Source organism: Bacillus sp. AY3-1 (genome assembly GCF_008368785.1).
In the GTDB taxonomy this organism is placed as follows: Bacteria; Bacillota; Bacilli; order Bacillales; family Bacillaceae_G; genus Bacillus_A; species Bacillus_A wiedmannii.
On record NZ_QORZ01000009.1, the window covers coordinates 288,357 to 376,348 of the forward strand.

Here is an 87,992-nt window from a genome sequence, read left to right on the forward strand (position 1 = left end):
AAAAAACGACGGCATTATGTAGCCGTCGTTTTTCTATTAAAACTTCACAAGTTCTATTCCTTCCGGCAACTCGCTCCCTGTTAAAATACGCAATTCTTTCACACGATCCATTACATAAGAAGAACGCTTCACAAGCTCTGGATCAATATAAGCTGGATGAACCATAATTTCTACCGTTTGTTCATCTTGTACTCTTTCTTTTAACCTTACAAAGTAATCTTCCGTCACACCATCCGCGTAAAAGTCACTGTAAAACACGTCAGAAAACGGGCGTACTGCTCGCTCTTCCTCACAACGACGAATTGGAACATTATATGTAGCCGCTAATCTCTCAAGAACATCGTGCAAGATCGGTAATCCATGCACGTGATGATGACTATCTAAATGAGTTGGTTTTAATCCGTAAGATAGAAATTTCTCAATTTGAGCAGTCCATTCTCTCTCAACTTCTTCTGCATTTAGCTTCCCTTCCCATACGACGCTTTGTTTATGAAACAATCCATCGCTATTTACAAGTGTTGGTACGTCTCCAAGAAGAGGTTCCCCTGCCGTTAATACGAGATGTACGCCTACTCCGAGTAGGTTATATTCTTTTGCTAAGCGTACCGCATGCTCTGTTCCTGGCATATTCATCATCATCGTCGTTGAATTTACAATTCCATTTATATGTCCATCAATAATGCCGTAATTTGTACCTTCTGTAAGACCAAAATCATCTGCGTTTACAATTAACTTAATCATCGTAATACCTCCTAATAGAATAAAAAAAGCGGGCTAAATAGCGCCGCTTTATTTCTCTACCTTTTTGAAGAACTGCGGAAGATGTTCTTTATGTGCTTCCAACATTTCATCTAAAATTTGTTTTGCAACTTTATCTGATGGTACAAGTGGATTAATTGTCATAGCAAGCAGCGCTTTATGATAATCTCCTGTAACAGCAGCTTCAATTGTTGTGCGCTCAAATGATTTAATTTGTTGTACTAAACCGCGAACTGGTACGGGAAGATCTCCGACCGCAATTGGTTTTGGACCTTCTTTCGTAATAATACAGTTCACTTCAACAGCAGAATCATGTGGTAAGCTTGCAATTGTTCCGTTGTTTCGTGTATTAACAGGCTGGATATCACCTTTATTATTGTAAATAGACGTAATTAAGCTACATGCTGCGTCACTATAATAAGCACCGCCACGTTTTTCTAATTGTGGTGGTTTAATATCTAAGTTCGGGTCTTTATATAGCTCGAATAAATCATCTTCTAACTGTTTTACTACCTCTGCACGTGTACCTTTTTCAATCGAAGCTTCTTTCTCTTCTTCTAACATTTCACGTGTTTTGTAGTAATAACGGTGGTATGGACATGGAATTGCACGAAGGCCGCGAATAAAGTCTGGCTCCCAGTTAAGCGCTGCAATATTTTCCATCGTAATTTGCTTTTCTGGATCTGTTACAAGCTCTAACACACGATCCATTACACTTACGCCATCTAAATATACGTCTAGTCCGTATACCATATGATTTAAACCTGCGAAGTCAACGTGGACACGACTTGCATCTACTTCAAGTAATCTTGCAAGACCCATACGGATTCCGATTGGAACGTTACATAGACCAACTACTCTTTGAATATTTGTATAACGAAGCACAGCTTCTGTTACCATACCAGCTGGGTTTGCGAAGTTAATTAACCATGCATTCGGACAAAGCTCCTCCATATCCTTACAAATATCTAAAATAACAGGAATCGTTCTCAGCGCTTTGAATAAACCACCAGGACCATTCGTTTCCTGACCGATTACATCATATTTTAACGGGATTGCTTCATCTTTTGCACGAGCTTCTAATAAACCTACGCGAAGCTGCGTTGTTACGAAGTCAGCATCTTTTAATGCTTCACGACGATCAAGCGTTAAATGTACCTCGATTGGTAAACCAGATTTTTTCACCATACGTTTCGCTAAGTTACCAACGATTTCTAACTTTTCTTTTCCTGCCTCAATATCTACTAACCAAATTTCACGAACAGGAAGCTCATCATAACGTTTAATAAATCCTTCAATTAACTCTGGTGTATAACTAGATCCACCGCCGATTGTAGCAATTTTAATTCCAGTCATGCTTTATTCCCCTTTCGCTTCTAATTTTTTATAAAGGTCAATAAATTCTGCTGCTAATTCTTTTACTGTAATCGCATTCATTAAATGATCTTGTGCGTGAATTAAAAGAACACTAATCTCTGTTTTTTCTCCTCTTGCTTCTGATTGTATGAGCTCTGTTTGGAAATGATGCGCTTCATTAATCGCTTCTTTCGCCTTTACCATCGCTTCATCTGCTTCCGCCATTTTCCCCTGTTTAGCGAATTGCAGTGCCTCCATTGCAAAGCTTCGTGCGTTACCACTATTTAAAATCAATTGGAATGGAATTTGTTCTGCTGTAGTCATCATAATTACCGCCCTCTCTATTATGGTTCAACCGATTTAAATACCCCTTCAGTTTGAACATGTCTATTAAATTATTATTTTATGAATGATAGTTTGGTGTTCTTGAAGATGGGTCTCATCTTTTTGAACATGATATAAAGGTAGTTGTTCTCACAGACAATATTGTCTGTGAGAACAATCTCTATGTTACATAGGTACAGAGTTGTTATTTCCTTGCGCTGCTGCTTTTTCAGTACGAACAACTGAACGGTCACATAATACTACGAATGGATAGTAGATTGCCATCGCAATTACAAAGTTGAATAACTGTAGAATTGCACCTGAAAGATGCCCACCTGTTACAAGATAACCACTAATAATTGGTGGTGTTGCCCATGGAATCATCACAACTGTTTTTGGTACCCAGCCAATAGATATAGCTGTATAAGAAGTAATTACTAATACAATTGGTGTTATGATAAACGGTAAGAATAAAATTGGATTTAAAATAATTGGTGTACCAAAGATTACTGGTTCGTTAATGTTGAATGCACCTGGTCCAATTGATAAACGAGATACACCGCGTAATTGTGCACTTTTTGCTACAAGTAATACAACTACTAAGAACGCTAATGTTGCACCAGAACCGCCAAGATATACGAAAGTATCAAAGAATGGTTTTGTAACAATGTTTGGAACATCAAATGCAGATGTACCACCTTGGAATAACTTCATATTTTTCTCTAATGCTGGTAAGTATAATGGCTCAATAATACCACCAACGATATTTGGACCATGTAAACCGAAGAACCAAAGAAGATGAACAAGGAGTACAATGACAATTGCACTTGGTAATGTCCCTGCTAAACTTTGCAGTGGTGATTGAATCGTATTAAAGATAAATTCATGAACACTTGTACCAGCTAATTTCACTGCTAATTGAATACCTGCAACTACTGTTAAGATAACAAATGCTGGAACTATAGCTGCGAAAGATCTTAAAACTGCTGGTGGTACTCCATCAGGCATTTTTAAAGTAATGTTTCTTTGTACGAAGAAACGGAATACTTCAGTAACAAGGAGTGCCACGATAATTGCTACGAATAACCCTTGTGCACCTGTCCAAGCTAAGTTCAATCCGCCTTCTTTCGGTGTTGTTGGCGTAAGAATAATTAACGCACCAAATGAAATAATACCTGCTGACAAACCATCAACGCCGTAAGATTTTGCTAAGTTATAACTTGTTGTAAATGCTATGATTAGTGCTAGAATCGCGAAAGAACCAGTCCACATTCCACCGCCAACTTGTTTCCACGTTTCACCAAACAAACCTTTCATGAAATCTTGGAAAGCCTCAGATGGAAAACCATTAATTAGTGATGCCAGTGCACCAACTAAAATAAGTGGCATAACTGCGATAAATCCGTCACGGATCGCAGCTAAATGACGTTGCGACCCGATTTTACCAGCGACAGGAACAATATATTTCTCCATAAATGCAATAAATTTTTGCATTTCGCTTCCCCCCTAATTATTTTTTAAGTGTTAATGCGTGATCTAAAACTGCCTCTCCATTCATCATGCCGTAGTGCATTGGATTGATAACGTCGATTCCAACGTTCTTCTCATCAGCAAGCGTTTTCATTGAAGAAAGCATGTAACGAACTTGTGGTCCTAGTAATAATACATCTGCTTGATCGATATTGTTTTTTACTGCATCCCCAGATACAGCCCAAATCTTTCCTTCTAGACCGCGAGCTTTTGCAGCCGCTTCCATTTTTGTAACTAGTAAACTTGTAGACATCCCTGCTGAGCAACATAATAAAATATTCATTTAAAAATCCCCCTTGTGTAGTATAAAAAATTTATGTTTATTTATTTTTCTTTACGCTATTTATTAATGCAATTATCGTGCCAACTTTTTAAAACCACTAAAATCAGCACTTTTTCGACTATTCCTTTTGTGTGTTAACGCTTTCAATTAGTGTGTCACCCAAAAAATACACAGTGTGTTATAAAACAACACGCTTTTAACACATAACTGTATGAAAATAGATTAGTGTTTAGTTGTCTAGTTGTATTTAAAACAAAAAAACACTAAAAAAATTTTTTACGCGTGAAAATCTAGTAAAAAAATAAAACTCTCTTGAACACACTCTTCTATCTATTGTCCAAGCAAACTCTACTAAATTACATAGAATAGAATAAAATAACACAATTCGAAAGGGGATTCCTATGCCAAAACATAGAAAACAAAGCAAAATAAAGATTTATAGAATAACAAGCTATAAAAAAGACAAGCGTTCTGAATTAAACTCTGACAAATTTGAACTAGAACAACAGGAAATTGAAAATAAACAGGACAAGCAAGATAAACAGGATAAGCAGAACAAACAAGAACAATCGGAAAATGTAATCATAGTACCCACAAATTCACACAGCTTAGATATATGGGATGAAATTTCTCTAAAGGAAATACAAGCTGGTGAACATACAAATTTATTTGCGGAACAAAGTAATTATCAAAATATTACTTTGTTACAAGTAAGCGATGTCCGTTTATATTTGGACAAGCAACTACAATTTAGTTCCGTTGATGAGCAAATTTATCATGAAGCACTTGTACATCCAATTATGTCAAAAGTAATTGATCCAAAACGTGTTCTTATATTAGGTGGTGGAGATGGTCTTGCCCTGCGAGAAGTTTTAAAATATGAAACTGTACTACATGTAGACCTTGTTGACTTAGATGGATCGATGATTGATATGGCTCGTAATGTTCCTGAATTAGTTTCTTTGAACAAAAGTGCATTTTTTGATAATCGTGTAAATACACACGTATGTGATGCAAAAGAATTTTTAAACTCTCCTTCCTCTTTATACGATGTCATCATTATTGATTTTCCAGACCCAGCGACAGAGTTGTTAAGTACTTTATATACAAGCGAACTGTTTGCTCGTATAGCTACATTCTTAACAGAAGGTGGAGCATTCGTCTGCCAATCTAATTCACCTGCCGATGCACCACTAGTATATTGGAGTATCGGTAACACAATTGAACATGCGGGATTAACTGTGAAAAGTTATCATACAATCGTTCCGTCTTTCGGAACTGACTGGGGATTTCATATTGCCGCTAATTCTGCTTATGTACTCAATCAAATTGAGCAATTATATGTTGTGCCAACTCCTCGAACATTACCTTCTCTTCTTGCTCCTTTGTTTCAATTTAAAGAAGAGCATTTAGAACAACGTAATCTCGCTCTTCTAAACTCAGAATCGAATCTTATCCTACATCAATGTTACAAAAAGGAAATGGAGTTTTGACGATATTATAGTGAGGAGTGCTACCTTATGGAATACTCTACTTTCGGTAAGCATATAATAGTAGATTTATGGGGAGTGGACTTTTCTTTATTAGATGATGTTCACTTTTTAGAACATCATTTAGTTACCGCTGCTAATCAATCTGGTGCCCATGTTTTAAACGTAAGTACAAAAGAATTTGACCCGCATGGTGTTACTATTTTAGTTTTACTATCAGAAAGCCACCTTTCTATTCACACTTATCCAGAAAAAAACTTTGCAGCCATTGACTGTTATACGTGCGGTACAACCGTTGAACCGCAAATAGCGATTGATTATATCGTAAGTATATTAAAACCAAATGAGATGCATATAAAAAAACTAATTCGTGGTATAGGAGAGATTGTAAATACCGATTAAATATCACTCTTACTCATTTGTAAAAAGGAGGATTGCAAATACCATCAGTGGAACGAACACTCCACTGATGGTACAGACACATACATAAAAAAACCTTGCATACGCAAGGTTCATTCAGTCGCTGACATTTTCCTATATAATTCTACAAATTCACTCGCTAATTCCTTCACCGTAATCGCGTTCATTAAATGATCTTGCGCGTGCACCATTAGAAGAGTAACTTCGGTCTTTTCACCACCAGCTTCTTTCTGTATGAGCTCCGTTTGTACACGGTGCGCCTCTTTTAATTCCTCTAACGCTTCTTGTAATTTAGCTTCTGCTTCTGTAAACTCTCCACGCTTTGCACAATCAATTGCTTCCATTGAACAACTTCTCGCATTTCCCCCATGCAAAATTAAATGAAAAGCTTTCGTCTCTATCGTATCCATTTTAGTTCTTTACTCCCCCTTTTCTTCCGCTACCTTTTGTTTATCCCATATTTTTAAGAACGGTAAATAAATGAAGAATGCAAGCGCAAAGTTAACAAGTTGTAAAACAACGCCTGAAATTTTCCCGCCTGATCCTAAATATCCACTAAATAGAATTGGTGTCGTCCAAGGTACAGCAGCTCCACTCGGGCGAGTAACTAATCCCCATTCCATTGCAAAGTAAGAAACAATTGTTAACACAACTGGAACCAATATAAATGGAATTAATAAAATTGGATTCATTACAATCGGCATACCAAAAGTTACCATCTCATTAATATTAAATATGCCAGGAGCAATTGACAATCTCCCTAAACTTTTTAATTGCTGACTTCGCGCAAATAGTAACATTCCTACAACTAAAGCAAGTGTTGCACCGGAACCGCCCATATAAATCCATAAATCAAAAAACTGTGCGGTAATCGTATTTGGTACATCTTGCCCTGCTTGAAAAGCAACTCGATTTTGATCCATTAACGACAACCAAACGGGGCTCATTACACCACCAACAATAGTAGCACCATGAATTCCACACGACCAAAGAACATGAACGAGAATAACTGCTATTATTGCGCCCCAAAGACTAGCACCAAGTACACTAAGTGGTTCCTGTAAAATTTGCCCTACAATATTATGGATACTGCCAAAAGAAGTATTTTCTATAATTAAGCGTAAAATCCAAATAACCGTTACAACAAGAAATCCTGGAACAAGTGCCGCAAATGAACGCGTCACAGCTGGTGGAACTGTCTCTGGCATCTTTATAATTATCTTTTTTTGTACAATAAACCGATAAAGTTCAGTAGATATAAGTGCAATAATCATTGCTACAAACAACCCTTGGCTTCCCATTAATGCTGCTGGGATAGCACCTTCTACAAGTACACTCTCTTTTGTACTTGGTATAATATATGCGACTTGAAATGGTGTCGCAAGTAAAAACGTCACAAGCGACAATGCCCCAGATGCTAAAGCATCCACTTTATAATACTCCCCCAGCCTGTAAGCGATTCCAAAAACAGCTATTAAAGCCATTATATTAAAAGTTGCACTAACTGGATACCCCAAAGCCCTCTGCCAATTCTCCCCAAACAAACCTGCCATAAAATCATTGTATCCTGGTATTGGTAAAGCACTAATAATAAGAAAAAATGATCCAATAATTAAGAACGGCATCGTCAAAATAATCCCATCACGAATTGCTTGCAAATGCCTCTGTTCTGCAACCTTCCCCGCTACTGGCATTACATATTTCTCTAAAAACTGTATCATCTATCCCACTCTCCTCATTGTTTCATGGACAAAGCTGCTTGTAAGATAGCCTCTCCATTACAAAGTCCGTAATGGACGGATTGAATGACATCAACAGGTATACCCTTCTCCTTACATAATTCTTTCATTTTCGGTAATAAATAACGTACTTGCGGTCCAAGCAAAAGTACATCTGCTTCATTTATATGACTATTTACTTCAGAACCTGATACTGCCCAAATCTTTACCTCTATCCCTTTTGCCTCTGCTGCTTTCTCCATTTTTGTAACAATCAAACTGGAAGACATTCCCGCTGCACAGCAAAGTAAAATATTCATCTCGCTCCCCTCCCCCTTTTTCCAAACCTAAGTTACGGTGCATCCTTTGCCACCACTAGGTTACAAATATATATGTCTATATTTCCTGCTGTATGCCGAGCTTAAAAACAAAAATTTCTCGGTTTTCACGCTATTCCATCTATCGGTATTTTCCTAGTAAAGAGGGCTCTAACTCGCTATAATAATTCAGTATGATTTTTTTAATTGATAGGAGGATATATTTATGAAGGCATATCGCTTTCCGCTTATTTTATTATCTTCTATCCTAATTGGTGGTTTCATTGGTTATTTCATGGGTGCCGATGCCGTTGCTTTAAAGCCGCTTGGTGACATTTTCTTAAACTTAATGTTTACGATTGTTGTACCGTTAGTGTTCTTTAGCATCGCGTCATCTATTGCTAATATGGATGGATTAAAACGTTTCGGTAAAATTATGTCTAGTATGGCTGGGACTTTCTTATTTACAAGTATTTTAGCTGCTATTTTTATGATTATTGTCGTGAAAGTATTCCCGCCAGCACAAGGTGTTGTATTAGAACTAACACAACCTGACAAAGCTGACAAAGCTGTTAGTGTTGCGGATCAAATTGTTGGTATTATAACAGTATCTGATTTCTCGAAGTTACTATCTCGTGAAAATATGTTAGCTCTTATTTTCTTCTCTATTTTAATGGGGGTTGCAACTTCAGCAGTTGGTGAAAAAGGAAAGCCATTCGCTACATTCTTACAAGCCGGTGCAGAAATTTCAATGAAAGTTGTATCTTTCATTATGTACTACGCTCCAATCGGACTTGCTGCTTATTTCGCAGCATTAGTTGGTGAATTCGGACCACAACTTCTTGGAACTTACTTCCGAGCAGCAATGGTATACTATCCAGCGTCTCTCATTTACTTCTTTGTATTCTTCACGTTCTATGCATACCTTGCCGGTCGCAAACAAGGTGTACAAATCTTTTGGAAGAACATGGTCTCTCCTACAGTTACATCACTAGCAACTTGTAGTAGTGCTGCTAGTATTCCAGCGAACTTGGAAGCAACGAAGAAAATGGGTATCTCTTCTGACGTTCGTGAAACAGTTGTCCTTCTTGGATCTACACTTCATAAAGACGGATCTGTTTTAGGTGGCGTATTAAAAATTGCTTTCTTATTCGGTATTTTCAACATGGAATTCGAAGGACCGAAAACATTAGCAATTGCACTTGTTGTTTCTCTATTAGTAGGAACAGTAATGGGAGCTATTCCAGGTGGTGGTATGATTGGTGAAATGTTAATCGTTTCTCTATACGGCTTCCCGCCAGAAGCATTGCCAATTATCGCAGCAATTAGTACAATCATTGATCCTCCTGCAACAGTGTTAAACGTAACAGGAGATAACGCTTGTACCGTAATGACAGCTCGCCTTGTAGAAGGTAAGAACTGGATCAAAAACAAATTTGCTTAATAAATAGAAAGAGGATGCTCATTTTGGAGCATCCTCTTTTTGTCGTTATTTGTTGATAAGTCGATATATTGAAAAAATCGTTGATATATTTGAAGTTATAATAGATATATCCGAAAAATCGTTGATATCTCCTCCCGCCACAAATTTGTTAAAATCTTCACAAACATTCCACATTCATTATCCATTTTCCGTACTATAATCATGTATGGAAAAGGAGATGGACATAATGACTCAAAGCGCACCAGAATTTAAAGTTTTGCAAAGCATTGCATTCCTTGCTGTCGTTTTGCAAAGTTCCTTATTATATACAATGAATCAAGGAAATGTTTTACTTGAGCAATCACTCATTATGGGCATGCTATTCAACCTTGCAAAATTTTCGGCACCTGCATTCATATTTATCGTTGGATTTCATTTAATTCGTCACTATACAAAGCAATTAGTATACACAGAATATATTTATGAAAAAGCCGCACATTTACTCATTCCTTATTTCTTCTGGTCTATTCTTTACTTATTAACAACAAACGATATGATTACACTACAAAGCGGAATCAAAAGTTTATTACTCGGAACAGCCGCGCCCCATCTTTGGTACGTTATTATGATGTTCCAAATTCACTTATTGTTCCCTTTGCTATGCACACTATTTTATTGGTTTCAAAAACGAACAGAAAATAAAAAAGACATATATAAATATATGACCATCTTTGCTTGTCTATATTTCCTCTTAATGTGGTATTCTTCCCACTACATTTTTAATGGAGAGAAATTGACTAGCTCAACCATTTTACATTATACAGATCGTTCCTTCTTCTTCTACTCATTCTATTTCGTCATGGGAGGAATCGCTGCTGTCGCACTAAAAGCGTGGCGTACATTTGTCATGAAACATATCCCGCTTATAACAATGTTATTTTTCGTCTTATTTCTATTCATCAATTATGAGTTATTTAGTTTTTACGGAGCAAACTCTATTCATTTAACCGTTTCGACTTATTTAAAACCATCTATGTTTTTATATATCGTATGCGAAATTATTATACTTTACGTGTTATCTATTACAATCGTACAGCGACGAGGTTTCTTATATAAAGCATTACGATTTATTGGGAGTTACACGTATGGTGCTTATTTAGCTCATTTTTTCTTCTTGCAACTATGTACAAAATTTCTTTCTTTATTCACACTGCAAGAAAACACAATATTATATAGCTTATTATTATTTACAATAACGGCCACAATCTCGATTTCAGCAATGGTCATTTGCAGTACACTACCACTTCATACGTGGATTACAGGACCTTCTCCTACAACAAATATAAAATGGGCGAAGATCGTAATTCGGAAACATCACAAAAAAGTATGCAAACCGTATCTTTGATATAATAGAATTCCATACAAGAAAAGAAAGTAGGATACACCTATGATTAATCAAATTGGACAAATTATGTTATATGTAAGTAATCAAGATGAAGCAGTACAATTTTGGACTGAGACAGTAGGATTCCAAATTATTGCGGAAGAAAATAACGGACAAGGGTTTCGCTGGATTGAAATTGCGCCAGCAAAAGAAGCAGGAACAAGCATCGTCCTTCACGATAAAGCGTTAATTGCGAAGATGCAACCTGAATTAAACTTAGGTACTCCTTCACTTATGTTCTTCGCTAATAACTTAGATCAACTGTATAAAGATCTTTCTGAGAAAGGTGTTACAGTTGGACAAGTTGTAGATTTACCTACTGGTAGAGCATTTAACTTTGCTGATCATGAAAACAATTACTTTGCGGTAATGGAGCGAAAATAAAAAAGAAGCTATCCGAAAAAATCGGATAGCTTCTTTCAATTTAAGAAACTTGTTCTGCCCTCGTTTCCCTATGTTGTATATGACTCGTGATCCAAGCAATTCCGCCGGCAACAACGAGGTAACATAACAATATTAAAATTTGCATTTGTAATTGCGACCAATCTCCTAAAGAGATAACATCTTGTAATCCTCTAAGAGAATGGGACATTGGGAGAAACTGTCCAATTTTGCTAAGAACAGCTATATTTAATTCTCCTGGGAAAGTCCCCCCGCTCGTTGCTAATTGCAGGACGAGAAGCGTTACTGCTAAGAACTTTCCAACAAGACCAAATACCGTTACTAGCATAAGAATAAATGTCATGAACGTAAAGGAAATAACGATACTTGATAAAACAAAGAGTGGCACACTTGCAACTTCTAATTTCATAACTCCTAGCACAGCCACATCCACTAGTAACGCTTGAATAAGTCCAATTAAATATACCAATCCTAGTTTATTAATAAAGTGTACCGTTCCGCTTACTTTCATATTTTGTCTACGACCAAGCGGTAAAATGTTCGATGCCATAATTCCGCCAACATAAAATGCCAGTGATAAAAAGTATGGTGCAATGCCTGAACCGTAGTTAGGCACATCAGAAACTGTCGACTTCACTAATTGAACTGGCTCTGAGAACATCGTATTGCGTGCATCATCATTACGAACATCCGCTATCTTCTCTGCGCCCTCTCCCAATTTCGTAGAAAGTTCTTTCGCACCATCGTCAAGTTTAACAAGTCCGTTCGTTAACTTATCAGCACCATGATTCAGCTCTGTTCCGCCACTCACAAGGTGATTTACACCTTCTTGTAATGATGTAAATCCATTTCCCCATTTCGTAAATCCGTCAGCTACATTCGCAGCACCATCTGCTATCTTTTTCGTTCCAGCAGTAGCTTCGCTTAACTTAACTCCGAATGTATTCATACCTTCTTCAATCTTATTCTGACCGTCAGCAAGCTTCTTCGCACCTTGTGTCAATTGTTGCTGGCCACCATTTAAAGCGTTTGTTGCTTTAGCTAATCCGTTAGAAGTAGCAACGAGTTTTTGAAAAGCAGGATCTTGCTGCACTTCCGGATGACTTTTCACGTACTCTTCTAATTGTTGTTTTACACTATTTGCTGCATTGTCCGCTTTCACTTGCCCTTCAGCAAGTTTCTCACTTCCGTTCACCCATTCATTTGTACCAACACTTAATTCACTAACCCCTGATTGTAAAGTTTTTTCACCTTGAGCTAATAACTCCATACCACTATGAAGTGAGGTTGCCCCTTCACTCAGCTCATTTGCACCGCCACTTAAGGCAGATTGGCTAGAAGCAAGTTTTTCACTTCCCTCTTTCACTTTTGATGCCCCGTCACTTAAACGATGAATACCATCTGCAAGCTGATTCGTCCCATTTTTTGCATCTGTCGTTCCTTCATGCAGCTTCTCAGCACCATTACTTGCATCACTCAATCCTTGTGCCAAATCTTGAAACTTTGAAAAGACACCTTCTGTATAAGATTTCGTAATACTATTTGAAATTTTTGTTTTCATATTTTCAACAGCTGTCGTTCCAATTTGAGCTGCTACAAAGTTTTTACCCGGATTTACTTTGTACTGAAGCTGCGCTGGCTCTGGTTTCTCATCCATAAGTGTACTTACCTTTCGGGAGAAATTCTCTGGAATCGTAACGACCATATAATACTTATCTTCTTTTAGCCCTTCATCAGCATTTTTTTCTGATACGAAATGAAAAGCCAGTTCCTTATTCTCTTTTAAATTTTTAACAAAATCGTCTCCTGCATGAATTGTTTTTTCATCCATCGCAGCACCCTTATCTAGATTCACAACCGCAACAGGTAATTTATCTAATCGTCCGTACGGATCCCAATATCCAGCTAAAAAGAATCCTGAATAAATTAACGGAACGATTAATAAAAAAATTAAAGCGATACGTCCATGTTTATGGCGCCACATCGCTTTCCAATCTTTAAATATAAGTTGAATTCCTTTCATGAAACATACTCCTCTTCTAATTTAACACCCTTCGAATGGTTTAACAGATTTACTATACACGTCACTTTCCATACTGTATAATACATCTTTAATTATTAATTCATTCCTTCTGGTCTATAGAAAAGAGGTTCAAAATGGAACTGCTCCAATTAAAATACTTTCAGGCAGTCGCACGATTAGAACATATGACAAAAGCCGCTGAAGAATTGCATATCGCACAACCTTCGCTCAGCAAAACAATTGCTAGATTAGAAAAGGACTTAGGCGTCCCTTTATTTGATCGCCAAGGTCGACAGATTACGTTAAACTCTTTTGGAAAAGTATTTTTAAAACGAGTAGAGCGCGTTTTTCATGAATTAAGTGAAGGCGAAAGAGAAATTAAAGATTTAGCTGAATTACAACAACGCTCTATTACACTGGCAGTTTCTATCCCGAGAATATTACCAGAACTACTCGGCTCTTTTTTACTAGAACATCCTAACGTTCGATTCCAGCAATTTCTCGCATCTACTCCTTCTATGAAACGACAACTAGATAATATAGAAATCGACTTTTGTATATCCTCTGTACCAATTGAAGGAGAGGATATACTTTGGGAACCACTTATTACAGAAGAAATTTTCTTAGTCGTCCCTTCAGGTCATCGTTTATCAGGCCGCGAAAGTATCCATCTGCATGAAGTAAAAGACGAACCATTTATTAGTATGAACACTGGTTACGGATTTCGGCACTTAACGGATGAATTTTGTAAAGAAGCTGGCTTCACTCCACATATCGCTTTTGAAGTAGATGAACCAACCGTGATTAGTGACCTTATTAAGCAAGGTCTCGGCATCGCGTTTGTCCCAAGTTTAACTTTATTAAAAAACTCTACTTTAGCATTAAATAAGTTACGTATTATTGAACCAAATTGCGAGCGAACCATCGGCTTAAGTTGGTCGAAGAAACGCTATTTATCGAAAACTGCTCAGCAATTTCGTAAATTTGTGATTGATTACTTCTCCAATATTAGAACGTAAAATTATATCGACTTAGTAAAAAATAAAAGGTGCCATCTCCAGAGGATGGCACCTTCTATTTCTTACTCTTCTCCAATTCCATTTCCGCTAAAAGCGGCAATACATTATCGAAAATGTGCGTATTATTATTTTCGCCTGTTACGTATCCACCGTAATATCTACTAAATATATTTTCATTTCGGAATGTGGCCATATGATCATATAATTCCTTTGCAAACTTTGTATCACCTGTTTGTAGTACGTACAAGATCGTTAGTCCGTATGCAGCTGGCGATTCATAATTCACAGTTTGTTTTCCCGTTTCTAAATTGTAACGACCGTATAGCTTTCCATCCTCCTGGAATTTTTTCTTTATAAATTCCATGTAAGCATCTGATGAAAGACCACCTAAACTACGATGATATGCAACGTATGATTGGTCAATAAGATTCACTTCTTTATCGTACGTAAAAGTACCATCTTCTTTATACTCTTTCGGGAATGCCCAGCCATGCCTTGGGTAATCCGCTAAAAATTGAACCACGTCCTGATATTGCTGATCAGAAACTTTCCCGTACTTTTTCATATACGAGAATGCATGCGGATTTAAGTATGATGTTGTTGCAAAATTATTTTGTTTCCCTGCATCTGCATCATAATAATCAACGTAATAATTATCTTTCTTATTATAACGAATTACAGCGTCACTCAATTGATCTGCCAAGTTTTTATAACGCTCTTCCTTGTACATTTCATAAGCGCGATATAATTGTTCTATAATACGAAGATCATCTATAAGTGCATTTGTAGCTGACTGCATTTCTCCCTTTTCAGAGATTTTCCATAAAACAATTTGGTCCTTATGTACAAAGTTATTTTGAATAACCTTAACTTGTTCATCGAATAACGCTTGATCGTCTTTATCCAATGTATATTGTAGCCACAGTCCTGCCGATTCTGATAAAGCTTCACGGCCTTTCGCTTCACCCGTACCTGCCTTTGTATCCCCTAAACGATATGTAGCAAGCGTCCCATTTTCATTTACCATATGTCTTAAAATAAAATGTTCCGTACGGTTTCCTTGCAAAGCTGACCAAAATACAATGCCACCTAAAGCGATTAAGAGAATAACTCCAATCCCTATATATAAACGTTTCCGCAATCTTTTCACCTCCCTAATAAGGCTAGCCTTAATTTTACCAGAACATACGTAAAATTAAAAAAGACAATCTATTAGATTGTCTCCCTTGCCTCTATCCCTCACAAGCCTCTTTAGAAGGTCTATATAGCGATGCCACAAGTCGATCATATTCACGACGCGTAATCTCTTTATTATACAGCTTCAATAATAAATCTCTATGCTCTTTTGAAAATGCCATCTTTTTAATGACTTCAGGATACATAAAACATCCTCTCCATTTCAAATAAACTTCTTCATTCCGAAAACAGAACTTACGTTCGCATAAAAGATTATAAAATATTCCTTACTAAAAAACAAACAAAATATTATTAAACATTAACTTATTTCTATTCAAAATATTCAAACATTATATTACCATATCCACTTTTTAAATACATATATATTTTTGGTAGTTTTTCTGAATAAATCTTCCAATTCAATCAGAAAATAATGGCAAAAAGAAGAGGAGTTTACATATGGATACGGTAACATTAGCAAGAGCATTTTTTGGTTCTTCATTAGCATTTCACATTATCTTTGCAACACTTGGTGTCGGACTTTCATTGATGATTTTTATAAGTGAAATACTCTATCACTGGAAGAAAGATTCCGATTACGCCATTATGGCGAAAAGATGGACGAAGGCTTTTGCCATCCTTCTCGGTGTAGCAATTCCAACTGGAACAATTGTTGGTGTGCAAATTTCACTTCTTTGGCCTGGTTTTGCCAAAATTGTTGGGCAGGTTATTTCTGTTCCCTTTCAAATTGAGATTTTCGCCTTCTTTTTAGAGGCGTTGTTCATGTCTATTTATGTATATGCAGCTGACAAACTACCTCCATTCATGAGATTAATCTCGCTATTCTTCGTCATGATTGGTGCCACGGCATCTGCCGTGCTTATTACATCAGCAAATACATGGATGAATACACCCGCGGGCTTTTCAATGGGACCAGATGGATCAGTTTTTAACGTTGATCCATGGAAAGCTTTCTTTAATCCGAGTTTTGGCACAAGCGCATTTCATGTTGTTATTACTGCCTATGCAACTGGAGCTGCCGTCATTGCCTCTATCGCTGGATTTAAATTATTAAAGAAAAATTTAAGTAAACGCGAAATTGCTTATCACAAAAAGGGACTACTGTTAGGACTCGTCGTGACATTTATTACAGGTGCTACGATGTGGCTTTCGGGACACGAATCGGCAATTGCCTTACATAAGCATTCCCCTGAAAAACTAGCATCTGCTGAAGCTTTATTTGAAACGACATCGCATGCACCGTTATCAATTGGCGGAGTTGTAGACCCTAACACACTTGAACTAAACTATGCACTAGAAATTCCGAACATGCTTAGCCTACTAGTGGGACTCGACCCTAGCACCGTCGTAAAAGGACTAAAGGAATTCCCACAAGAAACATGGCCACCATTTTACACACATACACTATTCAACTTAATGGTCGGCACCGCTGCCTTTACTTTTGCAGTTGCATCAATCGCCCTCTTATATTGGTACTTTGTTTACCGAAAAAAAGGTGCAGAATTACCGAAGTGGCTTCTTTGGGGAGCTGCAGCATGTGGACCAATTATGATGCTCGGTATTGAATTTGGGTGGATTTTCAGCTGTAGTGGTCGTCAACCGTGGACCATTTATGGTATGCAACGGACAGTCGACGCTTCTACACGCGCTGATTTTGTCGGTCCTTTATTTATTCTATTCATCATTTTATATATTGGACTCGGCATTTTAACAGTTTTTGTACTACGGACATTCTTTAAGAAACATCCGCTTACAAATGATTTACATCACGAAGGAGGCGATTCTCGTGCATGAGGAAAGTATTGCAATCATCATCTTATGGGCTCTTATTTTCGTATACAGTATATTAGGGTCCATCGATTTTGGAGCAGGTTTTTGGGGCATGGTATACGCAAAACATCCAACGCTCGCTGCCAAACTTGCCAATCGATACTTATCACCAACTTGGGAAGTAACAAATACATTTCTCGTTTTTGTCGTTGTCGCTTTTCTCGGTTTCTTTCCGAAAGCTGCTTTCACCCTTGCGACAGTGATGTTCGTGCCAGTTATGTTAATTTTAATACTCATTGCAATTCGCAGTACATTCATGGTATTTGCTTACTCTCTGCCAAAGTATCAATTCCTCCTTCGGGTGATTTCAGGTATTACTGGGCTCTTAATTCCAGCCTTATTAATTACCGTTTTACCCGTTACAGAGGGGGCTTATATTACAATCTCTGAAGGAAAAGAAGTACTCCTGTATGGAAAACTTCTTTCTAGCCCGGTTATCTACTGCTATATGCTCTTCGGGCTAACTTCGGAACTATTTCTCTCCTCTCTCTTTCTTGCTGATTTTGCGAGAGAGCAAGGTTCAGAAGATTCGTATAGAATTTATAGAAGAAACGCCATCATCCTCGGTCCTGCAACACTCGTTACGGCGATTATCGCCCTCGTTGTAATGGATCCGGAAACACACTGGCTTATGCAAGGACTAATAAAGCAATTCCCATGGTTTACAGTTTCTATCGTTTTATTCGTTATCGGATACTCTTCTCTTTGGTGGACAAACAAGAAGTATGGCACACTAGGATACCCTCGCATTGCCGTTTTAGCAGTCGTCGCTCAATATGCATTTGCAAGTTACGCTTACGGTGTCGCGCATTTACCTTATATTATTTATCCTGATGTAACTGTATTTACAAGTTTTACAACGACAGAAACATTCTATGCATTGCTTATCCTATACGCAATTGGGATCGCAATTTTACTACCAGGATTTATTTTCTTCTGGAATTTATTCTTGAAGGATCGAACTTTTTTGAAGGAAAAATAATATATTCGGGGGAGTCTGTTCCAAAAGGCATTTTGGAACAGACTCCTTTTGTCATGTTTTGTCGATAAGTCGATATATTTTAAAAATCGCTGATATATTTTAAGTTGCACCAATATATCTCCATAATCGCCCATATAAATTTCATTTACTATCTTACTGCCACCCTAATTTATAGACTCCTCTCATAATAGTTATTTCACTATTCGTGACACTTGTCCTTTCGCTTGAAAAACACATATTCACTTCATTCCATTATATGCCTAGTTCTTCTTATTTTTTGCTGAATATACTACCAATACAGACCTTGAGACAAGCTACATTGGTTTAAGGAAAAGTAGAAAGGTAGGTAAAATATGAACATTGAAATATGGATTACTATTATTGTATTCTTCTTAACAATGATTGTTATCTTTTGGCGACCCCGTGGCTTAAATGAGGCTTGGCCGGCAGCAATTGGCGCTGGCATTATCCTGATTACTGGACTTGTATCAAGACCAGACGTCATAGATATTATTAGTAAAATTGGCGGTGCCTCTATAACAATATTAGCGACTATCGTTATGGCGGTTATATTAGAAAGCTTCGGCTTCTTCCACTGGTCCGCAGCGAAACTTGCAAATTTAGCAAAAGGCTCTGGTCGCCGTCTATACTGGTATATTCAATTATTATGTTTTCTTATGACCCTTTTATTTAATAACGACGGTAGTATTTTAATTACAACTCCAATTTTAATTCTTCTTCTAAAAAACCTTCAATTAAAACCACATCAACAAATTCCTTATTTATTAAGTGGTGCTTTAATCGCTACTGCATCTAGTGCACCAATTGGTGTAAGTAATATCGTAAACTTAATCGCATTAAATATCGTGAATATGACTCTTTACATGCATACTGCTATGATGTTTGTACCTGCAACACTAGGTTTATTATTTATGTCATGGCTCATGTATACAGTGTTAAAGAAAAAGCTTCCGAAAAAATTACCTGTTTCTTCTTATGACATTGAAGAGATTTTCTTCACAAAAAACTTCCATCCACTTAAAGGAACAAAATCTGTTAATACGAAACAAAAACGTACAAAATTCATGTTAAAAGTATTAGGTTTCGTCTTTCTTATGCGCTGTCTTCTATTCGTTGCATCCTTCTTATCGATTCCAATCGAAATTGTTGCTGTACTCGGTTCACTCGTTCTTCTCATCTGGAGATGGTACTACTTACGAACAAACCCAGTCGATATTTTGAAAAAGACACCGTGGCACATTTTAATTTTCGCATTCTCTATGTATGTAATTATTTACGGGCTTCACAATGCAGGGTTAACAGCGGCGCTTGTAAGTTGGCTCGAACCAGTTGTAAGTCAGCATCTACTCTATGCTAGCTTTGCAATGGGCGGACTTGTATCTATCCTCTCTAACGTCTTTAATAATCACCCTGCACTTATGATTGGTACCATTACATTAACAGAAATGGGCCTAGATCCAGTCACATTAAAAACTATCTATCTCGCAAATATCATTGGTAGTGACATCGGTTCACTATTATTACCAATCGGTACGCTAGCTTCCCTCATTTGGATGTATATCCTAAGACAAAACAAAATTAAAGTGAAATGGAAAGACTATTTAAGCGTATCTCTCATCGTAATCCCACTCACAACAGCCGTTACATTATTCCTCTTATACTACTGGGTACAATTATTCTTCGCCTTATAGAAAATAGAAGCCCCCTTTGCTACCGTCTTAGCAAAGGGGGCTTCTTCTATATTTAAGTTAGGTACTACAGTGTGATCAATCAAGTAAAGAGGTGTAACGTATTATTGGTATAAATGACTACCAGTGTCTTTAAATTCTTTCGCTTTCTCTTTCATCCCTTTTTCAATTGCTTCTGTCGTTTCTAAATCATTGTCTTTCGCATATTCACGAATATCATGTGAAATTCTCATACTACAAAACTTCGGTCCACACATGGAACAGAAATGAGCCGTTTTCGCGCCTTCTGCTGGCAATGTTTCATCGTGATATTCCATCGCACGTTCAGGGTCTAAAGATAAATTAAATTGATCGCGCCAACGGAATTCAAAGCGAGCTTTTGAAAGTGCATCATCACGCTGATGAGCCGTTTTGTGCCCTTTCGCAAGATCAGCTGCATGTGCAGCAATTTTGTACGTAATAACCCCCGTGCGAACATCATCTTTATTCGGTAAACCTAAATGTTCTTTCGGCGTTACATAACAAAGCATCGCCGTTCCAAACCAGCCAATCATCGCCGCTCCAATTGCCGATGTAATATGGTCATAACCTGGTGCAATATCTGTTGTTAACGGCCCAAGTGTATAGAACGGCGCGCCCTGACAAATATCAAGCTCTTTCTCCATATTCTCTTTAATTAAATGCATCGGTACATGCCCAGGTCCTTCAATCATCACTTGCACATCATGTTTCCAAGCAATCTTCGTTAATTCACCAAGTGTTTCAAGCTCAGAAAACTGTGCTTCGTCATTTGCATCTGCAATCGAACCTGGACGTAATCCATCTCCAAGAGAGAACGAAACATCATACTGCTTCATAATTTCACATATCTCTTCAAAATGAGTGTATAAGAAGTTTTCTTTATGATGGAATAAACACCACTGTGCCATAATTGAACCACCACGCGAAACGATACCTGTCGTACGCTTTGCAGTAATCGGAATGTAACGAAGTAATACGCCCGCGTGAATCGTAAAGTAATCCACACCTTGCTCCGCCTGCTCAATTAACGTATCACGATACACTTCCCACGTTAAATCTTCTGCAATTCCGTTTACTTTTTCCAGCGCTTGATAGATCGGTACAGTTCCAACTGGTACAGGCGCGTTACGAATAATCCACTCACGCGTCGTATGAATATTTTTACCTGTAGATAAATCCATAATCGTATCCGCACCCCAACGCGTTGCCCACGTCATCTTCTCTACTTCTTCTGCAATAGAAGAAGATACAGCAGAGTTTCCGATATTTGCATTGACCTTCACGTGAAAGTTACGGCCGATAATCATCGGTTCTGCTTCCGGATGGTTAATATTCGCTGGTAAAATGGCACGACCTTCCGCGATTTCCTTACGAACAAACTCAGGCTCTACTCCTTCACGAATCGCAACATATTCCATCTCAGACGTAATGATGCCATTACGCGCATAATGCATTTGCGTAACGTTTGCCCCTTGCTTTGCTCTAAGCGGCTGACGATCCATTTGCGGGAAAACAGGCGTATGTTTCAAAGCCACTTTCACACCGTCATCCTCTGGTTTTACTTCGCGCCCTTCGTATGCTTCTACATCTCCGCGCTCCAGGATCCAAGAGTGGCGCGGCGCCTGCAATCCCTTTTCCAGTTCCACTTTATACGCAGGATCTGTATAAGGACCGCTCGTATCATATACACGAATTGGCGGATTCGGAATACCGTTCGTTTCGCTTTGTTCAATCTCACGCATCGGCACTTTCATACCCGCGCGTGGTCCATCCACATACACTTTCTTACTTCCTGGTAAACTCGATTTCAATTCAATTTGCTCAGCTGAAACAGACTGTTTCATAACCTTTGTTGCCCCCCTGTACGTGACAAGGACGAGATATGGCCAGCGTATGCCAAAATAAAAAGAGCCAGGTCCATAAAAAAATAAGGACCTGGCTCATAAAGACATCATTATGTAAAGCCGTTAACTTCCCTACGCTGGTACGAGCCAGATCAGGTCCAAAGGGTTAAGAAGTTCACACGCTTCTCTCTCAGCCTACGCATACGTTAGGCACCCCTAGTTTATCACTGATTTAATTTTCAATACTTTCCCATCATACACGATAATCTAAAAAATGCAAAGTTTATTTCTTTTGTTGTTTATGGAATCATCCACGTTAAATAATATGCCTGTACATACGTCATAATACCAACAATAATTACGAAGAATAAACTATGCTTCACTGTAAAGCGGAATAAATCTGATTCTTTTCCAGCAAGTCCAACTGCCGCACAAGCAATTGCAATCGATTGCGGAGAAATCATTTTTCCGGTTACACCGCCCGTTGTATTTGCTGCAACGAGAAGTACTTCAGATACACCGACTTGCTGCGCTGTAATCGCTTGTAAATTCGAGAACAGTGCATTCGCTGACGTATCGGATCCTGTTAAAAACACACCGATCCAGCCTAGGAATGGTGAGAAGAACGGGAATAGTCCGCCAGTTCCTGCAAGTGCTAATGCTAATGTAGAAGATAGACCAGAATAGTTTGCGATAAACGCGAATCCTAATACGAATCCGATAGATAGAATTGGCATCTTAAGCTCATGTAACGTTTCTTTAAATGTCACTACTGCATCTTTTGCACTCATTTTCAAAATAAAGATAGAAATGATACAAGCAATTAAAATTGCTGTTCCCGTCGCTGATAAAATATCTAATTTCAAGATTGCTTCATAAGGCGTCGGTTTATTTACAATTGGCTCTGCTTTCATTACTAAATTGTGTAAGCCTGGAACTTCAAACTTAAACACAAGGCTTTCCAAAGCACCGCCTGGAGCAAATAACGCTTTAAAGAAACTTTGGCTCCAAATGACTACCATCACAGTTAAAATAATGAATGGAGACCATGCTTTTACTACTTTTCCTACCGTTAGTTTCGGCATAGATATTGCCGTCGTTGTCGCAGCTACTTCACTATTTGCTTGTTTAGACTGATAAATTTCTTTCGGCTGCCAAACTTTTAAGAATAGCGATAAACTCACTAAACTTACTAGTGCTGACGTAATATCCGGAAGTTCTGGTCCTAAGAATGTCGCTGTTATGAACTGCGTAATTGCAAATGAGCTACCTGCTACAAGTAAAGCAGGCCACGTTTGTCTTACCCCTTTCAACCCGTCCATTAAAAATACGATAAAGAATGGAACAAATAATGATAAGAACGGTAATTGATGTCCAGCCATTTGTCCAATTTTATGTGGATCAATACCTGTTACTTGTCCAGCAACTGTAATCGGAATTCCCATCGCTCCGAACGCTACGGGTGCCGTATTTGCGATTAAACAAAGACCCGCTGCATATAAAGGATTTAACCCAAGACCTGCAAGAAGTGCGGCCGTAATCGCTACTGGTGCACCAAATCCTGCTGCCCCTTCCAAAAATGCTCCAAATGAAAAACCGATTAAAATAACGAGTAAACGATGGTCATTTGTAATGGATAATACAGATGCACGAATCACATCGAATTGACCTGTTTTCACAGATATTTTATATAAAAATACCGACATAATGATAATCCAAGCAATTGGCCATAGTCCGTATAAGAAACCATATCCGGTCGCTGCCATCGCCATCGTGAACGGCATCTTATAAGCGAATAACGCCACTAAAATTGTCAGTACAACTGTAATAAATCCTGCCACATACCCCTTCATGCGGAAAACTGCTAAAGCTAAGAAAAAAAAGATAATCGGAATAAGTGCGACCGCTGCCGAAATCCAAATGTTTCCGAACGGATCATAAACTTGTGTCCATGTGTTCATTGTTCTCTCCCCCTAAAGAATCCCCTTTTAAATAGAATAACCTCATCAATAGACTATCAGGTCATCATACCTTTCAGCCTAAAAATAAAAAAACGTCAAAGAAAACGTTTTCATTAATTTTATCACAACAATTTCCATTAAAAAAGATTTTTTTGAAAATTTTATTATTTAACGAAAAAATCTTACAAAATCGTCATGTTCTTGTAATGTTCATCGATAGAAAGCTTGCCAAAACTATTGCATAATAATAGTATAACAACGGACATTATTTATGAGGTGATATATATGAACGGAAACAAAATATTAGCAGCTTTATCATACTTTAGTGTATTATTTGCCCCTATCTTATTCCCTATTATTGTGTGGATTGTGGGCGATGCGGAAACGAAACCACATGCAAAACGTGCTCTATGGACACACATTATCCCAAGTATCGCTACATTCATTGGCGTAACTATTTTAGGAATTATGGGTCTTGGATCTGATCAACCGGATGTAACACTGGGCATCGGTACAATGATTGTCTTATGTATTTGCGGAATCATTAGCTTATACTACTTTATTTGGAACATCGTAAAAGGTATTAAAGTACTGAAAGCTTAAGTTTAAACAAACGTTTGATTAAAACAGTACGCATCATAATAAATGAAATTTTATCGGCGATACGACAATCTTTTAATAAGAAAAAAACCGTCCCAAAATACCTTTTGGGACGGTTTTTTTATCTTCTGCGTTTCTTCTTTTTTCTCATCATTTTTTTGCGGCGCGTATTCACTTTATCCGCTATAATGTGAAGCGTGCTTGCTACAATAATTCCCATTATGAACGTTACAATTTCAACTTCATGTTCCTTCGCAATTTCTATTAAATTCCCATCAAGCGCGATTACATTTAATAGGAATAAAAACGGAGAAAACACAATTAACATGTATGCAATACGAATCACATCACCAAGTATAATTGTATGTGTAAAGAAGGATCGATGCGGCATGACCTTCTTATACGGATACCAAAATATACGTAGGAACCCCCATTTATTATACGCATTACTATATGTATCTAAATCCGGCGTTAAAAATGAAGTACCTACTAAAAAGCCAATTGCAAAAGTTAATAAAAAATCCAAGTTTGTTAATCCATACGAAAAGAGCATAAACAAAACAACCGGAAGGGATATTAAGTTTATTTTCGTATGCGTTCTTCCTGATGGCATAATGCACTTCCTCGCTTACGTTCGCCCTGTCACCATATGACAGTTCTCACCTATTAATCTAATTTCTGATCGATAAAGGATGTGTCTATATCCGAACCAAACCATTCTGCCAACTTCACTCGTGCCTTATCTTTCACCTCTTCATTGACGTATAACGACGCTTGTAATAGAGCAGCCATTAACGCCCCTAAATCATCTGTATAACCAACTCCAGCAATGAAATCTGGGATGGCATCAATTGGTGCAATAAAATAAGCAAGTGCTCCAATCACAATAATTTTCACTCGCTTTGGAACATCAGGTCTTTGCAAAACATAAAACAATAATAAACTTGCATAAATGACCGACTGTCCCGCTTGCTTTGCAACATGTTTTGCTTTCTTCCAAAACGCTTCAACTGAAAATTTTTGTTCCATGTAAAAGCCTCCCTATTTTTTTAAAGAAATAAGCTACAATATGTTATCAGTAAAAGTTCATCAAAATTACACATAATCTATCAATGAACTTTCATTGTAACAAACAAACGAAAAAAGAACAAGTGTTCGTTAATTTTTACATACTTCCCTTCATATAATAGGTTTCTAGATAACCACTCACCCATTGTCATTTCTTATTTCTCAACAAGAAAATTTTCACTTTCACTTAACATTCTGCTCTACCTTTGTTATATTTTCTAGTTGACGGACATATAAACGAATGTTAAAGTTTTCTCTGGTAGTGACAAATCTTATACAAAATATGTAAAATGTTATAGTGTTTCTCAGAAATGAATTTTGTTGTATAATACAGAAATGACGTTATGCTTATGAGCAGCACAAGAAACCAAAAGGGTATGCATAGTTATAGTCGTATATGGGTGAATATAGAACCTCTAATTATGGCCAAGAAAACTATGTATTTTTTATTTTAGCATTTTTCGCTCCAAAATCGACCAAGCCTGATAGAGAAAGGGTGGAAATGAATGAAAGAAACCTTGAAATCACAATTTCAAAATGTGCGTTTCACTGTATTCGTAGCTTTAGCTTTATGGCTGAAGACGTATCTTATTACACGCACAAGCTTTGATTTAAAACTTGAATCTTTCATGCAAGAATTCATTTTATTCCTTAGCCCATTAGCAGCATCATTACTGCTTGTTGGTCTTGCATTATTTGCAAAAGGGAAAAAACGTAACTATATAGCACTTGGAATTAATTTTATTTTAACAATCGTTCTTGTTGGTAACGTAATGTTCTACGGATTCTACAATGACTTCGTTACTTTACCAGTACTAGGACAAACATCTAACTTTGGAAGTTTAGGTTCTAGTGTGAAAGAATTGTTTAACTACAAAATTATCCTTGCATTTGCTGATATTATTGTATTCTTCATTTTATTGAAGAAGATGAAGAATTTTGCACCGACAGAACGTGTAGCACGCCCAATGCGTTCCCTATACTTCGTGTCAACAGTTGCTATTTTCTTCGCAAACTTAGGACTTGCAGAAGCTGAGCGTCCTGAACTATTAACACGTTCATTCGACCGCGTTATGCTTGTTAAAAACTTAGGTTTATATGTACACCAAGTGTATGATCTTGGCTTACAAGCAAAATCAAGTTCACAAAAAGCTTTTGCTGATGGTAGTAAATTACAGGAAACAGAGAACTACGTAAAAACAACGCAAAGCAAACCAGATCCAAATATGTTTGGTACGGCAAAAGGGAAAAACGTAATTGTTGTCTCTCTTGAGTCATTACAAACATTCTTAATTGGTGCAACAGTTAACGGACAAGAAGTTACACCATTCTTAAACCAATTTACGAAAGAAAGTTATTACTTTGATAACTTCTTCCATCAAACTGGGCAAGGAAAAACATCTGATGCTGAATTCTTAGTAGATACTTCAATGTATCCACTAGACCGTGGTGCTGTATTCTTCACACACGGTAATAACGAATATACAGCAACTCCAGAAATTTTACGTGAGCAAGGATACCATACATCGGTATTCCACGCGAACAACGCAACATTCTGGAACCGTAACATTATGTATCCGGCACTTGGTTATGATCGTTACTACAACGAGCTTGACTACAAGATTACGCCAGAAACGAAATTAAATTGGGGATTAAAAGATATCGAATACTTCGATCAATCTATCGATATGTTAAAAGAAGTGAAGCAACCGTTCTATACTCGCTTCCTTACTTTAACAAATCATTACCCATTCACTTATGATGACAGCACGAAATTAATCGATGAATACAATTCTGGTGATGGCGTATTTGACCGTTACATGGTAACTGCTCGCTATTTAGACGAAGCAATGAAACACTTTATTGAACGTCTAAAAGCAGAAGGTATTTACGACAACTCAGTTATCGTATTCTACGGTGACCACTATGGTATTTCTGAAAACCATAACCGTGCAATGGCACAGTTCTTAGGAAAAGAAGAAATCACTGCATTTGACCATATGAACTTACAAAAAACACCGATGTTTATTCACGTTCCAGGTCAAAAAGAAGGTAAAACAATTTCAAAACCAACTGGTGAAATTGACATTAAACCAACAATTCTAAACTTACTTGGTGTAGATTCTACGAATCAAGTTCAATTTGGTCATGATGTATTCTCACCTGATAATAAAGGATTCGTTGTTCTTCGTGACGGTAGCTTCGTTACAGATAAGTACATGTACACGAACAGTACATTCTACGACCGTACTACTAGCGAAGTTGTACAATTACCAAAAGAAGAATCTCAACCACTCATTGATCGTGCCCAAAATGAATTGAACATGTCTGACAAAATCATTGAAGGTGACTTACTTCGCTTCTCTGAAAGTAATAAGACCAAAACTGGTGAAGTAAAGACAGCTATTAAAGAAGAAAAGAAGAGCGCTGAGTAATCTCAGCCTCTTTTTTTATATTTCTCCATACAATCACTTATATTCATTAACTTTAACATTACATAACCTTTACCAAATATTCACATAGAATTAATGAAACATCTCTATAATAAAATATGTAAGCAAGGTTCTATATATTTCTTATCTCTCATCTGTAATAAGATCCCTTAAAGAAATATATGAATCGTTTATTTCTACTTTCTTATAATTGTCTTTCACTATGTTTTGTTTCCATACACAAAACATTCAATAAGACGATGTCCCTATGAAAGATAGCTACCCTCCTTGTGCAGCATTCCATCAGAATGTTGCTTTTTTTTATTCAAAAGCAGGATTCTTATTTCTCATTTTCGAATTTGTATATACAAAATGCTGTAAATCGCTACTACTTCTCTACCATTTACAAATACATATACGTCATATGTAAAGAAGTACTCACATAAAAATTACTATAGTGATTTTTATTCCAAATGAAAGCTTCACTTTACTTATGCACTTACGAAAGGATGGGACGGAAATTGGCATATGAAAGATTTGTACTTTGGAATGATGCAGTTATTGATACAACGAAACAAAAAACGTATATAGAACTTGAAGAAAGAGGCTTGCAGTTTGGAGATGGTGTCTACGAAGTTATTCGCCTATATAAAGGAAACTTTCACTTATTAGATCCACATATCACAAGATTATATCGCTCCATGGAAGAAATAGAATTATCACTCCCTTTCTCAAAGGCAGAACTTATTATCCTGCTTTACAAACTAATTGAAAGTAATAATTTCTACGAAGATGGAACGATTTATTTGCAAGTATCTCGCGGTGTACAAGCTCGTACCCACACATTCTCATATGACGTCCCTCCGACAATCTATGCCTATATTACGAAGAAAGAAAGACCAGCGTTATGGATTGAATATGGTGTACGTGCTATATCAGAACCAGATACGCGCTGGCTACGCTGTGATATCAAATCATTAAATTTATTACCTAATGTATTAGCCGCTACGAAAGCTGAACGTAAAGGTTGTAAAGAGGCTCTTTTCGTACGAAATGGTACTGTAACTGAGGGAAGCTGTTCTAATTTCTTTCTCATAAAAAACGGAACTCTCTACACACATCCAGCCAATCACCTTATTTTAAATGGCATCATTCGTCAGTATGTCCTTTCTTTAGCGAAAACCCTTCGCATTCCGGTAAAAGAAGAACTGTTTAGCATTCGCGATGTTTATCAAGCGGATGAATGTTTCTTTACAGGAACGACGATTGAAATTTTGCCGATGACTCACCTTGATGGAACTGCAATTCAAGATGGTCAAGTTGGTCCTATCACAAAAATGCTACAAAGATCATTTTCTCAAAGCTTGTTACAATCCAATATGTCATCTTCTTAAACACGAATAATCTCTAACCTTTCTATATTCAATATATGTATTTAAATGGAAATCAAGGTATAATTTATACCTTGATTTTTTCTTGTAATCTTTTTGTCATATTCAGATTCCCGCATAAGTCTTGACAGTAATCGACATGCTCTTTAGAATTTTTAACAGTTGGTAAATATTTCTTAACTACATTACAGACAGAAAGGAATCGACAAATTATGAAAAAATACCTTGCCGGTCTTGCGGCAGTGTCTGTAGCAGGAGGAGCAGCACCTACACTTGATAGTGTTCAAGCTGCCCCTGAACAAAATACACAAAAAGCTGCTACAACTGTCCAAGCTTCTGCATCAAACAGCTCATCTTATACGGTAAACGCTAGCGTATTACATGTTCGTGCAGGATCAAGTACTTCTCACGACATCATCTCTCGCGTTTATAACGGTCAATCACTAAACGTGATTGGCGAAGAAAATGGTTGGTTCAAAATTAACATTAATGGAAAAACAGGCTTTGTTAGCGGTGAATTTGTATCAAAAAATGGTGCAAGCAATTCCAATGTAAGTACAACAGGTGGAAAAAATAAAGTTACTGCTGATGTATTACGTGTACGTACTGCTCCTAACACTTCTAGTTCTGTTTCAGGACGTGTATATGAAGGACAAGCATTAAACGTAATTGGTCAAGAAAATGGTTGGGTGAAAATCAACCATAATGGACAAGTTGGCTATGTAAGTGGCGAATTCGTATCTGGTGTTTCTTCTAATGCAGGTTCTTCAAACAACAATACGAATAATAACAACCAAGAATCTGTAAAACCAGCAAGCGGAAACTATACAGTAAATGTATCTTCCCTTCGTGTTCGTACAGGTCCTAGCACTTCTCACACAACTGTAGGGTCTGTTACAAAAGGACAAGTCGTACAAGTTGTTGGTGAAGTTCAAGATTGGTTCAAAATCAATTACGCTGGACAAGCTGCTTACGTAAGCAAAGACTACGTAACAAAAGGCGGTTCTAGCGACAACGTTACACAAGGTAACAAACAAGAACAAAATAATAATGTAACCGTTCAAACTGGTGGTACTTACGTTGTTAACGCAACATCTCTACGCGTTCGTACAGGCCCTGCTGCTTACCATAGTGTAATTGGTGGCGTGTTAAATGGGACTACATTAAACGTAGTTGGATCTGAAAACGGTTGGTTTAAAGTAAACTATCAAGGAAAAACAGGTTTCGTTAGTAGCGAGTTTGTAAAATTCGTTAAAGGTGGCACTGCTACTCCTGAACAGCCAAAACAACCTGATCAAGGTGCAATTGGCAACTACTACATTAATGCTTCTGCCTTAAACGTACGTAGCGGCGAAGGTACAAATTATAGAATCATAGGGGCACTTCCACAAGGACAGAAGGTTCAAGTAATCTCTGAAAACTCTGGATGGAGCAAAATTAACTACAACGGTCAAACTGGTTACATCGGAACACGTTACCTTTCTAAAACACCAGTTGGTGGCGCAGTAGATAATAAGCCTAACAACAACCAAAATAACAATAATAACAATAACAATACAGGTAATAATAGCGGCGACAGTTCTTCCATACTTGCATATGCAAAAGGAATGCAAGGCGTACCGTACGTTTGGGGCGGTACTTCTGCTACTGGTGTTGACTGCAGTGGTTACATCTACCACGTATTTAAGAAATTTGGTCATAACATTAGTCGTCAAAGTGTTGCAGGATATTGGGGTAGCCTACCACAAACTTCAAATCCACAACCAGGTGACTTAATTTATTTCAAAGATACTTATAAAGCAGGTCCTTCTCATATGGGTATTTACCTTGGAGGCGGATCATTTATCCAAGCCGGAGATAAAGGTGTCGCAATCGCTTCATTAAGCAATTCTTATTGGAGTAAGCACTTCTTAGGTTATACGAAAGCACCTTAAGTTATATTTTAGAGCCTTCTAGATTACTAGAAGGCTCTTTTTAATATATGTCACCTTTATCCCCGAAAAAATAATGTATCTATTTCCCTATTTCATACACTATATTCTACAAAAACACTCCATAACGTTATCATAATGTATATTTTTACATAAAAAACATAACCTATTTCATGTCTAATCATTTTATATGTGTTTTTTTAAAGAATTTTCTTTTTATTTAAACTTTTCGTTAGACGTTTGACCTCCGATGTCCATTATGATAAGTTACTTAAGATGTTATATTCGTAAACGTATAGACAACTGGTTTATACACTTTTTTTACTATGAGGAAGGAGCATACACTGCATGAATCTTTTATGGGGAATTGGCGGCGTGATTGGAGTATTAGCAATCGCTTTCTTACTATCTTCCAACCGCAAAGCTATTAATTGGCGCACAATTTTAATCGCGCTAGCATTACAAATGTCATTTTCATTTATCGTATTACGATGGGATGCCGGAAAAGCAGGTTTAAAACACGCTGCGGATGGTGTTCAAGGATTAATTAATTTTTCTTACGAGGGAATTAAGTTCGTTACTGGGGATTTAGTCAACGCAAAGGGCCCTTGGGGATTTGTTTTCTTCATTCAAGCACTACTTCCAATCGTATTTATTAGTTCATTAGTTGCAATCTTATATCATTTCGGTATTATGCAGAAATTTGTTAGTGTCGTTGGTGGTGCATTAAGTAAACTTCTTGGAACTTCTAAAGCAGAAAGTTTAAACTCAGTAACAACCGTATTTTTAGGACAAACTGAAGCTCCAATCTTAATCAAACCTTACTTAGCACGTTTAACAAATAGTGAATTTTTCACTATTATGGTAAGCGGTATGACAGCCGTTGCCGGATCAGTTCTTGTCGGCTATGCAGCAATGGGTATTCCGTTAGAACACTTATTAGCAGCAGCAATTATGGCAGCTCCATCAAGTTTATTAATCGCGAAACTAATTATGCCAGAAACAGAAACAGTAGATAATAACGTTGAACTTTCTACAGAACGTGAAGATGCAAACGTTATTGACGCAGCAGCACGTGGTGCATCTGAAGGTATGCAACTTGTTATTAACGTAGCAGCAATGTTAATGGCTTTCATCGCATTAATCGCTTTATTAAATGGCTTATTAGGATGGGTTGGTTCTTGGTTTGATATTAAACTTAGCCTTGATTTAATCTTCGGTTACTTACTATCACCATTTGCTATCTTAATCGGTGTTTCTCCTGGTGAAGCTATACAAGCAGCAAGCTTTATCGGTCAAAAACTTGCAATCAACGAATTCGTTGCATACGCAAACTTAGGACCACACATGGCAGAGTTCTCTGCAAAAACAAACTTAATTTTAACATTCGCAATCTGTGGATTCGCAAACTTCTCTTCTATCGCAATTCAATTAGGTGTAACAGGAACGTTAGCTCCTACTCGCCGTAAACAAATTGCACAGTTAGGGATTAAAGCAGTTATCGCTGGTACATTAGCAAACTTCTTAAATGCAGCAGTTGCAGGTATGATGTTCCTATAAAATGACGCAAAGTCTCCTCTTTCTAAAGAGGGGGCTTTTTATTATATGTTGTATATTTTTTTGGTATATATTAAATACTTTATGCTTAAATATAAGAACATTATGATACAATAATTAGTAAGTCTGTTTATTTTTTCTTGCAAAAGAGAGATACTACTTGTTGTTGCTCTCCAAAATAACCTAGTCATCCGGTCTATTTCTTAATAATTGCGCATACTACAAGTATCCTTGCATGAATTACCTTTAAGGAGGAAAGTTTTGTGAAAAATAATTTCTATAAAGTCCTCTCTATGTGGATTTTACAAATTTTATTTTATTTTACAACTGTACATGTAACGCAATATGAGCATGCTCTCATTTTTACAATTATATATGTAATTGTTAATGTACTATTTCTATTATTAACTGATAAAACCGCATTTGTTCTTTTTATATTAGGAACCATTACTTCGGTATTCTATCTGTTCTACCAAGCATGGCTTTACTTATGGAGTACATCAGAACAATGGGAATACATTATTACTCACTTCCTAATGGCAGCAAACTTCTTCATCGTATATATCTCCACTCATTTATTAAAGAAGGTTATTCATGAAAATAAAGAATTAACCGAACGTGTGAGAATATTAGAACAATACATTGGAGAATCAAAATTATTAACAAGACAAGAATTCGAAAGACGACAAGCATTATTAATCACTGCAATGAATCGTCGTAATGAAACAGGTGTTATTATTTACTTTGATTTCAATTCCTTTAGTAAATATACAAAGGAAAGTGTTATGAACCGTGTAGCTTCATTATTAGTTGAAACGATAAGAGATGACTTTGATCTTGCTGCTGAATACGATAATAATAAGCTAGTTATTTTATTACAAAACACAAATGAAGCCGGTGCTGACATTGTAATGAGCCGTCTAAAGCCAAAAATGGAGCAATGGCTTGCTGCTGAAGCGATCCAAGATATACAAATTTCACGCGAACAAATTGGGAACAAAGGAAAGACGTTATTATGATGACACTCGTTATACTGCTTTTATTCCTTCTGTTTTGCGTACTCGTTTTTTGGATTAGTATCACATTTTCGATTAAGTATATACTTATCTTTACAGCCTTTCTATTCTCTGCCTTACTTGTTTACTATTCTTTCTTAACACTCGCAGGTTTAGTTCACCGAAATAGTAAACGAAAAGATCGTACGCTAGAACATTATCCAAGCGTCGACATTTTAATACCAGCCCACAATGAAGGGGTCGTTATTAAAGATACTTTAGAGGCGATGGCAAAGATTGAATATCCAGGTAAACTAACTGTTTATTTATTAAACGATAACTCTCAAGATGAGACACCTGAAATTGGTGACGATTTTGACAAAGCTTATGCTCATATTCGTCACATTCGTGTTCCGGCGGGTGAACCAAAAGGGAAATCGCGTGTATTAAACTATGGTCTTAGTATTTCAGATGGTGAATACTTCTGTGTGTATGATGCAGATAACCAGCCTGAACCACATGCACTGCGAATGCTTGTAGAACACGCTGAAACAACCGAGGATGCTGTTGGAGCTGTTGGTCACGTTCGTACTGTAAATGAAAACAGAAACTGGCTAACACGAATGATTTCATTAGAATTTCAAATCTTCCAGCTCCTTATGCAATCCGGACGCTGGTTACTATTCCAAACAGGTTCACTAACAGGAACAAACATGCTTCTTCGCCGCTCTGCATTAGAAGAGCTTGGCGGTTATGACCCGTATGCAATTGCAGAAGACGCTGAATTAACATTACGAATTACACAAAAAGGCTATCTCTTACCGATCGTTCCAGAATCGATTACATGGGAACAAGAACCTGAGCATTTAAAAATCCTTATTAAGCAGCGTACACGTTGGCTCCAAGGGAACTTGTACATTTTAGAAAAAATGTTTTCTTCCTTAAGTTTCTTTAAAGGAAAACTTCTCGTCCATTCCTTACAACAAGTTTTAGTGTATGTTGTATTTTGGCTATTCTTAATCATCTCGAACGTTTGGTTTGTAATTGGGGTACTCGGGATATTCCAAATTCAATATAGCATTCCGCTACTATTTATGTGGTATGTCGCATATATTACATATGTTTCTCAATTATTTAGTGCCCAGAGTGTGGAGCGAACCTTTACACCAACTAATATTTTTATTAGTGTTATCATGTACTTTACGTACGCACAGCTCTTTACGTACTTATTCATTCGCAGCTTAATTTTATACTTACGTGCAAAGAGCAAGAAACAAGTCATTGGCTGGGATAAAACAGTTCGATTCAAAAAAGAAAAGTAAAACTTTAATCAGTGGGAGTTCTCCCACTGATTTTTATTTACAAAATAAAAATCAGCACAGAGCGCCGTATGCTCTGTGCTGATTTATTGCCGTATAAATTATATATATCAGACAATACCCCTTAGCTGAAAGTAATTTCACGTCCATCCCCCAACGAACGATTGACCTTCATTTATATACGAAAAAGTGATTGCTATTTTTGTAGAACCAATTGCTTCTCTTGCTGTTCTTTGCGCGTTTCAGTCTTAGGTTCCGTGCTTTCTTGGACACTACGATGTGCCACACGTTTCAAACAAATATGCTTCCACTTTCTTTCGTAACGTTTCATTATTCTAGATGTCCCCCTTGAATGCGCTTTAAAACTATTTGAAATCGCTTACAGGAAATAATATAGCACATATACATAAACGTGACAACACATTTCCGACAATTTTTTGTCAAAAATACAAATAGAATCCGCAAGATATCGAACATTGTCGAAATTTATCGATTTATCTTCGCATAAAAGGCATACTACTTACATAGTAAAGTATTTTATTTCCCTGACTTGCAGTTAAAATTCCTTCTATATAAAAAAGAGCTGATATATAATCAGCTCTTTTTCCTTCTATTATTAATGACGCTTCATACGTCCTTCTTTTTGTAACTCTTTAAATAATGCCGCCATCATAAAGAAGATAACGAAGACGAATGGGAATGCCGCAATAATAGCTGCCGTTTGCAGTGCTTCTAATCCACCAACATATAATAAAGTAGAAGCTATCGCTGCTAAAACGATACCCCAAATCATTTTAATGCGGTTCGGCGGATTTAAACTACCATGTGTCGTTAACATTCCTAAAACAAATGTCGCAGAATCTGCTGATGTAATGAAGAATGTTGCAATAAGTAGAATACCTAATACTGATAAGGCTGATCCAAAGCTTCCCATCTGATCGAACATAGCAAATAATCCTACTTCTGTTCCCATCTCTTTCACTTTTTCAAAGATATGTGCATCACCAAACAGCTCCATATGAATACCAGTCCCGCCGAAAACAGAGAACCAAAGCGCACCAATTACGGTCGGTACGAGTAACACACCAATAACAAACTCACGAATCGTACGTCCTCTTGAAACACGAGCAATAAACGTACCTACGAATGGTGACCATGCAATCCACCATGCCCAATAGAAAATTGTCCACGATTGAATCCATTGATTTCCGCCTTCATCTAATGGACTTAAACGGAAACTCATACTTGGCAATTCTTGAATATAAGAACCGATTGTTGAAGTGAAGTAATTCATAATAAAGTTTGTTGGACCCGCAAATAATACAATGATCATAAGTGCAAACGCCAAAATAATATTCGTATTACTTAAATATTTAATTCCTTTATCAAGCCCTGTCTGTGCAGATAACATAAATAACACTGTTACGATTGCAATAATGACTAACTGAGTCGTTAATGAATTCGGGATAGATGTTAAATAACTAACACCACCAGCAATTTGTTTCGCACCAAGACCTAATGATGTTGCGACACCAAACACAGTTGCGAAAACAGCTAACACATCAAATGAATGAGCAATACGTCCATGTTCCCCGCCTTTGAATAACGGACCTACTGTCGCACTAATCGTACTTGCTTTTCCTTTTCTAAAAGTAAAGTAAGCAATACACAGCGCTACAAATGCATATAGTCCCCACGGATGTAATCCCCAATGGAAAAATGAAAAACGTAATGCAAGACGCGCACTTTCCTCAGTTGCACCTTCTCCAAACGGAGGTGCGTACAAATGGTTTAATGGTTCAGCAACGCCCCAGAAAACTAAACCGATACCCATACCAGCGCTAAATAGCATAGCAAACCATGTCATATAACTATAATCAGGTTCATCATCATCTTTACCTAAACGAATAGAACCGTATTTCGAAACAATTAAAAAGATAGACACAACTAAAATAATAGAAACAGAAATAATATAGAACCATCCAAACTTACTAACTAATGCAGTTTGAATTGCGGTTGTTACATTTCCTAAGCTACCTTTTCCGATAATAGATTCGGGAATAATCCCCCAAATTGTAAATGCAATACATAATGTTAATGAAACGATGAATGTTTTTGTCAGTTTCCTCATCAAATCCCCCTTCGTAGGTTTCACTTTTGTAAATAACATAAATTCCGATATGTAAAATCGGATAGAAAACTATAATTTTACGGTGATTTTCTTACTTTCACCTTCACCAACTAGAATTCTTATGGACAGCCTTACCTTCCGTATAATCTTTTACTCTGCAAGAGCTATAAGATCGAAATACTGCTGTCAAATTGTGCGAGAAAAATGCGGATGGGAATGTGTTTTCCCAAAAAAGGATGTGTTACAGATGTAAAAAAGGGTATTTTTCTTCCTTGCAACCCTTTCTGTTTGTAACAATTATGCGGTTTTTTTGCTAGTATATAGCACGTGTTTATAGTTTCACAAACGAAATGTTTATGTTTATATAACTATATTACCCATAAAACGGTAAAATACTCAAGGAATGTAACTGTTTAGTAAACATTATGTAATGCTCCTGTAATATTTTTATTTACGCCGAAAACAATATGTTGTATTAAATATTTTGAATATAAGTAGAAACCTACTAATCATATAGAATGAAAACCGCTTTCTTATATTTTTTGCTATATTACAGGATGTTAACGACTGATTACGAATGGTTTGTAATTGTGTGTTTTCCTCAAATCCGAAAAAATCTGTTGCTATAATGAGGACACGAAAACAAACGCAATGGAGGCTATCATGAAAAAATTAATTGGAATAGCAACAGCAGCAGTTTTTGGTCTTGGGATTTTCACATCATCTGCTAATGCAGAAACTGTTGTAACAACAGACGTACTAAATGTACGCGAAAACCCTACTACGGAATCAAAAGTTGTCGGTAAATTACTAAACGGGAATAAAATAGATGTTCAAAATACAGAGAACGGATGGTCAAAAATCACTTTAGATGGTAAAGACGCATTCGTAAGTACAGAGTTTACAAAAAGCATCTACTACGTAACAGCTAACGTATTAAACGTACGTGCTGAAGCGAACACAAACTCAGAAATTCTTGGAACGTTGAAGAAAGACGATATGATCGAAACAACGAACCAAGTACAAAATGAGTGGTTACAATTTGAATATAACGGGAAAACAGCTTATGTTCACGTTCCTTTCTTAACAGGTACAGCACCTGTTATCGAGAAACAAGAACAACCTGCTCCTGCTAAAACTGTAGCACCAGCTAAAGCGCAAGCACCTGCAGCACAAGCAAAACCAGCTGCTAAGCCTGCTGTGAAAGCTGCTGAGACTAGCGAACCTTCTAATGGTCGTGAGTTAACAGTTGTAGCTACAGCATATACAGCTCACCCAAGCGAAAACGGTGGCACATACGGTGGCCGTGTATTAACTGCAATGGGTCATGACTTAACAGCGAACCCAAACATGAAAATGATCGCTGTTGACCCGAAAGTAATTCCATTAGGATCTAAAGTATGGGTTGAAGGTTACGGAGAAGCTATCGCTGGAGATACTGGCGGTGCAATTAAAGGTAACCGTATCGACATTCTACTTGGATCAGATAGCGCTGCTCAAAAATGGGGACGCAAAACTGTTAAAGTGAAAATTTTAAAATAACCAATGACTGCTAAAGCCGGTTCTCTTTGTTGAGAGCTGGCTTTTATTTTTTTATAATAACTATAAGGAGGTTATGTTCATGAATGTACAAGCAACAGTAGACTGGATCGGTACACCAAAACCGTATATATATAAAGATGAAGTAACATACGACGCTACTTCCATTGACTTTTCACTCGCTGGCGATGACAATCGATATAAATTAATTGTGCTCAGCTTTGAAGAAAATACACATTACAAAATTGTCCAATATGGAATCAAACCCGGCTCACAAAAGCCATTTCCTATCGATATTCCATTCGAACAAAACATGTTACCAATTATAGAACAAATATTACATGATCCATATGTGCAAGCGATATTAAAGGAAACGCGCTCATAATTGTAAAAAAGGATATCACCTCGTCAGATTTTTTCGGCTAAGTGATATCCTTTTTATTTTCCCTTCGTAAACAAGAGTAGAGAAAAATATATTAACGGTTCGACACGAAATATCGATTTACCGACAAAGATTGACAAGAGAAGTAAACTACAAAAAAGATGCCGTTCAAAAATATTGAAAAACACCTTTCCATCTCCATTCACAGTTGCAATATGATAATCCAAATTTCATTTTTTCTGTTTTGAGCATTTTTTGTTTATAATGGTAAAGGAAAGAAATATGTGTACGGAGGAATATTATGCTGCAACACTCAATTACGAAAGATGAAATTATGATGATTGCGAATGAGTTCGTTCAAGGACTAGATCCACAGCAAACAGCTGATCAGGAACATGTCGCTACAGCTCGGCACCTATATCGTAGTGGTGTTGTCTACAACGTTGACTTTGATGGTTATACGCTATCAGGAACTGTAGATGCTGCAGGCAGCGTATATAGCGTCCATATCCCGATTCGTAACGTCGCTGAAAGCTATTGCGATTGCTTTGCACCAACGCAATGTGAGCATATGCTCGCTGTTTTACTATCTGCAGCATCTAGTTTCGGGCAAGTAGGAGATGTATTAACTTTATTTAAAAATAATACGAAACCTTCCCTTCCTCCTATTCGAACTGCAAGACAAGTATTGCAATCATCAGCGTTTGAAGAAACGGATTATAAAAGTTGGCAATCGTATTTTGACAACGAATATGAATCATTTAAAAAAGAACAAGCTCGGCTTACTTATAAACAAATGTATTTTCTTATGAGTATTTTTACAGACTTCTATACGAAACTCGAGCGGAAAGCTCCGCGTATCGTTGCGATACATGAGTTGTTCAGGCTACACGCAGCGCTTTATTGCTTTCAAAAATTATTAGAAGAAATTCAGGACTTCGAAGCAAATAAAACGTATTCTTATCACCAGCCTGTTAACGTCGTTCGCTTATTTGTAGATAAAGTGGAATCCATCGTTCGGGACTTACAATCAGAAGCGATTCCTTCAGAGTCTGAAGCAATTTTGCAAGAAACAGCTCGTCTCGTTCACGAAGTATTCTTCTCCACCGATGCCTATACGCAAGAAAGATTTTTTATTTATCGTCACATATGGAGTGAACTCTTACACAATAAAGAGAAACTGCAAGAAGAAGAAAAGCGAATGGATACGAAAATCAATCCACTTTCCAAAGCATTAGCATCTTCTCACCTACTCTTTTTAAATGACGAAGACCTATTAGCGATGGACTTACTAAAAAAACAGCCTGCTTCTGTTGTAAGTCTGTACTTCTATTGGTTAGAAGAGCTATTAAATACAATGCAGTGGGATCGTGCGAAAAACTGGCTTTCCTTTACGTATAAACAAGTGAAGAAAACGATACATGAGCACGAAAATACGATTTTCATAAAAGATATCGTTCGCTTATTTGTCATCATGTATGAAACGTATGCAACCCATACAAATGAACAAGCCGGACTCGAAATGATTTTGCAAGAGCTACTACCATATAGTTTTGCAAACTATGAGCAATACGTACTCGCGAAAAAGCAATATCGTACATGGGCAGAACTTCAGCTCTTACATGGGTTTGAAGCAATTGAACTTTTGAAAGAGCCGCTGAAAGATATTGAAAAGGAAGCACCAGAAGCAGCCCTTCCTCTTTATCACCTTGCTGCTACCGAGGCCATTGAAGAGCGAAACCGCAAATCATATAGACGTGCAGTTCGTTACTTAAAGAAATTACGTACATTATATAAACGATTAAAGCGCACTGATGAATGGGATGCTTTCATTATTCACATCGCAAACTTACATTCACGTCTGCGTGCACTACAAGAGGAATTACGGAAAGGAAAATTAATCGATGATCAATCAAACTGAAGTAACAATTAGGCTCCAGCACGTTAGTCAAGGTTGGTTCCTTTGGGGAGAAAATGACAGCGGTACTCCATTATCCGTAACAAGTTGGAAACGAAATGCATTTACGTGGCACTCCACTTCCTTCTACGGCACGTTTCTAAAAGAAGCGACCTTTGAAGGAAAACAAGGTGTTATGCTAACAAACGCACAAGCATTTGAATACATCGCTAATAAGCCGATGAACTCCTTTGCCCATATTCAAATGAATGGCCCTATTACAGCACTTACGAAAGATGCGAACGAATTATGGGATGCCTTCACAAGCGGTAGCTTCGTACCTGATATGGAGCGTTGGTCTCAGCAACCATCTTGGAAAGTGCAAAATACCCCAATCGAAGATGACACATTGGCATCTCTTTTCTCGGCCGCGGTAAATGAAAGCATATTACAAGATAACCGTTCAAACGATGGATGGGAAGATGCCAAGAGACTTTATGAACATTACGACTTTACGAAAAGACAATTGGATGCAGCACTACATGAAGAAGATTGGCTTCGAAAAATTGGTTACATTGAAGATGACCTTCCCTTTACAATCGGACTACGGCTACAAGAGCCGCAAGAAGAGTTTGAAATGTGGAAGCTTGAGACAATTGTTACACCAAAGCGCGGGGCACATCGCATATATGTATATGAAAGTATCGATTCTTTGCCAAAACGATGGCACGATTATGAAGAACGTATTCTTGAAACACAAGAAGGATTCAGTAAGCTCGTACCGTGGTTAAAAGAAGGCGATACATTCCGAAGTGAGCTCTTTGAAACAGAAGCGTGGAACTTCTTAACAGAAGCAAGTAACGAATTACTCGCTGCAGGTATTACGATTTTACTGCCATCCTGGTGGCAAAATTTAAAAGCGACAAAACCAAAATTACGTGTGCAACTGAAGCAAAATGCTACGCAAACGCAATCTTTCTTCGGCATGAATACACTCGTTAACTTTGACTGGCGCATTTCAACGAACGGCATTGATTTATCCGAAAGCGAATTTTTCGAACTCGTTGAACAAAACAAACGGTTATTCAATATAAATGGTCAATGGATGAGACTGGATCCAGCCTTTATTGAAGAAGTACGAAAGCTTATGAACCGTGCCGATAAATATGGACTAGAAATGAAAGATGTCCTTCAGCAACATTTATCAAACACTGCTGAAACAGAAATTGTAGAAGAAGATAGTCCATTTACCGATATTGAAATCGAGCTAGATGGATATTATGAAGAGCTATTCCAAAAACTATTGCACATTGGAGATATTCCAAAAGTAGATGTCCCTTCTGCACTAAACGCAACACTCCGTCCGTATCAACAACATGGCATTGAGTGGTTATTATATTTAAGAACGCTTGGATTCGGAGCATTATTAGCTGACGACATGGGACTTGGAAAAAGCATTCAAACGATCACTTACTTACTATATATAAAAGAGAACAACCTCCAAACAGGCCCTGCTTTAATCGTGGCACCGACATCTGTTCTTGGAAATTGGCAAAAAGAATTTGAGCGTTTCGCACCAAATTTACGTGTTCAGTTACATTATGGAAGTAACCGAGCGAAAGGCGAATCATTTAAAGACTTCCTTCAATCAGCAGATGTCGTATTAACATCTTATGCATTAGCTCAGCTTGATGAAGAAGAACTTAGTACGTTATGCTGGGATGCTGTTATTTTGGATGAAGCACAAAATATTAAAAACCCACATACGAAACAGTCGAAAGCAGTACGAAACTTGCCAGCAAATCACAAAATCGCTTTAACCGGTACACCGATGGAAAACCGACTTGCCGAGCTTTGGTCTATTTTTGACTTCATTAATCATGGATATCTCGGCAGCTTAGGACAATTCCAGCGCCGCTTCGTCTCACCAATTGAAAAGGACCGTGACGAAGGAAAAATCCAACAAGTTCAACGTTTTATCTCGCCGTTTTTACTGCGTCGTACGAAGAAAGATCAAACCGTCGCATTAAACTTGCCTGATAAACAAGAACAGAAAGCGTACTGTCCACTTACTGGTGAACAAGCTTCCTTATATGAACAACTTGTTCAAGATACATTGCAAAATGTAGAAGGATTAAGTGGGATTGAAAGACGCGGATTTATATTACTCATGCTGAACAAACTTAAACAAATTTGTAACCATCCTGCTCTTTATTTAAAAGAAACAGAACCAAAAGACATCATCGAACGTTCCATGAAAACGAGCACGCTAATGGAACTAATTGAAAATATAAAAGATCAAAATGAAAGTTGTTTAATCTTCACACAATACATCGGTATGGGGAACATGCTAAAAAATGTGTTAGAAGAACATTTCGGTCAGCGCGTCCTCTTCTTAAACGGTAGTGTACCGAAGAAGGAACGTGACAAAATGATCGAGCAGTTCCAAAACGGAACGTATGACATTTTCATCTTATCGTTAAAAGCAGGTGGAACTGGCTTAAACTTAACCGCTGCCAACCATGTCATTCACTACGACCGTTGGTGGAATCCAGCTGTAGAAAACCAAGCAACAGACCGCGCATATCGTATTGGTCAAAAACGCTTCGTTCACGTTCATAAACTTATTACAACGGGGACACTCGAAGAGAAAATTGATGAAATGTTAGAAAGAAAACAATCCTTAAACAATGCCGTCATTACAACCGATAGTTGGATGACCGAACTATCTACAGATGAACTAAAAGAATTACTTGGTGTATAAACAAAAGGAGCTAATCTCAAAAGATTAGCTCCTTTTTCTACTCCAAAACCAATTGCTTATTATAATTCCTGTTAATCCGCCGCACGTATCCAGTAATGAATCTTGCCACATCGGTGTACGATCTCCCGTAGTCCATTGATGAATTTCATCAAATGTTGCATATCCTGCAACGAATAGAAGAGCGTATAGGAAGCACCTTTTTCTCGAATAACCCGATCGATGAAAAGCATAATACGTCAATGAACCGAGCATAAAGAACACCATAAAATGAGCACCTTTACGAAGGAAAAACTCAATAAATCCGCCTACACCTTTATTTGCAATGCTAACAGGTGTACCACCACCATAATCGATAGATACCCACGAAAAATGCTCTTCCACAAACTCAACATTTACATATTGTTCAATATCCGAACGCATATCCTGCTTTTTATATGGTTGTGCCGAGGAATAGAAAATCAACCCCATCCATAGTAAAACAGGAATCCAAAATAACCATTTACGATTCATTCTTCCGAAACCCCTCTCTTAGTCTTTTAAGCGTACCAAAAAAAAGAATAAATTTCACGCCAAAACATGACATTTGCAGCCTATTTATAAAGTGAAAGGGGGTGATAAACATGGCAGTCGAAACAATCGTAACGGACTTAACTTTACGTCTTGTCTTAAACAGTGGATTAGATAAGAACGGAAAAACAGCTTTTAAGCAAAAACAATTTAAGCGTGTTAAAACAAACGCAAACTTAGAGCAAGTACAAAACGTAGCACGTGCTCTTGCTTCTTTACAAGCATCACCGCTTCACGCTATACAACTTGTTAGCACATCAGATCTTTCTACCCTATAAGGTGGAACTTTAATCAGTGGCGGGCATCCCCCGCTGATTAAACCGATCACCCTACCCGCATATAACACGATAAATAAAAAGGAGGAAATAAAGTATGCAAGTACTAGAATTAATTTTTGCGAAAGAAGATGGAAAAACAGTTGTCTTTTCTATCGAAAAACCTATCACACCCGTCGATGCACAAGTCGTAAATCAAGTAATGGATACCATCCTTGCCTCATCTGTATTTTCATCAATTAATGAAAATACCAGAAAAAAAGGAGCCCGTCTCGTAGAAAAGAATGTATCTGAAGTTCCAATTAACTTATAAACAAAAAGACGAATCTGCATCATTTTGCAGATTCGTCTTTTTTCTTCGGCATTTCAATCGGAATAAAGATTTTTGAAAAACCGACGCATACATATTTATAGTGTTCTCCGCCTATATCAAACTCGGTCGTATATGTTGAGAAGAAAATATAATCATTTCGCTTTGTATAATTCTCAATTAATAATCCAACTTGTGGCTCAACATATTTTTTCGCCAACTTCTTACCAGCCGATGCTAAATCGCCAAGGAGACCCTCTTCATTTTCTTTTTGAACTTCGTCTAGCTTCTTACTTACATCATTACGTTTCATAAACTGCTTCGCTGCCCAGTCTGTATATTCACCTTTACTCGGATTACTATTTGCTAAATATACTAGAAGCACGACAACTAGAGCCATAATAATATACTTTTTCTTCATACTATCTCACCGCCTACTCTTTTCTATTTTCATATATATGTACAAGCGATGCAAATTAGAAAGACTAACATCTATTGATTGTAAACGAATAGTCAAAATTTACAATATGAAACAGAATATTAATAATTAATTTACTTAATTCGTATATAATTATATTTGGTATTACTATCATTTATAAGGGAGGAATCAAATTTATGAATGAAGAAAATGATATTATTATTTCTAATTCAACAATGATGCTAGAGCCTTACAAGCACCCTTATTATCAAACAAAGATTATCGAAAGTAGCGGGAACCATCTTTACTCCTGTCAAACTGCTCTCCAGCTCATCAAACAATCTTGTCTAACCAATGTTCACTCTACTTATCAAGGTAGACGGAAAGCAGTCCAAACAAACTTTCATTTCAAACAAAATGTCCCAATTCCAATTAATCATCGAGAATATATTTGTGCTTTCCCAACAGAATCTCCTTCTTCTCCAAACTGTATATGGCTGTTTTATAACCATATAGATGACATAGAGTTTTTCAAAAAGAGTAAAAAAGCTAACATTCATTTTTCAAATGGCACAACTACAACCATACATATCAGTCCCCATAGATTAAAACAACAATTATTAAAAGCTGGATACGTATTATCACGTATGAACATGCAAGATTCACTACAATTTAAAAGCCTCTTATTACATTTACTACCCTAACATAATAAGTAGAATGGAAAGCAATATTCCTTGCCTTCCATTCTTATGATAATATTTACCCTCTTAAGCTATTTCGCATTTTCTCAAGTGCTTGCCGATACATCCACCTCACTTGATAATAGGTCATTTCCATCTCGTTAGCGATTTCTCCCATCGTTTTTCCTACAAAAAATCGTTCAAAAATAATATACTTCTCCTTCTCATCTAATACACTCATAAAATCCTTCGCTTTTATTCCAATATCTTCAAAATGGAAGATATCCTCATACTCTCCTACACATACACACTTTTCTTGCACTGCAAACTCTTTCTTCAATCTTTCTAATATATAACCACGTACCGTTACAGCTGCATATGCTGGGAAACTTCCTTTCTCCGCATCAAATCTTTCATACGCATACCAAAGACCAATTAAACCACATTGATAATACTCTTCATGATCTTGGTAAATACCCAACTTCTTTATTTGATTTACAATCATACCTTCATACAAAACAACCGCCTCTTTGAAAGTTGCTGGTTTCACACAGTACCCACTTCTAAAAGGTATACCTCTTTGTTATTCCGCCGGTACCTCCACAATATAAAAATAAAGAAGTGATTTCACTGCGAGTAATTTCAAATACTACCGCTGAAATTTGAAATTACATGAAGTAGAATTTGAAATTCTGTTGGTCGTATTTGAAATAAGGGTAAAAATAAAAAAAGGTTCCTTCTATACATAAGAAGGAACCTCTTGTTTATACATTTTCGACTTATACTATTCTGTAAGTATACGTTTGAAAGATCTATCGATTGCATATAGACCTGTAGCTAAAATACAGCTTATAACACCAACAAATATATAAGGATTCTTATTCGGCATATATTCTACAGCTAACAATAATAAAACTAACATGAACAAAAAATTTGCTAATAATTTCTTAAACATATGTATCTACTCCTTATAACAAAAATGCAGCAATTACTTTTATAATTGCTGCATTTCTTTCTAGCGACATGAAATATCAAGATTATTGCACTAGTCCTCTTAGCGCACCAAAGCCAATCGTTAAGATGAAGAAAATAACCATAAGAATCGTTGCTTTCTTTTTGCTTAAACCAGCTGTAATTTGAAGACCTAACCATGTAATCACAAATCCCCAAATTGTAAATACTTCAATGCTATTTGCAATACCTTTTACAGCACCGCCGCTTGAAGCGAAAATTGGTCCTAAACCAGTGTAAAATTCTTTCCCTGAACCACCTAGAATAAGTGCTAAAACTGCATTTATTAATACGCCAAGTAATGAAATAATGCTTGAATATACAGTAATCGTTAATAATTTCTTATAAGAAGTATCATTACTCATTAACATCATTAACACTTTATATACAGCAGCACTAATGAAGAAACCTATTATCATACCGAGAACACCAAATACAAAACCAGCACCGAAAGTCATCACAGGTGTAACATTAACCCCTAATTCTTGATTGAGCTTAATTGATTCAGGTGTTAAAGAATATACATAAGTACTAATACCTCCAGTAATCCCTGATAGTAAAGAAAGTATCCAAAACGCACCCCAAACTGCATTATTAGTCTTCATTCTCTCAAACTGTTCACCTGGAGATGTAATCATCCCTAATAATGATGGCTTTTTCGAACCTACATCTTGCGTATTAATATTCGCTTCCATTATAACGCCTCCTTCTATTTATATAACCCGTTCTAACGGGCGGTTCACTTCCTCAACATAGAGGCTACGAACCGCCCACTAGAACGGTAATGTGTAGTTCTACTACACTAGTAATTACTCATAACGTAATGCTTCAATTGGATCTAATTTTGCAGCTTTATTCGCTGGAATTAATCCGAAAATAATACCAAGTGTCATAGAGAATAGTACGCCTCCAACGACAACTTCCCATGAAACGAGTGGTGGCCATTTCGCAAATGTGGAAACGATATATGCCCCGCCATATCCAAGACCAATTCCGATTAAACCACCTAGAAGTGTTAACATGACTGCTTCAATTAAAAATTGTAATAAAATTTTACTACGCGTTGCCCCAAGCGCTTTACGTATCCCAATTTCGCGCGTACGCTCCGTTACAGATACGAGCATAATATTCATAACACCAATACCACCAACGACTAATGAAATACCCGCAATACCGCCAATGATCATCGTCATGATGCTAGTGACTTTAGAAACATTTTCTTGTAATTCTTTTAAATTCACCAGTTCATATTTACCTGGAATTTCACTTGGCTTACGACTATTTAACACATCAACAGCTTGTTTCCCAGCTGCTTCTAAATCGTCTACATTTTTAGCTTGAATTGCGATATTTTGAATATCATCTGTTCCGAATAAAACAGGCCATAATGTAAGGGGGATTAACGCTTCTTCCATTTCAAATCCCATAAACTCATTATCAGATGTATACACACCAATAATTTGCATTGGCTGCCCCTTCATCTCAATAATTTGTCCAACTGGGTTTACGTCCTTAAATAACGTCTCTTCTGTTTTTGTACTAATCATCACAACGTTATTTGCATGAGAAATATCTGATTCACCTAAAGTACGTCCCTTTACGACCTTTACTTTATTAACCGCAAAATATTCATTATCAAGACCAATAACATTCAGATTTGCTTTTTTATCATTTACATCCAATATCTCTGTTGTCGAATTTGTCGTAATAACATGTGAAACATCTTTCACTTGTTTTACTTCCATAATATCCTCTTCTGTTAACTTTGGTATTTCAAATCCGCCTATAGCAAACTCATCATTCATATCTGGTTTAAATTGAATTGGCATAAGGTTATTACCACCAGAACCTGCGAATTTCGACTTCAGCATCGCTTCCCCGCCTTGCCCAATTGCAACGACAGTAATAATAGAACCAACGCCGATAATAATACCGAGCATCGTAAGAGCTGAACGCAGTTTATGAGCTAAAATAGAAGATAGGGCAATTTTTATACTATCTAGTAAACTCATACCGCACACCTTCTATCTTCTGTAATTTTCCCGTCTCGCAGTACAATGCGGCGGGAAGAATACGCTGCTACTTCCTCTTCATGCGTAACCATAACAATCGTTGTACCTTCTGCATTAAGCTTTGTGAAAATATCCATAACTTGCTCACCAGACTTCGTATCAAGCGCACCAGTAGGCTCATCAGCCATAATGAACGTTGGATTATTCGCAATCGACCTTGCAATCGCTACACGCTGCTTCTGTCCACCTGATAATTCATTCGGCAAATGATGAACCCTATCTGACAAACCGACTTTACCAAGCGCTTCCAGAGCCCTTTGACGACGCTCTGCTTTCTTCACACCACCGTATACGAGCGGAAGTTCAACATTTTCGACTGCCGAAAGACGCGGCAGCAAATTAAAGTGCTGAAACACAAATCCAATATATTCATTACGAATTAAAGCAAGCTTTGACTCGTCTGCTGTTAAGATATTCACATCATTCAGCATATATTCGCCTTCTGTTGGACGATCTAAACAACCGATAATATTCATAAGCGTTGATTTACCAGAACCAGACGGTCCCATAATCGAAACGAACTCACCGCTTTGAATCGTTAAACTAATACCGTGCAAAATCGGCACTGCCAATTTTCCTTGATAATACGTTTTAGCAATATTATTTAACGTAATCATTTCTCTTTCACTTCCATTCCGTCATACACGTCGTCGGAAGGATTTTTAACCACCTTTTGCCCCACTTTTGCGCCTTCAACAATCTCTGTCCAATCTCCATCAGTAGAACCTTTTTTCACATTTTGTTTACGAAGCTTCCCTTTCTCCTCAACATAAACAAATGCATCATTGCCTTTTTCTACAATGCTCTTAGTTGGAACAGCAATCATCGTCTTATTCTCTAAACTTACTTGCAGAGAAACGTGATAACCTGGAGATAAACCATCTTGACTATCAAGACTTGCTTTATATGTATATTGGGACATATTTTGAGTCGCTTCACCGATACCACCAGCTTGAGCCATCTCTGCACTCGTTGGGAATTCACTTACCTCTGTAATTTTACCTGTCCACTTCTTCTTATTATTCGCTTTCGCAGTTACAGTAAATGTTTGATCTGGTTGAATTTGTGACTTTTGAAGCTCAGTTAACGTCCCTTGAACTTGGAATAGATCTTTAGACGCCACTTGTAAAAATGCTTTCCCTTGACCGCCTAACGCTTGAGATGAACTTTGCGCCGCATCTTTATCTAACTTTTGAACGACACCAGTAAAATTACTATAAATCGTAAGCTCTTTCTGCTTTTTACTTAACTCTTCTTTTTGCAACTTCCCTTTTTCTTTCTCAAGATCAGTTGTCTTTTGCGCCATCTCTAACTCACTTACTTGCTCGTCCATCGGATCCGTTACTTCTTTCCCAGCTCCGCTATCCTTTGCCTTCTTAATTTCTTTCTTCAACGAATCAATTTTCTTTTTTCCTTGATCATAACGCATATCTGCCATCTTCTGATCAAGCTCAGCTTGCTTCATTTGCAAGTTAATCTCTTCATTATCATAAGAGAATAACTTCGTACCTTTCTCTACCTCTTGTCCTTCTTTCACTGCAATATCTTTCACTTTTCCTTTAGTCGGATCCGCATAGAAACTTTCAATATTCCCTGGTTTCACCTGACCAGAAATTAACTTCGTATTATTAAGCTTTCGCTCCGTTACCTTCTCAAAGCTCACAGCATCAGCCGTCGTTGCTGCGCCTTTCTTCTTCCCTTGCATTACAAAAATATTAACTGCTGCCACAATAACAATTAGTGCAATAACCCCGATGATAATCCATTTCTTCTTCTTGTTTGGAGTACGAACCGTATTTGGTAACATATTCTCGCTCCTTTTATAACTTAATAGTTTAATATAAAAATTGTATAAAACTTTCTGAAAAATAATTACATATTATTACATTCTTTTTACAAAGTTTTACACATCCATTTATATTGTAACAAAAATTCCAATGATTAGAAATATGACATATTGTCTTTTAAGATAGATTTAAGGAAAGATTATATTAATATAAAAAAGCCATCCTTTATTAATCAACTCCTTACCAAGATAAATTATTAAAATCATTTTCCTAATTGCACCATTATCATTTTTGTCACATATATTTGACATTTCATGTATTCAATTATAAAATGTCACATATAAATGACATTTCTGATGCACGAGGTCTACAATTATTAATAGGAGGTTTATATTTGAATAACGTTAAACAATATCGAAAATCTGAAGGTCTATCGCAGCTAGAATTAGCTAAAAGAGTTAACGTGGCGAGACAGACCATAAACTTAATTGAAAACAATAAATATAACCCCTCTTTAGCCTTATGTATCGAATTAGCAAAAGCACTAAAAACAGATTTAAACAGTCTATTTTGGGAGGCCGATTAAATGATGAAACTTGAATGGAAAGAAAGAGTTTATAATAGTTTTGTTGGAACAATGAGTGAGAGAGATGAATATCAAAAACAAGAAATCAATAAAGAATTATCTGTAGCTGGAATTGGTTTATGGTGGTTAAATATGTTGGTAATGCTTATTATGTTACTTGTTGATACTATGAACCACACAATATCTATAGGAACTATATTAATTTTTCTATCTAATATGATTTACGCTAATTATTTAACATTTAAGCTTAAGAAAAAAGGTTTAAATGAGACTGAATGTGCAACAAAAGAAGAGTATTTGCAACATAAGAAAAAATTAAGAAAAGCGGGCTTAAAAGCAGGTGTACTTTGGGGCTTTCAAATGTTTGTTTTTATGAATTATATCCTTCCCTATGTAGGTTCAGAAGAAATCTCTATTTCTTTATTTAAGGTTGTAATTTTCATCTGTGGCGGCGGATTTTTTGGTCTAACTATGTACATAATTGGTTTATTAAATCTTAAAAAATTATATTAATTAACAAAAATCATTTACACATTAAACTGCAATTTTACATACTGTTTGTTTTTTCTAAATAAAAATCTAAAAGCTATCCAATATAATAATTGGATAGCTTTTTCAAATAAAATATTATGCTACTTTAGAAGCTTTTCTCTCATGTCCCATTTGAACAATCAGTAAGAATATTGTTGCTAATACACCACCTGCTAACAGTAACATGAAGCAACCATCCCAGCCAGAACGATCAACAATAATACCAATTGCTGCGTTTGCTACGAAGCTTCCTCCAACATAACCGAACAGGCCACACATACCAACTGTCGTACCTACTGCGAATTTCGGTACTAATTCCATTGCACTTAAACCAATTAAAAATTGTGGTACATAAATTAAACAACCGATAATAGAAACTGCAATACTCACAACTATAATATTAGTTGCTTGCCAATATACGATTGTTCCAACAACAACTCCAGCCATACTTATAACACATAACGGCATACGTTTCCCTTTGAATAATTTATCGCTTAAAAAACCGACAATTAAAGAACTTGGAATCGCTGCTGTTTCAAATATTGAATACGCAAAATGCGCCTCTGTCTTTGTAAAACCTTTCACTGTTGTTAAGTAAATTGGTACCCAGTTAATAACACCGAAACGAATTAAGTAAACAAATGCATTCGCAATACATAAGAACCAAACAAATTTATTTTTCACTACATATTTCATTAAAATTTCTTTTGGTGACATCTTGTTAGCATTATCTACTTTTTCAAGCTCTTCATAGTCATTACGATATTCATCAATTGGCGGAAGACCTTCTGATTCTGGCGTATCTTTCGCGTTAATCCATACTAGAACTGCAATTACCATTGCGATAATCGCTGGGAAAATAAATACGCCCCCTTGCCAATGGCTTTCCCCAAAAATACCTACACCAATTCCAATGAATGGCGGAACAAGTAGTGCTCCAACGTTATGTGAAATATTCCAAAGACCTGTTTTCGTACCACGTTCTTTCTTCGAGAACCATTTTGTCATAACGATACTACAAGGTGGTGCTCCCATACCTTGCACAATACCGTTTAGAACAAGTAATGTTAAAATCATCCCAAAGGAAGATGCATAGCCGAAACAAATATTAACAAGTCCAGATAAAAATAAACCTACTGCAATAAATCGTTGAGCAAATGCCTTATCAGATAAATTACCCATAAAGAATTTACTAAGTCCGTAAACAACAGCCATTACTGCACCCAATAACCCAATTTGTGTAGTGCTAAATCCGAACTCATCAACTAAATACGTAGTAGATAAATTAAAATTACTACGAACTAAATAATAAGCAGCATACCCAACTGAAATTCCCATCAATACACGAATACGTAATAATTTGTATACTCGATCAATCATATCCGCTGGCAATCTCTCAATTGCAGGTGCTGGCTTAAGCCATTTAAACATATTCTTTCGTCTCCTTTTCTCACTTCTGAGAGAGACGCTGTCTATTCCATATCTCGATTATTCCGCTATTTGATATATTTTGGTTTGTTCTTCTAACCGGCTGTCCTTCTATTTCTTTCTCATTCTTCGCAAACATCGTTGGTACGCCAAACGAAACTTTTTCTAAAATGTGACCCGCTTCTTCTGATAAACAATAATCAATAAATAAATCCGCAATAATACCATTCGGTGCACGTTTTAGTTTCGAAATCGCATTAACAGATAACCCTGTTTGCTCAGGTACAATACTTACAATTGGAAAGCCTTGTTTTTGAAGCATTCTCTGATCTCCCATGAAATTGATGCCTATCATATACTCACCGCTTGCAACAAGTTCTGCCGGTATGTAACCATTCACCGTTACTTCACCAACTTGCCCTGCAAGGTTCTTCACATATTCCTTCGCTTCTACTTCACCTACAGTATCAATAAGTGATTGAAAAAACGTATATGCTGTTCCTGAGACATTTGGATCTGGCATTACAATCTTTCCCTTATATACTGGATTTAATAAATCTTGCCACCTTGATGGATAAGGAAGTCCGAGCGGTGCTATTTCTTCATTCCACCGCTCTTTATTGATCGCAATTGCCAGCTTCTCCACTTCATAACCGTACCAATAACCGTCTTTATCTTTAACAGTTTTTGAAATACGGTTCGCATGCTGACTCATAACAGGAATAGATAGATTTTTTTGCTTCATCATTTGATGCGCGTCTACCGTACCGCCAATAATAATATCTGCTTTCGGATTTCCAGCTTCCTCTTCTACCCTCCGAAGAAGCTCTTCTGTCGAAAGACGAATAAATTCATACGTACAGCCGCGTTGTTTACAAAATGATGAAAGCAAAGCTTCACCAACTTCCTCACGAGCTGCTACATACGCAACAAGATGACGATCATCCAAAACAGGGAGACCACTTTTATTATATTTAATAGAGGTTGTATCTCGAGAGCAACTAGACATCGCTCCTCCAATTACTAGCAAAAAGAAGAAAAAGGCTATCTTTCTCATGACACATTCTCCTTTACAAATAAATTTGCGAGGGAGCTTTTCATATACATAACATTCCCATTATTATCGCCGAGATATTGCACAACAAAGTACGATGGATATACAGAAATAGTAAGAATGTCTTCCCGCTCATTCTTTATACGCTTCCCTGTTTTATAAGCGGTAATATAAGCAATCGGTTCATTCTGTGATTGTAATAATTTCTGTATTTCTCCGTAATCTGTAATTTGCTTTGCGTACCGAATCGAATCAAGTATGTGCGTAAGATTCATCGCACGTTCTACATCACCTTGGCGTACTATGACATCCTGTGCTGACGCAAAAAAATCACTAATACGTTCTGGTGTATAATACAGGCTTAACAAATACGTTTGAAATGCTGAAATCATTGGATCCGTACAATTCTTTCCGTACATATCAGCCCCGTACTGGAACAAGTCACCTACTGCAAAAGTACGTTTATTTCCATTCAAGTACGTTACTTCTCCAGTAAATACTTGTTCTTGATTCTTAGTTTCTCTCGGTTCTATTTGAATTCGGTCAAAGAATGAAACAATCGTATGCAAACGAACTTCATCCGTTATAACAATTTCTCCCCACTTTTCATGCCTAACCTTCATTTCAGTAGGCAGGGATTCATTCACCCTTTGTAAAACAGTTTGTTTGTCATTCACTATTGTGATCCGATTATATATTTGCTTCTCCATCACATAAAACAAAATAAGAGAAACAATTATACAAAGAACAAACATAAGAATTTGAAATGATAGCCTTTTCATTTCTGCCTACCTCCAAGATAAAAAAACGTTGTTTCGAAAATACCGCATAATTGTTTCATAAATGTATCATTTAACCGCTTTCAAGTTTTTTATGTCTTCCATCCGTCTCGGAAGCAAAAATGTAATAAATATTGTAGTACCAATCTCTTCACTACTCTCAATTCGCATACTTCCGCCCTGCTTATTCATAATCTCCTGACAAATATACAAACCGTAACCATTCCCGTAACTAGAAGGCAGTACATTCCCTTCTGGTGCTTCATTCCACTCTGCAAGCACACCTTCATCTATACCAATGCCATCATCATGAACAAAAACCTTTGCCTCACGTTCATTTACAATTACATTCATACGAATTTGCGTAGCATCGCTATATTTTATCGCATTATCAAGTACGTTTAAGAAGATCTGTTTCGTCTTATCAAAGTCCGCAACAACATGTACATCTGTTAACTCATTTATCACTTCAATCTCGAATTTCTGCAGGCGAGGTTTCACAATTGAAACTGCTTCTTCGGCTAATTCCTTTACATTCACAACTGTAGGTGACACTTCAAACGTACTCTTCCCGTACTTTGAAGACTTAAGCAATTCCTCTACAAGTGATAATAAACGCTCACTTTCTACAGCCACATAACGCAGGCTTTCCTTTACATCTTCCTTCGCCTTTAACTTCGGAATTAAATCCACATAGCCAATAATCGCCGTTAGCGGTGTTTTTAGCTCATGCGTAATGCGGTCTAAGAAATCTTTCTGCTTCTCTTTCTCCTCTTTCAATTGCTTAATATGCAGTTCAATTCCATCAGCCATCGCATTAAAAGATGCTGAAAGCTGAGCAATTTCCACATATTCATTTAGCTCAATCTTGCTTTTATAATCACCATTCGCAAGCCGATGCGCCATTTGTCTTAACTGATCAATCGGCTTATGAAGAGACTTTGCCAAACGAATTGCAAAGAAAATACCTGCAGCTACTAGACAAAGAGACGTCATTAAAAACGTCCAACCGACATTTGTTAAAACTTCCTTCTCACCCGTTAACTCATTTATAAAACGAACACTTCCGATGACATCGTTTCCATAATAAACTGGGCTTGAAAACAAAAGAATTGGAGCTGGATCTCCCTCTTCAAAAACATAAGACTTCTTCCCCTTCAAAGAGCTCTCAATATCAATGTTCCGATGAAGAAGTGCTCCCTTTTGCGTATCCGCAACAACATCTCCATTCTTCCCAATCATCTGTACACGTACATCCATACGCTTCGCTAAATACGAAGCAATTAAAAGTGAATTCGGACCGAGCGTCTCGACCTCTGCTTCCTTCTCTAAATAATTCATCGTATAAATTTGTGCTTCTACACTTAACTTCTCTAAAGAATTTGCCGCGTTATGATACATATTCTTTTCTAACGTAATATAAACAACTGCGTACAAAAGAACAAAAATCGGGATTAACAGTCCCACTATTCCAAACACCATATTCCTTTTTAAAGACATACCATCACCACTTAACAATCCAGTTTATAGCCAACGCCATAAATTGTCTTAATATATTCCCCGCTATTCCCTAGCTTCTTCCGCAGTCTTTGCACCATAATATCAACCGCTCTCGTATTTCCGATATACTCAAACCCCCATACCTTCTCAAGTAACTCATCTCTCATAAATACACGCTGCGGATTTGAAACAAACAACTGACATAAATTAAACTCTCGGTACGTTAACTGAATTTCTTGTCCACTAACATGCACTTTTCTTTCCTTAGGACAAATCGTTATCTCTCCTGCCCCAATTACTTCATGACTTACCGTTACCTCTGCCTTCTTCACACGCCGCGTCATATTCTTGACCCGAAGAATAAGCTCCGCATAATTAAACGGCTTCGTCACATAATCATCTGCACCAAGCTGCAAGCCAAGCAATTTATCATTCATCTGACTCTTCGCAGTTAACATGAGTACTGGAATATCCCTATTCTTCTCACGGAACAAACGAAGCAACTCGTACCCATCTGTATCTGGAAGCATAACATCCAAAATCAGTACATCCGGCCCTTCATTCCATTTCTCTAAAGCTTCTCTTCCATCAGCCGCCGTGAGCACTTCATATCCTTCCATCTCCAACTGCATCCGAATTAAATTACGAATACTCGACTCATCATCCACTACAAGTATTTTCATTATTCTCCTCCTTCCATCCCGTATTATAGTACAGTTTAGTATAGCAAAAATCATACAAAAAAAGAGAGGGTATTGTCGAACATATTTTGTCGACGATACCCTCTCCACTTATATTTTTCGCTTACACGCTCGCAATAATAAATTCAGCACGCCCTACAACTCTATATTCCCCAAAATCACTTGGTAGTATGAGGTGATCCCCTTGTTCAAATTGATAATTTTCAGTCCCATGTATTAACTCTCCTTCTCCATTTATTACACTTAAGAGAAGAAATGGACTATTTTGTGTTAAGTTAACCGTCCCGTCTAACTCCCATTTTCTCACTGAAAAATAAGAGCACTCAATAAGTTTTGTTACATGTAAATCTTCTACTTCTTCATATTGTACAACTTGTTGTTTTGAAACAAATGGTGTTTCTATTACTTCCATACTTTTCTCAAGATGAAGTTCACGCAATTCCCCCTCTGAATCTCTTCTATTATAATCATATAATCGATAAGTAGTATCAGAGTTTTGTTGCGTTTCTAATATTAAAATACCTTCACCAATTGCATGAACCGTGCCGCTTGGAACAAAGAAGAAATCACCCGGTTTCACTTTTACACGTTGTAATAGCTTGTCCCACTCTTCTTGTTCAACCAAATTTACTAGTTCATCCTTTGTCTTTGCATGATGCCCATAAATAATCTCAGCACCTTCTTTGCAATCGATGACATACCAGCATTCAGTCTTTCCTAGCTCACCATTTTCATTTATACGTGCATATTCATCATTCGGATGCACTTGAACAGATAAGTCACGATTTGCATCTAAAATTTTTGTAAGAAGAGGAAAGCGATCCCCCTCAATATCCCCAAATAATTCTCGATGATTATTCCACAATTGTCCTAGAGACAAGCCTTTATACTTTCCACTTTTAACTACACTTTGTCCATTTTGATGCGCTGCAAAAGCCCAACATTCTCCCGTTTGTTCTGATGGTAGTTCATATCCGAAAGAAGTTAATTTCGTACCACCCCAAATTCTTTCTTTAAAAATGGGTGCAAAAAATAACGGTTCTGTCATGATTAAAATCCTCCATTTTATACGATGTCATCTAATAACTTATGTGCTTCTTCTTTCGTTTGGACAGATATTAATCTCTCTCTGTAACTATCATCCATAAGTTTTCGTGAAAGCATTTGAAGAATCTTTAAATGTTCATTTCCTTCACTCTCTTTTGGAACTGCAATCATAAATATTAACTTTGCATCCGTTCCATCTAAACTTTTCCAATCTACCCCCGATTGTTTAATCCCAAATACAACACTCGGTTTTTTTACTGCATCTGACTTTCCATGAGGAATCGCAATATTCATTCCAATACCTGTACTGCTCTCTGCTTCGCGACTCATAATAGCTTGCTTAAACTCCGAATCAGAATGTAAAGCACCTACAGCATTTAATTTCCCAATCATTTCATCAATAATATCGTCACGTGTCTCTCCTGCTAAATGAATATCAATTAACTCCATGCTCGTTATATCTGTTAACTTCTGAATTTCAATCTTTTCATCTTTCTTTTCTATCACTTGCTCTTGAACTTCCGTTACTTCCTTTGTTGCTGACACTTCTTTCATTTCTTTTAATTCCTGGACTTCTTCAACTTTCGAAATATCTTTCTTTAATACATTCACAATAACTGCTGTAACAAGAGAACCTGCAATAATGGCAACAAAGAACATAAATACATTATCTACCGCTCCTAGTACCGCGACAATCGGTCCACCGTGTGCTACTCTATCTCCTACATTACCAATCATTGCAATAACCGCACCTGTCATAGAACCAGCCATAATACTTGGAATAACACGCAATGGATCCTGCGCTGCAAAAGGAATAGCTCCTTCTGTAATACCGAATAAGCCCATCGTAAATGAGGCTTTCCCCATTTCCTTTTCAGCTTCTTGGAACTTTCTCTTTCCTATAAATGTAGCAAGTCCCATCCCGATTGGTGGAATACAAATCGCTGCTGCAATCGGTCCCATAATTTCATAATTTCCTTCTCCGATCATTGCGGAACCAAATAAGAATGCCACTTTATTTACTGGACCACCCATATCGAATGAAATCATTGCACCTAAGATTAATGCTAAAAGAATTGAACTTGAACCTTGCATACCAGCTAACCAAGCCGTTAACGATTCAAATACTTGTGCTACAGGAGCACCGATAATAAATACAAATGCTAAACCAACAATAAGTGATGTAAATACCGGAATAATAATAATCGGCATAATTGGTTGAATCGCTTTTGGCACTCTTAACTTTTTAATCCCTAAAGCTACATAACCAGCTAAGAAACCCGCGATAATGCCGCCTAGGAAACCTGCTCCACTCTCACTACCATAAAAACTTCCCGTTGCTGCAATATATCCACCAATCATACCAGGAACAAGTCCAGGTTTATCAGCTATACTATACGCAATATAACCAGCTAAAATCGGAACCATAAATGCAAATGAAGCCCCACCTATTTGCTCAATTGTTTTCCAAAAAGAACCCTCTGGTATTACTAAACCACCAGGAGTCTTTTCACCGCCAAGTGTTAGTGCAATTGCAATTAATAATCCTCCTACAACAATGAAAGGAACCATGAATGATACACCATTCATTAAATGGCGATATATAGGATTTTGTTTTTTTCCTTGCGAGTCATCCCTTACCTCTTTCACATCTGCATGATAAACAGGAACATTACCCTCTACTACTTTTTGAATGAGCTCCTCTGGTTTACGAATACCATCTTTAACTCCTACAACTAGTAACTTTTTACCTATGAATCTATCTTTATTTACAGCACGATCCGCAGCTATAATGATGCCATCCGCTTCACGAATTTCTTGCTCAGTAAGTTCATTTTCAACACCTATACCACCTTGTGTTTCAACTTTCATTTGAATTCCTAATTTATCAGCTGCTTTTTGCAAGTTTTCTGCAGCCATATACGTATGGGCAATCCCATTTGGACACGATGTAATCGCTAGTACTTTCATTTTAATCCTCCTCAACCCTTATGTAAGCGCCTACAAATACTATATATCAATATTTGATTCATAAAAGTTTTCTTTTTTACCGTAACCTCCGGAAAAAACATTATTTTACCGAAGCAAATAAAAAAGTAAGGCTTCTCGCCTTACCTATTCATATCTTAAATAAGATAAAAACTTCATTATATTCTTTTCCTTTATAAGCTTCTGAACAAAAACAGGCTGTTCACTTATAAAAGACAACTCATGAAATAACTGTTTCGTAACTTCCTTACCATCACTCTTAACTGCTAACATAAATACAAGCGATACTTTCTCTACTCCCCAGTTTAGCGGCTCCTTAAGCGTAGCCACTGCAATTGCGGATTGTTTAATGAACTTAGGACTTCCATGCGGAATGGCGACTCCTGCACCAATTGTCGTTGCTGACATTCTATCTCTAGCAATCGCACTTTCAATATACTCTTTCTCTACATATCCCTTTTCATAAAGAGATCTCGCTAATCTTTCAATCAATTCATAACGATGCTCTACTTCCTGTTGTAAAAAAACTAAAAAAGGAGTTGTATAATTCAATAAAACAAAGTCCTTATTTTCGTTAGATGGTAGTTCATCTAATTTCTTCATAAAATCCTCTAACTTACTTTCTTCACTCCGCTCTAATAAAGGAGATACAACACAATGAGGAATCTTTAACTGTGGAAGATCTATCGTAGAAATAATAAGCTCTACCTTTTTATTTTTCATTAAGTATTCTTCCAAATCGGACTTTGCGATACAATCCATCACATGGACATGCCGGAATTTCCTTTCAATTTTTGTCCGTAATAATTGCGACATCCCTATCCCCATATGACAAACAATAATCACATTTTTTGATACCTTTTTATCATTCAAACGCTCCATTGCCGCCTGAAAATGCAAAGTAAGATAAGCCGCTTCTTCCTCAGGGATTTGTAAACTTAATGATGTATTAATATCATCCAGCTCATGAATTAACATATCAAACATATACGGATACATGCGCTTAATTTCATGAAGCATCGGATTCGAGACAGAAAGATTATATTGCAAACGATTTAATGTCGTATACAAGTGCATCTGTAATCCCTCTACTAAAAATGTATCCTTATCGAAATCAATTTCATTCAACTTAGACATACTATCTATTAAATGCGATACAACTTGTGAAAGCACGGGGCTACTCACATTTAGCTTACTTTTCTCCCATTCATCTTGATAGCGAAATTTCCCACCTAAAATATGAATGGCTAAATAGGCTATCTCTTCTTCAGTAAAATGAACCGTAAATACAAACTCTAACCTTGTTAAAAAGTCTAATGTCCATCCATACTCTTTCGTCTCTCGCACAATGTTTAAATCATCTGTAGACATTGAAATTGGTTGTTTTAACTTCATCCTCCGCACCATAATTAACGTATGTAATAAAAGATTTTCTAACGTATCATCTGTAAAAAATATAGCGTATCTTTTTTGTAACACTTTCAATTCAGTCATTACAAATTCAATTTCATGATACAAAAACTGCTCTTTAATAAATTGATTCATTAATTCTCGATTATGAATTAAATCTGATAGTTTGGCTAATGCTTTTCTCTTATTTCTCTCATCGCCTTCTACCGTTAAGCCTACCCTCTGCTTTAAAATTAACTCTAATCCCAGTTCCTCAAGCCACTTTTCAATTCTATCTAAATCTTTCTTAACTGCAGCTCTATTAACGAAATACTGCTCAGCAAGCTCCTGCACCGTAACTGGCTTAACATTCATCAACAAACTATACGCTATTTGCAACACTCTCTCCTCGTCTGATGCATAGCTTACATTCTGTTTTACAGCATACAATTTATTAAACAAACTCGTCCTATCATAATCCTTAATTTCTAAACAGACACCTAAACCTGGTTTCCGAATAAGAAGTGCATCTGAATACTTCTCTAAATATTCCTCAATCACCTTAAAATCATTACGAATCGTCTTCTCCGAACATCCTATCCTATCAGCAAGCTCCTGCACTAACAAATACTCATTAGACTCAGATAATAAAACTTGTAAAATTTCCTGTTGTCTTTTATTCATCTGCTTCACCTGTTTCTTCTATCCTTTGTACCCATTATGTTACTAACTTAGTGCATTTATCATAACATATTAGTGAATTTCTGAATTAGGGGATTTTATTGTTTGAAATTTGTTCATAAAAAAAGAGTATTATGCCACGGCCTTTGACGTATATTGAAATCCCTGGAATGGAAAAGGTGCTTAGTTTTAGTGGTTAAATACCTTCTTTCTAATTGATCTAATGTAGTTAAAACCAAATCCAAATTATTTTTAGATATACCTTGTAGGAAGCGATTTCATTGTTGTATAGATCAAACACAGTTGACAGATAGGCGAATTGTTCTCCGATTTGTACATAAGTAATATCTGTTACGAATTTTTAATTTTTCTTTTCAGCCTGAAACTCTCGATTCAAGTGATTTTTAAACACGACAGATGTTTTTCTTCCATAAAACGGACGTTTCTTTCGAATGATAGATTGAATACCCAGTTGTTCACGAATTTCTCGTAATGATTTTCCTTCTTCTAATCGAAGATGAACTGCTTCTCATTTTAGTTCTTCTGTATATTTTTGAAATGATTGTCCCTTTCTTGCCATAAAAAAATCCCCTCCAGATAAAACAGTATTGAGTCCATCATATCAGATGGACTCTTTTTTTACTGTCTACCTATAGGGGATAATATCAAAGCCACCCTTTATAATAAAACTTATACTTTTATTATAAAAATATCATCAATCCGCTTCTGATTTATATTCACTCTTAATAGTAACAAATACTCCACTCATTAAGAATATAATTCCTGCTGAGATGAAACTAATGGCAGATTCACTTATGATTGAGGAACATAATGTCCCGATTAATGTAGCAGCCATTAAATTTGAGAAATCCCTTATATAAATATCTTTATTTTTATTCTTCCTAAAAAAATGAACAATTATAATAAAAAACAAGAAAATAAGTATCGAAAATAAACCTAATTGCCCGACTATCATACCTATGAAACTTTCACCAGCACCAATTTCATCATTGTTTCCACTTGCATATAAATTAGCAAAGTTACCGGCCATCCCCAAACCAAGACCAAAAGGATCATCAGCTATTACGGTAAAGTTATGTGTAAGACCTTTTAAGTGACTAGGTAAAGATGAAAACTTCTCAGCATTTGATAAAATTACAACCAATACTGCTCCTAAAAAGCTCATCAATACAAACCCTAATGGTCTGTATTTACTTCTAAACACTTTAAATAACACAACAATGGCAAAAGATAGCATCCCACCTTTTGATAAAGAAAGCAGTAGTGCAATTATAAGTATTACAAAATAAAATATAGTTTTCTTTCTACTGAATATATGAGTAAATACTAATATAGCAAGTGGGAAAACCAAATACTGTCCGAATAAAGTAGGGTCTGCTATAAATGAAACCATACGTCTAAGCGAAGTTCCTATAAACGCTACAAAATCAAAAGTGTAAAAGTTCCCTGGAAGTCCACCGGCTGCATACGCCCAGTTTCCCATTCCCTTACTGTGCATATATTCTACTATCCCGATATTCACCCAAAATGAATCTCCTAAAATAAACCTTTCTAAAAAACCAAAAATACATGCCATTACCGAGATTTTAACAAAAAACTTTAAAAATTCATCTGCTCTTTCTTTTTTAATAAATAAAAACCTACCTAACAAATAAAGAGCTATTGGTGACATTAACTGTCTAAATTGTACAAGCTTAGTAAACAAAGCGGCGTCTGTAGGAACAACTAAGTAAATACCAAGGCATACTGTGCTTATAAATGCTAATACATCAACAAAAGTAGCTTTAAATTTTTTGAAATTATAGACAAACATAATTACTAAAGCGGCATACGTTAATATGTCTTTTAACAAAATAAACAGCTGAGGTATAGAACCGCCAATATATTTTGCTAATAACATTGCGATGGAATTTTGAAGCACAATATACAACATTAACAAATAAATAAATCGATGTGGCTTACTAGCAATAAATATTATTATACTCAACACAAAAATTAATACAAAAAAAACAGCTATAACTATCGGGTATAGGGATACTATACCAATAATTACAGATAATAACACAATTAATAGAACAACAGCTATAATATTATCTTTTTTTATTGACATAAGATTGTTCATTTTGGTCCCCTTAATTCTTTTTCTAGAAAAATTGTAACTAAAGTAAGATTTTCCGTCAAGTTATTCCATTATATCTCAAACATAGATAAACATATGTATTAATGTTCTAATGTGAATTGTGTATAGTAATTTTTATCTTACAAACTAACTTTTGTGTCCCATCACAAAAAGTTAGTTTGTAGCTTGGTTTAGGCGAATTGTTCTCCGATCCGTACATAAGTAATATCTGTTACGAATTTTTGATTTTGCTGTTCAGCCTGAAACTCTCGATTCAAATGATTTTTAAATACGCCAGATGCTTTTCTTCCATTGATAGATTGAATATCCAGCTCTCTCATAAGACGACGAACGCGTTTATGAGTCATTGCCATTCCTTCTCGAGCTAAAGCTCGAGTCATGCGTTTATCTCCATAGTAAAGGTGCTGACGATGAATAGACAAAATATGTTCTTTATGCCACATATCCCTTTTCTGACGCAAACGCTGCACGTTATGCTATTTCCGTGATTTGAAATAGCCATCTGAGCGGATACATCTGGTGTAATGAATCGATAAGCGAAAATCGTTCTTTTTTAAGACCATTCTTTCCCCTGTAGATTTAGATTGCGCTTTTTTAAACACTCAACCTGCGCCTTCAAATAAGCATATTTTTCTAGGCTATTAAAATTCTTGCGATTCCAAACACCACGTTGACCCTAAAAAGATTCTCCCTATTGAGCACGTTTATCCACTCTACAATCTGTAGCATCACTCTTTATACCCATTTGTTCACGAGTTTCTCGTAATGATTTTCCGTCTTCTAATCGAAGACGAACTGCTTCTCGTTTTAGTTCTTCTGTATATTTTTGAAATAATTGTCCCTTTCTTGCCATAAAAAATCCCCTCCAGATAAAACAGTATTGAGTCCATCATATTAGATGGACTCTTCTTTTACTGTCTATCTATAGGGGATACTACCACTACATATCGAACTCTTATAAATTTATTATAAACGATTCTAATATCTTCCTTAATAGTAAGTAACTTTTGTTCACTATTTTGTAAAGAATTATCTTTACCTTTTAGCGTTAACGATACAAGATCTTCACGGAAGAAACCATACTTCTCAAATACTTCCAATAGACCATCGTATAACGTTTTTCCTTGTGACTTGTAGTATGCAGCTACTTCACATGCGAATAGAACAGATTGTACTGCATCTTTATCACGACAGAATGGACGGATTAAATAACCGTAGCTTTCCTCATAACCGAATTGGAATTCGTATTGTCCGCTTTCTTCATACTGTTTAATTTTCTCACCGATAAATTTAAATCCAGTTAACGTATCAACTGTATCTAAACCGTATGCTTTCGCGATTGTACGACCAATTTCAGACGTTACGATTGTTTTTAATACAACACCGTTCTCTGGAAGTGTTCCGTTTTCTTTCTTTTGAGATAATAAGTAATCAAGCATTAATGCACCTGTTTGGTTACCAGTTAATACTTGGAACTCACCATCATGATTACGAACTGCTACGCCAAGGCGGTCTGCGTCAGAATCCGTTGCGATTAACACATCTGCGCTTACCTTCTCACCGTCACGAATTGCATACTCAAACGCTGCATGCTCTTCTGGGTTCGGTGATTTAACTGTAGAGAAGTTCGGATCTGGTAACTCTTTCTCTTTTACAACCGTTACATCTGTAAATCCAACTTCTTCTAAACCACGGCGTACAGAAATATTTGATGTTCCGTGTAATGGTGTAAAGACGATTTTTAAGTCTTTCCCAACATTTTGTACCATTTCTTTATTAATGATGACATTGTTCAATTCTGTAGCATATGCATCATCTACTTCTTGTCCAATAATATGTAATAAACCGTCAGCTTTTAATTGCTCCACATTAGCAACCTCAACTGTTAACTCCTCAGCTTCTTTTGGAGGCAACTGCCCACCATCTTCACCGTATACTTTATAACCGTTATATTCCGGCGGATTATGGCTTGCCGTAAGAACGATATGTAAATGACGAACTACGGAAGAAAGCACTGGCGTTGGACGTAAGCTTTCAAACACATATGTTGTAATACCCTGTGCACCAAGTGTAGCAGCTACTTCCATTGCGAACTCAGGTAATTTATGACGAGAATCATATGCTACAACAACACCGCGCTTCTTCACCTGATTTTTCAATAAACTTCGCTAATCCTTGCGTTGCTTTACGAACTGTATATACGTTTAAACGCTTCGTACCAGCACCAAGTTCACCACGCATACCACCTGTGCCAAACTCTAAATTTTTATAAAAGCTGTCCTCAATTTTCTTCTCATCTTGTTTCATGTTTTCTAGCTGTTCTTTTAATTCTGCATCTAACTCTGCATATGAAAGCCAGCGACTATATTCTTGTTTCCAATTCATATGATTATCCCAATTTCCAATTAAAAAGGTATGCTTTAAAACATATACCTTAAAAAGTAGTAACTTAATTTTCGTATTTAAATTTAAACTTACTATTTTTCATACCCATTAGGTTTCTTCTGATGCCAATTCCAAGCATGCTCAATGATTGTCTTCACATTTACATACTTAGGATCCCAACCTAGCTTCGCTTTCGCTTTCTGAGAAGAAGCAACTAGACGTGCTGGATCTCCCGCACGGCGCGGTGCTACCTCAGCAGGAATTTCATGATTTGTAACTTCACGAACTGCATCAACGATTTCTTTTACACTAAAACCATTACCATTTCCTAAGTTATAGAAATCACTCTCTCCGCCGTTCTGTAGGTCTTTAAGCCCTAAGAAGTGAGCTGCCACTAAATCTTCAACATGAATATAATCACGGATACAAGTACCATCTGGTGTATTATAATCCTCACCAAACATCATAATCTTCTCACGTTGACCTAACGCCACTTGCAGCACAAGAGGAATTAAATGCGTCTCTGGACGGTGATCTTCCCCAATAATACCATTTGGAGTTGCACCAGCCACGTTAAAGTATCTGAAAATCTTATAACGTAAATTAGAAGCTTGGCTATACCAATGAAGCATCTTCTCGATTGCTAACTTCGTCTCTCCATACGTATTCGTTGGATTTGTCATCGTTTCCTCAGTAATAAGTTCTACATCTACCTCGCCATACGTTGCCGCAGTAGAAGAGAAAATAAACTTATCTACCTTAAACTCATCCATTACCTCTAATAAGCAAAGCGCGCCATACACATTATTATTATAATATTGAAGAGGCTTCTCCATACTAACTCCAACTAAAGAATCAGCTGCGAAATGCATAACCGCCTCAATATTCTCTTGTGTAAAAACATCTCTTAAAAATGCTTTATCACGAAGGTCGCCATTATAAAACTTCGCACCTTCCGTAATTGCATCCTCATGACCAGTTTGTAAGTTATCTACTACTACTACAGATAAACCTTCGTCTACTAATTTTTTCACAGCGTGAGAACCGATATAACCAGCTCCGCCGCAGATTAGAATTGAGTTCATTGTCTTCCTCCTACATATATTAGGATTGAGTTCATTGTCTTCCTCCTACATATATTAGGATTTCTTATTCACTCTCTTATTATAAAAGGTATACGATTGCTCGTATACCTTTTGTGTACCTTTATTACTTAGCAACGAAATAATCCGTTACATATTGTGCCCAAACTTCGTGGCCTTTAGCACTTGGGAAGCCGAATTCTTCTGTTAAATATGGCAGGATAGACTTCGTTGCTGCATCAGGCCATACTCCCCAATGATCTACATATGTATAACCATTTTGCGTCGCAAATTGCTTTAACGCCTCAATTGCCTTCGGATAATTCTTCGCACCATACACTGGGTTTGGTGGTTGAATCATAATCGTAGCACCCTTCGCACTAGTAGAAAGTGCTTGAACAAACTTCTGTGTACTCGCAACAGAGTTTCCATTACCAGTTTTACCATTGTCAGTAATAAATGGTGGTTCGAATAAAATCACATCTGGATTATCTTTCGCAATCTCTTTATCACGCTTTTTTGCGATTAACTCGTCTGTGCTTTCACCCTTATATTCCTTTACTGTCACATTCCATAACCCTTTACCGTAAGCAGTTTCTAAATTATCCGTTAACTTAGCTGCCCAAGCATCTTTTTCAGATGAAGAAGCTTCATCACCAACAATAACAAGATTTACTGCCTTCTTATCCTCAGCAGCTTTTTTTAACTTCTCTTTCACTGCATCTGGTAAATTCTTCGCATATGCTTCATTAAAAGATGACTCCACATCTTGTTTTTTCTCTGTGTTCTTCGCTCCACTATCTTTCACTTCAGACTTCATTTTCGTTACTTCACTCGTCTGCCCTGTCGCATTCGCAACCTTCTTATTCCAGTACAATTTACCGCTCACAACCGAAGCAACAAACAATACAAAAATAACTAGTACAAGTACTGCTTTCTTATTCATCGATTCACCTCATCTATTAATCTCACAATATATAATACTAATATAAATCCATGCAAAAATAAACCCAACTCCTACCAAAGGAGTTGGGTTATTACATATTACTTAGTCACTTCAAGATGCGCTCTTAGCTTATTCGTAATATCTTGTTTCGCTGCATCTGGAACATAGTAGTACCAAATACCATCAGCGGCTTTATGGCCATCGCCTGGAATTTGGATTTCTTCACTATTCTCCATGCAATCTTTATAGTTCTTTTGAATTTCAAACATTTGATCCTGAGTTAAACTTGTTTTAACATTTTTCTCAATCGCTTTTAACACATCACCATAACTTGCTAGAGAAGATACACTTGCACCTTTTTTAATTACAGCTTGGATGACTTGACGTTGACGCATTTGGCGACCGAAGTCACCGCGTGGATCTTCATAACGCATACGAGTATATTTTAGGGCTGTTTCACCATTTAAATGGATATTACCTTTAGCAAAATGTTGATCCCTCGATGTAAACTCCAAATCGTTATTTACATCAATACCTCCAACAGCATCTACAATATCTCTAAATCCAGCCATGTTTACTTCAATGTAATGATCAACCGGTACGTTTAGAAAATTCTCTACTGTTTTTACAGCCATATCAATTCCACCGAAAGCATAAGCGTGGTTGATTTTATCCTTTTTACCTTTACCAACAATTTCTGTATAAGAATCACGTGGAATACTTGTAATTTTCATAGATTTTGTTTTTGGATTTAAAGTAAATAACATAAGTGAATCTGATCTACCTGTTCCATTATCTTCTTGATCTACACCCATCATTAAAATAGAAATAGGCTTTTTATCAGACACATCAACTTTTTCTGAACGTTTATCCGATTTATCACGGTCTAATGGCTTGTGAACTGCATCTAATGTGTTCGTTACATTAGAATACACATGATAAGCATACGCTCCGCCACCAATAACGAGTACTCCTACTATACCGAGAATCCAAAATAAAATTTTCTTTTTCATTCTTATACCCTCTTTGCTTATAATTACAAATAAAATACTAAGACTTCTTCATTATATTATAGCAATAATACTAAATGATAAAGTTAAATTACAAAATTAATATGACCTATCCTATGGATGAGAGACAATTAAAGTCACATTTCCTTTTACAATAAAACTTTCAATTCCAGCAGGAAGAATAAAGTGATCTCCTTTTTTTATACTAAATTCCCCACTTACAGTTCTTAACGTCGCTTCACCTTCAATTACACTCGCTAATTGAAATGGTTGATTCTGTTGAAAAGATGCTTCCATTTGAACTTCCCATTTATAAACTGAAAAATACTTTTCTTCTACATATTTAGTAACAAAGGCACCATTCTCTTTTCCAATCTCAGGATAGATCTTATAATCTTCATGAGGAATCATTGATACAGCGATTGATTTTTCAACATGTAGGTCTCTCTTATTCCCATCACTATCGATACGATCATAATCATACACACGATATGTCGTATCTGAACTTTGCTGTGTCTCTAATACTAATGTTCCTTCACATAACGCATGAATCGTCCCACTTGGTACATAGAAAAAATCTCCAGGTTTAATTGGTACTCGACGTAGTAATCGATTCCACTGGTTATTTTCAATCATGCCTTCAAATTCTTCTTTAGTTTGAGCAGTATGTCCGTACACCATTTCAGCATTTTTTTTACAGTCAATAATATACCAACATTCTGTTTTCCCTAACTCACCATTTTCATGGATATTTGCAAATTCATCATTAGGATGTACTTGTACAGATAAATCTTTTTTTGCATCCAAAACTTTAGTTAATAAAGGGAACTGATCAGATTTATAGTTCCCAAATAATATCCTATGTTCATCCCATAGTTGCTTTAATGTTAACCCTTTATATTTACCGCCCTTTACGATACTCGGTCCATTTAAATGAGCAGAAATTCCCCAGCACTCTCCGGTTGTTTGTGAAGGTAAATCATAATTAAATCCTTTTAAAGATTCGCCTCCCCAAATCCGTTCCTGTAATACTGGCTGAAAAAATAATGGTTCTTTATACAAAATAACTCCACCTCTAGCTACTTTTACTACTAATTTTTACTTCTTTAAATAACAAACTTCCTCGATTTCATTCCATTGCATATAAATTCGAACAATATCTTCCTCAACTAGCTCGCTACCTGATTGCACTTCGATAAACTCTAAGTCTGTAACAGCTTTAATTGCATGCTTCTGTCCAGGTTGAATTTCCAAGACATCCCCAGGGCGAACAACTCGTATTTCATCATCTAATACAAAAATACCTTCACCTTTTACAATTGTCCAAACTTCACTTCTATTATTATGATATTGATAACTTAAATTTTTACTAGCTGTAATACCAATGCGCTTCGTTAATACCTCGTTCCCATCATCATATTTAGTATAATCTAGTACACGATACCAACCCCAGCGGCGCTCTTCATACATTGGTCTTTGATCCCAATCCCCCACCAATTCTTTCACTCGAGGGCTTGCATCTTTTTCTGAAACTAAAATACCATCTGGACTAACAGCTACAATTATGTTAGAGAGACCTAATACAGAAACTGGGATATCTAACTCATTAATAATATGATTTTTCTCACATTCAATCCCCATATTTCCCTTACCAAGGATGTTCGTCCCCATTTCTTCTGTAAGAGTATTCCATGTTCCAAGATCTTTCCATGAACCGTTATAAGGAAGTGCAACAATATTTTCAGTCTTCTCTACTACTTCATAGTCAAAACTTATCTTCGGTAAACTTGCATATTGTTGAACTAACATATCATATTGAACAGGAAGTCCTTTTTGATCTAATAGGGAGATAATTTTATCTAATTTAAACGCAAATACACCACTGTTCCAAAGTGCATTTTGCTTTAGTAACTCTTCCGCTTCGGCAATGACTGGTTTTTCTTTAAAATGACTTACTTGAATAAGTTCCTGTGTACTTTTCTCTACATTTGGAACAATATAACCATATTTTTCAGATGGATATGTAGGAGTAATCCCCATTAAACCTAAATCTGCGTTTGAAGAGTTTAGTGCCTTTTCTAAATCTAATAGTCTTTCAAAGAAACTATTTTCTACATATGGGTCTACAGGTAATACACCTACAACCTCATCCAAATCAACGTGTTCTTTAGAATATAGATATGAAGCGGCAAGGGCGATTGCTGGGAATGTATCACGGCGTTCTGGCTCAATAATAATAGGTACATCATTTCCTAGCTGACCATTAATCATATCTACTTGAGATTTACTTGTAGCAATAACTGCATCATTTTCAATTCCTAAGCTTGTTAATTGTCCCCATACCCTTTGAACCATAGATTGCATTTCATCATTATTATTTTTGAGTACCTTTAAAAATTGTTTAGATCGTGAATCATTTGATAATGGCCATAATCTTTTTCCTGACCCACCTGACAAAAGAATTAACTTCATATTTTACTGCCCCCTTCTTCTTTTAAAAAACTCCTTAAATACTAAAACTAGAAAATAACTATCATTAATAAAATATCTTCTAAACATACGTTTAGGTTCTTGAAGAAATCGATAAAACCACTCTAATCCTACTTTTTGCATCCATAGTGGTGCACGTTTTACAGTACCAGCAATAAAATCAATAGAAGCACCTATCTGAAGGGATATTGGCACATTTAATTCTTTTAAATTTTCATATATAAATCGTTCACCTTTAGGTGATCCTAAAGATACTAGTAATATGTCTGGCTGAAACTCTTGAATTTTTTTTATGCTTTCTCCTAAAACATCTGGTTGTTTTTCAAAACCAAATGGGGGTGAATAGGATTCGATAGGAAATGTATATCCAAATTCGGATTTGATTTTTTGTATAGCCAAATCTGGTACCCCTTCTCGTGATCCAAAAATAAATACTTTATAGTTATTACGCTGAGCCAATTCAAATAAATGGGGGGTTAAGTCTGATCCCGATACTTTCTCCTTTAATGGAGCGCCTATTTTTTTTGAAATCATAAAAATAGGTGCCCCATCAACTAGTGTTAAGGTAGCACCTTTATAAATTTCCCTAAAATTAGGGTCTTTATGAACATTCACAATATGATCAACATTTGGTGTGACAACATATCCCTGTTCTTTATTAAATTTATTATGATCTATTATTTTATTAATCTGCGTAATGGTCTCATTCATTGTTAGATTACTAAAATCCACATCGAATAATTTTACTGATTCTACTATCACAAATTCTCATCCTTTACACTTTTCCATAATTTTTTTCAATTTATCTGGTAAATAATCTGCTGAATAATTTTGTTGAAAATTCATATTGGCGGATTCAGAAATTCTCAATAATTTTTCTGGTTGGTTCCTCAATTCTTCTAAAGAATCTATAAACTCCATTTCATTATCTGCCAGTATAATGTCTTTTTTATTTTTATAAATTAGCCCTTCCGCACCTATAGATGTAGATATCACAGGAATTTTCTTCGCAAAAGATTCTATAATCTTTACCCTTTGTCCACTTCCTACAAAAAGAGGTACTACACTAATATCACATTTTTGAATATATTCATCTACATCATCAACATAACCTGTGACAAATACATCATCATTATTATTATATCTTTTTATATCCTCTGAAGGATTACTTCCTACAATATACAATTCGTAATGATCTTTATTTAACTTATCCCATACCTCTTCCATGAACCACTGGATTCCATTTTGATTCGGATACCAACTCATGGACCCTAAAAACAATAACTTTACTTTAGAATCTTTTTTTAATTTATATTGATAATTTTTAGTAATATCCATATGGATAGGTAAAACATTTAAACTATTAGAACTAATTCCTAACTTTTCAAAAGAAAGTTTATCTTCGTTACTCAAACATATGATTTGATTCACTTTTTCCATAGCTTTCATTTCAAAGTTTTTTAATTTTTTATATTCAATAAAGCCTAGGATTTTCTTAATAGGATTCTTTTCTGTTTCTATAAATCTCTTAAAGATTACATTTTCTACATTATGTTGATCCAATATCACATTTTTTTGCTTAAATATCTGACTATATACCATCATTGGTAAATGATCTATATATACATATTCGTAATCCTTTTTTTCTAGCTTTTCGATTATAATCGCTTCTAGTTCTTTAGAATAAAATTTATTTATACTATACGGATACGCACTAAACAGACTTTTAATATAATCCTTCAAAAAATGCTTAAATGACGTACTTCTAATTAGATTTTTTTGAATAACTTGGGAACTTGTTGCTATTTCTTCTAAGCTACTGAGATGTTTTTTATCTTCTTCTACATTTACATAACTTATTAGGTCTACTTCATAATTTTTAGCTAGTGCTTTAATTGTATTATACGTTTTAATTTTCCCGCCATTATCCAATGGAAAAGGCAGTAAGGTTGTAACAAATAATACTGATTTCATAATTAATCAGCCTTTCTATTCTACAATATAAATGATTAATGAAAATAATTATTTAACTAATGCTTTTTCCGATTCCATCGAAACGATAGCACTTATAAAAAATATAAAAGGATACATTGATTGAATATTGGTCAATGTATTATCGTAATAAGATAAAAATGCAAAACCTACTACAAAGCTCACAAAATATACCTTGAATATAAATTTATTTTTTTTGCAATTTTTTCATAAACAAGCCTAAAAATATATACTATGGCTGAGAAAAATAAGATACACCCAATAATCCCTGTTTCTAAATACAAACGTAAATATTCATTATGCGGTGCTACAAAACCATATACCGGTGGATTAAGTAGCTGTGCGATTCCTAATCCTCTACCAAGAAGCTTAGTATCCGCTGCCTCTTTTAAAAAATATGTCCATGCATACTCACGACCAGAAGTATCAAAGTTACCGTTATAACTAAATGTTCTCTGCATTAAATTATCAAAAGAGAAGTAAATCATAATCATCAATGCTACCAATACTAATGTTAAGGTTATTACATAAATTACTTTCCCTTTTAAGAAGTTTATTAAAAAATATAGTAATATTACACCAACTAAGATTGAGCATGCCATCATAAATGTTCTAGTATATGTCAGAACAATAATTCCAAAATTAATAGCAATCAACAACAGATAAAAATCCCTAGGTTTTCTTATATACTGATATACAAGTACCGCAATAGCAATAAAACATAATTCCGCTAGATACGCCGGGACATTTTCCTCTTGAAATCTTTTCGTTCCTGTATATTCTCATACATAAAAACATCTCTAATCCCCAGTAAATCTAATGTAACTCCTGCAATGGAACTGATTATTGGGATTATAGATAATATAAATAGTATCTTTTCTATCGATTTTGCTTCCCATTTTATCATTACTATCAAAAATGGAAGGAACAAGCCAATATATGCCTTAAATATAACAAATAAAGGAATCCCCCCCCTATAAAACACTACCCTAGTAGAATAAATACATATAAAACTAATAATTATTCTAGGGTAACTAAATGAGTAATTAACTTTGTTTTTTTGTAATTACTAAAATTATTATACTAATCAAGAATAATAACTTATAAGCAGTTACAGCATCTACACCAAAAAAATCTACTTTTATAAAACATTGAAATGATATACAACTCATTACTAACATGAGCATATTATTAGATACTGGATTATATAAAGAATATAAGATTAATAAAATACCTATAGGAACAATAATACTTCCTATAAAGCAGAATATTAATAAATACCCTAGCCAATTATTCTGATATATTAACGATTTATACACTTAAATCATATTTTTTTAATAAATTCATAAACCCGTTCACAGTTTCCAAAATCATATTTATTAAAGATTCTCTTTATACTTTTATATTTTGTAGAGTTTTCCCCATTGGAATCTAAGTGATCACATATTTCTTCCCAGTCAAGACAAATATCACCACAAACAATATCTTTATAATCATAATATAAATTCGCAACCTTCTTAGTGTAAAACTCGTAATCGAAAGGGGCAAATATTATCTTCCTATCAGTCAACATGTAATCAAAAAATATACTCGAATAGTCTGTAATCAAAATTTCACTTTTAGTTAATAATGGATATGGATCAGCCTCATCGTAAACTAAAATATTTGAACTACCCTTAAGGTATTTAGATAACTCCCCCTTTTCAACAAAGTGCGGTTTTATCACCAATAGATACTTCTTTTTTTTCAAAAACTCATTAATTTTCGCTTCATTAAATTTATATTCTTTCAACAAATCAACAATAGTATAATCTGAAAAACCCCTATGAGTAGGTAGCCAAGAAATAATTTTTTGATATCCAGCAAGCCTGCTTTCTGCATCAACTACTTTTCCTTCCTCAAATAAATCGTTCCTTGGTTGCCCCAATGTTATCATTTTATCTTTAGATATTTTAAACGCTGTTTCAAAAGAGTCTTTTACCTGATCAGAAGCAACTACTAAATAATTACACTTCATGTAATCCATATAAGGAAAGAGTTTATTAATAGCCTTTTTCAGTGAATTCTTTATTTTTCCCCTTTCATTCCAGGAATCTGCATCGTATCCTATTTTTTTTAAGGGCGTTCCATGCCACAATTGTATGATTTTTTTTCTTCCCATTAAATATGAGGGTAGATCTTCGATTGAATGTGTTAAAATCGCTATTCTGGCTCTCAATAAAACATACATTCCTTTAAGAGTATAACCATATATAAACCTTTTATCAGAACTATATTTATTAGCAAGTTCTTTATTTTTTGTTATCCAATAAAAATCTAATTCATTAACCTTTTTTTCTTCTATATCTTTCAAATACAAGTACAGGTATTTACTATTATCCGCGAAATGTTGCCCTTTAGATGATCCCAATACTATCAAATTACTTTTTTTAGGAATTAAACTTGACAATATATATAGCGGTAATTTTAATATATTAAAAATTGTTTTTTTAAAATCTTTTTTTAATATGACATTTCCCATCTCTTTTCCTCCTATTTTTTATAACCTGCTGTTTTCAAAAATAACTCCGTTTAATTTTTTTCTGCAGCCATATAACCTAATTACCAATACTATAAACTGTGTCAATATAAGTATAGCTGTAATGTAGTAAATATTACCTGAAGGAGCTATTATTAACAGCGAAAGAATATGAAAAATTGAAGCAATTAAAACACTATAATTTGCATAATTAAGATAACCAAAGGCTGCTAACAATGGGTATCCTATTAACATACTAGGAATTGAAATGTATGCGGCAATTATCATTATTTTTAAAATCCCAACACTAACATCATAGTTTGAACCAAATAAAAGGTTAATTATAAAATCACTCATCATAAAAGCTCCAACGGAACCAACTGTGCTTATAACCATGACTCCAAGGAAAATCTTCTTAAATATCTTTATATCTTTATTCCTAGCCATATGCGGATAGATAGCATCTACAATAGTAGAAACACCTGTTGAAATTACATTGCATATTTTTTCTGCAGCTGAGAAGTAACCTACTGCTGTATTTCCTAAAAATATGCCTATTAAAAATGTATTAGATATAGTATAGGCACTCACTGAAATACGAGATATAAAGAATTGACCACTCTCTCTTAAAGATTCCTTAATTATAGCTTTTTGAGGAAAAGCCAGTCTTAGATTAAATTGCTTTATAGCGATATAAAACCCTATGCCCCCAGCCACCACGAATCCCAAGGAATTTAGAAGTGGTACATAATACAATTCTTCTTGACTTTTTACAATTATAAAAATTAGTACAGTAAAGATTGACTTTGCTACTATATTCAAAATCGTCGTGTATTTCATCTTTTCCATTCCCTGAAAAAGCCAGACTGGAAACAATACTTGTCCAATAACTACACCAAAATTTAATATGTATACATACATATGTTGATGAAATTTATCAATAAAAAATGTCATAACTAATAAAATAATAAAACTTATAACTAATAAAACAACTTTAATAAGATATACTGCTGAAACTATCTCACTTACTTTATCGTTATCTTCTCTATATACCGATATCTTTCGAGTCGCCGACAAATTAAATCCAAAATCAGTAAGTAAAACAAAGTATTGGATAAATGCTTGTGAAAACATAACTAATCCAAATCCTTCTGCCCCTAACACTATACCTAAATATGGAATAGTCAATAAAGGTAATAAAAAATTAGCTATTTGCATAGCAAATAGCGCAATAAAGTTTCCTGTGATTTTCTTTGTAGTAGACATTATCTTACTCCTATATTATTTAGAAAGTACCTCTTTCATATCAGTTTTAATTTTTGTAGTGGATATGCCATCTGTCCTTGGTAAATATACAACCTCACAATATTCCTTTAAGAAGTCAAATTCACCCTCCCAATCATTTCCCATTACAAACACATCAATATTATTGCTTACAACATCCGTTACTTTCTGTTCCCAAGTTATCTCTGGGATTACTTCATCAACGTATTTTATTGCCTCTAATAATAATTTTCTTTCATTATAAGAAAAATAAGCCCTTTTATCTTTCAACATATTAAATTCATCTGTTGATAAAACTACAATTAAATACTCCCCTAGTTGCTTTGCTCTTCTTAGCAAATTTATATGTCCATAATGTAACAGGTCAAATGTACCATAAGTAATTACTCTTTTTGTCATATTTAAATTTTAGCTCCTTCACTAATATTTGTTCATCTATATGTATTAACTTTAATTAATACGCATCGTTTGATTTTAATAAAACCTTTACAGTTCTTAACAAAATTTTAATATCAAACATAATATTACGTTGTATAATATAGTAAACATCAAGTTCTACCATTTGCTCAAATGAAAGATTACTTCTTCCACTCACTTGCCATAATCCAGTACATCCAGGCGTTACTAATAAACGTTGCTTATCATAGGAGGTGTACTCTTTTACTTCCCTTAATAATGGTGGTCTTGGTCCAACTAAACTCATTTCGCCCTGTAACACATTAATTAATTGTGGAAGCTCATCAATACTCGTTCGTCTAATAAATTTCCCTATTTTCGTAATCCTTGGGTCTTCCTTCATTTTAAACATGGCACCCGACACTTCATTGTATTCCAACAAATCCTTTAGTTTTTCCTCTGCATCCGTTACCATTGAACGGAATTTATACATATAAAATTCCTTTCCACCTTTCCCAATACGAACCTGCTTAAAAAGCACTGTACCTTTTGGATCCTCGTACTTAATAAGAAGTGCTATAATTAGAAAAACTGGTGATAAGAGAATTAGGCCTACTAACGCACCTATTACATCCATATAACGTTTGGTTATTAAATAACCTTTTCTAGAATTTACTTCTTCCAAAGTAAACAATGCATTCTTTTCCCTTTGTATATTCTCTTCTGATACTTTTATTAAAGCCAATTCACCCCACCTCATTCCCTTCTTTTCCGGCTAACATTTTTATATATTTAATCAATTCTTCCTTCAGTTCTTTGTGCTGAAGTGCTATTTCAATTGTTGTCTTAATAAATCCAAACTTCTCCCCAACATCATAACGAGTACCTTCAAAATCATAAGCAAATACACGTTGAATTTCATTTAAACGTTGAATTGCATCTGTTAATTGAATTTCCCCACCAGCACCTGTCTGTTGATCTTCGAGGAACATAAAGATTTCTGGCGTTAACACGTAACGACCCATAATTGCTAAATTTGATGGTGCAGTTCCTTGAGCTGGCTTCTCCACAAATTGACGTACTTGATAACGGCGATTGCTTTGCTCAACCGGATCAATAATACCGTAACGATGTGTTTCATTTTCAGGTACTGTTTGTACACCTATAACAGATGATTGTGTCCCTTCATATTGGTCCATTAATTGTCGTAAACATGGTGTTTCTGCTTGTACAATATCATCACCAAGTAACACCGCAAATGGCTCGTTCCCAATAAATTTACGCGCACACCATACTGCATGGCCAAGTCCTTTTGGCTCTTTTTGTCTTATGTAGTGAATATTAATCTTTGAAGAAGCTTGTACTTTTTCAAGTATTTCATGCTTTCCTTTTTCTAAAAGCGTTTGCTCTAATTCAAAGGAATGATCAAAATGATCTTCAATTGCCCGCTTTCCTTTTCCAGTCACAATAATAATATCTTCAATACCTGATTCTATCGCTTCTTCTACTATGTATTGAATTGTTGGCTTATCAACGATTGGTAACATTTCTTTCGGCATCGCCTTCGTTGCTGGTAAAAATCTCGTTCCTAGACCAGCCGCTGGAATAATTGCCTTTCTTACTTTTTTCAATCATAACCCTCCTATATCGTTTTATTTTTATGTAACAATTTAAAAAACCCTACCTATAGAGTCATGTTTATAACTCCATAGGTAGAGTTTCTATACAAATAAATTATGGGCATCCAACCCATCCTCACGTCATACTCCCGACGACAAGCGTCTAAGGTAGGTTCGAAATAAAAATTTCTACCCACAGCACGACCGAGTGCCTCCGTTGATAACGGTTAGGAGACATCACCTATTCTTTATTTAAAAGATGCCAAACAACTTTTTGCGACGAATTTGTTCTGGCTCTTCTTTATAAATTGCTTTCCCGCTAATGATTAAATACGGATTCTCTCTTAAATCATTCATAACACTTGTGCCAAATTCTTTCTCTATTAGGTCATAGCCTTCTGCTAGATGAAATCCTCTTGATGTTGTGTTATGTGCATCTGATGCGATCATATGGGTTAAATTATGCTCCACAAGCTGCAATGAAAACTTTTTAATTTTTTTGCCAAACTTACCTAGTAAACTGCCTGCCGTTACTTGTGTTAATGCACCTTTATTGACAAGGTTATATAACTTATCTGGCCGCTCGATTAACTCGGCATTACGTTCCGGATGAACGATAATTGGGATCATTCCTTTTACACGTAGTTCATAAAATAGTTGTTCTGCATAACGAGGTACATGATTAGATGGAAATTCAATGAATATGTATTTGTTTGTTTCATTTAAGGTAACAATCTTACCAGCTTCATAGTCTTCTAATAAATCACCATATAACCTGACTTCTTGCCCCGGTAAAATGGTAAGTGGAATATTATGTTGGTGTAGTTCATCATTTAGCTGTTTTACTCCATGAATAATTGAGGTATGTTCATTTATATATTTCCCATTTTGATGATGTGGCGTTGCGACAATTGTATGAATGCCTTCTTCTACTGCCTTTTGTGCCATCGCTAAACTATCTGTTACTTTTTGTGCGCCGTCATCGATACCAGGTAAAATGTGACAATGTAAATCTATCATTTGTTTCATCCTCCCTCTCTTATAGTAATCTTTTTTCCCTTGAATATGTCATATTCAAGGGAAAAAAGGAGATATGTTCTTCTCATATCTCACTCTTTTAATTAGTTTCCTCTCTTATAGTAATCTTTTTTCCCTTGAATATGAGACATCTCATATTCAAGGGAAAAAAGGAGATATGTTCTTCTCATATCTCACTCTTTTAATTAGTTTGCACCGTAGTAATAATATAGGCCCTGTTCACGTTCGCGATCATTCAGAACAACACCTAACAGTTTACCTTTTGCCGATTCTAATAAACCTTTTGCTTTTACTGCTGATTCTTTTTCTGTCGATTCACTACGAACAACAAGAATAGAAGCATCACATACATTCGCCATAATTTGCGCGTCTGTAACAGCTAAAATTGGTGGTAAATCAAAAATAACTAAATCATACATGCTATACGCTTGAGCCAGGAGCTCTTGCATCGCCTTCGAACCTAGTAGCTCTGCCGGATTTGGCGGGATTGGACCACAAGCTAAAAAGTGTAAATTATCAACTGATGTTGCTTGTACACATTTTTCTAAACGTTCACTATGTGTTAATACGTTTGTTAGCCCGAAAATATTATCGACTTGAAACATTTGGTGCATTGCCGGTTTACGCATATCTGCATCAATTAATAATACTTTCTTTCCTTGTTGGGCAAACACGACTGCCATATTTGCTGTCGTTGTTGTTTTCCCTTCACTTGGGTTCGCAGATGTTACCATTAATGAATGTAAATTCGTATCAATAGCTGCAAATTCGATATTCGTTCGAATATTACGATATTGTTCTGAGATTGGTGATTTCGGTTGTTGATGAGCAATTAATTGACGGCGTTGACGATGATTCTTTTTCTTTTTAAATAAATTAAGAGCCAATTGTTTGTCCCCTCACTTTTCTTGATGATGTAGCGTGTGATTTCACGTTCATTGTTTCTTCATCCATACGAGCTACAATACCTAACACTGGTAAGCCAAGTAAGTTTTCTACATCTTCTTCTTTTTTCACCGTGTTATCTAAGTATTCTAGTAGGAATGCAAGACCAACCGAAGCCATTAAACCAACAACAAAAGCAATTACTACATTTAACATAGGGCGTGGTTTAATCGGAGATTGATTTTCTGCAACTTCTGCTTTAGATAGTACTGTTACGTTATCCACGTTCATAATTTTTGCAACTTCACCTTTAAATACATCTGCAGTTGCATTTGCAATATCACGAGCTAGTTTTGGATCTTTATCCTCAGCTGTTACAGAAATGACTTGTGAATCTTTTTCATTCGCAACATTAATCTTTCCTGTTAACGCTTGCGCTGTCATATTTAAGTTTAATTTTTCATTCACTTGATCTAAGATTACTGGACTTTTAATAATAACCTTATATGTATTCGTTAATTGAATATTCGTTTGAACTTCACCAGCTTGGATCATTGCCCCTTCTTGTTTCTTTTGGTTAACAAGAATTTGCGTCGAAGATTGATAGATTGGTGTCATAAAGAAGAAGCTAATGATAGCACTTACAATAGCTGCACCAAAGGCAATTACGAGGATCATTGCTAAACGTTTTTTTAAAATATGAAATAACTCTTTCAAACTAATTGTTTCTTCCATAAGTTCCTCCAACTTTGTAAAATTTGCACATAAGAAAAATTATAACATATAAATCTTACATTTTTTATTTTGAATAATTTAGTTCTACATTTATTCACATCAAGCACATATAATCTTACAAAATAATCTTAAATATGACAACACATTCCATCGATTTTCCAAAATTTCCATTATATTATGTTTTTTATATAATGCAATGCTAAATTTTATAAAAATTCAAAAAAGCCAATAAAATTATTTATCGGCTTGTAAATTTATTATTCTATACACTATTTTCTAATAATATCCATATTGTTCTTTTTCTTCTCTTTTATCGTTTAGGACGACACCAAGTAATTTACCAGACGCTTTGTCTAATATTTGCTTCGCTTTTACGATTTTTTCTTTTTCTGTTTTTTCACTGCGTACGACAAGTACGATTCCATCGCATTTATTCGCTAGTATTTGTGCATCGGTAACCGCAAGAACAGGTGGTGTGTCGATTAAAATAATATCAAACATGTTATATGCTTCTAGTAATAGCTCATCCATTCCTCGGCTACTTAATAGTTCAGCTGGGTTTGGTGGGATTGGACCTGCTGCCATTAAGTGTACGTTCTCTATATCTGTTTTTTGAATACATTGCATTAGTTTCGCTTGTCCTGATAATAGATTCGTTAATCCATTTGAACTGTGGATGGCAAATAAGTTTTGAATCGTCGGCTTACGCAAGTCAGCTCCGATTAATAAAACTTTCTTTCCTTGTTGTCCAAAAACAACTGCTAAGTTTGCGATTGTTGTTGTTTTTCCGTCACCTGGATCTGCCGAGGTAACAATAATAGAACGAACATGATTATCTACAGATGTAAATTCAATATTTGTACGAATGTTACGGTATTGCTCTGCAACACGTGATTTAGGCTCTTTATGTGTAATTAATTGTCGTAATGGTTTTCTTTTCTTTCTTCCGAACATATTCATAATCTCCTTTTGTGAAATGCGACATTTCCCCTTTTTCTCTCTATGCTCGATTTCATACGTCTAATTAATATTTTATATTGCTGATTTCCCTACATCTCATCGTAATCACTAACATTCTACTTTGTCTTATATAAACGCCTTAACAATATGACAATGGCTTTACTTCTTTTCTATCCTTATCATTTATCCTATTTTTCGTATAAACAATAAAGTAATTATCTGGCAATTACCTTCCATATACAAGTAACTTTCTGACTAGTTTGCATTTTAATAATTATACCGATATATAGTGGAAATAAAAAAATCCCCTTGCATTTTCACAAGGAGATTTTTTATTTCTGTTATTCTTTTTTATCACCAATCGCAAATGTAATTTCAGCTTCACATGCGACTTCACCATCTACTGTTGCGATTGCTTTTCCTTTTCCGATTGGACCACGTACACGTGTCATTTCTACTTCTAGACGAAGTTGATCACCTGGACGTACTTGTTTTTTGAAACGACAATTGTCGATACCAGCGAAGAAAGCAAGTCTTCCACGGTTTTCTTCTTTCTTTAATACCGCAACTGCGCCGACTTGTGCTAATGCTTCTACAATAAGTACACCGGGCATAACTGCATAGTCAGGAAAGTGCCCGTTAAAGAATTCTTCGTTTGCGGATACATTTTTAATTCCAACCGCTCTTTTTCCTTCATCTACTTCTAATATTTTATCAACAAGTAAAAATGGATAACGGTGAGGAATGATTTCTTTAATTTGTTCTATATTTAGCATATAACAATCGCCCCTTTTGTAATATTGGTCTTACCACTTGGACATATTGTTTATTATCCCATTTTGTTTATTGTTTGTCATTATAAAGTGAAACTTTAATATCTTTTCAGCTTTATATATAAAAAAATGCACACACTCTATTCTCTTAAAATAGTTGCATATTCCAGCAACTGACACGGAGGTAGAAAAGAGTGTATGCCCAAATTAGGGAAAGGCAATATGTATTTGAACATGATTTGCCTTAATGTCGTATTCGACTCATTATATTATAAACGTTTTCAAATAAGGAAATATTAAATTTAACCATATATATGAATATTTTACCTATTTCCTTCGTTTTTCTTTATTTTTCTTCTATTTTCTCAATAAATCAAAATAAAATAAAAAAATAAAAGAATAAAAAAACAAAAAAGAACTACGGTTAACACCTTAGTTCTTCTCATCTTCCCGCCTTTTGCGAGCTAATAATAAGCGGGGGATGCCCCCACTTATTAAAGTTTCACTTTATCGTAAAGCACGCTTTGGTAATTTATCGATATTCTCTAACATAATACCTGTACCAACCGCAACACATTGCATTGGGTTTTCAGCAATTAATACTGGTACTTTTAGTTCTTCTGCTAGAAGCATGTCGATACCGTGTAGTAAAGCTCCACCGCCTGTTAGAATAACACCGCGGTCGATAATGTCCGCAGATAGTTCTGGTGGCGTGCGCTCTAGTACGCCTTTTGCAGCTTGTACAATGATAGCCGCGTCTTCTTTTAGTGCTTCTGTAATTTCTTCAGAGCATACTGTAATTGTACGTGGTAAGCCCGTTACCATGTCACGTCCGCGAATTTCAAGCTCTTCGCTACGTGCACCTGGGAATACTGTACCAACTTTAATTTTAATATTTTCTGAAGTACGTTCTCCAATTAATAGCTTATACTTACGTTTAACGTAGTTTAAGATCTCCATATCAAACTTATCGCCAGCCATTTTGATAGAGGAAGAGGTAACAATATCACCCATAGATAGTACAGCGATATCCGTTGTACCTCCACCAATATCAACAACCATGTTACCGCTTGGTTGGAAGATTTCCATACCAGCACCAACTGCGGCTACTTTTGGTTCTTCTTCTAAAAATACTGTTTTACCACCTGAACGTTCAGCAGCCTCACGAATTGCTTTTTGTTCTACTGATGTGATATTTGTTGGACAACAAATTAAAATGCGAGGTTTTGAAAAGAAGCTCTTCACGTCCAATTTGTTAATGAAATACTTTAACATTGCTTCTGTAATTTCGAAATCTGCGATTACACCATCTTTAAGCGGACGAATTGCTACAATATTACCAGGTGTACGTCCCACCATACTTCTTGCTTCTTCACCTACTGCTAATACTTTACCTGTGTTACGATCAATTGCCACAACAGATGGCTCATTTAATACAATACCTTTGCCTTTAACATGAATTAATACATTAGCCGTACCTAGGTCAATTCCGATATCTCGCGCAAACATTCCCGTCATTTCCTCCTCGATATTCAAAATCAGGTTACACCCGAATTCTTTTACACCTAATTTCTGATTTTATCATAAATTTAACAGAAACGTAATATTCGCAAAAAGAATTCTTCTGAAAAATATTACCGAATTGAAACGGAATGTTTGCGATCGCATATTTATTGACGAACCGGCTTTTCTACATCTTCTTTTCTATACTTTTGCTTTGTTGCTTCTCCGCCTCTTAAATGACGAATAGACTTATGATAATCAAGAATTTCTTTCACTTCATTTGCGAGCTCTGGATTAATTTCTGGTAGACGTTCCGTTAAATCTTTATGGACTGTACTTTTTGATACCCCAAATTCCTTTGCAATGACACGCACTGTCTTTCTTGTCTCCACGATATACTTACCAATCTTGATAGTTCTCTCTTTGATGTAATCGTGCACACCACTCGCCTCCCTAAATTGGATGTGAGAAGTGTGAAATGAGCCTCGCTGCATACGACTAAGAAGTAAGTGTGAGTGCTGTTTGTAAGCGTTAAACATTCTTGGATTTATAATGAAATGATTCACGATTTCTCACCTCAAACACTCTCTTTGCTTTGGTTTATACCATTGTATTGCCCGCACTACTGATATATGCTACATGTTCACTATTTTTGCGGACTAAGTTAAGAAAAATTATGTTTTTTTGTGAGAAATACGTTACCATTGACTATTTTGACGAAAAAAAATGACACCTTGTATATAAGGTGTCATTCTTCTCGTTCCAATTCTTCTTCTAACAATTGATGGTGGGGAACCTCTTTCTTACCGGCGATATAATAATATAAAGTGAATAAAACAAACAATAAAATAATAGCAGTCGACAGAACAAACAAAAATGACACAGTATCCCCTCCCTTTTGTAATATATATTCGAGAATCTCGTCATTTTTCCTTGTTATTGCAACTTTTTTCTCGAAATTGAGTATTTTTATATAAAGTGAAACTTTAATCAGTGGGGGACACCCCCACTGATTATTAGCCTTCACCAATCGGGCTTTTACGGGCAGTTGCCCCTAACCTAACTTCTTAGCTTTCACTGAATTTTGAAATAAGGGTCTTACTGCCCCGTTAATGCGGGGTAAAAGTAAAAAAATCAGCTCTCTAGTGAGAACTGATTTTTTCACTTTCTTATTCTTGTGAAGAAGAACTGTTAGATGATTCTGTAGAACCATTTGTTGATTTTTCTTCTTTCTTCGGTTCTTCTTTTTTGTCACTAGTCTTGTTGATTTTTCTTCTTTCTTCGGCTCTTCTTTTTTGTCACTAGTCGAACCGCTTGTTGATTTTTCTTCTTTCTTCGGCTTTTCTTCTTTG

General features: G+C 35.9%; 78 protein-coding genes, 4 pseudogenes and 1 riboswitch. Of the genes and pseudogenes, 25 read left to right on the forward strand and 57 right to left on the reverse strand.

Translation table 11 applies throughout. From position 1 onward, the window contains the following. Window positions 1–36: 36 nt before the first annotated feature. From chbG to DN389_RS06825, 5 genes are all read right to left on the reverse strand, one after another. On the reverse strand, window positions 37–741 hold the full coding sequence (gene chbG / locus DN389_RS06805; protein WP_149236938.1) for a chitin disaccharide deacetylase: 705 nt from the start codon (window positions 739–741) through the stop codon (window positions 37–39). 48 nt (window positions 742–789) lie between these two features. Continuing rightward, window positions 790–2,115 (reverse strand): 6-phospho-beta-glucosidase, encoded by a 1,326-nt coding sequence (celF, locus tag DN389_RS06810; RefSeq protein WP_000145753.1) that lies wholly within the window; start codon window positions 2,113–2,115, stop codon window positions 790–792. 3 nt (window positions 2,116–2,118) lie between these two features. Then, window positions 2,119–2,442: a PTS lactose/cellobiose transporter subunit IIA gene (locus DN389_RS06815; RefSeq protein ID WP_000989050.1), complete on the reverse strand. Its 324-nt coding sequence runs from the start codon at window positions 2,440–2,442 to the stop codon at window positions 2,119–2,121. 183 nt (window positions 2,443–2,625) lie between these two features. Further along, window positions 2,626–3,933 carry a PTS cellobiose transporter subunit IIC gene (gene celB / locus DN389_RS06820; RefSeq protein ID WP_149236939.1) on the reverse strand — a complete coding sequence of 436 codons (1,308 nt, stop codon included), beginning with the start codon at window positions 3,931–3,933 and terminating at the stop codon, window positions 2,626–2,628. 16 nt (window positions 3,934–3,949) lie between these two features. Next, window positions 3,950–4,252 (reverse strand): PTS sugar transporter subunit IIB, encoded by a 303-nt coding sequence (locus DN389_RS06825; RefSeq protein WP_001023563.1) that lies wholly within the window; start codon window positions 4,250–4,252, stop codon window positions 3,950–3,952. A gap of 401 nt (window positions 4,253–4,653) precedes the next feature. On the opposite strand from DN389_RS06825, the gene DN389_RS06830 reads away from it, so the two are divergent. Then, entirely contained in the window at window positions 4,654–5,745 is a 1,092-nt protein-coding gene (locus DN389_RS06830) for a polyamine aminopropyltransferase (RefSeq protein ID WP_149236940.1), read from the forward strand. 27 nt (window positions 5,746–5,772) lie between these two features. Next, window positions 5,773–6,144 (forward strand): adenosylmethionine decarboxylase, encoded by a 372-nt coding sequence (gene speD, locus DN389_RS06835; protein WP_149236941.1) that lies wholly within the window; start codon window positions 5,773–5,775, stop codon window positions 6,142–6,144. A 110-nt stretch (window positions 6,145–6,254) separates the two neighbouring features. Here speD and DN389_RS06840 read toward each other — a convergent pair whose 3' ends face one another. Genes DN389_RS06840 through DN389_RS06850 form a run of 3 tightly spaced genes read right to left on the reverse strand, consistent with a single transcriptional unit; the run spans window position 6,255 to window position 8,200 of the window. Further along, the gene (locus tag DN389_RS06840; RefSeq protein WP_000379644.1) at window positions 6,255–6,572 is read right to left on the reverse strand and encodes a PTS sugar transporter subunit IIA; all 318 of its coding nucleotides are present in this window, start codon (window positions 6,570–6,572) and stop codon (window positions 6,255–6,257) included. Window positions 6,573–6,581: 9 nt separating this feature from the next. Continuing rightward, window positions 6,582–7,883: a PTS cellobiose transporter subunit IIC gene (celB, locus tag DN389_RS06845; protein ID WP_149236942.1), complete on the reverse strand. Its 1,302-nt coding sequence runs from the start codon at window positions 7,881–7,883 to the stop codon at window positions 6,582–6,584. Window positions 7,884–7,897: 14 nt separating this feature from the next. Beyond that, window positions 7,898–8,200, reverse strand: coding sequence for a PTS sugar transporter subunit IIB (locus DN389_RS06850; protein WP_075309888.1), 303 nt, complete (start codon window positions 8,198–8,200; stop codon window positions 7,898–7,900). Between the two features lie 223 nt (window positions 8,201–8,423). Between DN389_RS06850 and DN389_RS06855 the strand changes: the two genes are divergently transcribed. From DN389_RS06855 to DN389_RS06870, 3 genes are all read left to right on the forward strand, one after another. Beyond that, a complete protein-coding gene (locus DN389_RS06855; protein ID WP_060488025.1) occupies window positions 8,424–9,641 on the forward strand; it encodes a dicarboxylate/amino acid:cation symporter in 1,218 nt (405 codons plus the stop codon). Between the two features lie 226 nt (window positions 9,642–9,867). Continuing rightward, complete coding sequence (locus DN389_RS06865; protein ID WP_149236943.1) at window positions 9,868–11,025, forward strand: acyltransferase; 1,158 nt, start codon at window positions 9,868–9,870, stop codon at window positions 11,023–11,025. A 42-nt stretch (window positions 11,026–11,067) separates the two neighbouring features. Continuing rightward, window positions 11,068–11,448 (forward strand): VOC family protein, encoded by a 381-nt coding sequence (locus DN389_RS06870; protein WP_060488023.1) that lies wholly within the window; start codon window positions 11,068–11,070, stop codon window positions 11,446–11,448. Between the two features lie 40 nt (window positions 11,449–11,488). Here the strand turns inward: DN389_RS06870 and DN389_RS06875 are convergent, their stop codons facing one another. After that, entirely contained in the window at window positions 11,489–13,489 is a 2,001-nt protein-coding gene (locus tag DN389_RS06875) for a YhgE/Pip domain-containing protein (RefSeq protein ID WP_149236944.1), read from the reverse strand. Between the two features lie 134 nt (window positions 13,490–13,623). On the opposite strand from DN389_RS06875, the gene DN389_RS06880 reads away from it, so the two are divergent. Then, window positions 13,624–14,508 carry a LysR family transcriptional regulator gene (locus DN389_RS06880; RefSeq protein ID WP_098189339.1) on the forward strand — a complete coding sequence of 295 codons (885 nt, stop codon included), beginning with the start codon at window positions 13,624–13,626 and terminating at the stop codon, window positions 14,506–14,508. 55 nt (window positions 14,509–14,563) lie between these two features. Here the strand turns inward: DN389_RS06880 and DN389_RS06885 are convergent, their stop codons facing one another. Together DN389_RS06885 and DN389_RS28375 are read right to left on the reverse strand one after the other, a co-directional pair. Then, entirely contained in the window at window positions 14,564–15,649 is a 1,086-nt protein-coding gene (locus DN389_RS06885; protein ID WP_061673547.1) for a hypothetical protein, read from the reverse strand. Window positions 15,650–15,740: 91 nt separating this feature from the next. After that, window positions 15,741–15,890, reverse strand: coding sequence for a hypothetical protein (locus tag DN389_RS28375; RefSeq protein WP_000283173.1), 150 nt, complete (start codon window positions 15,888–15,890; stop codon window positions 15,741–15,743). Window positions 15,891–16,143: 253 nt separating this feature from the next. On the opposite strand from DN389_RS28375, the gene cydA reads away from it, so the two are divergent. From cydA to DN389_RS06900, 3 genes are all read left to right on the forward strand, one after another. Next, window positions 16,144–17,499, forward strand: coding sequence for a cytochrome ubiquinol oxidase subunit I (gene cydA / locus DN389_RS06890; RefSeq protein WP_060488019.1), 1,356 nt, complete (start codon window positions 16,144–16,146; stop codon window positions 17,497–17,499). Continuing rightward, the gene (locus DN389_RS06895; RefSeq protein WP_000544164.1) at window positions 17,492–18,517 is read left to right on the forward strand and encodes a cytochrome d ubiquinol oxidase subunit II; all 1,026 of its coding nucleotides are present in this window, start codon (window positions 17,492–17,494) and stop codon (window positions 18,515–18,517) included. Before cydA ends, DN389_RS06895 begins: the two co-directional genes overlap by 8 nt. Before the next feature lie 353 nt (window positions 18,518–18,870). Then, entirely contained in the window at window positions 18,871–20,229 is a 1,359-nt protein-coding gene (locus DN389_RS06900) for an arsenic transporter (RefSeq protein WP_149236945.1), read from the forward strand. Window positions 20,230–20,330: 101 nt separating this feature from the next. Here the strand turns inward: DN389_RS06900 and thiC are convergent, their stop codons facing one another. Together thiC and lldP are read right to left on the reverse strand one after the other, a co-directional pair. After that, window positions 20,331–22,091 carry a phosphomethylpyrimidine synthase ThiC gene (gene thiC / locus DN389_RS06905; protein ID WP_046955552.1) on the reverse strand — a complete coding sequence of 587 codons (1,761 nt, stop codon included), beginning with the start codon at window positions 22,089–22,091 and terminating at the stop codon, window positions 20,331–20,333. 112 nt (window positions 22,092–22,203) lie between these two features. Beyond that, window positions 22,204–22,319: riboswitch (TPP riboswitch) on the reverse strand. A 71-nt stretch (window positions 22,320–22,390) separates the two neighbouring features. After that, the gene (gene lldP / locus DN389_RS06910; RefSeq protein WP_149236946.1) at window positions 22,391–24,052 is read right to left on the reverse strand and encodes an L-lactate permease; all 1,662 of its coding nucleotides are present in this window, start codon (window positions 24,050–24,052) and stop codon (window positions 22,391–22,393) included. 285 nt (window positions 24,053–24,337) lie between these two features. Between lldP and DN389_RS06915 the strand changes: the two genes are divergently transcribed. Continuing rightward, complete coding sequence (locus DN389_RS06915) at window positions 24,338–24,655, forward strand: magnetosome magnetite crystal formation protein family (protein ID WP_001014100.1); 318 nt, start codon at window positions 24,338–24,340, stop codon at window positions 24,653–24,655. Between the two features lie 118 nt (window positions 24,656–24,773). Here DN389_RS06915 and DN389_RS06920 read toward each other — a convergent pair whose 3' ends face one another. Continuing rightward, the gene (locus tag DN389_RS06920) at window positions 24,774–25,265 is read right to left on the reverse strand and encodes a metal-binding protein (protein ID WP_075309741.1); all 492 of its coding nucleotides are present in this window, start codon (window positions 25,263–25,265) and stop codon (window positions 24,774–24,776) included. A 53-nt stretch (window positions 25,266–25,318) separates the two neighbouring features. Next, window positions 25,319–25,681 (reverse strand): YkvA family protein, encoded by a 363-nt coding sequence (locus DN389_RS06925; protein WP_149236947.1) that lies wholly within the window; start codon window positions 25,679–25,681, stop codon window positions 25,319–25,321. A 545-nt stretch (window positions 25,682–26,226) separates the two neighbouring features. On the opposite strand from DN389_RS06925, the gene DN389_RS06935 reads away from it, so the two are divergent. From DN389_RS06935 to DN389_RS06960, 6 genes are all read left to right on the forward strand, one after another. Beyond that, window positions 26,227–28,155 carry an LTA synthase family protein gene (locus DN389_RS06935; protein ID WP_088123760.1) on the forward strand — a complete coding sequence of 643 codons (1,929 nt, stop codon included), beginning with the start codon at window positions 26,227–26,229 and terminating at the stop codon, window positions 28,153–28,155. A gap of 506 nt (window positions 28,156–28,661) precedes the next feature. Next, a complete protein-coding gene (locus DN389_RS06940) occupies window positions 28,662–29,546 on the forward strand; it encodes a D-amino-acid transaminase (protein ID WP_080377652.1) in 885 nt (294 codons plus the stop codon). 209 nt (window positions 29,547–29,755) lie between these two features. Beyond that, window positions 29,756–31,477, forward strand: coding sequence for a C40 family peptidase (locus DN389_RS06945; protein WP_149236948.1), 1,722 nt, complete (start codon window positions 29,756–29,758; stop codon window positions 31,475–31,477). A 345-nt stretch (window positions 31,478–31,822) separates the two neighbouring features. Further along, window positions 31,823–33,034: a NupC/NupG family nucleoside CNT transporter gene (locus DN389_RS06950; RefSeq protein WP_149236949.1), complete on the forward strand. Its 1,212-nt coding sequence runs from the start codon at window positions 31,823–31,825 to the stop codon at window positions 33,032–33,034. 260 nt (window positions 33,035–33,294) lie between these two features. After that, entirely contained in the window at window positions 33,295–34,050 is a 756-nt protein-coding gene (locus DN389_RS06955) for a GGDEF domain-containing protein (protein WP_098802163.1), read from the forward strand. Continuing rightward, window positions 34,047–35,348, forward strand: a complete 1,302-nt coding sequence (locus DN389_RS06960; protein WP_098082128.1) for a glycosyltransferase family 2 protein — start codon at window positions 34,047–34,049, stop codon at window positions 35,346–35,348. The genes DN389_RS06955 and DN389_RS06960 overlap by 4 nt, the downstream gene beginning before the upstream one ends. Window positions 35,349–35,961: 613 nt before the next feature. Here DN389_RS06960 and opuD read toward each other — a convergent pair. Beyond that, a complete protein-coding gene (opuD, locus tag DN389_RS06965) occupies window positions 35,962–37,476 on the reverse strand; it encodes a glycine betaine transporter OpuD (RefSeq protein ID WP_141554995.1) in 1,515 nt (504 codons plus the stop codon). Window positions 37,477–38,139: 663 nt separating this feature from the next. Here opuD and DN389_RS06975 point away from each other — a divergent pair. The 4 genes from DN389_RS06975 to DN389_RS06990 all read left to right on the forward strand — a co-directional run bounded on the left by DN389_RS06975 (window position 38,140) and on the right by DN389_RS06990 (window position 44,058). Then, window positions 38,140–39,018 (forward strand): cell wall-binding protein EntA, encoded by an 879-nt coding sequence (locus DN389_RS06975; RefSeq protein WP_000733337.1) that lies wholly within the window; start codon window positions 38,140–38,142, stop codon window positions 39,016–39,018. Window positions 39,019–39,097: 79 nt separating this feature from the next. After that, window positions 39,098–39,400: a DUF3910 family protein gene (locus tag DN389_RS06980; protein WP_097859009.1), complete on the forward strand. Its 303-nt coding sequence runs from the start codon at window positions 39,098–39,100 to the stop codon at window positions 39,398–39,400. Between the two features lie 298 nt (window positions 39,401–39,698). Then, on the forward strand, window positions 39,699–41,318 hold the full coding sequence (locus DN389_RS06985) for an SWIM zinc finger family protein (RefSeq protein WP_149236950.1): 1,620 nt from the start codon (window positions 39,699–39,701) through the stop codon (window positions 41,316–41,318). Next, window positions 41,302–44,058, forward strand: coding sequence for a DEAD/DEAH box helicase (locus tag DN389_RS06990; RefSeq protein ID WP_000610133.1), 2,757 nt, complete (start codon window positions 41,302–41,304; stop codon window positions 44,056–44,058). Before DN389_RS06985 ends, DN389_RS06990 begins: the two co-directional genes overlap by 17 nt. A 24-nt stretch (window positions 44,059–44,082) precedes the next feature. On the opposite strand, the gene DN389_RS06995 is transcribed toward DN389_RS06990, so the two are convergent. Then, the gene (locus DN389_RS06995; RefSeq protein ID WP_001080700.1) at window positions 44,083–44,568 is read right to left on the reverse strand and encodes a VanZ family protein; all 486 of its coding nucleotides are present in this window, start codon (window positions 44,566–44,568) and stop codon (window positions 44,083–44,085) included. Between the two features lie 110 nt (window positions 44,569–44,678). On the opposite strand from DN389_RS06995, the gene DN389_RS07000 reads away from it, so the two are divergent. Both DN389_RS07000 and DN389_RS07005 read left to right on the forward strand, forming a co-directional pair. Then, window positions 44,679–44,903: a DUF1659 domain-containing protein gene (locus tag DN389_RS07000; RefSeq protein WP_000257711.1), complete on the forward strand. Its 225-nt coding sequence runs from the start codon at window positions 44,679–44,681 to the stop codon at window positions 44,901–44,903. A 94-nt stretch (window positions 44,904–44,997) separates the two neighbouring features. Then, a complete protein-coding gene (locus DN389_RS07005) occupies window positions 44,998–45,213 on the forward strand; it encodes a DUF2922 domain-containing protein (RefSeq protein WP_001197599.1) in 216 nt (71 codons plus the stop codon). A 19-nt stretch (window positions 45,214–45,232) separates the two neighbouring features. On the opposite strand, the gene DN389_RS07010 is transcribed toward DN389_RS07005, so the two are convergent. Continuing rightward, the gene (locus tag DN389_RS07010; protein WP_000731403.1) at window positions 45,233–45,631 is read right to left on the reverse strand and encodes a DUF4359 domain-containing protein; all 399 of its coding nucleotides are present in this window, start codon (window positions 45,629–45,631) and stop codon (window positions 45,233–45,235) included. Between the two features lie 194 nt (window positions 45,632–45,825). Between DN389_RS07010 and DN389_RS07015 the strand changes: the two genes are divergently transcribed. After that, window positions 45,826–46,332 carry a competence protein ComK gene (locus tag DN389_RS07015; protein WP_060488005.1) on the forward strand — a complete coding sequence of 169 codons (507 nt, stop codon included), beginning with the start codon at window positions 45,826–45,828 and terminating at the stop codon, window positions 46,330–46,332. 55 nt (window positions 46,333–46,387) lie between these two features. Here DN389_RS07015 and DN389_RS07020 read toward each other — a convergent pair whose 3' ends face one another. From DN389_RS07020 to DN389_RS07040, 5 genes are all read right to left on the reverse strand, one after another. Beyond that, on the reverse strand, window positions 46,388–46,858 hold the full coding sequence (locus tag DN389_RS07020; protein ID WP_149236951.1) for a sigma-70 family RNA polymerase sigma factor: 471 nt from the start codon (window positions 46,856–46,858) through the stop codon (window positions 46,388–46,390). 487 nt (window positions 46,859–47,345) lie between these two features. Continuing rightward, entirely contained in the window at window positions 47,346–48,014 is a 669-nt protein-coding gene (gene yknW, locus DN389_RS07025) for a YknW family membrane protein (protein WP_149236952.1), read from the reverse strand. Window positions 48,015–48,128: 114 nt separating this feature from the next. Further along, window positions 48,129–49,331, reverse strand: a complete 1,203-nt coding sequence (locus DN389_RS07030; RefSeq protein WP_061679380.1) for an ABC transporter permease — start codon at window positions 49,329–49,331, stop codon at window positions 48,129–48,131. Then, complete coding sequence (locus tag DN389_RS07035; RefSeq protein ID WP_000631628.1) at window positions 49,328–50,008, reverse strand: ABC transporter ATP-binding protein; 681 nt, start codon at window positions 50,006–50,008, stop codon at window positions 49,328–49,330. The genes DN389_RS07030 and DN389_RS07035 overlap by 4 nt, the downstream gene beginning before the upstream one ends. Continuing rightward, window positions 50,005–51,198, reverse strand: coding sequence for an efflux RND transporter periplasmic adaptor subunit (locus DN389_RS07040; protein WP_149236953.1), 1,194 nt, complete (start codon window positions 51,196–51,198; stop codon window positions 50,005–50,007). The genes DN389_RS07035 and DN389_RS07040 overlap by 4 nt, the downstream gene beginning before the upstream one ends. 374 nt (window positions 51,199–51,572) lie before the next feature. Here DN389_RS07040 and DN389_RS07045 point away from each other — a divergent pair, with 374 nt between their 5' ends. Further along, window positions 51,573–51,764, forward strand: a complete 192-nt coding sequence (locus DN389_RS07045) for a helix-turn-helix transcriptional regulator (protein WP_088082100.1) — start codon at window positions 51,573–51,575, stop codon at window positions 51,762–51,764. Beyond that, window positions 51,765–52,277 carry a DUF3278 domain-containing protein gene (locus DN389_RS07050; RefSeq protein ID WP_088082099.1) on the forward strand — a complete coding sequence of 171 codons (513 nt, stop codon included), beginning with the start codon at window positions 51,765–51,767 and terminating at the stop codon, window positions 52,275–52,277. Between the two features lie 114 nt (window positions 52,278–52,391). Here the strand turns inward: DN389_RS07050 and pgtP are convergent, their stop codons facing one another. The 34 genes and pseudogenes from pgtP to DN389_RS29055 all read right to left on the reverse strand — a co-directional run. Then, window positions 52,392–53,726 (reverse strand): MFS transporter, encoded by a 1,335-nt coding sequence (gene pgtP, locus DN389_RS07055; protein WP_064469975.1) that lies wholly within the window; start codon window positions 53,724–53,726, stop codon window positions 52,392–52,394. Window positions 53,727–53,745: 19 nt separating this feature from the next. Beyond that, entirely contained in the window at window positions 53,746–54,780 is a 1,035-nt protein-coding gene (locus tag DN389_RS07060; RefSeq protein WP_097858832.1) for an ABC transporter substrate-binding protein, read from the reverse strand. Further along, on the reverse strand, window positions 54,777–55,559 hold the full coding sequence (locus DN389_RS07065) for a DUF3919 family protein (protein WP_149236954.1): 783 nt from the start codon (window positions 55,557–55,559) through the stop codon (window positions 54,777–54,779). Before DN389_RS07065 ends, DN389_RS07060 begins: the two co-directional genes overlap by 4 nt. A 66-nt stretch (window positions 55,560–55,625) precedes the next feature. Further along, window positions 55,626–57,056, reverse strand: a complete 1,431-nt coding sequence (locus DN389_RS07070) for a HAMP domain-containing sensor histidine kinase (protein ID WP_149236955.1) — start codon at window positions 57,054–57,056, stop codon at window positions 55,626–55,628. A gap of 11 nt (window positions 57,057–57,067) precedes the next feature. Beyond that, window positions 57,068–57,739: a response regulator transcription factor gene (locus tag DN389_RS07075; protein WP_064476140.1), complete on the reverse strand. Its 672-nt coding sequence runs from the start codon at window positions 57,737–57,739 to the stop codon at window positions 57,068–57,070. A gap of 121 nt (window positions 57,740–57,860) precedes the next feature. After that, window positions 57,861–58,805: a mannose-6-phosphate isomerase, class I gene (gene manA, locus DN389_RS07080; protein ID WP_149236956.1), complete on the reverse strand. Its 945-nt coding sequence runs from the start codon at window positions 58,803–58,805 to the stop codon at window positions 57,861–57,863. Between the two features lie 17 nt (window positions 58,806–58,822). Beyond that, complete coding sequence (locus DN389_RS07085; protein WP_149236957.1) at window positions 58,823–60,775, reverse strand: PTS fructose transporter subunit IIABC; 1,953 nt, start codon at window positions 60,773–60,775, stop codon at window positions 58,823–58,825. Between the two features lie 144 nt (window positions 60,776–60,919). Then, window positions 60,920–62,866 carry a BglG family transcription antiterminator gene (locus DN389_RS07090; protein ID WP_149236958.1) on the reverse strand — a complete coding sequence of 649 codons (1,947 nt, stop codon included), beginning with the start codon at window positions 62,864–62,866 and terminating at the stop codon, window positions 60,920–60,922. A gap of 132 nt (window positions 62,867–62,998) precedes the next feature. Beyond that, window positions 62,999–63,338 (reverse strand): annotated as a pseudogene (locus DN389_RS07095) (DDE-type integrase/transposase/recombinase); the annotation flags it as partial. 240 nt (window positions 63,339–63,578) lie between these two features. After that, a complete protein-coding gene (locus DN389_RS07100; RefSeq protein WP_149236959.1) occupies window positions 63,579–65,006 on the reverse strand; it encodes a polymerase in 1,428 nt (475 codons plus the stop codon). Between the two features lie 191 nt (window positions 65,007–65,197). Further along, window positions 65,198–65,877: pseudogene (locus DN389_RS07105) on the reverse strand (IS3 family transposase); the annotation flags it as partial. 166 nt (window positions 65,878–66,043) lie between these two features. Continuing rightward, window positions 66,044–67,409: pseudogene (locus tag DN389_RS07110) on the reverse strand (phospho-sugar mutase); the annotation flags it as partial. 92 nt (window positions 67,410–67,501) lie between these two features. After that, window positions 67,502–68,494: a UDP-glucose 4-epimerase GalE gene (gene galE, locus DN389_RS07115; RefSeq protein ID WP_149236960.1), complete on the reverse strand. Its 993-nt coding sequence runs from the start codon at window positions 68,492–68,494 to the stop codon at window positions 67,502–67,504. Between the two features lie 124 nt (window positions 68,495–68,618). Then, the gene (locus tag DN389_RS07120) at window positions 68,619–69,437 is read right to left on the reverse strand and encodes an SGNH/GDSL hydrolase family protein (RefSeq protein ID WP_149236961.1); all 819 of its coding nucleotides are present in this window, start codon (window positions 69,435–69,437) and stop codon (window positions 68,619–68,621) included. A gap of 98 nt (window positions 69,438–69,535) precedes the next feature. After that, entirely contained in the window at window positions 69,536–70,450 is a 915-nt protein-coding gene (tagU, locus tag DN389_RS07125) for a polyisoprenyl-teichoic acid--peptidoglycan teichoic acid transferase TagU (RefSeq protein WP_000727076.1), read from the reverse strand. Between the two features lie 111 nt (window positions 70,451–70,561). Continuing rightward, on the reverse strand, window positions 70,562–71,509 hold the full coding sequence (gene manA / locus DN389_RS07130; RefSeq protein ID WP_149236962.1) for a mannose-6-phosphate isomerase, class I: 948 nt from the start codon (window positions 71,507–71,509) through the stop codon (window positions 70,562–70,564). Between the two features lie 36 nt (window positions 71,510–71,545). Continuing rightward, window positions 71,546–72,919 carry a sugar phosphate nucleotidyltransferase gene (locus DN389_RS07135; RefSeq protein WP_000767080.1) on the reverse strand — a complete coding sequence of 458 codons (1,374 nt, stop codon included), beginning with the start codon at window positions 72,917–72,919 and terminating at the stop codon, window positions 71,546–71,548. 3 nt (window positions 72,920–72,922) lie between these two features. Next, window positions 72,923–73,699, reverse strand: a complete 777-nt coding sequence (locus DN389_RS07140) for a WecB/TagA/CpsF family glycosyltransferase (protein ID WP_255450663.1) — start codon at window positions 73,697–73,699, stop codon at window positions 72,923–72,925. 6 nt (window positions 73,700–73,705) lie between these two features. After that, the gene (locus DN389_RS07145) at window positions 73,706–74,911 is read right to left on the reverse strand and encodes a glycosyltransferase (protein ID WP_149236963.1); all 1,206 of its coding nucleotides are present in this window, start codon (window positions 74,909–74,911) and stop codon (window positions 73,706–73,708) included. 179 nt (window positions 74,912–75,090) lie between these two features. Continuing rightward, a complete protein-coding gene (locus DN389_RS07150; RefSeq protein ID WP_179955884.1) occupies window positions 75,091–75,588 on the reverse strand; it encodes an O-antigen ligase family protein in 498 nt (165 codons plus the stop codon). A gap of 665 nt (window positions 75,589–76,253) precedes the next feature. Next, window positions 76,254–77,450 (reverse strand): CDP-glycerol glycerophosphotransferase family protein, encoded by a 1,197-nt coding sequence (locus tag DN389_RS07155; protein ID WP_149236965.1) that lies wholly within the window; start codon window positions 77,448–77,450, stop codon window positions 76,254–76,256. Window positions 77,451–77,468: 18 nt separating this feature from the next. Further along, window positions 77,469–78,713 carry a flippase gene (locus DN389_RS07160; protein WP_000108281.1) on the reverse strand — a complete coding sequence of 415 codons (1,245 nt, stop codon included), beginning with the start codon at window positions 78,711–78,713 and terminating at the stop codon, window positions 77,469–77,471. Window positions 78,714–78,728: 15 nt separating this feature from the next. Beyond that, window positions 78,729–79,130 (reverse strand): glycerol-3-phosphate cytidylyltransferase, encoded by a 402-nt coding sequence (tagD, locus tag DN389_RS07165; RefSeq protein ID WP_000167062.1) that lies wholly within the window; start codon window positions 79,128–79,130, stop codon window positions 78,729–78,731. A 55-nt stretch (window positions 79,131–79,185) separates the two neighbouring features. Next, window positions 79,186–79,872, reverse strand: a complete 687-nt coding sequence (locus DN389_RS07170; protein ID WP_149236966.1) for a sugar transferase — start codon at window positions 79,870–79,872, stop codon at window positions 79,186–79,188. A 1-nt stretch (window position 79,873) separates the two neighbouring features. Continuing rightward, the gene (gene bpsC, locus DN389_RS07175; protein WP_149236967.1) at window positions 79,874–80,758 is read right to left on the reverse strand and encodes a UTP--glucose-1-phosphate uridylyltransferase BpsC; all 885 of its coding nucleotides are present in this window, start codon (window positions 80,756–80,758) and stop codon (window positions 79,874–79,876) included. 240 nt (window positions 80,759–80,998) lie between these two features. Then, complete coding sequence (locus DN389_RS07180; protein ID WP_149236968.1) at window positions 80,999–81,766, reverse strand: tyrosine-protein phosphatase; 768 nt, start codon at window positions 81,764–81,766, stop codon at window positions 80,999–81,001. Between the two features lie 203 nt (window positions 81,767–81,969). Further along, the gene (locus DN389_RS07185) at window positions 81,970–82,671 is read right to left on the reverse strand and encodes a CpsD/CapB family tyrosine-protein kinase (RefSeq protein WP_149236969.1); all 702 of its coding nucleotides are present in this window, start codon (window positions 82,669–82,671) and stop codon (window positions 81,970–81,972) included. After that, entirely contained in the window at window positions 82,661–83,404 is a 744-nt protein-coding gene (locus DN389_RS07190; protein ID WP_149236970.1) for a YveK family protein, read from the reverse strand. Before DN389_RS07190 ends, DN389_RS07185 begins: the two co-directional genes overlap by 11 nt. Window positions 83,405–83,680: 276 nt before the next feature. Continuing rightward, window positions 83,681–84,358, reverse strand: coding sequence for a CpsD/CapB family tyrosine-protein kinase (locus DN389_RS07195; RefSeq protein ID WP_142399413.1), 678 nt, complete (start codon window positions 84,356–84,358; stop codon window positions 83,681–83,683). A gap of 347 nt (window positions 84,359–84,705) precedes the next feature. After that, on the reverse strand, window positions 84,706–85,140 hold the full coding sequence (gene fabZ, locus DN389_RS07200; protein ID WP_000931959.1) for a 3-hydroxyacyl-ACP dehydratase FabZ: 435 nt from the start codon (window positions 85,138–85,140) through the stop codon (window positions 84,706–84,708). Window positions 85,141–85,644: 504 nt separating this feature from the next. Continuing rightward, window positions 85,645–86,646, reverse strand: a complete 1,002-nt coding sequence (mreB, locus tag DN389_RS07205; RefSeq protein WP_000457990.1) for a rod shape-determining protein — start codon at window positions 86,644–86,646, stop codon at window positions 85,645–85,647. A gap of 161 nt (window positions 86,647–86,807) precedes the next feature. After that, the gene (spoIIID, locus tag DN389_RS07210; RefSeq protein WP_000544012.1) at window positions 86,808–87,080 is read right to left on the reverse strand and encodes a sporulation transcriptional regulator SpoIIID; all 273 of its coding nucleotides are present in this window, start codon (window positions 87,078–87,080) and stop codon (window positions 86,808–86,810) included. Between the two features lie 308 nt (window positions 87,081–87,388). Next, complete coding sequence (locus DN389_RS07215; RefSeq protein WP_000008903.1) at window positions 87,389–87,523, reverse strand: hypothetical protein; 135 nt, start codon at window positions 87,521–87,523, stop codon at window positions 87,389–87,391. A 171-nt stretch (window positions 87,524–87,694) separates the two neighbouring features. Then, window positions 87,695–87,992, reverse strand: a pseudogene (locus DN389_RS29055) (hypothetical protein); the annotation flags it as partial.

Excerpts from the sequence above, each read along its gene's own strand:
- DN389_RS07160 (WP_000108281.1), bottom strand. The coding sequence starts at position 78,713 with ATGTCTACTACAAAGAAAATCACAGGAAACTTTATTGCGCTATTTGCT.
- DN389_RS06920 (WP_075309741.1), bottom strand. The coding sequence starts at position 25,265 with ATGCCATCAGGAAGAACGCATACGAAAATAAACTTAATATCCCTTCCG.
- celB (WP_149236942.1), bottom strand. The coding sequence starts at position 7,883 with ATGATACAGTTTTTAGAGAAATATGTAATGCCAGTAGCGGGGAAGGTT.
- DN389_RS07195 (WP_142399413.1), bottom strand. The coding sequence starts at position 84,358 with ATGTTCGGAAGAAAGAAAAGAAAACCATTACGACAATTAATTACACAT.
- DN389_RS07000 (WP_000257711.1), top strand. The coding sequence starts at position 44,679 with ATGGCAGTCGAAACAATCGTAACGGACTTAACTTTACGTCTTGTCTTA.
- tagU (WP_000727076.1), bottom strand. The coding sequence starts at position 70,450 with ATGAAAAAGAAAATTTTATTTTGGATTCTCGGTATAGTAGGAGTACTC.
- cydA (WP_060488019.1), top strand. The coding sequence starts at position 16,144 with ATGGATACGGTAACATTAGCAAGAGCATTTTTTGGTTCTTCATTAGCA.
- DN389_RS06925 (WP_149236947.1), bottom strand. The coding sequence starts at position 25,681 with ATGGAACAAAAATTTTCAGTTGAAGCGTTTTGGAAGAAAGCAAAACAT.
- pgtP (WP_064469975.1), bottom strand. The coding sequence starts at position 53,726 with ATGTTTAAATGGCTTAAGCCAGCACCTGCAATTGAGAGATTGCCAGCG.
- DN389_RS06940 (WP_080377652.1), top strand. The coding sequence starts at position 28,662 with ATGGGACGGAAATTGGCATATGAAAGATTTGTACTTTGGAATGATGCA.
- DN389_RS06960 (WP_098082128.1), top strand. The coding sequence starts at position 34,047 with ATGATGACACTCGTTATACTGCTTTTATTCCTTCTGTTTTGCGTACTC.
- DN389_RS07190 (WP_149236970.1), bottom strand. The coding sequence starts at position 83,404 with ATGGAAGAAACAATTAGTTTGAAAGAGTTATTTCATATTTTAAAAAAA.
- DN389_RS06875 (WP_149236944.1), bottom strand. The coding sequence starts at position 13,489 with ATGAAAGGAATTCAACTTATATTTAAAGATTGGAAAGCGATGTGGCGC.
- DN389_RS07065 (WP_149236954.1), bottom strand. The coding sequence starts at position 55,559 with ATGAAAAGGCTATCATTTCAAATTCTTATGTTTGTTCTTTGTATAATT.
- DN389_RS06880 (WP_098189339.1), top strand. The coding sequence starts at position 13,624 with ATGGAACTGCTCCAATTAAAATACTTTCAGGCAGTCGCACGATTAGAA.
- DN389_RS06975 (WP_000733337.1), top strand. The coding sequence starts at position 38,140 with ATGAAAAAATTAATTGGAATAGCAACAGCAGCAGTTTTTGGTCTTGGG.
- yknW (WP_149236952.1), bottom strand. The coding sequence starts at position 48,014 with ATGGAAGCGAATATTAATACGCAAGATGTAGGTTCGAAAAAGCCATCA.
- DN389_RS07050 (WP_088082099.1), top strand. The coding sequence starts at position 51,765 with ATGATGAAACTTGAATGGAAAGAAAGAGTTTATAATAGTTTTGTTGGA.
- DN389_RS07060 (WP_097858832.1), bottom strand. The coding sequence starts at position 54,780 with ATGAGAAAGATAGCCTTTTTCTTCTTTTTGCTAGTAATTGGAGGAGCG.
- DN389_RS06985 (WP_149236950.1), top strand. The coding sequence starts at position 39,699 with ATGCTGCAACACTCAATTACGAAAGATGAAATTATGATGATTGCGAAT.
- DN389_RS06865 (WP_149236943.1), top strand. The coding sequence starts at position 9,868 with ATGACTCAAAGCGCACCAGAATTTAAAGTTTTGCAAAGCATTGCATTC.
- DN389_RS07070 (WP_149236955.1), bottom strand. The coding sequence starts at position 57,056 with ATGTCTTTAAAAAGGAATATGGTGTTTGGAATAGTGGGACTGTTAATC.
- celB (WP_149236939.1), bottom strand. The coding sequence starts at position 3,933 with ATGCAAAAATTTATTGCATTTATGGAGAAATATATTGTTCCTGTCGCT.
- DN389_RS06850 (WP_075309888.1), bottom strand. The coding sequence starts at position 8,200 with ATGAATATTTTACTTTGCTGTGCAGCGGGAATGTCTTCCAGTTTGATT.
- thiC (WP_046955552.1), bottom strand. The coding sequence starts at position 22,091 with ATGAAACAGTCTGTTTCAGCTGAGCAAATTGAATTGAAATCGAGTTTA.
- DN389_RS07010 (WP_000731403.1), bottom strand. The coding sequence starts at position 45,631 with ATGAAGAAAAAGTATATTATTATGGCTCTAGTTGTCGTGCTTCTAGTA.
- manA (WP_149236956.1), bottom strand. The coding sequence starts at position 58,805 with ATGACAGAACCGTTATTTTTTGCACCCATTTTTAAAGAAAGAATTTGG.
- DN389_RS28375 (WP_000283173.1), bottom strand. The coding sequence starts at position 15,890 with ATGTATCCTGAAGTCATTAAAAAGATGGCATTTTCAAAAGAGCATAGA.
- DN389_RS06950 (WP_149236949.1), top strand. The coding sequence starts at position 31,823 with ATGAATCTTTTATGGGGAATTGGCGGCGTGATTGGAGTATTAGCAATC.
- DN389_RS07075 (WP_064476140.1), bottom strand. The coding sequence starts at position 57,739 with ATGAAAATACTTGTAGTGGATGATGAGTCGAGTATTCGTAATTTAATT.
- DN389_RS06995 (WP_001080700.1), bottom strand. The coding sequence starts at position 44,568 with ATGAATCGTAAATGGTTATTTTGGATTCCTGTTTTACTATGGATGGGG.
- DN389_RS06935 (WP_088123760.1), top strand. The coding sequence starts at position 26,227 with ATGAAAGAAACCTTGAAATCACAATTTCAAAATGTGCGTTTCACTGTA.
- DN389_RS06870 (WP_060488023.1), top strand. The coding sequence starts at position 11,068 with ATGATTAATCAAATTGGACAAATTATGTTATATGTAAGTAATCAAGAT.
- opuD (WP_141554995.1), bottom strand. The coding sequence starts at position 37,476 with ATGAGGAAACTGACAAAAACATTCATCGTTTCATTAACATTATGTATT.
- celF (WP_000145753.1), bottom strand. The coding sequence starts at position 2,115 with ATGACTGGAATTAAAATTGCTACAATCGGCGGTGGATCTAGTTATACA.
- speD (WP_149236941.1), top strand. The coding sequence starts at position 5,773 with ATGGAATACTCTACTTTCGGTAAGCATATAATAGTAGATTTATGGGGA.
- DN389_RS07180 (WP_149236968.1), bottom strand. The coding sequence starts at position 81,766 with ATGATAGATTTACATTGTCACATTTTACCTGGTATCGATGACGGCGCA.
- DN389_RS06855 (WP_060488025.1), top strand. The coding sequence starts at position 8,424 with ATGAAGGCATATCGCTTTCCGCTTATTTTATTATCTTCTATCCTAATT.
- DN389_RS07135 (WP_000767080.1), bottom strand. The coding sequence starts at position 72,919 with ATGAAGTTAATTCTTTTGTCAGGTGGGTCAGGAAAAAGATTATGGCCA.
- DN389_RS07120 (WP_149236961.1), bottom strand. The coding sequence starts at position 69,437 with ATGAATAAGAAAGCAGTACTTGTACTAGTTATTTTTGTATTGTTTGTT.
- DN389_RS07040 (WP_149236953.1), bottom strand. The coding sequence starts at position 51,198 with ATGTTACCAAATACGGTTCGTACTCCAAACAAGAAGAAGAAATGGATT.
- DN389_RS07145 (WP_149236963.1), bottom strand. The coding sequence starts at position 74,911 with ATGAAATCAGTATTATTTGTTACAACCTTACTGCCTTTTCCATTGGAT.
- DN389_RS06980 (WP_097859009.1), top strand. The coding sequence starts at position 39,098 with ATGAATGTACAAGCAACAGTAGACTGGATCGGTACACCAAAACCGTAT.
- DN389_RS06945 (WP_149236948.1), top strand. The coding sequence starts at position 29,756 with ATGAAAAAATACCTTGCCGGTCTTGCGGCAGTGTCTGTAGCAGGAGGA.
- fabZ (WP_000931959.1), bottom strand. The coding sequence starts at position 85,140 with ATGCTAAATATAGAACAAATTAAAGAAATCATTCCTCACCGTTATCCA.
- mreB (WP_000457990.1), bottom strand. The coding sequence starts at position 86,646 with ATGTTTGCGCGAGATATCGGAATTGACCTAGGTACGGCTAATGTATTA.
- tagD (WP_000167062.1), bottom strand. The coding sequence starts at position 79,130 with ATGACAAAAAGAGTAATTACTTATGGTACATTTGACCTGTTACATTAT.
- DN389_RS06825 (WP_001023563.1), bottom strand. The coding sequence starts at position 4,252 with ATGAATATTTTATTATGTTGCTCAGCAGGGATGTCTACAAGTTTACTA.
- galE (WP_149236960.1), bottom strand. The coding sequence starts at position 68,494 with ATGAACTCAATTCTAATCTGCGGCGGAGCTGGTTATATCGGTTCTCAC.
- DN389_RS07030 (WP_061679380.1), bottom strand. The coding sequence starts at position 49,331 with ATGAGTTTACTAGATAGTATAAAAATTGCCCTATCTTCTATTTTAGCT.
- DN389_RS07035 (WP_000631628.1), bottom strand. The coding sequence starts at position 50,008 with ATGATTACGTTAAATAATATTGCTAAAACGTATTATCAAGGAAAATTG.
- chbG (WP_149236938.1), bottom strand. The coding sequence starts at position 741 with ATGATTAAGTTAATTGTAAACGCAGATGATTTTGGTCTTACAGAAGGT.
- DN389_RS07085 (WP_149236957.1), bottom strand. The coding sequence starts at position 60,775 with ATGAAAGTACTAGCGATTACATCGTGTCCAAATGGGATTGCCCATACG.
- lldP (WP_149236946.1), bottom strand. The coding sequence starts at position 24,052 with ATGAACACATGGACACAAGTTTATGATCCGTTCGGAAACATTTGGATT.
- DN389_RS07155 (WP_149236965.1), bottom strand. The coding sequence starts at position 77,450 with ATGGGAAATGTCATATTAAAAAAAGATTTTAAAAAAACAATTTTTAAT.
- DN389_RS06990 (WP_000610133.1), top strand. The coding sequence starts at position 41,302 with ATGATCAATCAAACTGAAGTAACAATTAGGCTCCAGCACGTTAGTCAA.
- DN389_RS07005 (WP_001197599.1), top strand. The coding sequence starts at position 44,998 with ATGCAAGTACTAGAATTAATTTTTGCGAAAGAAGATGGAAAAACAGTT.
- DN389_RS07100 (WP_149236959.1), bottom strand. The coding sequence starts at position 65,006 with ATGAACAATCTTATGTCAATAAAAAAAGATAATATTATAGCTGTTGTT.
- DN389_RS07090 (WP_149236958.1), bottom strand. The coding sequence starts at position 62,866 with ATGAATAAAAGACAACAGGAAATTTTACAAGTTTTATTATCTGAGTCT.
- DN389_RS06900 (WP_149236945.1), top strand. The coding sequence starts at position 18,871 with ATGAACATTGAAATATGGATTACTATTATTGTATTCTTCTTAACAATG.
- DN389_RS07015 (WP_060488005.1), top strand. The coding sequence starts at position 45,826 with ATGAATGAAGAAAATGATATTATTATTTCTAATTCAACAATGATGCTA.
- DN389_RS06915 (WP_001014100.1), top strand. The coding sequence starts at position 24,338 with ATGAACGGAAACAAAATATTAGCAGCTTTATCATACTTTAGTGTATTA.
- DN389_RS06840 (WP_000379644.1), bottom strand. The coding sequence starts at position 6,572 with ATGGATACGATAGAGACGAAAGCTTTTCATTTAATTTTGCATGGGGGA.
- DN389_RS06815 (WP_000989050.1), bottom strand. The coding sequence starts at position 2,442 with ATGATGACTACAGCAGAACAAATTCCATTCCAATTGATTTTAAATAGT.
- DN389_RS06830 (WP_149236940.1), top strand. The coding sequence starts at position 4,654 with ATGCCAAAACATAGAAAACAAAGCAAAATAAAGATTTATAGAATAACA.